At 48.4% G+C, this 101,796-nt stretch carries 94 protein-coding genes and 5 pseudogenes; 44 read left to right on the forward strand and 55 right to left on the reverse strand.

The genetic code is table 11. The features are described from left to right. Nucleotides 1–193 precede the first annotated feature (193 nt). The 6 genes from ilvD (at nt 194) to HMPREF1028_RS05055 (ending at nt 6,353) form a co-directional block, all read left to right on the forward strand. Nucleotides 194–2,053 carry a dihydroxy-acid dehydratase gene (ilvD, locus tag HMPREF1028_RS05030; protein WP_009311719.1) on the forward strand — a complete coding sequence of 620 codons (1,860 nt, stop codon included), beginning with the start codon at nt 194–196 and terminating at the stop codon, nt 2,051–2,053. Nucleotides 2,054–2,348: 295 nt separating this feature from the next. Further along, nucleotides 2,349–3,188 (forward strand): alpha/beta hydrolase fold domain-containing protein, encoded by an 840-nt coding sequence (locus tag HMPREF1028_RS12935; RefSeq protein ID WP_009311720.1) that lies wholly within the window; start codon nt 2,349–2,351, stop codon nt 3,186–3,188. Between the two features lie 43 nt (nt 3,189–3,231). Then, nucleotides 3,232–3,708 (forward strand): GNAT family N-acetyltransferase, encoded by a 477-nt coding sequence (locus tag HMPREF1028_RS05040; protein WP_009311721.1) that lies wholly within the window; start codon nt 3,232–3,234, stop codon nt 3,706–3,708. A 118-nt stretch (nt 3,709–3,826) separates the two neighbouring features. Next, a complete protein-coding gene (locus HMPREF1028_RS05045) occupies nt 3,827–4,270 on the forward strand; it encodes an EVE domain-containing protein (RefSeq protein WP_009311722.1) in 444 nt (147 codons plus the stop codon). A gap of 247 nt (nt 4,271–4,517) precedes the next feature. Beyond that, on the forward strand, nt 4,518–5,420 hold the full coding sequence (locus HMPREF1028_RS05050; RefSeq protein ID WP_009311723.1) for a DUF4299 family protein: 903 nt from the start codon (nt 4,518–4,520) through the stop codon (nt 5,418–5,420). A 39-nt stretch (nt 5,421–5,459) separates the two neighbouring features. Continuing rightward, the gene (locus HMPREF1028_RS05055) at nt 5,460–6,353 is read left to right on the forward strand and encodes a hypothetical protein (RefSeq protein WP_009311724.1); all 894 of its coding nucleotides are present in this window, start codon (nt 5,460–5,462) and stop codon (nt 6,351–6,353) included. A gap of 115 nt (nt 6,354–6,468) precedes the next feature. On the opposite strand, the gene HMPREF1028_RS05060 is transcribed toward HMPREF1028_RS05055, so the two are convergent. Beyond that, the gene (locus tag HMPREF1028_RS05060) at nt 6,469–6,948 is read right to left on the reverse strand and encodes a peptidylprolyl isomerase (RefSeq protein WP_009311725.1); all 480 of its coding nucleotides are present in this window, start codon (nt 6,946–6,948) and stop codon (nt 6,469–6,471) included. Between the two features lie 566 nt (nt 6,949–7,514). On the opposite strand from HMPREF1028_RS05060, the gene HMPREF1028_RS05065 reads away from it, so the two are divergent. After that, complete coding sequence (locus HMPREF1028_RS05065; protein WP_049224223.1) at nt 7,515–7,817, forward strand: hypothetical protein; 303 nt, start codon at nt 7,515–7,517, stop codon at nt 7,815–7,817. Between the two features lie 133 nt (nt 7,818–7,950). Next, nucleotides 7,951–9,318 carry an FAD-binding oxidoreductase gene (locus HMPREF1028_RS05070; protein WP_009311726.1) on the forward strand — a complete coding sequence of 456 codons (1,368 nt, stop codon included), beginning with the start codon at nt 7,951–7,953 and terminating at the stop codon, nt 9,316–9,318. A gap of 131 nt (nt 9,319–9,449) precedes the next feature. Here HMPREF1028_RS05070 and HMPREF1028_RS05075 read toward each other — a convergent pair whose 3' ends face one another. The 4 genes from HMPREF1028_RS05075 to HMPREF1028_RS05090 all read right to left on the reverse strand — a co-directional run bounded on the left by HMPREF1028_RS05075 (nt 9,450) and on the right by HMPREF1028_RS05090 (nt 13,215). Further along, complete coding sequence (locus HMPREF1028_RS05075) at nt 9,450–10,067, reverse strand: Smr/MutS family protein (RefSeq protein WP_156798084.1); 618 nt, start codon at nt 10,065–10,067, stop codon at nt 9,450–9,452. 83 nt (nt 10,068–10,150) lie between these two features. Next, the gene (locus HMPREF1028_RS05080) at nt 10,151–10,633 is read right to left on the reverse strand and encodes a GNAT family N-acetyltransferase (protein WP_003756935.1); all 483 of its coding nucleotides are present in this window, start codon (nt 10,631–10,633) and stop codon (nt 10,151–10,153) included. Between the two features lie 106 nt (nt 10,634–10,739). Next, nucleotides 10,740–11,876 (reverse strand): 5-(carboxyamino)imidazole ribonucleotide synthase, encoded by a 1,137-nt coding sequence (locus HMPREF1028_RS05085; protein ID WP_036529317.1) that lies wholly within the window; start codon nt 11,874–11,876, stop codon nt 10,740–10,742. A gap of 403 nt (nt 11,877–12,279) precedes the next feature. Then, nucleotides 12,280–13,215 carry a dihydroorotate oxidase gene (locus HMPREF1028_RS05090; RefSeq protein ID WP_003756931.1) on the reverse strand — a complete coding sequence of 312 codons (936 nt, stop codon included), beginning with the start codon at nt 13,213–13,215 and terminating at the stop codon, nt 12,280–12,282. A 337-nt stretch (nt 13,216–13,552) separates the two neighbouring features. Here HMPREF1028_RS05090 and crcB point away from each other — a divergent pair, with 337 nt between their 5' ends. Further along, nucleotides 13,553–13,915 (forward strand): fluoride efflux transporter CrcB, encoded by a 363-nt coding sequence (gene crcB / locus HMPREF1028_RS05095; RefSeq protein ID WP_009311729.1) that lies wholly within the window; start codon nt 13,553–13,555, stop codon nt 13,913–13,915. Nucleotides 13,916–13,946: 31 nt separating this feature from the next. Here the strand turns inward: crcB and HMPREF1028_RS05100 are convergent, their stop codons facing one another. Next, nucleotides 13,947–14,573, reverse strand: coding sequence for an NAD(P)H-hydrate epimerase (locus HMPREF1028_RS05100; protein ID WP_003766942.1), 627 nt, complete (start codon nt 14,571–14,573; stop codon nt 13,947–13,949). Nucleotides 14,574–14,890: 317 nt separating this feature from the next. Here HMPREF1028_RS05100 and HMPREF1028_RS05105 point away from each other — a divergent pair, with 317 nt between their 5' ends. From HMPREF1028_RS05105 to HMPREF1028_RS14565, 3 genes are all read left to right on the forward strand, one after another. Further along, entirely contained in the window at nt 14,891–15,157 is a 267-nt protein-coding gene (locus HMPREF1028_RS05105) for a FeoA family protein (protein ID WP_003742387.1), read from the forward strand. A gap of 171 nt (nt 15,158–15,328) precedes the next feature. Beyond that, nucleotides 15,329–17,197 (forward strand): ferrous iron transporter B, encoded by a 1,869-nt coding sequence (locus HMPREF1028_RS05110; RefSeq protein ID WP_009311730.1) that lies wholly within the window; start codon nt 15,329–15,331, stop codon nt 17,195–17,197. Next, a complete protein-coding gene (locus HMPREF1028_RS14565; RefSeq protein WP_009311731.1) occupies nt 17,194–17,331 on the forward strand; it encodes a hypothetical protein in 138 nt (45 codons plus the stop codon). The genes HMPREF1028_RS05110 and HMPREF1028_RS14565 overlap by 4 nt, the downstream gene beginning before the upstream one ends. Before the next feature lie 65 nt (nt 17,332–17,396). Here the strand turns inward: HMPREF1028_RS14565 and HMPREF1028_RS05115 are convergent, their stop codons facing one another. Both HMPREF1028_RS05115 and mpl read right to left on the reverse strand, forming a co-directional pair. Then, on the reverse strand, nt 17,397–18,047 hold the full coding sequence (locus HMPREF1028_RS05115) for a phosphatase PAP2 family protein (RefSeq protein ID WP_009311732.1): 651 nt from the start codon (nt 18,045–18,047) through the stop codon (nt 17,397–17,399). A 227-nt stretch (nt 18,048–18,274) separates the two neighbouring features. Next, nucleotides 18,275–19,651 (reverse strand): UDP-N-acetylmuramate:L-alanyl-gamma-D-glutamyl-meso-diaminopimelate ligase, encoded by a 1,377-nt coding sequence (gene mpl, locus HMPREF1028_RS05120; protein WP_009311733.1) that lies wholly within the window; start codon nt 19,649–19,651, stop codon nt 18,275–18,277. 134 nt (nt 19,652–19,785) lie between these two features. On the opposite strand from mpl, the gene HMPREF1028_RS05125 reads away from it, so the two are divergent. After that, nucleotides 19,786–20,508 carry a class I SAM-dependent methyltransferase gene (locus HMPREF1028_RS05125; protein ID WP_009311734.1) on the forward strand — a complete coding sequence of 241 codons (723 nt, stop codon included), beginning with the start codon at nt 19,786–19,788 and terminating at the stop codon, nt 20,506–20,508. A gap of 63 nt (nt 20,509–20,571) precedes the next feature. Here HMPREF1028_RS05125 and HMPREF1028_RS05130 read toward each other — a convergent pair whose 3' ends face one another. Together HMPREF1028_RS05130 and HMPREF1028_RS05135 are read right to left on the reverse strand one after the other, a co-directional pair. Then, nucleotides 20,572–21,030: a DUF4124 domain-containing protein gene (locus HMPREF1028_RS05130; protein WP_009311735.1), complete on the reverse strand. Its 459-nt coding sequence runs from the start codon at nt 21,028–21,030 to the stop codon at nt 20,572–20,574. 22 nt (nt 21,031–21,052) lie between these two features. Beyond that, nucleotides 21,053–21,247, reverse strand: a complete 195-nt coding sequence (locus HMPREF1028_RS05135) for a hypothetical protein (protein ID WP_009311736.1) — start codon at nt 21,245–21,247, stop codon at nt 21,053–21,055. Nucleotides 21,248–21,345: 98 nt separating this feature from the next. Between HMPREF1028_RS05135 and HMPREF1028_RS05140 the strand changes: the two genes are divergently transcribed. The 3 genes from HMPREF1028_RS05140 (at nt 21,346) to HMPREF1028_RS05145 (ending at nt 24,293) form a co-directional block, all read left to right on the forward strand. After that, the gene (locus tag HMPREF1028_RS05140; RefSeq protein WP_009311737.1) at nt 21,346–22,974 is read left to right on the forward strand and encodes an ABC-F family ATPase; all 1,629 of its coding nucleotides are present in this window, start codon (nt 21,346–21,348) and stop codon (nt 22,972–22,974) included. Between the two features lie 6 nt (nt 22,975–22,980). Next, complete coding sequence (locus HMPREF1028_RS14570; protein ID WP_009311738.1) at nt 22,981–23,124, forward strand: hypothetical protein; 144 nt, start codon at nt 22,981–22,983, stop codon at nt 23,122–23,124. A 791-nt stretch (nt 23,125–23,915) separates the two neighbouring features. Then, nucleotides 23,916–24,293 (forward strand): DUF5339 family protein, encoded by a 378-nt coding sequence (locus HMPREF1028_RS05145; protein ID WP_003768017.1) that lies wholly within the window; start codon nt 23,916–23,918, stop codon nt 24,291–24,293. Between the two features lie 95 nt (nt 24,294–24,388). On the opposite strand, the pseudogene HMPREF1028_RS14580 reads toward HMPREF1028_RS05145, so the two are convergent. The 5 genes and pseudogenes from HMPREF1028_RS14580 to alaS all read right to left on the reverse strand — a co-directional run. Next, a pseudogene (locus HMPREF1028_RS14580) lies at nt 24,389–24,499 on the reverse strand (IS5/IS1182 family transposase); the annotation flags it as partial. Nucleotides 24,500–24,671: 172 nt separating this feature from the next. Continuing rightward, entirely contained in the window at nt 24,672–25,493 is an 822-nt protein-coding gene (locus HMPREF1028_RS05150; protein ID WP_009311739.1) for a type II CAAX endopeptidase family protein, read from the reverse strand. A 534-nt stretch (nt 25,494–26,027) separates the two neighbouring features. Further along, entirely contained in the window at nt 26,028–26,348 is a 321-nt protein-coding gene (locus HMPREF1028_RS14585) for a hypothetical protein (protein WP_156798075.1), read from the reverse strand. Nucleotides 26,349–26,546: 198 nt separating this feature from the next. Next, nucleotides 26,547–27,263 (reverse strand): hypothetical protein, encoded by a 717-nt coding sequence (locus tag HMPREF1028_RS15165; RefSeq protein WP_009311740.1) that lies wholly within the window; start codon nt 27,261–27,263, stop codon nt 26,547–26,549. A gap of 197 nt (nt 27,264–27,460) precedes the next feature. Then, nucleotides 27,461–30,355, reverse strand: coding sequence for an alanine--tRNA ligase (gene alaS / locus HMPREF1028_RS05160; RefSeq protein WP_009311741.1), 2,895 nt, complete (start codon nt 30,353–30,355; stop codon nt 27,461–27,463). 228 nt (nt 30,356–30,583) lie between these two features. On the opposite strand from alaS, the gene HMPREF1028_RS05165 reads away from it, so the two are divergent. Beyond that, the gene (locus HMPREF1028_RS05165; RefSeq protein WP_003768034.1) at nt 30,584–31,714 is read left to right on the forward strand and encodes a polyamine ABC transporter substrate-binding protein; all 1,131 of its coding nucleotides are present in this window, start codon (nt 30,584–30,586) and stop codon (nt 31,712–31,714) included. A 193-nt stretch (nt 31,715–31,907) separates the two neighbouring features. Here the strand turns inward: HMPREF1028_RS05165 and HMPREF1028_RS15440 are convergent. Continuing rightward, a pseudogene (locus tag HMPREF1028_RS15440) lies at nt 31,908–31,973 on the reverse strand (transposase); the annotation flags it as partial. A gap of 92 nt (nt 31,974–32,065) precedes the next feature. Here HMPREF1028_RS15440 and HMPREF1028_RS05170 point away from each other — a divergent pair. Continuing rightward, nucleotides 32,066–32,947: a YicC/YloC family endoribonuclease gene (locus tag HMPREF1028_RS05170; protein ID WP_009311742.1), complete on the forward strand. Its 882-nt coding sequence runs from the start codon at nt 32,066–32,068 to the stop codon at nt 32,945–32,947. Between the two features lie 75 nt (nt 32,948–33,022). On the opposite strand, the gene rpiA is transcribed toward HMPREF1028_RS05170, so the two are convergent. The 4 genes from rpiA to dnaQ all read right to left on the reverse strand — a co-directional run bounded on the left by rpiA (nt 33,023) and on the right by dnaQ (nt 35,693). Continuing rightward, nucleotides 33,023–33,694, reverse strand: a complete 672-nt coding sequence (gene rpiA, locus HMPREF1028_RS05175) for a ribose-5-phosphate isomerase RpiA (RefSeq protein WP_009311743.1) — start codon at nt 33,692–33,694, stop codon at nt 33,023–33,025. A 70-nt stretch (nt 33,695–33,764) separates the two neighbouring features. Beyond that, nucleotides 33,765–34,244 carry a 2-C-methyl-D-erythritol 2,4-cyclodiphosphate synthase gene (gene ispF, locus HMPREF1028_RS05180; protein WP_009311744.1) on the reverse strand — a complete coding sequence of 160 codons (480 nt, stop codon included), beginning with the start codon at nt 34,242–34,244 and terminating at the stop codon, nt 33,765–33,767. Nucleotides 34,245–34,287: 43 nt separating this feature from the next. Further along, complete coding sequence (ispD, locus tag HMPREF1028_RS05185) at nt 34,288–34,974, reverse strand: 2-C-methyl-D-erythritol 4-phosphate cytidylyltransferase (RefSeq protein WP_009311745.1); 687 nt, start codon at nt 34,972–34,974, stop codon at nt 34,288–34,290. Then, nucleotides 34,971–35,693 (reverse strand): DNA polymerase III subunit epsilon, encoded by a 723-nt coding sequence (gene dnaQ / locus HMPREF1028_RS05190; RefSeq protein ID WP_036529225.1) that lies wholly within the window; start codon nt 35,691–35,693, stop codon nt 34,971–34,973. The genes ispD and dnaQ overlap by 4 nt, the downstream gene beginning before the upstream one ends. A 381-nt stretch (nt 35,694–36,074) precedes the next feature. Between dnaQ and HMPREF1028_RS05195 the strand changes: the two genes are divergently transcribed. Next, nucleotides 36,075–36,557 carry a hypothetical protein gene (locus HMPREF1028_RS05195; RefSeq protein ID WP_009311747.1) on the forward strand — a complete coding sequence of 161 codons (483 nt, stop codon included), beginning with the start codon at nt 36,075–36,077 and terminating at the stop codon, nt 36,555–36,557. 166 nt (nt 36,558–36,723) lie between these two features. Here HMPREF1028_RS05195 and HMPREF1028_RS05200 read toward each other — a convergent pair whose 3' ends face one another. Continuing rightward, the gene (locus tag HMPREF1028_RS05200; RefSeq protein ID WP_036529319.1) at nt 36,724–38,292 is read right to left on the reverse strand and encodes a YdgA family protein; all 1,569 of its coding nucleotides are present in this window, start codon (nt 38,290–38,292) and stop codon (nt 36,724–36,726) included. 197 nt (nt 38,293–38,489) lie between these two features. Between HMPREF1028_RS05200 and uvrC the strand changes: the two genes are divergently transcribed. Continuing rightward, nucleotides 38,490–40,325 carry an excinuclease ABC subunit UvrC gene (gene uvrC / locus HMPREF1028_RS05205; protein WP_009311749.1) on the forward strand — a complete coding sequence of 612 codons (1,836 nt, stop codon included), beginning with the start codon at nt 38,490–38,492 and terminating at the stop codon, nt 40,323–40,325. A 62-nt stretch (nt 40,326–40,387) separates the two neighbouring features. Here uvrC and HMPREF1028_RS05210 read toward each other — a convergent pair whose 3' ends face one another. From HMPREF1028_RS05210 to nrdA, 6 genes are all read right to left on the reverse strand, one after another. Next, nucleotides 40,388–40,822 carry a hypothetical protein gene (locus HMPREF1028_RS05210; protein WP_009311750.1) on the reverse strand — a complete coding sequence of 145 codons (435 nt, stop codon included), beginning with the start codon at nt 40,820–40,822 and terminating at the stop codon, nt 40,388–40,390. 75 nt (nt 40,823–40,897) lie between these two features. Then, entirely contained in the window at nt 40,898–41,200 is a 303-nt protein-coding gene (gene yfaE, locus HMPREF1028_RS05215) for a class I ribonucleotide reductase maintenance protein YfaE (RefSeq protein ID WP_009311751.1), read from the reverse strand. Nucleotides 41,201–41,319: 119 nt separating this feature from the next. After that, nucleotides 41,320–42,453, reverse strand: a complete 1,134-nt coding sequence (gene nrdB, locus HMPREF1028_RS05220; RefSeq protein WP_036529320.1) for a class Ia ribonucleoside-diphosphate reductase subunit beta — start codon at nt 42,451–42,453, stop codon at nt 41,320–41,322. A gap of 100 nt (nt 42,454–42,553) precedes the next feature. Beyond that, nucleotides 42,554–42,754, reverse strand: a complete 201-nt coding sequence (locus tag HMPREF1028_RS14595) for a hypothetical protein (protein WP_148132494.1) — start codon at nt 42,752–42,754, stop codon at nt 42,554–42,556. Nucleotides 42,755–42,756: 2 nt separating this feature from the next. Continuing rightward, entirely contained in the window at nt 42,757–43,341 is a 585-nt protein-coding gene (locus HMPREF1028_RS05225) for a hypothetical protein (RefSeq protein ID WP_009311752.1), read from the reverse strand. A gap of 9 nt (nt 43,342–43,350) precedes the next feature. Then, on the reverse strand, nt 43,351–45,630 hold the full coding sequence (gene nrdA / locus HMPREF1028_RS05230; RefSeq protein ID WP_003778485.1) for a class 1a ribonucleoside-diphosphate reductase subunit alpha: 2,280 nt from the start codon (nt 45,628–45,630) through the stop codon (nt 43,351–43,353). Nucleotides 45,631–46,118: 488 nt separating this feature from the next. Here nrdA and HMPREF1028_RS05235 point away from each other — a divergent pair, with 488 nt between their 5' ends. After that, complete coding sequence (locus HMPREF1028_RS05235) at nt 46,119–46,448, forward strand: hypothetical protein (protein WP_009311753.1); 330 nt, start codon at nt 46,119–46,121, stop codon at nt 46,446–46,448. A gap of 416 nt (nt 46,449–46,864) precedes the next feature. Here HMPREF1028_RS05235 and HMPREF1028_RS05240 read toward each other — a convergent pair whose 3' ends face one another. The 4 genes from HMPREF1028_RS05240 to HMPREF1028_RS05255 form a co-directional block, all read right to left on the reverse strand. Further along, complete coding sequence (locus HMPREF1028_RS05240; RefSeq protein ID WP_003756845.1) at nt 46,865–48,091, reverse strand: HlyD family type I secretion periplasmic adaptor subunit; 1,227 nt, start codon at nt 48,089–48,091, stop codon at nt 46,865–46,867. A 92-nt stretch (nt 48,092–48,183) separates the two neighbouring features. Beyond that, entirely contained in the window at nt 48,184–50,367 is a 2,184-nt protein-coding gene (locus HMPREF1028_RS05245; protein WP_003767962.1) for a type I secretion system permease/ATPase, read from the reverse strand. 39 nt (nt 50,368–50,406) lie between these two features. Further along, complete coding sequence (locus HMPREF1028_RS05250) at nt 50,407–51,708, reverse strand: TolC family protein (RefSeq protein ID WP_009311754.1); 1,302 nt, start codon at nt 51,706–51,708, stop codon at nt 50,407–50,409. A 198-nt stretch (nt 51,709–51,906) separates the two neighbouring features. Then, nucleotides 51,907–52,692 carry an inositol monophosphatase family protein gene (locus HMPREF1028_RS05255; protein WP_009311755.1) on the reverse strand — a complete coding sequence of 262 codons (786 nt, stop codon included), beginning with the start codon at nt 52,690–52,692 and terminating at the stop codon, nt 51,907–51,909. Nucleotides 52,693–52,868: 176 nt separating this feature from the next. On the opposite strand from HMPREF1028_RS05255, the gene HMPREF1028_RS05260 reads away from it, so the two are divergent. Both HMPREF1028_RS05260 and HMPREF1028_RS15445 read left to right on the forward strand, forming a co-directional pair. After that, nucleotides 52,869–53,684, forward strand: a complete 816-nt coding sequence (locus HMPREF1028_RS05260) for an RNA methyltransferase (RefSeq protein ID WP_009311756.1) — start codon at nt 52,869–52,871, stop codon at nt 53,682–53,684. 81 nt (nt 53,685–53,765) lie between these two features. Continuing rightward, nucleotides 53,766–53,828 (forward strand): annotated as a pseudogene (locus HMPREF1028_RS15445) (transposase); the annotation flags it as partial. A 139-nt stretch (nt 53,829–53,967) separates the two neighbouring features. Here HMPREF1028_RS15445 and thrB read toward each other — a convergent pair. The 4 genes from thrB to lon all read right to left on the reverse strand — a co-directional run bounded on the left by thrB (nt 53,968) and on the right by lon (nt 58,766). Continuing rightward, a complete protein-coding gene (thrB, locus tag HMPREF1028_RS05265) occupies nt 53,968–54,885 on the reverse strand; it encodes a homoserine kinase (RefSeq protein WP_009311757.1) in 918 nt (305 codons plus the stop codon). Between the two features lie 151 nt (nt 54,886–55,036). Beyond that, entirely contained in the window at nt 55,037–55,570 is a 534-nt protein-coding gene (locus tag HMPREF1028_RS05270; RefSeq protein WP_009311758.1) for an inorganic diphosphatase, read from the reverse strand. A 279-nt stretch (nt 55,571–55,849) separates the two neighbouring features. Beyond that, nucleotides 55,850–56,119: an HU family DNA-binding protein gene (locus tag HMPREF1028_RS05275; RefSeq protein WP_003677477.1), complete on the reverse strand. Its 270-nt coding sequence runs from the start codon at nt 56,117–56,119 to the stop codon at nt 55,850–55,852. A gap of 184 nt (nt 56,120–56,303) precedes the next feature. Then, entirely contained in the window at nt 56,304–58,766 is a 2,463-nt protein-coding gene (gene lon, locus HMPREF1028_RS05280; protein WP_003756828.1) for an endopeptidase La, read from the reverse strand. Nucleotides 58,767–58,966: 200 nt separating this feature from the next. Here lon and HMPREF1028_RS05285 point away from each other — a divergent pair, with 200 nt between their 5' ends. The 7 genes from HMPREF1028_RS05285 to HMPREF1028_RS05320 all read left to right on the forward strand — a co-directional run bounded on the left by HMPREF1028_RS05285 (nt 58,967) and on the right by HMPREF1028_RS05320 (nt 65,412). Further along, nucleotides 58,967–59,233 carry a DUF493 domain-containing protein gene (locus HMPREF1028_RS05285; RefSeq protein WP_003756826.1) on the forward strand — a complete coding sequence of 89 codons (267 nt, stop codon included), beginning with the start codon at nt 58,967–58,969 and terminating at the stop codon, nt 59,231–59,233. A gap of 1 nt (nt 59,234) precedes the next feature. Then, nucleotides 59,235–59,852 (forward strand): lipoyl(octanoyl) transferase LipB, encoded by a 618-nt coding sequence (gene lipB / locus HMPREF1028_RS05290; RefSeq protein WP_009311759.1) that lies wholly within the window; start codon nt 59,235–59,237, stop codon nt 59,850–59,852. Continuing rightward, on the forward strand, nt 59,852–60,823 hold the full coding sequence (lipA, locus tag HMPREF1028_RS05295; RefSeq protein ID WP_009311760.1) for a lipoyl synthase: 972 nt from the start codon (nt 59,852–59,854) through the stop codon (nt 60,821–60,823). The genes lipB and lipA overlap by 1 nt, the downstream gene beginning before the upstream one ends. A 62-nt stretch (nt 60,824–60,885) precedes the next feature. Further along, nucleotides 60,886–62,643: a hypothetical protein gene (locus tag HMPREF1028_RS05300; RefSeq protein ID WP_009311761.1), complete on the forward strand. Its 1,758-nt coding sequence runs from the start codon at nt 60,886–60,888 to the stop codon at nt 62,641–62,643. An 82-nt stretch (nt 62,644–62,725) separates the two neighbouring features. Further along, nucleotides 62,726–62,941 (forward strand): hypothetical protein, encoded by a 216-nt coding sequence (locus HMPREF1028_RS05305; protein ID WP_009311762.1) that lies wholly within the window; start codon nt 62,726–62,728, stop codon nt 62,939–62,941. Further along, nucleotides 62,938–63,492: an ABC-three component system protein gene (locus HMPREF1028_RS05310; protein WP_009311763.1), complete on the forward strand. Its 555-nt coding sequence runs from the start codon at nt 62,938–62,940 to the stop codon at nt 63,490–63,492. Before HMPREF1028_RS05305 ends, HMPREF1028_RS05310 begins: the two co-directional genes overlap by 4 nt. A 204-nt stretch (nt 63,493–63,696) precedes the next feature. After that, a complete protein-coding gene (locus tag HMPREF1028_RS05320) occupies nt 63,697–65,412 on the forward strand; it encodes a DUF2326 domain-containing protein (protein WP_009311764.1) in 1,716 nt (571 codons plus the stop codon). A 93-nt stretch (nt 65,413–65,505) separates the two neighbouring features. Here HMPREF1028_RS05320 and HMPREF1028_RS13465 read toward each other — a convergent pair whose 3' ends face one another. The 6 genes from HMPREF1028_RS13465 to ung form a co-directional block, all read right to left on the reverse strand. Continuing rightward, nucleotides 65,506–66,519 carry a TniQ family protein gene (locus HMPREF1028_RS13465; RefSeq protein WP_009311765.1) on the reverse strand — a complete coding sequence of 338 codons (1,014 nt, stop codon included), beginning with the start codon at nt 66,517–66,519 and terminating at the stop codon, nt 65,506–65,508. After that, entirely contained in the window at nt 66,516–67,409 is an 894-nt protein-coding gene (locus tag HMPREF1028_RS05325) for a TniB family NTP-binding protein (protein WP_009311766.1), read from the reverse strand. The genes HMPREF1028_RS13465 and HMPREF1028_RS05325 overlap by 4 nt, the downstream gene beginning before the upstream one ends. Continuing rightward, nucleotides 67,406–69,268 carry a Mu transposase C-terminal domain-containing protein gene (locus HMPREF1028_RS05330; protein WP_009311767.1) on the reverse strand — a complete coding sequence of 621 codons (1,863 nt, stop codon included), beginning with the start codon at nt 69,266–69,268 and terminating at the stop codon, nt 67,406–67,408. Before HMPREF1028_RS05330 ends, HMPREF1028_RS05325 begins: the two co-directional genes overlap by 4 nt. Next, the gene (locus HMPREF1028_RS05335; protein ID WP_009311768.1) at nt 69,265–69,912 is read right to left on the reverse strand and encodes a heteromeric transposase endonuclease subunit TnsA; all 648 of its coding nucleotides are present in this window, start codon (nt 69,910–69,912) and stop codon (nt 69,265–69,267) included. Before HMPREF1028_RS05335 ends, HMPREF1028_RS05330 begins: the two co-directional genes overlap by 4 nt. Nucleotides 69,913–70,225: 313 nt before the next feature. Next, entirely contained in the window at nt 70,226–70,723 is a 498-nt protein-coding gene (locus tag HMPREF1028_RS05340) for a YbhB/YbcL family Raf kinase inhibitor-like protein (RefSeq protein ID WP_003778466.1), read from the reverse strand. 110 nt (nt 70,724–70,833) lie between these two features. Further along, a complete protein-coding gene (gene ung, locus HMPREF1028_RS05345) occupies nt 70,834–71,493 on the reverse strand; it encodes a uracil-DNA glycosylase (RefSeq protein ID WP_009311769.1) in 660 nt (219 codons plus the stop codon). Between the two features lie 93 nt (nt 71,494–71,586). On the opposite strand from ung, the pseudogene HMPREF1028_RS14600 reads away from it, so the two are divergent. From HMPREF1028_RS14600 to ruvB, 7 genes and pseudogenes are all read left to right on the forward strand, one after another. Beyond that, a pseudogene (locus tag HMPREF1028_RS14600) lies at nt 71,587–71,694 on the forward strand (IS5/IS1182 family transposase); the annotation flags it as partial. Nucleotides 71,695–71,778: 84 nt separating this feature from the next. Then, nucleotides 71,779–72,186, forward strand: a complete 408-nt coding sequence (locus HMPREF1028_RS05350; RefSeq protein WP_009311770.1) for an NfeD family protein — start codon at nt 71,779–71,781, stop codon at nt 72,184–72,186. A gap of 102 nt (nt 72,187–72,288) precedes the next feature. After that, nucleotides 72,289–73,248, forward strand: a complete 960-nt coding sequence (locus HMPREF1028_RS05355; protein ID WP_003767900.1) for a stomatin-like protein — start codon at nt 72,289–72,291, stop codon at nt 73,246–73,248. A 193-nt stretch (nt 73,249–73,441) separates the two neighbouring features. After that, a complete protein-coding gene (locus tag HMPREF1028_RS05360) occupies nt 73,442–74,677 on the forward strand; it encodes a multifunctional CCA addition/repair protein (RefSeq protein WP_036529325.1) in 1,236 nt (411 codons plus the stop codon). Between the two features lie 10 nt (nt 74,678–74,687). Further along, nucleotides 74,688–75,326 carry a hypothetical protein gene (locus HMPREF1028_RS05365; protein WP_009311772.1) on the forward strand — a complete coding sequence of 213 codons (639 nt, stop codon included), beginning with the start codon at nt 74,688–74,690 and terminating at the stop codon, nt 75,324–75,326. A gap of 63 nt (nt 75,327–75,389) precedes the next feature. Next, nucleotides 75,390–75,698 carry a hypothetical protein gene (locus tag HMPREF1028_RS05370; RefSeq protein WP_003756802.1) on the forward strand — a complete coding sequence of 103 codons (309 nt, stop codon included), beginning with the start codon at nt 75,390–75,392 and terminating at the stop codon, nt 75,696–75,698. 71 nt (nt 75,699–75,769) lie between these two features. Next, nucleotides 75,770–76,801 (forward strand): Holliday junction branch migration DNA helicase RuvB, encoded by a 1,032-nt coding sequence (ruvB, locus tag HMPREF1028_RS05375; RefSeq protein WP_003756801.1) that lies wholly within the window; start codon nt 75,770–75,772, stop codon nt 76,799–76,801. Nucleotides 76,802–77,069: 268 nt separating this feature from the next. Here the strand turns inward: ruvB and rpe are convergent, their stop codons facing one another. Beyond that, nucleotides 77,070–77,753 carry a ribulose-phosphate 3-epimerase gene (gene rpe, locus HMPREF1028_RS05380; protein ID WP_009311773.1) on the reverse strand — a complete coding sequence of 228 codons (684 nt, stop codon included), beginning with the start codon at nt 77,751–77,753 and terminating at the stop codon, nt 77,070–77,072. Between the two features lie 255 nt (nt 77,754–78,008). Between rpe and HMPREF1028_RS05385 the strand changes: the two genes are divergently transcribed. After that, nucleotides 78,009–78,437, forward strand: a complete 429-nt coding sequence (locus HMPREF1028_RS05385) for a Spy/CpxP family protein refolding chaperone (RefSeq protein ID WP_003767916.1) — start codon at nt 78,009–78,011, stop codon at nt 78,435–78,437. Nucleotides 78,438–78,614: 177 nt separating this feature from the next. Here the strand turns inward: HMPREF1028_RS05385 and HMPREF1028_RS05390 are convergent, their stop codons facing one another. The 9 genes from HMPREF1028_RS05390 to hpnD all read right to left on the reverse strand — a co-directional run bounded on the left by HMPREF1028_RS05390 (nt 78,615) and on the right by hpnD (nt 91,893). Beyond that, entirely contained in the window at nt 78,615–79,481 is an 867-nt protein-coding gene (locus HMPREF1028_RS05390) for an ATP-binding protein (protein WP_009311774.1), read from the reverse strand. Nucleotides 79,482–79,492: 11 nt separating this feature from the next. Further along, nucleotides 79,493–80,119, reverse strand: a complete 627-nt coding sequence (locus HMPREF1028_RS05395) for a riboflavin synthase (protein WP_009311775.1) — start codon at nt 80,117–80,119, stop codon at nt 79,493–79,495. Between the two features lie 19 nt (nt 80,120–80,138). Further along, nucleotides 80,139–80,846, reverse strand: a complete 708-nt coding sequence (gene trmB / locus HMPREF1028_RS05400) for a tRNA (guanosine(46)-N7)-methyltransferase TrmB (RefSeq protein ID WP_009311776.1) — start codon at nt 80,844–80,846, stop codon at nt 80,139–80,141. Nucleotides 80,847–81,219: 373 nt separating this feature from the next. Then, complete coding sequence (gene lpdA, locus HMPREF1028_RS05405) at nt 81,220–83,004, reverse strand: dihydrolipoyl dehydrogenase (RefSeq protein WP_009311777.1); 1,785 nt, start codon at nt 83,002–83,004, stop codon at nt 81,220–81,222. 87 nt (nt 83,005–83,091) lie between these two features. Continuing rightward, a complete protein-coding gene (gene aceF / locus HMPREF1028_RS05410; protein WP_009311778.1) occupies nt 83,092–84,711 on the reverse strand; it encodes a dihydrolipoyllysine-residue acetyltransferase in 1,620 nt (539 codons plus the stop codon). A 240-nt stretch (nt 84,712–84,951) separates the two neighbouring features. Further along, nucleotides 84,952–87,615, reverse strand: a complete 2,664-nt coding sequence (gene aceE, locus HMPREF1028_RS05415) for a pyruvate dehydrogenase (acetyl-transferring), homodimeric type (RefSeq protein WP_009311779.1) — start codon at nt 87,613–87,615, stop codon at nt 84,952–84,954. A 432-nt stretch (nt 87,616–88,047) separates the two neighbouring features. Continuing rightward, on the reverse strand, nt 88,048–89,229 hold the full coding sequence (locus tag HMPREF1028_RS05420; protein ID WP_009311780.1) for an acetylornithine/succinyldiaminopimelate transaminase: 1,182 nt from the start codon (nt 89,227–89,229) through the stop codon (nt 88,048–88,050). Between the two features lie 475 nt (nt 89,230–89,704). After that, nucleotides 89,705–91,048, reverse strand: coding sequence for a hydroxysqualene dehydroxylase HpnE (hpnE, locus tag HMPREF1028_RS05425; RefSeq protein ID WP_009311781.1), 1,344 nt, complete (start codon nt 91,046–91,048; stop codon nt 89,705–89,707). Next, nucleotides 91,045–91,893 (reverse strand): presqualene diphosphate synthase HpnD, encoded by an 849-nt coding sequence (gene hpnD, locus HMPREF1028_RS05430; protein WP_009311782.1) that lies wholly within the window; start codon nt 91,891–91,893, stop codon nt 91,045–91,047. The genes hpnE and hpnD overlap by 4 nt, the downstream gene beginning before the upstream one ends. A gap of 179 nt (nt 91,894–92,072) precedes the next feature. On the opposite strand from hpnD, the gene HMPREF1028_RS05435 reads away from it, so the two are divergent. Next, nucleotides 92,073–92,933, forward strand: a complete 861-nt coding sequence (locus HMPREF1028_RS05435) for a tetratricopeptide repeat protein (protein ID WP_003756765.1) — start codon at nt 92,073–92,075, stop codon at nt 92,931–92,933. Nucleotides 92,934–93,077: 144 nt separating this feature from the next. On the opposite strand, the gene HMPREF1028_RS05440 is transcribed toward HMPREF1028_RS05435, so the two are convergent. Then, nucleotides 93,078–93,515: a DUF4124 domain-containing protein gene (locus HMPREF1028_RS05440; RefSeq protein ID WP_003767931.1), complete on the reverse strand. Its 438-nt coding sequence runs from the start codon at nt 93,513–93,515 to the stop codon at nt 93,078–93,080. 196 nt (nt 93,516–93,711) lie between these two features. Between HMPREF1028_RS05440 and guaB the strand changes: the two genes are divergently transcribed. Beyond that, nucleotides 93,712–95,175 (forward strand): IMP dehydrogenase, encoded by a 1,464-nt coding sequence (guaB, locus tag HMPREF1028_RS05445; RefSeq protein ID WP_009311784.1) that lies wholly within the window; start codon nt 93,712–93,714, stop codon nt 95,173–95,175. A gap of 65 nt (nt 95,176–95,240) precedes the next feature. On the opposite strand, the gene HMPREF1028_RS05450 is transcribed toward guaB, so the two are convergent. Both HMPREF1028_RS05450 and HMPREF1028_RS05455 read right to left on the reverse strand, forming a co-directional pair. Further along, nucleotides 95,241–96,233, reverse strand: coding sequence for a WG repeat-containing protein (locus HMPREF1028_RS05450; protein ID WP_009311786.1), 993 nt, complete (start codon nt 96,231–96,233; stop codon nt 95,241–95,243). A 348-nt stretch (nt 96,234–96,581) separates the two neighbouring features. After that, nucleotides 96,582–96,917, reverse strand: coding sequence for a hypothetical protein (locus HMPREF1028_RS05455; protein WP_009311788.1), 336 nt, complete (start codon nt 96,915–96,917; stop codon nt 96,582–96,584). Between the two features lie 502 nt (nt 96,918–97,419). On the opposite strand from HMPREF1028_RS05455, the gene eno reads away from it, so the two are divergent. The 3 genes from eno to ttcA all read left to right on the forward strand — a co-directional run bounded on the left by eno (nt 97,420) and on the right by ttcA (nt 100,351). Continuing rightward, entirely contained in the window at nt 97,420–98,706 is a 1,287-nt protein-coding gene (eno, locus tag HMPREF1028_RS05460; RefSeq protein WP_003756747.1) for a phosphopyruvate hydratase, read from the forward strand. Between the two features lie 16 nt (nt 98,707–98,722). Then, the gene (ftsB, locus tag HMPREF1028_RS05465) at nt 98,723–99,001 is read left to right on the forward strand and encodes a cell division protein FtsB (RefSeq protein ID WP_003743241.1); all 279 of its coding nucleotides are present in this window, start codon (nt 98,723–98,725) and stop codon (nt 98,999–99,001) included. A 390-nt stretch (nt 99,002–99,391) separates the two neighbouring features. Further along, nucleotides 99,392–100,351, forward strand: coding sequence for a tRNA 2-thiocytidine(32) synthetase TtcA (ttcA, locus tag HMPREF1028_RS05470; RefSeq protein ID WP_009311792.1), 960 nt, complete (start codon nt 99,392–99,394; stop codon nt 100,349–100,351). A gap of 151 nt (nt 100,352–100,502) precedes the next feature. Here ttcA and HMPREF1028_RS15450 read toward each other — a convergent pair. Then, nucleotides 100,503–100,565, reverse strand: a pseudogene (locus tag HMPREF1028_RS15450) (transposase); the annotation flags it as partial. 348 nt (nt 100,566–100,913) lie between these two features. On the opposite strand from HMPREF1028_RS15450, the gene HMPREF1028_RS05475 reads away from it, so the two are divergent. Beyond that, entirely contained in the window at nt 100,914–101,753 is an 840-nt protein-coding gene (locus HMPREF1028_RS05475) for a calcium-binding protein (RefSeq protein WP_009311794.1), read from the forward strand. Nucleotides 101,754–101,796 lie beyond the last annotated feature (43 nt).

Below are 101,796 nucleotides of genomic sequence, written 5' to 3' on the forward strand. Positions count from 1 at the left end.
TCTGAAAAACAGTTTTCGCAAAGTCGAAACCTTGTTTCAGACGACCTTTCGTTTGCCTTAAAGCATTTCTTATTATGCGGTATTTCATATAAAATACCGGTCTAAAGGCCGTCTGAAACAAAGGTTGCTCAAGTCGATACCTTTATTTCAGACGGCTCGTCTTTCAAAATACCACCCCTCTGAGGAATACCCCATGCCAGACTACCGCTCCAAAACCTCCACCCACGGCCGCAATATGGCGGGCGCGCGCGCATTGTGGCGCGCCACCGGCGTGATGGAAACCGACTTCGGCAAGCCCATCATCGCCGTTGCCAACTCGTTCACCCAATTCGTGCCTGGCCATGTCCACTTGCACAACATGGGCCAACTGGTTGCCCGCGAAATCGAAAAAGCGGGCGCAATCGCTAAAGAATTCAACACCATCGCCATCGACGACGGCATCGCCATGGGACACAGCGGCATGCTGTACTCCCTGCCCAGCCGTGATTTGATTGCCGATTCCATCGAATACATGGTCAACGCCCATTGTGCCGACGCGCTGGTGTGCATTTCCAACTGCGACAAAATCACTCCGGGAATGCTGATTGCCGCCATGCGCCTGAACATCCCGACCATCTTCGTTTCCGGCGGACCGATGGAAGCGGGCAAGGTCATCGGCGTGGCCAACATCCAGCCCGAACGCCGCTTGGACTTGATTGACGCCATGATTGAATCGGCGGACGACAATGTCAGCAACCAGCAAGTCGAAGAAGTCGAACAAAACGCCTGCCCGACCTGTGGCTCCTGCTCCGGCATGTTCACCGCCAACTCCATGAACTGCCTGACCGAAGCGCTCGGTCTGTCCCTCCCCGGCAACGGTTCCTACCTCGCCACCCACGCCGGCCGCAAAGAATTGTTCCTCGAAGCCGGCCGCATGATTGTCGAAATCACCAAACGCTATTACGAGCAAGACGACGAAACCGTGCTGCCGCGCAGCATCGCCACCAAAAAAGCGTTTGAAAACGCCATGACCATGGACATCGCCATGGGCGGTTCCACCAACACCATCCTGCATTTGCTTGCCGTCGCCAACGAAGCGGGCGTGGATTTCAAAATGGCCGACATCGACCGCTTAAGCCGTGTCGTCCCCTGCATCTGCAAAACCGCGCCCAACAACCACGACTACTACATGGAAGACGTGCACCGCGCCGGCGGCATCTTCGCCATCCTGAAAGAATTGGACAAAGCGGGCAAACTGCACACCGACGTGTACACCATCCACGCGCCGACGCTGAAAGACGCGATTGAAAAATGGGACGTGACCAATCCCGAAAACACCCACGCCATCGAACGCTTCAAAGCTGCGCCCGGCGGCGTGCGCACCACCCAAGCGTTCTCGCAAAACCGCATGTGGAAAACCCTCGACCTTGACCGCGAAAAAGGCTGCATCCGCAACGTCGAACACGCCTACTCGCAAGACGGCGGTTTGGCGGTCTTGTTCGGCAACATCGCCGAGCGCGGCTGCGTGGTGAAAACCGCAGGCGTGGACGAGAGCATCCTCAAATTCACCGGCCGCGCCCGTGTGTTTGAAAGCCAAGAAGCCGCCGTCGAAGGCATTTTGGGCAACCAAATCGTTGCCGGCGACATCGTCATCATCCGTTACGAAGGCCCGAAAGGCGGCCCGGGCATGCAGGAAATGCTGTATCCGACTTCCTACCTGAAATCCAAAGGCCTCGGCAAAGCCTGCGCCTTGCTGACTGACGGACGCTTCTCCGGCGGCACATCAGGTTTGTCCATCGGCCATGCTTCGCCCGAAGCGGCGGAAGGCGGCGCCATCGGTTTGGTGCACGAAGGTGACACGATTGAAATCGACATCCCCAACCGCAGCATCAATCTGAAAGTGTCCGACGAAGAACTCGCCGCCCGCCGCGCCGAAATGGAAGCGCGCGGCAGCAAAGCGTGGAAACCGGAAAACCGCGACCGCTACGTCTCCGCCGCCCTGCGCGCCTACGGCGCGATGGCAACCTCCGCCGACAAAGGCGCGGTGCGCGACGTATCGCAAATCGAACGGTAAAACAGTGCGGCAATAACAGTTTTCAGACAACCATACGGTATCGTAGGTCGTCTGAAAACCGAAAAAGCAGCCTGCACTTTTTCGCCCAAGAAGACAACGGACACAGCTTTTTCGCGCTGGACTACCGCAACACCGGCGCAAACGGCGAACCACCCGTCATCAATATCTATCAGGACGATTTGACGGAAGAATACATTGCAGACAGCTTCGCCGGTTTCGTCTGCCACCTGACCGAAGACGAGTAAGGTTTTTCAGGCAACCTGAAACCCTGTCCCCACCCACCCGAAAGAATCCCATGACTCCCGAACAGCAAACCCAAATCGCCGCCTTAGACCAGATACACGGCGGCAGCCTCTCCCCAGAATTTGTTGCAGCAACCTACCAACTGTTTGCCCCCACAGCCCCTTCGCCCGAACACGCCCGGCGCGACCTTGCCTACGGTGGGCACAAACACCAAAAATTCGACCGCTACGGCCTGCCCGACAAATCGGACATCATCGTCTATATACACGGCGGCGGCTTTGTTGCCGGCAGCAAAGGCAACCCCGACAGTCCGTTTTTCGCCAATATCGGCGCATGGGCGGAAGCCAGTGGAATGCAGGCCGTCGTTCCCGACTACCGCCTTGCCCCCGACCATCCCTATCCTGATGCACGGGACGACATTACCAGCGTTGTCGGTCTGCTGCACCGCGAACGGCCCGATGCGCGGATTTGGCTTGTAGGACAGTCCGCAGGCGCGGCCCATGTTGCCGATGCACTCGCCTTCGGGCAACGCCAAAACGTGCCGCTGCCGGTTGCAGGCGTAATCATGTTTTCGGGGATTTACGACCCCCCGTCCGCAGGCACGCATCCGAGCATCAGTGCCTATTACGGCACACCGTCCGAACGCACCGGCAACCTGCCGCAACTCGGCCAAATCCGCGTGCCCGCGCTTTACACCGTCTCGCAATACGACCCGCCGCTGTTCCGGCAGCAGGCGCAGGCTTTGCGCGATGCCTGCCCGCAGGCCGACTTGCACGAACTGCCGCACCACAACCATCTTTCCACAGCATTAAGCATCGGCGGCCCGCAGGACGATGTCGGTGCAATGCTGTCGAACTTTATCAGACGGAATACTCTTGCCCGCACGGCATAACCCGCACCGTTTTCAGGCAGCCTGAAAGCCCTTGGAGGCCACCTTGCCGATAAACATCGTCCCGCTGGCGGAACAGCCGCAGCACATCGACACCCTCGCGCATGCCCTGCACGCCGAATGGCACGACTTCGCTCCGTGGCAGAACGTGGAAAAAATCCGCGCCTATTACGCCCGCTGCTTGGAAGGCGGCAGCCTACCGCTTGCCTGGCTGGCGGTGGACGGCGGGCGGCTGCTCGGCTCGGCCGCGCTGAAACGGCACGACATCGCCGCGCTGCCGCAATACGAATACTGGCTGGGCGACGTGTTCGTGCTGCCCGAAGCACGCGGATGCAGCGTGGGCAGGTATCTGATGGAACACGCCCTGATTGAAGCGCATCGGCTCGGCCTGCCCGAACTCTATCTTTACACGCCCGACGTGCAGGCGGTGTACGCCAAATACGGCTGGCGCGAAATTGAAACGCGGCCGCATAACGGCGAAACCGTGTCGGTGATGCGGCTGGCGTTGGGCAGCGGCGCGTAGGGTAGGATAGGCGTTTTCAAGCAGCCTGAATGCCGTCTGAAACCCCAAAAAGCAACCTGCACTTTCGGAAAACCCAAGTGTAGGCTGCTTCAAATCCGCAACCGATAGAAAGACAATAATGACAAAATATTGGATTGGTACCGTATCCCAAGAACACGTCCTGCGCGGCGTGGCAGGCGGGTTCTGCCAAGTGTGCCACGGCAAAGCCGCACCGCTCAACCGCATGAAGCGCGGCGACTGGCTGCTTTATTACAGCCCGAAAATCCGCATGGACGGCACGGAAAAACTGCAAGCCTTTACCGCATTCGGGCAAATTACGGACAATACCGCCTATCCGTTCCAAATGAGCGAAACCTTCATCCCCTTCCGCCGCAATGTGGAATATGCCGAAACCCGCCGCAACTGCCCGATAGACATCATCCGCACGCATCCCGAATGGAAAAAATACGCCACCATGCTGCGTTACGGACATTTTGAAATCAGCCGCGATTTCTTTGATTTTGTGCGGACGTATATGCAGTCGCCGCCCGATATGGTTGGGCAGCAACAGGGATTCTGGTAGGGCGGGTAAAAGTGCTGCTGTTGCAGGATGGCGGCACTATTTGCGCCGAAGGTACGGCAGGCGACTGGGAAGCCGCAGTCCAACGCGCCTGCGCAAAAATCGATGACGGATACGACCATTTTGCCGTTTAACAGTCACAGAAAATCCGAGATCGTCTGAAAACTTAAAACAGCCTGCATTAATTTCATTGTACAAACTGCCTACAAATAACGGCTAAATACCGCCAAAATTTGGAAAGGATATTCCGATGAGCATTTCTTTCTACATCAAAAATCCCAAAAAGCTATTTAGCCGCATGCCCGTATTAACCGTGCAGGAATGTTTCCAGCTTTCATCGCAGCCGCTGGCACAATTTTCATTTGATGAACACGATGAAGATTTTGATTTAAAGCGATTTCAAACACTGCCGTTATCCGACTTCGAATGTCTGCTGCTTGGCGTGAACGAAAAAAGCGGTAGGGGATTTGAATTATCCTTTGATGAAGACACACAGGAATACGCTGTGCGGCAATTCACGCCCAGCACTTTGGAAGACTGGCAAATTGCCCTGCAATATCTCGCCGATTTAGCCCGCGCGCTCAAACAACCGATTACCTGCGAAACCGGTGAAACCTTCACTGCCGACACCATCCAAACCTTCGATTTCAAACCAGACATACAGGCCGGTATATCCATGGTGCCTTTTGAAGATGAAGACGAAATACAAAACTATAAATTCTACGGCGTTACCCGCCCTGTGGCACTGAACAAAGAGATTCGCGACAAAATTCTAGCCGACAACGACCCACTCGCAGCCTTCAGCCGCCTGATGCGTGAAACCCAATGGCTGGATGTCTATTCCGCTCGGCAAATGATTGGGGAGAAAAGTGACACAGGTGAACTCATCGGTTTTTATGCCTTAAGCCCTGAACTACCCACTATTCTGCCCTACAAACCCGAAATAGAATACGGCGAGGATCCGGATATATCCAACAACGATATCAGCAGCTGGACATTGATTTTTGCCAACGATAACGGTTCGCTCACCGAGCTACCCTACGAAACCTTTATCTCAAGACTGCCCAAAGAAAAATACCGCTTTATCGACGCAGCGTATATTCTGCTGGAAGCATTCACGAAAGACGAACTGGCTCAGCTTGCCATCGAATAATGCTTAGGCAATCACCATTTAAAAAATGAGGCAATCAAAATGACGGTAAACAAGTTTCAGATTATCCCTTTTAAAGGCGTGGATTTAGGCGACAAATTTTTTGAGCTTGGTAAAACCAATGAGCAAATTATCGCCGAATTTGGAGAGGCCAGCGAAGTGGTGCAAAACAACCTTTTGAATATCAGCACAGAGTACAGGTTTGCCTGTGAATTAAAATATAGGGCAGACAAACTTGTTGCCGTCATTTGCAACAAACATACCAACCCCATGCTTGGCGGCTTAAACTTCTTTACAGCCGAAAACCTAGAAAAAATCAAGCAGCAGAATGATTTTATTGAAGAAAAATCGTATATTACCTTTCCTGAACTCGGTATCTGCATTGGTGGTATGAGTCAAAAACGCATACCGGAGGGCAAAGCCGCCATCGTTTTTGCCAAAGAAGAAACTAAGTTGACAGATTTTTGGCAAAATAAAGTCAAAAAGAAACCTTCGGAAGCAGAACCTCATGAAGTAAAAATCTCATCCTTTGAAGGCGTAGAAACAAATAGTAAATTTTTCAAACTCGGCAATACCATGCAACAAATCATTGCCGAATTCGGCAAAGCAGAAAGAGTATTGCAACACAACATCTTAGGATGTACTTTTGAAACACGAGGTTCGTGCGAATTACAATATAAGGAAAACAGGCTGGTTGCCGTCACTTGCAATCAATACACATATCCTATTTTCAACGGCTTGAATCTCTTTGAAACTGAGAGCATAGAAAAACTAAAAAACGAACATCATTTTCTCGAAGGAAAACATTACCTCACCTTTCCAAGCCTAGGAATCTGCATCGGCAGCATGTCCCAAAAAAGAATACCTGAAGGTAAATTGGCTCTGGTTTTTACCCGGAGTGAAACCGACATATATGAATTTTATGCCGAAGATTAATCCATTAAGCGATGCCATACCACAGCAATATTCTTAGCAAAATACAAAAAGGTCGTCTGAAAACAGAAACCCAATCCTGTTTTCAGACGACCTCTTAGATTGTCAATCAACTTAATTAGTGATGATGACCGTGCGGGCCGTGAACGTGGCCGTGTGCGATTTCCTCTTCAGTCGCATCGCGCACGCCGTCAACTGTCGCTTTGAACAAGATTTTCATGCCGGCAAGCGGATGGTTGCCGTCAACTACGGCTTTGCCGTCCGCCACGTCGGTTACGCGGTAAATCAAGACGTCGCCGGTTTCAGGATCATCGGCTTCAAACATCATGCCTACTTCCACATCGACAGGGAATACGCTGACATCTTCAATACGCACCAGGCTGGGATCTTGCTCGCCGAAAGCGTCATCGGGTGACAGCGCGACTTCAACGGTATCGCCGACGTTTTTCTCGTGCAAAGCTTCTTCCACCAAAGGGAAAATGCCGTCATATCCACCGTGCAGATAGACGATGGGTTCTTCGGTTTTGTCCAGCAGTTGGTTGTCCGCATCGTACATTTCATAGTGAAGCGAAACCACAGAATTTTTTTCAATAGCCATTTTTTATCCTTTATCATGACCGTTTATCAAAACAGGTTTTCTTTATTGACAACCCTCTGCCAACAAATCTGAAGCATTCTAACACACCGCCGTCATGCACGGAGATTTATCGCAAAATTATCAAAACTAACAATTATAAATTAATACGCACAATATTTAACATATTGCACGCAAAAGCGTAAATTTTGATAATCTTTATATCCGTGTAACTTTTTTACAACTTTTTGCTTTTATGCGCAACAACTGCCCGCATTTCATTTAAACCGATTGAAAACAAAGGCCCATAGCGCATTCTTCAAATGTAAACGCATGAAATAAATAAATTTTACTATACAATTTATTTCAAATGTACATTGAATAACAGCCAATGCGGACTAGTTTCACCCCCGTCTTTCGTCCATTTCAGATTGATTAAAAATTACTAATTCGTCCGTATCGTTGCACCGAAGCACCCTGTGGGGCATAATGCAGGAAATTCAGCAATGAATTTTTACTCTAAATGAAACGACTTATATGTCGTTTTGTTGTTTTGTTCTACTTAAATCGATTTAAAGAAGGTTCTCAAAATGAAAAAATCTCTGATTGCTGCTGCTCTGTTATCTTTGGCTTTGGCTGCTTGTAACAAAGGCGCTGATACTGCTGCTCCTACCGCTTCCGGTGCTTCTGAAACTGCTGCTTCTGCCGCTTCTTCTGCAACTGGTGCTGCTTCTGCCGCTTCCTCTGCAACTGAAGCCGCTTCTGCAGCTAACACCGCTGCTTCTGCTGCCAACACTGCCGCTTCTGCAGCTAATACCGCTGCTTCTGCTGCAACTGGTGCTGCTTCTGCTGCCAGCTCAGCTGCTGCTTCTGCCGCTTCTGCTGCAAAATAATATTTTTACAGTTAAAAAAGCAGGATACGGATTGTATCCTGCTTTTTGTTTTTCAGACGACCTTTACCGTTTTTCGCTTCCCTTATCCGCTATATAATCTTCCGTACACACACAAACCATCCTGCTGCCCGTTATGCCCAATCTGTACGACCGTTTTCTTGAATTCCTTTCCCCCGCCGAAATCCTCGAAGCCACACCGGCCTTGTTAAACGACCAGCGCCGCCGCTTTGTTTCCGAACCGGACATCATCTTGCAACCGCATTCCATAGAAAATGTACAAAAAATCATGCGGTTTTGTTTTGAACACCGTATCCCCGTTACCCCACAGGGCGGCAATACCGGTTTGTGCGGCGCAGCGGTAGCTTCCGGCGGCGTACTGCTCAACCTTTCCAAAATCAACCGTATCCGCGAAATCAACCTTGCCGACAACAGCATCACCGTCGAAGCAGGCGTAATCCTGCAGAACGTCCAAAAAGCGGCATCCGAAGCGGGCAGACTGTTTCCCCTCAGCCTTGCCAGCGAAGGCTCGTGCGAAATCGGCGGCAACATCGCCTGCAACGCTGGAGGATTAAACGTTTTACGCTACGGCAGTATGCGCGACTTGGTATTGGGCTTGGAAGTCATCCTGCCCAATGGCGAACTTGTTTCCCATCTCCAACCGCTGCACAAAAATACCACCGGTTACGACCTGCGCCACCTCTTTATCGGCAGCGAAGGCACACTCGGCATTATCACCGCCGCCACGCTCAAACTCTTCGCCCGTCCGCAAACCATAGCGACCGCATGGGTAGGTTTGGATGACATCGAATCTGCCGTACAGCTTTTAACGGCCGTACAAGGGCATTTTGCCGAACGCCTCACCAGTTTCGAGCTTATCAGCCGCTACGCCTTGGCATTGTCTTCCGAGTTCAGTCATCTCAAACAGCCGACCGATGCAAACTGGCACGTCCTGCTCGAACTGACCGACTCCGTTCCCGATGCCGCGCTCGACGAAAAACTTGCCGAGTTTCTCTATCAAAACGGTCAAGAAAACAGCATCATCGCGCAATCCGAACAAGAGCGCCTCGATCTATGGACGCTACGTGAAAACATTTCCGCCTCCCAGCGCAAGCTCGGCACCAGCATCAAACACGACATCGCTGTCCCGATTGCCCAAGTCGCCGCCTTTGTCCATCAATGCGCCCCCGCCTTAAAAACCCGTTTTCCGGGTATACAAATTGTCTGCTTCGGACATTTGGGCGACGGCAGCCTGCATTACAACACCTTCCTGTCCGACGTCTTGAGCAACGAAGCCTACCGTTACGAAGATGCCGTCAACAGCATCGTCTATGAACACATCCTCGCCTGCCACGGTACCATCGCGGCGGAACACGGTATCGGTACCATCAAAAAACACTGGCTCCCCAGCGTCCGCACCCCGTCCGAAATCGCCCTGATGCGCGCCATCAAAGCGCAGCTTGACCCGCACGGCATCATGAATCCGGGCAAACTCCTGCCGTAAGCAATATTTCAGTATTTGCCAAAATCGAAAAGGTCGTCTGAAAACCTAATCCCAGTTTCAGACGACCTTTGACATGGTTCGCAGATTGCACTCAAGGCAACATTGCCTCAGCCCAATCAATCCAGCACAAACTATTCTTCTTCCCTGCGCCTGCGCTTCAACAAAATGCGTACAGCGCCGTCATTGCCTTCCCTCGGCTCGATATAAGCCAATACATCGGGGTGCTGCATCAGCCAGCGGCGCGTCATGTTTTTTAAAACGGGTTTGTAGCCTGACGAGCCCAAACCGCTGCCGTGGATGATTTCGGCGCATACGCCACGCTTTTGGGTAAATTCGATAAATTCGTTTAAAACCTGTTGCGCCTCTTCCTGCGTGTAGCCGTGCAAATCGACATCGGCGACTACGGGATAATGCCCGTTGCGCAGACGTTGCAAGTCATTCTTGCCTTGTCCGTTTTTACTGAACGAAGCGGGCGGTTCATCCCAAGAAGCGCCGCTGCCGACATAAAAATAATCTTCGACCGCCAAACTTTCCTGTTCTTTCGGGCGGGGTTTGATGGGCGTTTTATCACGCGGTGCTTCATAACGCGGCGCGGTTTTCAGCGGTGTTACTGCGCCTACGGCTTTGGCAAAATCGATATTTTCTTCCTCGCGCTTCTTCGCCAAGGCTTGCTCCTGCGCCCGCGCTTCGGCTTCTTTTTTGGCTTGCTTGCCTAATGCTTTCAAGGCGGATTGGAAATCTGTTTTCATCATGGGGATATTTTGAGGTTGAACATGAAAAACACATTTTCAGACGACCTCGGCGTTCCGTGTATAGGTCGTCTGAAAACGGCTTATAGATATTTGCGCATCAGTTCGCACTTGACCTTGACGTCTTTGTTCAACTGCAATACGGCGGAACCCAAAGATTCGTAGTGGTTCAAGCGGTAGAAAGGAACGGAGTTGAGCGAGGCGTACAGTTTCAAAAAGCTCAAACCCGCCTGATGGGCAAGTTCTTCGGCGCGGCGCAGCAAGGCTGTACCCAAGCCGTGATTATGGACGAAGGGATGGACATACAACGCGTCCAATTGGGCTTCTTTGAAGTCCACTTGGAAAAAACCCTGTATGGTGCCTCTGTATTCCACCACCCAAAAGGCTTTGCCGGGATCGGAAATGGTTTCGAGGTAGCTGTCGATATCGAGCAGTGCTTCCCACGCATGCAATACTTTATCGTCGTAACTGCGGATGCAGGTATATTGGACGGCGTGCAGATGGGCATTGTGTATGGCTTGACAGTCTTGCGCGACTGCGGGACGGAGTATGGTCAGAAGGCTCATGGCAAGATGTGTTGTAAGATGTATTGTAATGCGTGTTCAGACGACGTTTTCTTCATAAACAGACAGGGGGTCGTCTGAACGCTGTTTCCGATATTATATTTTATATTCAAAGGCTTTGATGTAATTTTCCTGCTGCTTCAAACGCAGTGTCGGCATCGGCGGACAAAACGGTGAAATGTCCCATTTTGCGGCCTTTCCGCGCGGCTTTTTTGCCGTACAGGTGCAGGTGCGTGTTCGGATGGCTTTGCAACGGCAGCCAATTCGGTTCGCCGCCGTCTTCCTGCCAAACGTCGCCCAAAATATTCGCCATGCAACATGAAGAAAGCAGCTTGGTATCGGCGGGCGGCAGATTGCACATAATGCGTACCTGCTGCTGGAACTGGTCTGCGGCGCAGGCATCTATCGTATGGTGGCCGGAATTGTGCGGGCGCGGGGCGATTTCGTTGACGACCAATTCATGCGTGTCGCCGACGACGAACATTTCCACCGCCAACACGCCGACATAATCCAATTCGTCCGCCAAGCGTTGCGCCATCTGCCGCGCCTGTTGCTGCACGGCGGCACTCAGCCGCGCAGGAACGATGGAGTAAGCAAGGATGCCGTTTTCGTGGATGTTTTCGGCGGGGTCGAAGGTTTGCACGTTTTCATTGTTCAGACGACATACGATAACGGAAATTTCGCCGCGCAAATCCACCATTTTTTCCAAAACGCAATCCACACCGCCGTGTTCGGCAAACGCGGCTTTGAGTTCGTCCACCGTTTTGACGCGGATTTGACCTTTACCGTCGTAGCCCAACGTAGCCGTTTTCAAGATGCCGGGCAGGAATTGAGCGCTTGCTTCGCTGATGTCGTCTGAACGGCAAACCACTTGATACGGCGCGGTTTGCAATCCTGCTTTGCGTATCCATGCTTTTTCTTGAATACGGTTTTGCGCGATGGCGACACAGTCGCCGCTGGGGGAAACGTTGGTATGTTTTGCCAGAAAGCGCATCGCGTCGGCATTGACGTTTTCAAATTCAGTGGTAACCGCCGCGCATTTTGCCAATTCGTCCAAAGCGGCTTGGTCGTCAAACGGCGCGCACAAATGGCGGTCGGCAAACTCCGCCGCCGGCGCGCTCGGATCGGGGTCGAGTACGGTTACTTTGTAGCCCATGGTTTTGGCGGCAACGGTAAACATTCTGCCTAATTGTCCGCCGCCGAGGATGCCGAGCATGGCGGGCGGGAGGATGGCGGATGAGTTCATCAGCATTTTGCGGTTCCACTAAAATTTTCCCAAAATTGTAACAAACCTGCTTATAGAGATAAATGTTAAAAAGCCTTTTATAGTGGATTAACTTTAAACCAGTACGGCGTTGCCTCGCCTTAGCTCAAAGAGAACGATTCTCTAAGGTGCTGAAGCACCAAGTGAATCGGTTCCGTACTATCTGTACTGTCTGCGGCTTCGTCGCCTTGTCCTGATTTAAAGTTAATCCACTATACACGCTATTTCGATGCCTGCCTCATGGACAAAATGACAACAATCAAAACATCCTCTCCCGATATCCGGATTTTCCAAAGAAACCTATCGGCAGCCGTTTTGTAATAAAAGGTCGTCTGAAACCGTATGATGGTTTTCAGACGACCTTTTCCCCTTCATCTGAGCAGACTTACCCCAGATATTTCAGTTTGCCTTTGAAATCTTCCAGCTTCTCATAGCCTTTTTTCGCCATGATGGCTTTCAAGCCAAGCGAAACACGTTCGAAAACTTCGACACCTTGCTGATGCAGCGCCGTGCCGATTTGCACCATGCTCGCGCCGCACAAGATATGTTCAAACGCATCGCGACCGGTATAAACGCCGCCTGTGCCGATGATTTGGATGGACGGATTCAATCTTTGGTAGAACGCGTGGACGTTGGCGAGCGCGGTCGGTTTGATGTATTCGCCACCTATGCCGCCGAAGCCGTTTTTAGGGCGGATCACGACGGATTCGTCTTCGATATACATGCCGTTGCCGATGGAATTGACGCAGTTGACGAATTTCAGCGGATGGCGGTTGAACACTTCCGCCGCTTGGTCGAAATGGACGATGTCGAAATACGGCGGCAGTTTGATACCCAAAGGCTTGTCGAAGTAGCCGAAGGCTTCGCCCAAAATCCGCTCGGTCGTTTCAAAGTCGTAGGCGATTTGCGGCTTGCCGGGGACGTTCGGACAGGAAAGGTTGAGTTCGGTAATGCCTTTAAATCCGCTGTTTTGCACTTTTTTCAACAGCGTATGCGTTTCATCGGGCGACATACCGACCAGCGAGAGGAAAAATGTCCGTTCGGGCTGCGATTCTTGAAGGCTCAGCAAATAATCCAGATAATAATCAATGCCTTGATTCGGCAAGCCCATGGAATTGATGCTGCCCAGCGGTACATCGCGGTAACGCGGCTCGGGATTGCCCGCCCGCGCTTCCAGCGTCGCCGTTTTGGTAACGAAGCTGCCTGCGGCAGATTGTCTGACTTCTTCCAATTCTTCCACGGTCATACACGCCACACCAGCGGCGTTCATCAGACAGTTGTCAAAAGAAAAACCGGCGATTTGCGTTCTCAATGACGGCATATCCTGCTCCTTTCCCTTGAAAAATCAAATTGATTGCGAAGCGTAACACGAATAGGCGGCAAAATTTTTAACAAACATCAAATGACAGACAATGTAGGGAAATGTTGTTTTATAGTGGATTAAATTTAAACCAGTACGGCGTTGCCTCACCTTGTCCTGATTTAAATTTAATCCGCTATATATGATGAAGGAAAGGCGAAAAAAAGGTCGTCTGAAAGCATGGTTTCAACAAAGTGAAAACCTAAAATGCTTTTCAGACGACCTTTTTTGCCTGTTCAAAATACGGTTAAAATCCCCAACCCTACCCTTTTAATTTTTCTTGTTTCCGGATTTCAATATGTTTCAAAACGTCATGGCGGTTGCGTTTGGCGCGGCTTTGGGCGCATTGTCCCGCTGGTTGCTCGTTCTCGCCTTTGCCGCACTCTCCGTCCCGTTTTCGGCAGGCACGCTTGCCGCCAACTGGATCGGCGCGTTCTTAATCGGCATCTGCGCCGAATGGCTGGATAATCCGCAATGGAAGCTTTTACTGATTACCGGTTTTCTCGGCAGCCTGACGACATTTTCCAGTTTTTCATTGGAAATGGTCACCCTGATGCAGGCGCAACGCTGGGCGACGGCGTTTTCAGCGGTCTGCCTGCATGTTTTCGGCTCGTTCCTGCTGACGGCATTGGGCATTTACTTGGCGCAAAACTGGAAATAGCCGCGAACATCGTCATCTCAATAAAATATTCTCACTCTATCCCAATATCCAAACACACGGTTTCGCCGCAATATGCTTTGCCTGCGTCAGTCATATGCGCGGGTTTGTAGGCGGCGAAGGCGTAAGTCAGGTCGGCGCGGAAGGTGTCTTTGTCTGCTTCGCCGGTGTCGCAGTTCAGCCCGGTCGGGACGTCTAACGCAATTTTGAAGCCGTCGGCTTGATTCAGCAGGCGGCAGACGGCGGTAGCTGTTTCGGGCAATGCGCCGCTGAAACCTGTCCCGAAAATGCCTTCGATAACGAGGTCGTAACCTGTTTTCAGACGACCTTCCAGTTCATCGGGGCGGATAAAGCTGACGCCGTCCGAATGATTCAAACGCTCGCGGTTCAACTGCGCCAGCGGCGACAGTTTGTCTCCCAAGACGAAAACAACATCTACCTGCCAATCCCGCTCCGACAACACGCGCGCGATAACCAAACCGTCGCCGCCGTTGTTGCCCTTGCCGCAAACGATTAACGCGCATCCTGCTTTGGGGAAACGGCGCAGCAAATCCGCGGCGGCGGCTTGTCCCGCGTTTTCCATCAGTTGCTCGAAAGTCGTGCCTTTATCGACTGCCATTTGTTCGTGTTCGCGCATTTCTGCGGCGGTGTAGATTTTCATCATTCGCTCCTTTTCTCTTTACTGCCTATCAAACATCCAAATGCAAACCTTATCAATAGCCCTGCCCGACTTTCCCGTCAAATCATTCGCTTTTTTTGATTTGCCGCAAGAGGTCGTCTGAAAATCAGGAACTTGGTGGCTTTGTATTTGATTTTTATGTTAACAAGATTTATTATCAAAATTAAACAAAGTGATAAACAATCAAAACTACTTCTTTTGCGGGGACGGGCGTTGGGATATGCCTCTGGCTACCCTGTGTCTGATTCGTCTTTACTTGCCGTCTCTTTTTTCAATCGACAACGAAAGTAAAACACACTATGTCTGCCATACCTTTGTCAAAACTCAGTAAAGGCGCAGTCGCGCACATCGACTCCATCGTCCCCAATTCGACTTTCGGCGAACTCGACCCGCTGGTTACACGCCGCCTTGCCGACTTGGGCTTTTCAAGTGGAATGCCGTTGCAAGTGATTGCCGTCGGCGGATTCGGACGCGGCCCGTTTGCCGTACGTTTGGGCAACCAGTCGCAATTCTCGTTACGGCAGGAAGAGGCGGGAAAAATTATGTGCCATGTGATTGACGGCTGACCGCCGTACACGCAGGCAGGCTTCTATTTTGAAAATGCGGCATAGGCGGATTTAATCTGACCGCCCCATCCTTTTCAGACGACCTAGGTCGTCTGAAAACACAATTTCAAAACCTTTCCCCCAAATCCCACTCCAAACTTATCAAACAATCAAAAAAGGAGAGTTCAATTCATGGAACTAAGCTATTTTGCCTTGATTGGCGCGCCAAACTGCGGCAAAACCGTTTTATTCAACGGTTTGACCGGCGCACATGCCAAGGTTGCCAATTATCCGGGCGTAACGGTCGATAAGCGCGAGGGTGCCTTCCTCGACGATGCGGCCGTCCGCATTATCGACCTGCCGGGCACATACAGCTTACGCACGACCAGCCCCGACGAAGCGGTGGCGAAAGATGTCGCCGTAGGCAAGCTGGGCATTCCGCCCGACGCCATCATCGCCGTTGCCGACGCGACCAACCTGCGTATGACCCTGCGCATGATTTTGGAACTGAAAACGCTGGGACTGCCTATGGTGGTGTCGCTGAACATGAGCGACGTTGCCCGCAGAAGGGGTTTGAATATTGATGCCGCCAAACTGAGCGAGTTGTTGGATGCACCTGTTTTGGAAACAGTCGCAGTGAGCGCGTCGGGCGTACAGGCGGTACGCGAAGCCGTGGCGAAGCTGCCGCGCAAACGCTCTTTCCCCGCCAACCCCGCTTCTGCCGAACGCACGCTCGAGGCGCTGGAGAGCGACAAACTTTATCAAGAAGTCGAATCGATTTTGGCACAAGTGGTACGCACCCAGATGACGCTGCCCGCATGGCACAAAAAACTCGACGACATCGTGCTGCACCCCGTCTGGGGCATAATTATGCTGCTGGTCATCCTGTTTATGGTGTTCCAAGCGGTTTACACATGGGCGGCGCCGATTATGGACGCCATCGAAGGCGGCTTTACCGCGCTGGGCGAATGGATAGGCGCCAACATGGAGCCGGGCATCCTCAGCGACTTGCTCGTCAACGGCGTCATTGCCGGTATGGGCAGCGTGTTGGTGTTCGTGCCGCAGATTACGATTTTGTTCGCCTTCATCCTGCTTTTGGAAGACTCAGGCTACCTGCCGCGTGCGGCTTTCCTGCTGGATAACGTGATGGCGAAAAGCGGCCTGTCCGGACGCTCATTCATCCCGCTCCTGTCGAGTTTCGCCTGTGCCGTTCCCGCCGTTATGTCGGCGCGTACGATTAATGACCCGCGCGAACGCCTCGTTACCATCGCCGTCGCCCCGCTGCTGACCTGCTCCGCGCGGCTGCCCGTTTACGCGCTGATTATCGCCGCCGTCATTCCTAATCGCACCGTAGGCGGGATTTTCAACCTGCAAGGACTGACGCTGTTCATCCTCTATCTCGCAGGCATCCTGTCTGCCGCCTTGGCAGCGTATATCATGAAACGCTTGGCGCGTATGAAAGGCAACGTGCAGCAATTCCCGCTCTTGATGGAGCTGCCGACTTTCCGCACGCCCAACTTCAAACACATCATGACCAGCCTGTGGGACAGGGTAAAAGCCTTCCTCAAACGCGCCGGTACGATTATCTTCGCCCTTGCCGTAGTTTTGTGGGGCTTGGTAAGCTGGCCGCAACCGCCCGCAGGTGCAACAGGCGCGGCAATCGACTACAGCTTGGCGGGTATGCTCGGCCACGCTATCCAACCATTGTTCGCCCCGCTGGGCTTCACTTGGGAAATGTGTATCGCCATGATTCCAGGCATTGCCGCGCGTGAAGTCGTTGTTGCCGCACTGGGTACGGTCTATGCCGTCAGCGCGTCGTCTGAAGACGCCGTACAAAACGCGCTGATTCCGATCGTACACAACAACTGGGGTTTGCCAACCGCCTTCGCCTTCCTGGCATGGTATGTGTATGCCCCGATGTGTGCCGCGACTTTGGCAGTCATCAAACGCGAAACCAAATCCACAAAAAATATGGTGATGATTACAGGCTATTTGTTCCTGATGGCTTACTTCGCCGCATTTGTGGTTTACCAAACTACTAACTGGATACTCAAATCATGACTCAATATATTATCGTCGGCATCATCATGCTTGCCTGCCTGTTTTTCCTCTTGCGGAAATTCTTGTTCAAACCGAAAAACACGATTGCAGCAGCGGCTGCGGCAAATGCGGCGGTTGCGGCTGAGTATGGATAGCTAGGAAGCAGAAAGGTCGTCTGAAATGATTTCAGACGACCTTTTTGTATGTTTAGAGCTATGGTTTAGCGGTTGTTGTAGGACTTTCCATCATTCGGTAACAAAACGCTTAAACAGCCTTTTTTTCTTGGAAAGATGATACAAGTAATTAAAAATATCAAAGTTCCGCCCACAAAATCAATAAAATGGTGTTGATAGACAAACAAGACCGAAATGGCGAGTAACAATCCCCATATACCAAAAAATGATTTTAAGAATTTAGATTTGACTTCTCTGCAATAAACCTCAGCCGAAAGAAAAGCAAAACTCACATGCAATGACGGGCATTGGTTAAAACTACTGTCTATTTTGCCCAATATATAAAAGAAAGATTTTAAAATTTGGTTATCGACTTCGGGTTTGGGAAAATAAAATTTCATTGGAAATATGACAAATAGAGCAGTAGAAACCGCAATTAAAAAGGCTGCCCTCTTTATCAGCAATTTCAAATTGCTTTCGTTCTTTTCCAAAAATATAGTGGCTAAGAAGAAAACCTGAGACGTCATATAAGGCAACATAAATATGGGCAAAAAAGGAATATTCCTTTCCCAGTCCATAAAATATGAAGGCACATTATCGACTGTATAGGTATAAAACTCAGCCCCTTTGTACAAAATGACAAAAAATATCGATATAAAAATTGTATATTTAATCTTTAATTTTGACAGCTTATCCACTTACAAATTTTCTCCAATCACAATTCCAACATAATCAAAATAGCAGAATTTCATCACGATATCATATATGTTAACCAGATGGAAATATGATTATGGATACTTACATCAGTAAACGTAGTTTGGCTCATACCCAACCATCACATCTAAGCCTCCACAACAAAAAGGTCGTCTGAAAACCAAACTCCGGTTTTCAGACGACCTCAATCTTTCAAAACTTTCAACCAACCTTATTTCAATGCTTCCAGCAGCTTCCCGTGTATCCCGCCGAAACCGCCGTTGCTCATGACCAAAATATGGTCGCCTGTTTCGGCATTTTTCACGATTTCGGCGACGAAGGCATCGAAGTCTTTGCCGACGTGCAGCTTGCCGCCCAAAGGCGCGAGGGCTTCGGCGACGTCCCAGTCCACGCCGCCAGCGTAGCAGAACACTTGGTCGGCACCTTTGAGGCTTTCGGGCAGAGCGGCTTTCATGGTGCCGAGTTTCATGGTGTTGGAACGCGGCTCGAGGACGGCGAGGATGCGTGCGTTTCCGACGCGCTGGCGCAGGCCTTCGATGGTGGTTTCGATGGCGGTCGGGTGGTGGGCGAAGTCGTCGTAAACGGTGATGCCGTTCACCGTGCCTTTGATTTCCATGCGGCGTTTGACGTTTTTAAATGCGCTCAAGGCTTCGCAGGCCGTCTGAATATCGACTCCAGCATGGCGTGCGGCGGCGATGACGGCGAGCGCGTTCATGCGGTTGTGTGCGCCCATCAAATCCCATGCGACGTGTCCGACTTTTTTGCCGTCAAGCAACACGTCGAACGAGCCGTCGGCATTGACTTCGCCGACCTGCCAGCCGTGTTTGGTGCCAAATTTTTCCACCGGCGTCCAGCAGCCTTTGTCCAAAGTATCTTGCAGGCTTTGCTGCTGTCCGTTGCAGACGATTAGGCCTTCAGACGGCACGGTGCGCACGAGGTGATGGAACTGGGTCTGTATCGCGCCCAAGTCGGCAAAGATGTCGGCGTGGTCAAATTCCAGATTGTTCAACACGGCGGTACGCGGGCGGTAATGCACGAATTTTGAGCGTTTGTCGAAAAAGGCGGTGTCGTATTCGTCGGCTTCGATGACGAAAAACGGCGATTTGCTGTTCGGATCTTGGCGCGGCGTTTGCGGCAGGCGGGCGGAAATGCTGAAGTTTTCCGGTACGCCGCCGATGAGGAAGCCCGGCGCGAGTCCGGCGTATTCCAAAACCCATGCGAGCATGGAAGCGGTGGTCGTTTTGCCGTGCGTCCCCGCCACGCCGAGTACCCAATGATGATGCAACACGTTTTCCGACAGCCATTGCGGGCCGGAAATATAAGGCAGGCCGCGGTTCAAAATCGCTTCAACCACATCCATTCCGCGCTTGGCGACATTGCCGATAACGTAAACGTCGGCTTTAAATTCGTCCAACTGCGCGGCGTCGAAGCCTTCGTGTACGTCTATGCCCAAGGCTTCGAGCTGGGTGCTCATCGGCGGATACATCTTCGCGTCGCAACCGCTGACTTTGAACCCCGCTTCTTTGGCAATGGCGGCCACCCCGCCCATAAACGTGCCGCCGATACCGATAATGTGGATGTGTTTCATGATAAGACCGTCTTTTGAATGAAATAATGGGAAAGCCGCCATTATAACGGAGTTTGGATAGTGGGGTCGTCTGAAAAGCAAAGCTGTGGCAAGATGGACAATATAGAGGATTTGAACTGAACAGGAGAAAGCCCATGCCCAAGCTGACACCCCAAATGTTCGCTTTTCTGCAAGAGCCTCAAGCCGAAGCCGTTTTGCTGCGGCTCTACGCCCAAGCCTTAAAGCAAAACAGACAGATGTTTTTTCATTTTCTGCCCAAGATTTTCAAGCTCTTGGGCAAAGGGCTGGATTGGACGGGGGAAAACGAAAGTTTTTACGAAGACAAATATATCCCCATCGCACCGCAACAAGGCAAGTTTTTGTATATGCAGGCTTTGGCATCGGGTGCAAAAAATATTGTCGAATTCGGGACTTCCTACGGCATTTCGACGCTGTATCTTGCCGCAGCCGCCAGAGTCAACGGAGGGCGCGTCATCACTTGCGAATATCTGCCGCACAAAGCCGCAGCGGCGAGAAAACATTTCCAAGAAGCCGGTTTGGCAGACTATATCGAGCTTCGCGAAGGTGATGCGCTGGAAACCTTAAAAGACTTAGCCATCTGCCCCGATTTCGTCTTACTCGACGGCTGGCCGGATTTGGTATTCCCCGTATTCAAGCTGCTGGAATCCAATCTTACCGACCGCGCGGTCATCGCCGTGGACGATGTGGAAGGCTTCTCACCCGCCATGCAGGATTATCTCGATTACGTCCGCCGCCCTGAAAACGGTTATATTTCAAGCACATTAAAACCTTATAAAGCGCTGGAATATACGGTCAAGACAGGCAAACCGAAAAGGTCGTCTGAAAACTCGGTTTAGGCAAAATAGAATTGCCTGACCGGTTTTCAGACGACCTTTTTATTGCTATCTTTGCAACCATCACTACTCGGGCATCATCTCACCTTCACCGCCCATACTGTTTGCCGCATTAACCCGTTCCTGCGCGGCTTTCACTTGGTTTTCCAAACCCTTAATCCGTTCTTGATAACGGGCGTAGTTTCGCTCATTGCCATAACGAACCTGTTTGCCCTCTTCCAGATTTTTCTGTGCCTGAGCCAATTCGTTTTGCGCCGAAGATGAACCAGGCATTGCGCCGGACGGTGGAGACGGCATTTGTTCGGAAGGAGCGTTTCTTGCAGCAGCGCTTGCTGATGCCGAGTGTGCGGACGGTGCGGCGGAGGTATAAACCGAGGGTCTGCCGATATTGCCCGGTTTGCAGTTTTTGCCGCCGGTCTGCGTATAGGTTTTACGCCCTGATTTGTCGATACATTCAAATACGGGGGATGCCGTCGTAGCGGCGGAAAATGCGAGCAGTAATGTGCTTAAAATCAATTTATTCATTCTTATACCTTTCATCAAATCATCAAAACCATATCCACCATGCCACCAAAGCAATGATCATCACCAAATTCGCAATAATAATCGGCTTCCATTGCCGAGGTGCGTGGCGTAATTCTGCGCCTGGACGTGTGCGGCGGATGTAGAAAAACGGACTGAGCAGCATGGATGCGGCGCACAACAGAATAATCACGGCGTAATAGATTTTTTCGGTTTCCATTTCCTCCGCCCCGTTTCAGACGACCTATACAAAATATGCTACAATCGCCGGCGATTATAACACCCTGTTTATCTATATTTATAAAGGTTTTACCAATAATGATTTCTACCAACGGCATTACCATGCAGTTCGGCGCGAAGCCGCTGTTTGAAAACGTATCCGTCAAGTTCGGCGAAGGCAACCGCTACGGCTTGATCGGCGCGAACGGTTCGGGCAAATCCACCTTCATGAAAATCCTCGGCGGCGATTTGGAACAGACTGCGGGTGAAGTGGCGATTGAAAACGGCGTGCGGCTGGGTAAGCTGCGCCAAGACCAGTTTGCCTACGAAGACATGCGCGTGCTGGACGTGGTGATGATGGGGCACACCGAAATGTGGGCGGCGATGACCGAACGCGACGCGATTTACGCCAACCCCGAAGCCACTGAAGACGACTACATGAAAGCCGCCGAACTGGAAGCCAAGTTCGCCGAATACGACGGCTACACCGCCGAAGCGCGCGCCGCCGAACTGTTGAGCGGCGTGGGCATTTCCGAAGATTTGCACAATGCGACCATGGCGGAAGTCGCCCCGGGATTCAAGCTGCGCGTATTGCTGGCGCAAGCCCTGTTCTCCAAACCTGATGTGCTGTTGCTTGACGAACCGACCAATAACTTGGACATCAACACCATCCGCTGGCTGGAGGGCGTGTTGAACCAATACGACTCCACCATGATTATCATCTCGCACGACCGTCACTTTTTGAACGAAGTCTGCACCCACATGGCGGATTTGGACTACAACACCATCACCATCTACCCGGGTAACTACGACGATTATATGCTCGCCTCTGCCCAATCGCGCGAACGCGCCCTGAAAGACAACGCCAAGGCAAAAGAGAAACTGCAAGAGCTGCAAGAGTTCGTCGCCCGCTTCTCCGCCAACAAATCCAAAGCCCGTCAGGCAACCAGTCGTCTGAAACAGGCAGACAAAATCAAAGCCGAGATGGTCGAAGTGAAACCTTCCACCCGCCAAAACCCGTATATCCGCTTTGAAGCCGATGAAAAAGCCAAGCTGCACCGTCAGGCGGTAGAAGTCGAAAATCTGGCCAAACGCTTTGAAACCCAGTTGTTCAAAAACCTGAGCTTCATCCTCGAAGCAGGCCAGCGCCTCGCCATCATCGGCCCCAACGGCGCGGGTAAATCCACCCTGCTGAAACTTCTCGCCGGTGCATTCAAGCCCGAATACGCCGAAGGCATCGCCCCCGATGCAGGCACCATCAAATGGGCAGAAAAAGCCAACGTCGGCTATTACCCTCAAGACCATGAAAACGACTTCGATGTCGATATGAACCTGAGCGAATGGATGCGCCAATGGGGCCAAGAAGGCGACGACGAACAGGTCATCCGCGGCACTTTGGGGCGTTTGCTCTTCGGCAGCAACGACGTGGTGAAAAAAGTGCAGGTCCTCTCCGGCGGCGAAAAAGGCCGTATGCTCTACGGCAAACTCCTGCTGCTGAAACCCAATGTGCTGATTATGGACGAACCCACCAACCACATGGACATGGAAAGCATCGAATCGCTGAACATGGCGCTGGAGAAATACAACGGCACGCTGATTTTCGTATCGCACGACCGCCAGTTCGTCTCCTCGCTCGCCACCCAGATCATCGAGCTGGACGGCAAGGGCGGTTACGAGCACTATCTGGGCGATTACGAAAGCTATCTGGAGAAAAAAGGGATTGTGTAAAAAAACATGAACGCCAATCTGCGGAAACTGCTGCAAAACCCGCTTGCGCTCATCGTATTGCCCGCATTGAGCCAGTATCTTACGCAAAACGGTAAGGTACACTTGGTTGATGACGAACATGCTTATCGGAAAGGTCATGCAGCCGCCTGACTATTTAACGAGTTCGGCGTAGCAGGCGCTGGGGCTTTCTAGGCGTTGCCTAGATTGTCTGCCTGTTTTTAGCCATTCGTTCATATCGGGTGTGACAGCAAGATAAGTAGCAGTAAACAAAAAGCTCAGGCAGTCTGAAAAATGTCTTTCAGACTGCCTGAGCTTTTTAGTCAATAAAGGAAGACAACAAATAAAAAACAAACAGCATAACTATAGTGGATTAACTTTAAACCAGTACGGCGTTGCCTCGCCTTGCCGTACTATCTGTACTGTCTGCGGCTTCGTCGCCTTGTCCTGATTTAAATTTAATCCACTATATATAGCAAGTTATATTACTAATGCTATAGTTTATAGATAATTCAATATAGTTTAATTACCCTTACTCCTCAAAAATAATTAACTAAATTGTCTATATTCAAAATACATTTAATATGACATATGAAATTTAATTGCACCCCATCCAAAAACAGCTTGAATTACCTTGATTTAACCGATTTTGAAGTTATTTTACCAAGTTAAATATCATGGTCTAAACCCCTCTATGCCGCATTAATTCAAACAACAGCAAAAATAAATTAACCCTTTAAAATAAAAGGGAATTAGCCTTCCCATCCATATAAAAATATTCCTTAGTCACGGTATTCATTACTTAACTTTTTTCTTTCAAACCGTCCTAATTTCGCCTAATCCCATGATTTAAGTCAGGAAAACAAAATGACTATGCTTGACACTACACAGGAATGGTTTAACATACAATTTCTTTTTTAACCAAGATTCAAAAAGAGAGACTCATGAAAAAATCAGCTTTATTGGCAACTTTGTTGGCCGCTCTGACCTTGTCCGCATGTGGTGGTGGTTCTTCTGCTGTTTGTGATGAATATGAAAAAGCTTTTGCTGACGCTACTAAAAACGTCGATGCAGCTACAAAAGATATGATGCAAAAATCATTCGAACAAACCAAAGAAGCTTTGAAAAACTTGCCTGCTGACCAACGTGATGCTACTTGTAAAACATCGTTGGATGCGTTGAAAGGCAACGCTCCGGCTGCATCTCCTGAAGATAAAGCAGAAGAAGCTAAAGAAGCAGCAGAAGACGCTAAAGAAGCAGCTGCCGATGCTAAAGAAGAAGCAAAAGATGCTGCTGAAGCAGCTAAAGAAGAAGCCAAATAATACGATACCTTTGGCAGAAAAACGGATTCTGATTACTCAGAGTCCGTTTTTTGTTTATGCTTTTACTGATTAGTACTGTACTAAGTGATTTAATCAATATATAGTGGATTAACTTTAAACCAGTACGGCGTTGCCTCGCCTTGCCGTACTATCTGTACTGTCTGCGGCTTCGTCGCCTTGTCCTGATTTAAATTTAATCCACTATAAATATGTATGAAAATTAACTTTCAATATAGTTTATCAAGAAATAAATTTTCGTTCTTATATACAAAACCATCCCTGTGAAGCCATCAGGGTATTAAAATCAAAACACGAGGTCGTCTGAAAATAGTTTTCAGACGACCTTTGATACTAAGTTTCGTTGGGACATGACTCAAGCTACACTTGATTGCTATTAGGTAAACACATCGCCTTACGCCAAAAAACCATCACAATTACCGCCGCGATAATGATAATTCCGTATGGAATCATACCGTCGCCGTTTTCATATGCCGCCCGTCCGCCTGGGAAGCCTGTGCGCGCAGTATTGGCAACCGTGTGGCACACAATCAATACAAATACCGAACCGCCGCTGCCGTTGTACAGCCATACATAGATAATCCTCACGGCAACCGTCCCTGCCAGCCCCCATGCGATCAGTTCGGCAGACTGCCCCACGGCAATCATGGACGGCAAGTGCCACAATGCCCACGGTATCCCGATAATCAGCGCCGTAACAAGCGGGGTAAAACGCCGTTGCAGACTTTCCGTAGCGTAGGCGGCATAGCCCAATTCCTCGGCAACTGCCGCGATAAAGAACATGACGAACGCACCGGCAAGCGGCGCAAACGATACGGATAAGGCGGGTATGATTTGTCCTGTTTGGCGTATCGCGACATAAGTCAGCAGATAAAGCAGGGGAAAAATCAGTATTGCCGTCCAAAAATAGGCAGAATGCTTTATCCGCCCGTAATCAAACACACGCCCAAACAGGCTGCGCACCGCCGCCATTCCGCCCTCGCGGTAACGCAGCAACGCGGCGGCAACCGTCGGGGTGAGTGCCGCGCCGATGTCGGTCAGCGGCAGATTATCAGGTAGGGGACTGTGTTTGAGAAACAAAGACAGCAGCCAAAACGGTGCGCTCAAAGCGTACACCAGCAGAAAGTATTGCCACGGATGCGAATAACCGGCTGTCGGTTTTTTTGAAGAGGGGTTCTGCATGTTATTCCTGTTCGTTCCGTAAATAAGTTGGCAGGGGAGCAGGTACGGCCTGCTAGATAATGTACAGTATAAAAATATTGCACGTTTTTTTCTAATTATTATAAAAAGCAGCCTGCACTTCGATTTTTGAAAGTGCAGGCTGCTTTCGATACTAGAGAGGTCGTCTGAAAATTATTTTTCAGACGACCTATGATATTGAGTCTGTTGAAGTCATGACCCAAGCTGCGTTTGCCGCCAACTGGATTACTATATGGTTTGGAATCATTCGGTAGCAACAAAAAACGCGTGCGTGCGTACCGCACACCCCCTACACCTCAATTTTAAGGTTTGCGTCGTCCGCAGTGGTAGGGTGTGTGGCGTAGCCACGCACGCGGTTGGCATGGATGCAGGCTACGGCTTACTTAATCATGAGTTCTTTCAGAAATATCAAAATTTAGTCTTTGTATTTCTATGAAGTTTGCAATAAAGTATAGAATACTTAATATATTTAAGGCAATAGTTATATATCCCACATCTATAATTATCTTATAATTTTTAATAAAAATAATATTTTATATCTGGAAATAATTGATATATCAAGTAAGAAAAAGATACTACAGCAAAATAATACATATAGTTATTTCTTACAAATAAAATATTTTGTTTTACTTTTTTGTAAATTACTCGATTTTTAATTTTATCAGGATTGAGAGTGCATAATATTCCCATTCCAATAGAAAACATAATGCCAGATATGGTATATACCGTATTCGTAAAATTTGCATCTATCGTTTTCCATTCAAAAACTGAAGCAAAAATAATTGATAAAAATAATGCTAATAAAATATTAGTCAGATGCTTTGTGCTGTTTTTCATTCTCTAAATCTCGAATAAAGCGAATCATCTCTTGAGATAATTGTGCTTCATTTAATAATCCAGAATCCGTAGTTTCAATAGAGACTTCCTTAATTCTCAGAATCTGTTTTCCTTTAATAATTTTCTTATTATCTCTTGTAACAAATTCAAAATTCTCTAAATCTGATACAGGTTTAAGTAATGCACTATATGCTTTTTTCAGCGATTCGCTGTCTGATTTTTTAGGTTTTTAAATTCAATAACTAGTCTGGCTGATATCATCTGTTCCAATTCAATATCAGATAGTTTATCACTATCAATCAATGCATTTTTGATTAGGTTTAAAGCTATTTTTCCCAAATCAAAAGAAGATCTTTGAGTTGAGTTCTCTGATTCTTTAGTGGGATATATTGATGTATCTTTAACTACAATATCTTTAATATCAGAAATACTAGGAACAATTTCTTCTGCTAGAAGAGGACTGATTTCATACAAGTCATTTAATAACCAATTTAAGTAAGTCTGCAACCTTGTTATAGTAATATTTCCTTGTAAGTTAGTCACAAGATAATTATTGTTAAGTGCAAAATAATAGTGATTTTTGTAAATCGCATCTGTATCTAGAGTGCTATTGTTTAGTTCTTCTATCGTAAAATTAGGCTTTTCAAATAAATGTGTATTTATATGTTGAACATTATTCCCAAAAGCAACTCTTAGCATCGTACAAAATATTACATCCATTAGCAGGTTGTCTTTAGAGAAATTAGAAATAAAATCTTCTTCTTTTTGAGGATCTTCTGTATTTAATAACATTCTTCTTTCATTGACCGTTTTTGAATTTTTTAAAAAAGATTTTAGTTTATCTTTAACATCAGAATGCATTTTATTTATGTCAGTATTAGTAATTTCAAATGCTCTTAATTTAATGGCTACCATTATTTATCCTTATCTTCTATAGTGGAAAGATATCTAAAATATAACTTTAAATATCCTCCCAACGGTTTTCATTTAGGTTTAGGTTAAACAATTTTTCTTTAATTTAACCTTATTTTAATATTTTCATTAGATATCTAAACTCGGTATCTCAGATAGTTTGAAATTTTTTGAGTTTTGACCTAACCCTGGTTTGCTTATCAAACCAGTTTGCTATGAATCCAACCTTCTACCGAATCCAGCATCGTGCCGACTTGGGAAGCATCCGTCCCCCCGGCCTGTGCCAAATCCGGTCTGCCGCCGCCTTTGCCGCCGACTTGTTCGGCTGCGAATTTGACCAAATCGCCGGCTTTCACTTTAGCTGTCAGCGGCTTGGATACACCGGCGCACAGGGAGACTTTGCCGTCGTTTACTGCCGCCAAAAGAATTACGGCGTTGTCGGATTTGCTGGTTAAATCGGTAACGATTTCGCGCAGGGCGGCTGCGTCGGCTTCGATTTGGGCGGCGACGAGTTTGGCTGTGCCCAAGTCTTTGGCGTTGTCCAAGAGTTTGGCGCCTGCGTGGACGGCGAGTTCGGCTTTGGCTTTGGCCAACTCTTTTTCCAAGGCTTTGGCGTTTGCGGCGTTGGCTTGGATTTTGGCGAGTACGTCTTTTTCGGTTTGGGCTTTGACTTCGGCGATGACGTTTTTCATCAGGCTTTCTTGGTTTTGCGCCCATGCGAGTGCGGCAAGGCCGGTGATGGCTTCCACGCGTCGGATGCCTGCGGCGATGCCGCCTTCGCTGATGATTTTGAAGAAACCGATGTCGCCGGTGCGGGCGACGTGGGTGCCGCCGCACAGTTCGGTGGAGTAGTCGCCCATGGTGATGACGCGGACGAAGTCGCCGTATTTTTCGCCGAAGAGCATCATGGCGCCGGATTTTTGCGCGTCTTCAATGGACATGGTTTCCACTTTGACGGGCACGTTGGCGATAATCGCGGCGTTGACGCGGCGTTCGACTTCGGCGATTTCTTCCGCGCTGATGCCTTGCGGGTGGGAAATGTCGAAGCGGGTCAGCTCGGCGTTTTGCAGGCTGCCTTTTTGTTCGACGTGTGTGCCCAAAACATCGCGCAGGGCTTTGTGCATCAGGTGGGTAACGCTGTGGTTGCGCATGATGCTGTCGCGGATGTCGTTGTCGATTTCGGCGGATACGGCATCTCCCACTTTCAGACGACCTGATACGACTGCGCCGAATTGTCCGTGTACGGCGGCTTTGATTTTCTGCGTGTCTTCGACGCGGAAACGGTTTTCACCCGATACGATAAAGCCTACGTCGCCGACTTGGCCGCCGCTTTCGGCGTAGAACGGGGTTTGTTCCAAAACGACTACGCCTGCTTCGCCTGCTTTAAGTTCGTCCACGGCTTCACTGCCTTTGTATAAGGCGATGATTTTGGTGTCTTGGCTGCGTTTTTCGTAGCCGGTGAACTCGGTGTCCGCGCCTGTGTAGTCCAGTTGCGCGTTGGCTTTGAAGTTTTGCGCGGCGCGGGCGCGGGCGCGTTGGGCTTCCATTTCACGGTTGAAGCCTTCTTCGTCCAAATCGATGCCCAATTCGCGCGCCATGTCGGCGGTCAGGTCGTAGGGGAAGCCGTAGGTGTCGTAGAGTTTGAAGATATGTTCGCCACCGATAACGAGTTTGCTGTTGGCAATGTTGTCCATCAAATAGGCATTCAAGGCTTCGGCAAACGGTTTTTCCGCGTCGGGAATATGGGCGGTTTCCAAAGCAGCCTGCAAATCGATATACATGCCTTCGTTCAGGCTACCTGAAACTTGGGGACGGATAACGATTTGCTTTTTGCCTGAAGCGGCACGGGAGGAGGCGGTGAATTCCACACCCTCTGCGGTTTTCAATGCCAGTGGTTTGCCCGCACCGTCTTGCGGCAGCAGACTTTCCAGTTTCAGGAATTTCATGCCGTTGAACACTTGGTTGAACAAACCCATACCTTTTTCCAGCGTTTCGCCGAAGCGGGTTTCTTCCGCGCGCAGGGCTTCCATAATCTGAGTTTGTTTTTCTTTCAACTCGGGATATGCGTCGCCCATTGCTTTCACCAAGTCGGGTACGAGCTTGTAGAAAAACGCCTGTTTCTGACCGAGTTTGTAACCGTGGCGCACGGCGCGGCGGATGATGCGGCGGAGTACATAGCCGCGGCCTTCGTTGGACGGCATCACGCCGTCGGCAATCAGGAAGGAGCAGGAGCGGATGTGGTCGGCAATCACTTTCAGGCTCGGCTCGTCCATACTGAACGGCGCGCCGGTTTCGCGGGCAACGGCTTTGAGCAGGTCTTGGAACAGGTCGATTTCGTAATTGCTGTGGACGTGCTGCATCACTGCCGCCATGCGTTCCAAACCCATGCCGGTATCGACGGACGGTTTGGGCAGCGGGTTCATATTGCCTTGCTCGTCGCGGTTGAACTGCATGAATACGCAGTTCCAAATTTCAATCCAGCGGTCGCCGTCTTCTTCAGGGCTGCCGGGAATGCCGCCCCAGATTTCTTCGCCGTGGTCGTAGAAAATTTCGGAACACGGGCCGCAGGGGCCGGTGTCGCCCATCTGCCAGAAGTTGTCGGACGCGTATTTCGCGCCTTTGTTGTCGCCGATGCGGACGATGCGCTCGGCAGGCATACCGATTTCGTTCAGCCAGATGTTGTAGGCTTCGTCGTCTTCGGCATACACGGTCGCCAAGAGTTTGTCTTTGGGGATGTTCAGCCATTCGGAGGAAGTGAGGAATTCCCAAGCGAAGTGGATGGCGTCGCGTTTGAAGTAGTCGCCGAAGGAGAAGTTGCCCATCATTTCGAAGAAGGTGTGGTGGCGGGCAGTGTAGCCGACGTTTTCCAAGTCGTTGTGTTTACCGCCGGCGCGCACGCATTTTTGCGCGGTGGTGGCGCGGTTGTAGGCGCGTTTGTCGAAGCCGAGGAACACGTCTTTAAACTGGTTCATACCGGCGTTGGTAAACAGCAGCGTCGGGTCGTCGTGCGGCACGAGGCTGGAAGAGCGGACGATGGTGTGGCCTTTGGATTCGAAGAATTTTAGGAATTTTTGGCGTAGTTCGGAGGTTTTCATGATGTTTCGATGTCTCTACTAAAAAGGTTTCAGACGACCTTCCCGGCCGTATGTGATTGTGAAAAGAAAATGGCTGCTATATTACCGCAAAACCTTGTTTCTAGCTATTGAATCAGGGACTTTCAGACGACCTTCCGACTATCGCTCCAATGGAAATTGCTATCAGATAGTGCGTGCCTGATTTATAATCCCTTACTTTCCCTTCCACCCGATATGCAAGGAATGATAATGACCAAACATCTGCCACTCATCGCCCTGACCGCCGTCATGCTCGCCGCCTGCGGAGGTTCGGATAAAAATACCTCCGACAAAGCGGGTCAGGCGGGAAACCAAAATGTATTGAGGATTTACAACTGGTCGGAATACGTCGATCCTGAAACCGTCGCCGATTTTGAAAAGAAAAACGGTATCAAGGTAACTTACGACGTGTACGACAGCGATGAGACGCTGGAAAGTAAAGTATTGACCGGAAAATCAGGCTACGACATCGTCGGGCCGTCCAATACCTTTGTCGGCAGGCAGATTAAGGCGGGGGCTTATCAAAAAATCGACAAGTCCCTGATTCCCAACTATAAAAACCTCAATCCCGAACTGATGAAATTGATGGAAGGCGTTGACCCGAGCCACGAATACGCCGTTCCGTTTTATTGGGGAACCAACACCTTCGCCATCAATACCGAGCGCGTAAAAAAAGCCTTGGGCACGGACAAACTGCCGGACAACCAATGGGATTTGGTGTTCAATCCCGAATACACATCCAAGCTCAAACAATGCGGCATCAGCTACTTGGACAGCGCGGCGGAAATCTATCCTATGGTGTTGAACTACATGGGTAAAAATCCCAACAGCAACGATACCGAAGACATCAAAGCGGCAACCGAGCTGCTCAAGAAAAACCGCCCCAACATCAAACGCTTTACCTCGTCGGGCTTCATCGACGACTTGGCGCGCGGCGACACTTGCGTCACCATCGGCTTCGGCGGTGACTTGAACATTGCCAGACGGCGCGCCGAAGAAGCGGGCGGCAAAGAAAAAATCCGCGTCATGATGCCCAAAGAAGGCGTGGGGATTTGGGTGGACTCCTTCGTTATCCCGAAAGATGCGAAAAACGTCGCCAACGCCCACAAATACATCAACGACTTCCTCGACCCCGAAGTCGCCGCGAAAAACGGCAATTTCGTCACCTACGCCCCTTCCAGCAAACCCGCACGCGAATTGATGGAAGCCGAGTTCAGGGACGACCGCACCATCTTCCCGAGCGACGAAGATTTGAAAAACAGCTTCATCATGGTCCCTATCCAGCCCACCATTTTGAAATTCATGGTCCGCCAATGGCAGGGCGTGAAAGCCGGAAAATAATTGATACGGATGGATTAAAGGTCGTCTGAAAACTGGAAATACAGGTTTTCAGACGACCTTTTTGTATAAACATCAAACAGGTTTCTTGCGGCTGTCTTTTATAGTGGATTAACTTTAAACCAGTACGGCGTTGCCTCGCCTTAGCTCAAAGAGAACGATTCTCTAAGGTGCTGAAGCACCAAGTGAATCGGTTCCGTACTATCTGTACTGTCTGCGGCTTCGTCGCCTTGTCCTGATTTAAATTTAATCCGCTATATCTTTTCAACCCAATCCACCATACTTGAAGTCATCAAAGTCCAGATATGATATAGTCCCTCCACTTTCACTCGTATTTTGAAACGGAGTAAAACCATGACTCAATCCATCCATATCCACAGCATGACTGGCTTTGCCAATGCCGCAGGCGAATGCGGCGGCAAGCGCGTGAACTTGGAAATCCGCGCGGTGAACCACCGTTATCTGGATGTCCAATTCCGTATGCCCGAAGAATTGCGTTATCTGGAAGGCGCGTTGCGCGAAAAAATTGCGGCTTCGGCCGCACGCGGTAAACTGGAATGCCGCATTCAGTTGCAGGACGCGGCAGTCGGCGGGCAGAGTTTGGAAACCAATGAAGAATTGGTGAAACAGTTGTCCGATTTGAACAAAACTTGGCGCAAGGAACACGGTTTCGGCAAGCTGACGGTCGCTGAAGTGTTGCGCTTTCCGGGCGTATTGGCAGGTCAAAGCGAAGACCCCGAAGCTTTGGCGAAAACCGTGCAAGAACTGTTGGACGAAGCGTTGAAAGAGTTTGCCGCCGCCCGCAAACGCGAAGGCAAAAAACTCGGCGAACATCTGTTGCAACGTTTGGCCAGCATGGAAGAAATCGTGGATGCCTTGAGTGAGCTGTTCCCCAGTCTGCTTCAAGCGCATATGGACAAGGTGAACGCGCGTTTGGCGGAAGCGGTCGGCAATATCGACAACGATCGTTTGCAGCAGGAATTTGCGCTGTTTATCCAAAAATCCGATGTTGACGAAGAATTCAGCCGCCTGCGCACGCACATCGCCGAAGTCCGCCGCATCGTTACGGAAAACAAAGGCAGCGCGGGCAAACGCTTGGACTTCCTGATGCAGGAACTGAACCGCGAAGCGAACACGCTGGGCAGCAAAGCAATCGCGGCGGAATGCACGCAGGCTTCAGTCGAACTGAAAGTCTTAATCGAGCAAATGCGCGAGCAGGTTCAAAACATCGAATAAGCCTTCAAAAATAAAGCAAAGGTCGTCTGAAAAGCCATTTCCCGCTTTTCAGACGACCTTTTTCTTAATGGATGCTTAGTTTTGTCCGGGTTTGATGACTTTGGCGCCCTGCTCTGTACCCAAAATCAACACATCCGCGGCGTTGCGGGCAAAGATGCCGTTTTCGAGAACGCCGGTGATGCGGTTAATTTCGTCTTCCATAGTCAGCGGACGGTCGATATGCAAGTCATAGACATCGATAATTTGGTTGCCGTGGAAGGTGGTGTAGTTCAGGCGTAATTCAGGCTGTCCGCCCATTGCCAAAAGTTTGCGCGACACCAGCGAACGCGCGCCGGGCAACACTTCTACGGGCAGCGGGAATTTTCCCAAACGCGAAACATATTTGCTCTCGTCGGCGATACAGATGAATTTGTCGGACGCACTGGCGACGACTTTTTCGTTCAGATGCGCGCCGCCGCCGCCTTTAATCATTTGCAGCATATGGTTCACTTCGTCCGCACCGTCAACATAGACAGCCAGCCCCATCACATCATTCAGCGATACTTCGGGGATGTCGTATTTCGCCATCAGTTCGCTGGACTTTTTAGAAGTCGAAACCGCGCCTTTGATTTTTTTGCCGCTTTTGCCCAACGCTTCGATAAACATATTGACGGTCGAGCCGGAGCCGATACCGATGTATTCGTTTTCGGGTACGAATTCCACCGCTTTCTCGGCGGCAATGCGCTTCAATTCGTCTTGAGTAGCCATGAGTTCTCCTTAATGGGATGTCGGTTGATGGGCATATGTTAACATTTTCATGCCATTTGTGCTTGCCTGCTTACGCTTTTTCCAGCAACACCGCCGCCTGTGCCTCGATGGCTTCCATGCGCCCCAGATAGCCGAGTTTTTCGTTGGTTTTGCCTTTGATATTGACACAGGCCGTCTGAATGCCCAAATCGGCGGCAATGTTGGCGCGCATGGCGGGAATGTGCGGCGCGAGTTTGGGCTTTTGCGCGATGATGGTCGTGTCCACGTTCACAACGCGCCAGCCTAAAGCCTGCACGCTTTTATACGCTTCGCGCAACAATACGCGGCTATCGGCATCTTTAAACTCGGCGGCAGTATCGGGAAAATGGCTGCCGATGTCGCCCAAACCCGCCGCGCCGAGCAATGCGTCGGTAATTGCGTGCAAAAGCGCGTCGGCATCGGAATGGCCGAGCAGGCCTTTTTCAAACGGGATGTTTACGCCGCCGAGTATCAAATCGCGGCCTTCGACGAGTTGGTGGACATCGTAGCCCTGTCCGATGCGGATATTCATGTTTTGTCCTTTTTTCAATGTCAGGTCGTCTGAAAAACGGGTTTCAGACGACCTGCAACAACAGCCTCACAATCAATTCATCCTGCGGCAGCGTCAGCTTCAAATTGCGCGTGTCTCCCTGCACCAGCAGCGGCTGTACGCCCAGCTTTTCCACCGCCGACGCTTCGTCTGTAATACCGCTCAAATCCTCTGCCGACAAAGCTCGGTGCAATAAGGCCGTCTGAAAAAGCTGCGGGGTTTGCGCCTGCCACAATCCGGCGCGGGAAACGGTTTCGCCGATATGGTTTTTACCGTCGACGCGTTTGAGTGTGTCGGCAACGGGTATTGCCAAAATACCGCCCTGCTCTTTTCCGCCCGCTTCCTCAATCAGACGGGTCAACGCCTCGGGCGGTAGGCAGCAACGGGCGGCATCGTGAACAAGAATGTTATCCTGCTCAGCCGCCAGACCTTGAACCAACAATGCGGATACGCCGTTGCGCACCGTTTCGGCACGGCTTGCTCCGCCTACGCGGAATACGCGGGTTTTACTTGAAGGGATCGTCTGAAACGTTTGGTCTTCGGGCGATACGATAACGGCAATCAAATCGATGGCAGGATGTTTTTCAAAGATGTCTATCGTATGCTGCAACACGGTTTTGCCGTTGATTTCAACGTATTGCTTGGGCTTTCCTGCCCCAAAGCGCATTCCGATACCGGCAGCGGGAATCAGAGCGATATGACGGCGCGTCATGCTTCGGTTCCGGCTGTTTCGGCTTTACGCCACAGACAGGCTTCGCCCAAACCGTCCAGATATTGTTCGTGTGCGGCGAGTTCCTCTGCGTTGGCTTTGATAACCTTCAAATGAGCCGGACGCTTGGTTTCGGCAATAATGACCGGTTTGACTTCCTCGTCTTCTTCTTTTTCGCCGCCCATTAAATCAAACTGCTGGCGCGTCATGGCGAGATACACTTCGCCCAAAAGCTCGCAGTCAATCAACGCCCCGTGCAGCACACGCTTGCTGCGGTCGACAGAAAGGCGGTTGCACAAAGCATCCAAACTGGCTTTCTGACCGGGGAACATTTCCCGCGCCATCGCCAGCGTGTCGGTTACGGTACAGCCAAGCTCCTCGATGGAAGGCAGCCCCATACGGCGAAATTCCATGTTCAGGAAACCGACGTCAAACTTGGCGTTGTGGATAATCAACTCGGCATCGCGTATAAAATCAGCAATCTGCCGCCCTACTTCGGCAAACGGCGGCGCGTTTTTCTCTTCCAAAACCTCAATGGTCAAGCCGTGCACCTTTGCCGCTTCTTCAGGCATGTCACGCTCGGGATGAACATATAAATGAAGGTTGTTGTCGGTCATTTTACGGTTGATCATTTCCAGACCGGCAAACTCGACCAAGCGGTCGCCGCCTTCGGCATAAAGGCCCGTGGTTTCGGTATCAAGGATAATCTGGCGTTTGCTCATAGGAATATTCTGTATATCGCTCATTGATAAAATGCCTTGAATCATACGCAAGGCTGCTACAAATGTATAGTCAGTAAAGCTCAGGACCTATATATTTGAATACAATATTTCTTAGAGCATGAATACTGCCCCGACAAGGGATTTTGCTGACAATTTTTCAAACGTATTTATCTTTACATTCCCGCTAAGGCTCATTTTCTCTAAATTCCGAGTAAATCACTCAAGTTTTATCAATTTCAAAAAATTAATTTCTATAAAAATCATTATCTTATTACCTATTCTCATAATAATAACAATTATCATTTGCAAATTTTGAAATTATCCGTATAATGCATTCCATCGAAACGAAATCAACGCGCCACAGAACGAAAGGAGAAGAAAATGCCTGAAAATATTTTCCAGCAAGTCTCTCTCGACATTCTGAGACTGCACCAACATACCATCCGCTCTCTGTTGGCAACCCAGTGTTGCGATGATTGCGAAGTACATGATGCCGTATATGTTACGCTTGATGGTCGTTATTATGTTTGGCTTCCCTGCATGGGTAAATCGGAGCAGCCGCAAACCGGCATCCTCCTGATTGAAGATGAAGACAGCCATTCCCGTTTAAGCTGGGTCGCCAGCACTCGGGAGGTCAAACAAAAAGACAGTTTGTACAGCCGCGTCGTTTCCGTTTTACAACGCAAAATGCAGAAGGCAAAAGAAAAGTTTATTCATGCGTCTGATGCCCGTTTGCTTGAACTGACACCGCAGCAAGGTCGTTTGACGACCAAAAGCAAAGATTTGTCGCTTTCACCCTATGATTTGATGAAGGCACTTTATCCGGCAACCCATCAACGTCAATTAGAGGAGTTCGCCCTGTAACAGTTTTGGTAGTGGTTTGTGTTCCTTTTGCGCCCCTTAAAATTAAAGGGGCGATTTTTTTTGCCTGCAACTCAACATGGCTTCCATCAAACCAATCAAAAAAGGTCGTCTGAAATCGGATTCAAATTTCAAATCCGGTTTCAGACGACCTTTTGCCTATTGCCGTTTACTTGCCTGCTTCAGATGAAGACAGGTTTTCCGGCAACATGTCCTGCTCGTCAAAATCAGGCTCAGGCTCGTTTTGTAACACCTTGCCATTCAATTTCAATTCGTTGTTTTGCAGGGTCAGATGGGTTTTGATGTTGTTTTCTTCCAAAGTTAGGTATTGCTCCTGCGCCATGCTTTTCACAGTGCTGTCCACCATCAGACGCAGCGTTTCATTGATATCTTCAATTCCTGCGCGTCCGGCTTCTTCATCCTCGGCATTGACGCTAAACAGGCTGCGCGCTTGGTTGATTGCCATCTGCTCCAACAGTTTTTTCGGAACGCTCACATTGAAATCAGCATGGGTTTTTTTCAACATTTCGCTGAGGCTGTTCAAATCTTTTGCCGCCAAGCCTTTAAAGGCGAGTTTACCGCTGACATCCACTTGACCTTGCGGCATGATGAATTTGAATGTTTTGACATTCAGCACCGGATCATTGGTAAATAAACCAGAAGCTTCGTTTTTAGCGGTTTGGAGCAAGGCGTTTTGGATTTCTTCCTCACTCATTTTCTTATTGGCGACTTCAGCAAGCTTGGCTTTCAAAGCCTGCAAACCTTTGCCGTCCAAATGCTCTGCGGCCACATTGATATCCAGCGGACCATATTTATCTTCGCCATAAACCAGCTCTTCAAATTGGAACCGTCCTTCGCTATTAATGAATTTATCAACTTCGTTGGTATTGGTATCAAATTTCAGTTTGCTGACTTCGATTTTGGAAGGCGCGATACTGCCGGTCGGATTGATAAATGCGCCGATTTGCAGATTGGTCACGAGATTGACCAGCTCGTTCAGCTTGACGTTGTAATCAATGTTTTCTTTCCATTGCAGCAGGAATTTATCCAAAGTAATGCTGCTTTTGCCCAAAGAAAGCTTGTTGCTTCCGTCTGAAGTTTCGGATTGGAAATGTAAATTTTCCATCGAAACATCACCCTTATCCGCCAACTTGATCTGTAAAGACGGAGCGGTATAGTCGTGGCGGTAACTTTGGAAATCTTTTTCGTAATCAGTGTTGCCGCTCAAGCCTTTCCAGCTGAGCTTGATGCCGGACAGTTCTTCATAATCGAAAGCCGGAACGCTGAGTTGAAGTTTACCGCTTCCGCCGAAATAAATCGTATTGCTCATGGTCACCGGAGCTTGTTGACCAAAGAAGCGCGACAATACTTTTTCAGTTTCAGGATGGTATTTGAACTCTGTTTCCACATGAGCCTGAGTACCGAAACCGCCGGCAAACGGACCATGGCTGATATGGTTTACAACCGTAATCGGCTCTTGCAAAACGGTTTTCAGATTATCGGGCAGATATTGCTGGGTATTTTGAAGCAATGTCGGTTTCAGGCGTATGACCGTAGTTTCGGTCGCACCGAACCAGCCTCGATCATATTGGTGGGATTCTACGGTTAGAAAACCTGATTCTTGCAACAGCTTTTGTTGTGTGGTCAGGGTTTCTTCTGCTTTGATGCCGAAGTAGTAAGGCGCACCGAGGCCGGCGGCGATGGCTACGGCAACGGTCGAAATAAGATACTTTTTCATTGCTACAAACAGATAGGTTGAAAGCAATAAGAATAGCATTTTTTGACCGATTTGTCTTTTGGGAGACCTAGGCGGTACAAATAAACCTATATTTGGTACTTTCCCATCCTTATAAACCGGCTGCTTGCATTCTATTATCTCAAGCGTTCTGGTTTATAATCGGGTCGTCTGAAAACTTGACCACAGCCATCCGCCCCATGACCACGGACTTCGACATCCCCCTCTTTCTCAAAAACCTGCCCAACCTGCCAGGCGTATACCGTTTTTTCGACGAAGGCGGCAACGTCTTATACGTCGGCAAAGCGGTCAACCTCAAGCGGCGCGTGTCCGGCTATTTCCAGAAAAACGACCATTCCCCGCGCATCGCATTGATGGTGAAACAGGTTCACCACATTGAAACCACCATCACCCGTTCCGAAGCCGAAGCCCTGATTCTCGAAAACAACTTCATCAAAGCCCTGTCGCCCAAATACAATATCCTTTTCCGCGACGACAAAAGCTATCCTTACCTCATGCTCAGCGGACATCAATATCCGCAGATGGCGTATTACCGCGGCACACTGAAAAAGCCGAACCAATACTTCGGCCCCTATCCCAACAGCAACGCTGTGCGCGACAGCATCCAAGTCCTGCAAAAAGTCTTCATGCTGCGCACCTGCGAAGACAGCGTGTTCGAACACCGCGACCGCCCTTGCCTGCTGTATCAAATCAAACGCTGCACCGCGCCCTGCGTCGGACACATCAGCGAAGAAGACTACCGCGACAGCGTGCGCCAAGCTGCCACCTTCCTCAACGGTAAAACCGACGAACTGACCCGCACCCTGCAACACAAAATGCAGACTGCCGCCGCCAACCTGCAATTTGAAGAAGCCGCCCGCTACCGCGACCAAATCCAAGCACTCGGCGTCATGCAGAGCAACCAGTTCATCGACAGCAAAAACCCCAACAACCCCAACGATATCGACCTGCTTGCGCTCGCCGTTTCAGACGGCCTCGTCTGCGTACACTGGGTCAGCATACGCGGCGGGCGGCACGTCGGCGACAAAAGCTTCTTCCCCGACACCAAAAACGATCCCGAACCAAACGGGCAAGACTACGCCGAAGCCTTCGTTGCCCAACACTATCTGGGCAAAAGCAAACCCGACATCATCATTAGCAACTTCCCCGTGCCCGACGCATTGAAAGAAGCCTTAGAGGGCGAACACGGCAAACAAATGCAGTTCGTGACCAAAACCATAGGCGAACGCAAAGTCTGGCTGAAAATGGCAGAACAAAACGCACAGATGGCAATAGCCCAACGCCGCCTGCAACAAAGCAGCCAGCAGCACCGCATCGACGAGTTGGCAAAAATCCTGAACATGAATTCAGACGACCTCAACCGTCTCGAATGCTTCGACATCAGCCACACCCAAGGCGAAGCCACCATCGCCTCCTGCGTCGTGTACGACGAACAAAACATCCAACCCTCGCAATACCGCCGCTACAACATCACCACCGCCAAACCCGGCGACGACTACGCCGCCATGCGCGAAGTCCTCACCCGCCGCTACGGCAAAATGCAGGAAGCCGAAGCCAACGGCGAAGCCGTCAAATGGCCCGATGTCGTATTGATTGACGGCGGCAAAGGACAAATCGGCGTCGCCGTATCCGTATGGGAAGAACTCGGGCTGCACATTCCCTTGGTCGGCATCGCCAAAGGCCCCGAACGCAAAGCCGGTATGGAAGAACTCATCCTCCCGTTCAGCGGCGAAACCTTCCGCCTGCCGCCCAACAGCCCCGCCCTGCACCTCCTGCAAACCGTACGCGACGAATCGCACCGCTTCGCCATCACCGGCCACCGCAAAAAACGCGACAAAGCCCGCGTTACCTCTTCCCTCAGCGACATCCCCGGCGTAGGCAGCAAACGCCGCCAAGCCCTGCTCACCCGCTTCGGCGGCCTGCGCGGCGTCGTTGCCGCCAGCAAAGAAGATTTGGAACAAGTCGAAGGCATCAGCAAGGCATTGGCGGAAACCATTTACGAGCATCTGCATTAAACGATGGGATGAATAAAGCAAGAGGTCGTCTGAAAAGTTTTCAGACGACCTCTTGTTATTTTCTATACCACATCAAAAACAATATTTTTTAAAACCTTATTAGGAACATATTGATAAATATCCCGAAATTCTTTCTTTACCGCGCCTGAAGCAGGATTCAGCTTCTCATTCCGCACCAATTTTATTTTATCTTTGGTTACTTCCGACAACGATGCAGCGGTATAGCGGTATTCCCGATGCGAACCTGCCGTCAAACGGTCTCGGGTAAATTCATACTGATATTTATCCTGTCCCGTTTCCCCATAAAAATCAACATCCATCCTGCAACGTCCTTGCGGTTGTGCAAACAATACCAACCCGCTTCCCTCCGGACTCAATTCAAAATCCGTCAAATCCCTTTCATAAACTTTTTTCCATTGGGAATGATAACTTTGAGCAGCAAGCAAACCCGAGCTCAAACATAAAACTGAAACCAATAAACCCTTAGCGACATTCATACGATTACACCTAAATTTGAAGAGCCTATTATTAAAGCTAAGAACTGAAAATAATACAACTGGGTTTCAATCGACTCAATCCCGCTCATCAAACAAGCCGACATCGAACAAATCCGGCTCACTCATCCGAACGCGGCAATCAACCTTAATGTCCTCATTTACCCGACAGCAACACGGCAGAATCTCGCCGGGTGCGACAAACGCCAGCGGGAAATCGTCGTAGGACACCCTGCCGTCTAATATTTTGACGCGGCAGGAACCGCAATAACCACTGCGGCACTGGTATTCGACCTCGTGACCGGTGCGCTCCAAGCCCTCCAATAAGGTTTCGCCTTCTTGAAGCTCGAAGGTTTTATCGTGTGTATTGATAAGTGCCATTGTTATCTGTTTAAGCGGAAAAGGCCGTCTGCACGGTGTAACTGAAATCTTTGATTTCGTTTCTACACCTGTTCAGACGACCTCTGATGATGGAAATGCGGAAAAACCGCCGAGTTTGATTACAGTTCGAAATCGCCCAAATCGTCCGCGCTGACTTCCGAATCGATCTGACCGATTAAGTAAGAAGAAATTTCCACTTCCTGCGGCGCAACCTGTACGTTGTCGGACGACAGCCACGCGTTAATCCACGGAATCGGGTTTTGGGTGGCACCTTCGAATCCGGCGGGCAAACCGACCGCCTGCATACGCAGGTTGGTGATGTATTCGACGTATTGCGCCAAAATTTCCTTGTTCAGACCAATCATCGAACCGTCTTTAAACAGATAGGCCGCCCATTCTTTTTCCTGCTCTGCCGCTTTTTTGAAGAGTTTGAAACATTCGTCCTGCAATTCGACGGCGATTTCCGCCATTTCAGGATCGTCGGCACCGGCGCGCATCAGGTTGAGCATATGCTGGGTACTGGTCAGGTGCAGGGCTTCGTCGCGGGCGATCAGTTTGATGATTTTGGCGTTGCCTTCCATCAACTCGCGCTCGGCAAAAGCAAACGAGCAGGCGAATGAAACGTAGAAACGGATGGCTTCCAACACATTGACGCACATCAGGCAAAGATAGAGTTTTTTCTTCAACTCGCGCAAAGACACGGTAACGAGCTTGCCGCCGACATTGTGCGTCCCTTCGCCCAACAGGTTGTAATACTGGGTATATTCGATTAAATCATCGTAATAACAGGCGATATCTTCGGCGCGGGCAATGATGTATTCGTTCTGCACGATGTCGTCGAACACGACCGACGGATCGTTGACGATATTGCGGATAATGTGGGTGTAGCTGCGCGAGTGGATGGTTTCGCTGAAGCTCCACGTTTCAATCCAAGTTTCCAGCTCGGGAATCGACACCAAAGGCAACAAGGCAACGTTCGGACTGCGACCTTGGATGGAATCGAGCAAGGTTTGGTATTTCAGATTGCTGATAAAAATGTGTTTTTCGTGTTCGGGCAAGTTGGCGTAGTCGATACGGTCGCGCGACACATCGATTTCTTCCGGCCGCCAGAAGAAAGACAGTTGTTTTTCAATCAGTTTTTCAAATACTTCGTATTTCTGCTGGTCATAACGGGCAACATTAACAGGCTGACCAAAAAACATCGGCTCTTTAAGCGCGTCGTTTTTGGTTTTGGAAAAGGTGCTGTATGACATGACTAGGTGTTCGCAGGACATTTAACTTTCCTTTGATTAAAATATTACTACTGCAATACTTTAAATAATAAAATTAAATAGCAATTCTAAGACATTTAGTTCATTTTTTATTTTTATCATTATTAACACTATCAAATATTGCCTTTGTCGAACTTCCTTGATTAACAGGATTAAAACTCTCTTGAACTACTCTTACATTTGAAGGCTGAATATTAGCCTGAGTTTTTCGAGTATTCTGAGAAATAGGATTCGATGCTCTAGCCATAGGAGGACCAGGAGGAATTGATTTTTTGTCAGACATTATCAAACGCTTTCTATCATTTTTATAATAAATAAAAATATACAACTCAAAACCGCAAAGACAATAAACAATCTTATTTCTTTGGGTACAGAACTGAGTTTTTGCTGCTTCTTCTCAATAGAGTCTTCTATAAAGTTTATCGCTTCTTGGAAAGAATTGATTAAACATTTTTTATAAAATAGAGAATTCTCTTCAGAAGTTTCATTTAGTTTAGATTCCAAATCAAAAATTCTTCGACTTTCTACGAAAGACAAGCTATTCAATAAATTATTAATTACTATAGAAGCAAATAAGGCAGTTAAAGCACAAGTAATAATAAATATTATTGATAACAAACTAGTAAAGTCTAATGGATTAATATGGAAACGAAGTCCATTAATTAATGCACTTGATACTACAGAAAAAAAACCAGCAATAAAAATAGACACTACAATCAGATATTTATTTGCCTTTTCATCAACATCTTTGAGAGTATTAATATAAAGCAGATACTCTTGCTGCAAAGTAGTTAATGTAATATTGTATTTTTCAAACCAATCATTATCTGAATTGAATTGTTTTTGACTATCTGATTTATCATCTTCCATAAATTTCCCTTAAATCTTACAAGCCCCGCCCGCACAGCCGTCATCCTGAATATCAGTCTGCGTATCGTCCGCGCCGTCGCGGGTGTTGTGGTAGTACAGGGTTTTAACGCCGTATTTGTAGGCGGTCAGCAAGTCTTTGAGCATTTGTTTCATGGAAACTTTGTTGCCTTCAAATTTGCCCGGGTCATAGGCGGTATTGGCGGAAATCGCCTGATCGACGAATTTTTGCATCACGCCGACAAGTTTCAGGTAACCTTCGTTGCCCGGAAGCTGCCACAGGGTTTCGTAGGCGTCTTTCAGAGTTTCAAATTCCGGCACGACTTGTTTCAGGATACCGTCTTTCGATGCTTTAACCGTTACCAATCCGCGCGGCGGCTCGATGCCGTTGGTGGCGTTGGCGATTTGCGAACTGGTTTCAGACGGCATGAGTGCGGTCAGGGTGGAGTTGCGCAGACCGTATTTGACGATGTCGGCGCGCAGGCTTTCCCAGTCGCATAACAGTGGTTCACTGCACACGGCATCCAAGTCTTTTTTGTAGGTGTCGATAGGCAGTTTGCCTTGCGAATAAACGGTTTGGTTGAACAGCGGGCATGCACCGTATTCTTTGGCAAGGTTTACCGATGCTTTGAGCAGGTAATACTGCATGGCTTCAAAGGTGCGGTGGGTCAGGCCGAGTGCGGAATCATCGCTGTAACGGACGCCGTTTTTCGCCAGATAGTAGGCGTAGTTGATGACACCGATGCCGAGGGTGCGGCGGTTCATGGTCGCGGTGCGGGCGGCTTCAACCGGATAGTCTTGATAATCCAGTAAGGCATCGAGTGCGCGCACGGTCAAATCGGCAAGCCCTTCCAGCTCGTCCAAGCTGTTTAATGCGCCCAAGTTGAAGGCGGACAAGGTGCACAGGGCGATTTCGCCGTTCGGGTCGTTGATGTTGTCCAGCGGTTTGGTCGGCAGGGCGATTTCCATGCACAAGTTGGACTGGTGCACGGGCGCGACACGCGGGTCAAACGGGCTGTGCGTGTTGCAGTGGTCAACGTTTTGGATGTAGATGCGTCCCGTTCCGGCGCGTTCCTGCATCAGCGTGGAGAACAAATCGGTAGCCGACAAGGTGCGTTTGCGGATGTTCGGGTCTTGCTCGTATTTCGTGTAGAGACGCTCGAATTCGTCTTGATCGGCAAAGAAAGCGTCGTACAGGCCGGGAACTTCGTTGGGCGAGAACAGCGTGATGTTGCCGCCTTTAATCAGGCGGGTGTACAGCAGGCGGTTGATTTGTACGCCGTAATCAAGCTGGCGGATGCGGTTGTCTTCGACGCCGCGGTTGTTTTTCAACACCAACAGGCTTTCGGCTTCGATATGCCACAAGGGATAGAACAAAGTTGCCGCGCCGCCGCGCACGCCGCCTTGCGAGCAGGATTTAACCGCCGCTTGGAACATTTTGAAAAACGGAATGCAGCCGGTATGTTGCGCTTCGCCGCCGCGGATTTCACTACCCAAACCGCGGATACGTCCGGCGTTGATGCCGATACCCGCGCGTTGGGAAACGTATTTCACAATCGCGCTGGTGGTGGCGTTGATGGAGTCGAGGCTGTCGTCGCATTCAATTAATACGCAGCTTGAGAACTGGCGCGTAGGCGTGCGCACGCCACTCATAATCGGGGTCGGCAACGATACTTTAAACGTAGAAACGGCGTCGTAAAAACGTTTGACGTAATCCAAGCGCGTCTCTTTCGGGTATTTGCTGAAGAGACACATCGCCACCAAAATGTATAAAAACTGCGGCGTTTCATAAATCTGGCGGGTAACGCGGTTCTGCACCAGATATTTGCCTTCGAGCTGCTTTACGGCGGCATACGAGAAGGTCATGTCGCGGCTGTGATCGATATAGGCGTTCAGCTCGTCAAACTCTTCTCGGCTGTAATCTTCGATGATGTGACGGTCGTATTTGCCCGCATCGGTGAGTTTTTTAACATGGTCAAAGAGATGCGGCGGTTCGAACTCGCCGTAAGCGATTTTGCGCAGGTGGAAAATTGCCAGACGCGCGGCGAGATATTGATAGTCGGGCGTATCCTGCGAAATCAGGTCGGCAGCCGCCTTGATGATGGTTTCGTGGATGTCGTCGGTGCGGATGCCGTTGTAAAACTGGATGTGCGATTTGAGCTCGACTTGCGATACGGAAACGTTTTTCAAGCCTTCCGCCGCCCAAGTAACGACGCGGTGGATTTTGTCTAAGTCGAGATTTTCCAAACGTCCGTCGCGCTTGGTTACTTTCAAATCAGTCGGTGCATTCATCGTGAGCTTTCTCCATCCTGAAACACAAGATACAGTATGTATTAATATCGAGTGGCACAATATAGTGTATTTTTCGTCGCTTATCCAGTCTTGACAAGGCCGCTGTTTTGAAATCGTGCTTTTCCCAATTTTCTTTCAGACGACCTCTTTCCCTATGATTCAAGCCTTACCGCAAAGATGCGTTTTTTAGCATCAAAACCCTCATTCTGCTATGCGCTTATGAAATAAGGCAAATTCGGATTTATGTTAAATTTTGAAAATAAACAGCATGACACTGGATGACATATGCAACATAAGGTCGTCTGAAACGTGATAATTCATGTAGTTTATTATTTTCTCTGTTTGATAATATGTAATGGAAGATAGGTTTCATCAAAATGCTTTAAATACCCCGCTTACTTTTTCAGCCGATCCATCCTGCCAAATTTCCTTTTTACAAAAGCCATGAATATAATGAAATGCACCCTTTAAATAAACAGGAGTCTGCCATGTTATTGAAGAAAAGCTTTATTCCCGCCCTGTCTGCAGCACTGATACTGGGTTTTGCAGTCCAACCTGCCGACGCAGCCACTTGCAAACATCATAAAACCCACCACGCTCAAACCCAAGCCAAACAAAGCAAGCTGCATCCTGTCTGCAAAAAATATCTTGACCGTCGCGCTGCATGGTATAAATCCAAAGGCAACAAAGCCGAGCTGAAAGAAAACGTCAAAGCCCGGAAAGCCTTCCGCCAACTGCCCTATAAAGAACAACGCATCCAATGCCAAGCGGCTTATGAAGCATTTGATGATTTCGACCACGGCAAATTCCGTCGCTAAAACGGATAAAGGTCGTCTGAAAAAACCAAACTGCACCCAAAAGTTGGATATTCCATCCAAACATACGGGTGCAGTTTTTATGACCAAATTTACGCTTCAAATAACAAACCGCATCCCATTATTTATACAGTTACGCAAGGCAAACTGGTGGGACAATACGCAGATGGGGGGCTTCTTTGCGGTATTAAACGAAATGCTCCTACCGTTCAGGAGAATTGACGGTGGACGAATATGATTGTATGGATTACTGCATCTGGGAGCGTTACAGTTTGAAAGTGAAAAAAGCTGGGCCCTGTCGTATACAGAACCCAGCTTATATAGAACGCCTAAATAGGGTTTTATTAGTGCCCAAGATTTGGACGCAGCCCGGTTTTTCAGACGACCTTTTGACTGTTACGCAAGTTTGATTCGGAAAATTAACGCTCGCTCAATGCCTGTTTCATACGGGTAATCGGTTTGATCAGGTATTGGAAGATAGTTTTTTCTCCGGTTTTAATGTCCACTGTGGCAACCATGCCCGGAATAATCGGCATGTCTTTACCGTTTTTGTCTTTCAGGGCGTTGTTCTCAGTTTGGACGATGACTCGGTAGTAAACTTGGTTGGGGTCGAGCTTCAGATCGTTGGCACGGCTTTGCATGGAGTTGCTGACGGTATCTGCGCCGACAAGGGTAACTTTGCCTTCCAATCCGCCATAGATGGAGTAGTCATATGCGCTGACTTTGACCAGTGCGGGCTGTCCTGCGCGGACGAAGGCGATGTCTTGCGGACGGATATAGGCTTCGACAAGGAGTTTGTCGTCAACGGGGACGATTTGCATGATTTCTTCGCCCGGGTTGACTACGCCGCCGATGGTATTGATTTTGATGTTTTTGACGATGCCACGCATGGGGGAGCGGATTTGGGAGCGGTCAACCGGGTCGGCGCGCATTGCCATGTTTTCTTTGGATTGCGCCAGCTCGGATTCGGATTGCACAAGTTCGTTGTTGGCATCTGTTCTGTAACGGTTGCGGCGTTCGGCAATTTGCAGGGTCAGATCGCTGGATTCGCGGCGCATTTTGAGGAGTTCGACTTCGGACATAACGCCTTGTGCCACCATAGGTGCAGTAATGGCGATTTCGCGGTCAAGCGCCGCTTTGCTTTGTACCAGACTTTGTACGGCATCGGTCATGGCTTGGCGGCGGGCGTTATATGCGGCGGTTTCGCGGCGGCGGAGTTCGGGGCTGACGCTGTTGGGGAACGTGAGTTTGCCGCCGTAAGCTTCGGCTTTCAGGCGGGCGATGGTGGCCTCGAGGTTTTGGACTTTGGCTTCGCTCTCGCGCAATACAGCAAGACTGCGCGTATCGTCGAGCTTCAGCAGGATTTGGTCTTTTTCGACCAAATCGCCTTCTTTAACCATCATTTGGGTAATGACGCCGGCGTCCAGGCTTTGGATGACTTGTTCGCGGCTGCTGGGGATGACGTTGCCGTTGCCGCGGGTTACTTCTTCGACGGTGCTGTTGTATGCCCATACGACAAAGACGACGAGCAGCAGGAAAAACAGGATGATGACCCAAAATTGGCCGCTGTGTTTTTCTTTTTGCAAGGCTGCATTCAAATCGTTAATGAGATGCAGGTCTTTGGATTTAACGTTGTTTTCGCTCATAATGATGAATCTTCGGTATCTGTTTGTTGTTTTCAAAGAGGTCGTCTGAAACGCTTTCTGCTTGTGTTTTCAGACGACCTTTTCCCTTTTCGTCATGCTTGCGCCGCTTCGCCGGGACGTTGGTTTTCCTGCGCTTGTTGTGCTGCTTTGACTTTGTTTTGCTCGTTTTGCATCAGTTTTTGCAACACTAAATCGCGCGGGCCGTCCATAACGACTTTGCCGTTTTCCATTACGATGATGCGGTTAACGATTTGTAGCACTTGTGGACGGTGGGTGACCAAGAGCATGGTGCGGTTGCGTCCCCAGTGGGCAATCGCGTTCAATGCCATGCGTTCGGTACCTTGGTCGAGGCTGGTTGTCGGTTCATCCAAAAGAACCACTTTGGGGTCGCGCAGCGTCATGCGTGCTAGGGCGATGATTTGTTTTTGACCGCCGGACAGACCCAAGCCGTCTTCACCCAAAGGCATATCCAAGCCTCTCGGGTGGTTGCGGATGATTTGGTCCAGACCGAAACGTTTGAGTGCAGTCAGTAGGTCTTGGTCGGTCGAGTAGCTGTCGGTACGCGCCAAATCCATGTTTTCGCGCAATGTACCCAAGAAAAGGCGTGGAGATTGGCTGAACAGGAGGACTTGGTTACGCAGGAAATTCGGATCAAGTTGGCGCATATCGACGCCGTCGAGGGTTACGTTGCCTTTTTCGGTATCGTACAGACCGCTCGCCAGTTTCAGCATGGTACTTTTACCGCTGCCGATACGTCCGAGGATACCGACTTTTTCACCGGGTCGGATGTTGATACGCAACTCGTCAACTGCGTTGTTGCTTTCGTTTTTGTATTTGAACGTTACGTTTTCAAAGGCGATATTGCCTTGAACGTTATCCAAGGTAATGTATTTGCGTTCGGGGCTGCGTTCGATCGGACGGGAAACAATGTCGTTCACGCCTCTTAACGCTAGCTTCGCCTGTTGGAAGCGGGTAGCAAGGCCGGCAACTTGGGCCAACGGCGCCAACGCGCGGCCGGACAGGATGACGGAGGCAATCAGCGCACCCATGGTAATCCGTTCCGCATGGTTGTCGGCATGAATCAGATAGGTACCGACTACGACCAAAAAGACAGTATTGAGCTGCTGCATGGCAACGGCGAAGTTGACCATGAAGTTGCTGGTATCTTTTACTTTGATGGATGAAGCGGAGGTTTTGGCGGTGTACTCGTCCCAGCGTTGTTGCGCCCATGAAGTCGCGTTGTTGGTTTTCAGGGTTTCGATGCCTTCGATGGCTTCTACGGCAAGGCCTGAACGTTGCGAGCTTTCTTTCATGGATTCGTTAATGTGGCGCGACAAGGGGCGCTGGACGATGAAGCCGACAATGACGACAATCGGAATAATCGCCAAAGGAACCAATGCCAGTTTGCCGCCGACTATCGAAATAACAAAGATAAACAGCAACAAGAACGGCAAGTCCACCAAAGTCAACAGGCTCGCGCTGGTCATGAATTCGCGTACGGATTCAAATTCGCGCAGGTTGTTGGCGTATGAGCCGGACGAAGCGGGACGGTCGGCAAGGCGCAATGCCATCACGCGGCGGAACAAGGCAGAGCTGATAATCAGGTCGGCCTTTTTACCGGCGATGTCGGTCAAATGGCCGCGTATCATCTTGGCGGCAAATTCGAACAAAATGGCGAGGACAACGCCGATACTCAAAACCCACAAGGTTTCATAGGCTTGGTTGGGAATGACGCGGTCGTACACGTTCATGACATACAACGAGCTGACCAAGGCGAGGAAGTTGATGATGACAGTCGCCAAAATCACTTGATAGTAATAGCTGCGGAAACGCCAAATGACTTTCCAAAACCATGCTTTGGGAAGGTGGTATTCAGGCAGTTCGGAACGCGTGTCCGCTGCCATTTTGGGCTTGATAAACCAGCAGTAACCCAGATACAGACCGGAAAGCTGGTCATGATCAAGCTGCTGCTCCAAGCCATCTACCTGACGGATATGATATTTTCTGTTTCGACCCGAACCTTCGATATTAGTAATAACGGCAGCCTCTTCGTTGTGAAGAATGATCATCACAGGAACGGCAAGCGATGGAATGTCTTCCAGATTGCGCTTGGACAATGTATTTTCAAAGCCGTGGCTGCGCAAGACTTCGACGAGGGAATGATAGTTAACATTGAGTTTTTTATCCCGCACCACCTCTGCCGTCAGCGCGGCTTCTGACACAGGCGCCCCTAAGAGACGGGTAACCAACACAATATGTTCAATAATTGCTTTCATGATAATTCGCGTAATGAGTAATGATGTTAAGATTTTATGTTATTGCTTCAAGCCTGCCCAATTCGCCATTTGCGCCTGCGCAGCCAGATAATCCAACGCGGCATCGCGGAAGTCATTGCGCGCCGAAATGTTTTCCTGCTCAATGCTGGACAATTCGTTGTATGCGCCCAAAACGTCGGTCAGCGTGCGGCGGGCGATTTTAAATTGCAGCTCGTAAGTTTTAACCACGTCCTTTTGGGCGGCAATATGTTGCGCGGCAATATCAGCACGGCGTTCGCTCTCGCGCATGTCGATTTCGGCGGTTTGGGTTTTTTCGGTGATATCGCGCATAATCTGCTCGGATTTCGATTCGGCGGCAATCAGTGCATCGGCATTTTTCTGCACATTATGGCGCGCGGCAACGTCCAAGACATTCCATGCCACATTTAAATAAAGCTGTCTGTTGTCGCGGTTCGCATTACCTTCCAGATTCACGGCGGGCAGGCGTTCTGCTTTGGAAACGTCCAAATCTGCCTTCACGCTGTCGCGTTCTGCCACCTGCGCCCGATAGGAAGGATTGGTATTGTTATCGGCGGTTTTGAAACGGCGGACCAATGATTCCGCGCTGTCGTTGGCAAACGGATCTTCCAAATCCTCTGCCGTCAACTGCTGTCCGGTGTAGCGGGACAAACGGCTCAACGCCAACTCCATCGTACGTTGTTGTTGCGCGATGGATGACTCGACCTGCAACAGGCGCGCACGCGCTTCAATGAGTTCGGAACGGCGGCCGCTGTCGTATTTCACAATAATGTTCAAATCCTTCAGAAGATTATTGTGTCGGACCAAGCTCTGACGGTTGATGCGCAGGATTTCTTTCGCGCGCAATGCGGTCAAATAGAGTTTGCCGATGTCGCTGCCCAGACGTTCCTGATTTTCGAAATAACGATGATGGTAGTATTGCTCTCTGTTTTTATCGCGCCGTACTGCCGCATTGATGGCGCCCCATGAATATACATTCAAAGTTCCGCGTATGCCGACACCGTCATTCATATCGTTGCTGGAATATTTGTTTTTCTGCGCCAAAACTTTGGTACCCGTCAGCGTCAATACGGGATAATGGCGCGCACGGGTAGCCTTCGTCGTACTTTTGGCCGAATCTTCGGTTGCTTTCGCTTCCTTCACAATCGGGTCGGACACCATGGCATCCCTTAAAATAGCCTGCAAAGGATAAGCCTGCGCCATTGCCGCGCATACTGCCGCGCACACCGCGGCAGCAATTTGTCCGGTGCGGAAAACGGATGTCTTGGGACGATTCAAAAAAGATTTTTTCTTCATATTATTCACAACAATACGGTTCGTCATTTATCAGATTGGCAGAGGGGTTGCCTGTTGCAAATCAATTCTTTGAGCATATTATCATTAATCGGAATCCCTGTTTTCAGATTGCGATAAAAGGTAGTTATCTGCTCCTGAAAGTAACACAGATGATATTCCTACCATTGCTAAATCACGACACCGTATTAAAAACGAGCAAAAGGTCGTCTGAAAACGACCTCCTGTTTACAGATGTCCGCTAATGATTTGCAACATTTGCGCCAGCACTTTCGGATTGGCTGCCACAATATCGCCGCTTTCCAGCCAGCCTTCATTGCCGGACATATCGGTAACGATACCGCCGGCTTCCTGCACAATCAGCGCGCCTGCGGCAATATCCCAAGGTTTGAGGTTGAACTCGAAGAAACCGTCCAAACGGCCGGCCGCCACGGCGCACAAATCCAACGAAGCCGCGCCTTCTCTGCGGCCTCCGGCCATTTTTGCCAAAAAGTCTTTCAAAATAGCCAGATACTTGTCCATCATGCTTTGGTCGACAACAGGGAAGCCGGTACCGATCAAGCAGCGGTTCAACTCAATGCGGGAAGAAACGCGGATACGGCGGTCGTTGAGCAACGCGCCTTTTCCGCGCGAAGCCATGTAAACATCGTTGCGTTCAGGTGCGTACACCAAAGCTTCCTGCAACACGCCTTTGTGCAGCAGCGCCATAGAAATCGCGTATTGGGGATGGCCGTGTAAGAAGTTGGTCGTGCCGTCGAGCGGATCGATAATCCATTCGTATTCTGCGGAGGCTTTGCCGTGAGAACCGCCTTCTTCGCAAGTGATTTTGTGATGCGGATAGGCTTCTTTAAGCGCTTCCACCAAAATCATCTCGGAATTGCGGTCAACGTCGGAAACGAAGTCGTTGAATGCCTTGCTGTCAACTTTGACGGCATCCAGATTGCCGCTTGCGCGGATCATCATCTGCCCGGCTTTACGGGCGGCTTTGAAAGCGGTATTTAAAAACGGATTCATGGGTTTTCTTTCTAAATCAGGTAAAATACCGTCCGGCGCATCTGCACCGAACGCAACGTTTGTACGTTTCCGACGTTGTTAAAGAACATTTCAGACGACCTCTAAAGGCGAAAGGTCGTCTGAAAACAAAAAGATGGCGTATTATACCCGATTCCCGAACAAACCGAAAACAAAACATGACTTCAGCCAAGCCCGAATTGCCCGACTATCTCGGCAACATCCGCATCATCCTCACCCGCACCAGCCATCCTGCTAATATCGGCTCTGCAGCCCGCGCCATGAAAACCATGGGGCTGCATAAACTCACCATTGTCGCCCCGAATTTGATGTCCACGCCGATGACCGGGCAACCGCCCGTTTTCAACCCCGAAAACCCGCAAGATTTCCAACTGCCGGAGGAAAGTTTCATCCTCGCTTCCGGCGCGGCAGACGTATTGCACAACGCCGTAATTGCCGCCACACTCGACGAAGCCCTCGCCGACACCACGCTCGCCTGCGCCCTTACCAGCCGCCGCCGCGAAATCACCGCGCCGCTGCAAACCCCGCGCGAACTGGTTCCCGAATTATTGCAGGCGGCACAACGCGGAGAACAAGTTGCCCTCGTCTTCGGCAACGAAACCTTCGGCTTGAGCATCGAAGAAGTACAGGCATGCAACCGTCTGATGACCATCAACGGCAACCCCGACTATTTCTCGCTCAACCTCGCCCAAGCCGTTCAGGTCGTGTGTTACGAAATCTTCAGCCAGACCGATATGCCCATGACCCACCTGCAACAGGAAGACCACGCCGCCACCCACGAGCAAATCAAAGGCATGGTCGCCCACATGGAAAGCGTCATGGACGATATCGGCTTCTTCAACCGCCGCAACAGCGAACGTCTGATGCGCCGTATGCAAAACCTGTTCGGCCGCGCCAACACGCAAACCGAAGACATCGACATCCTGCGCGGCTTTTTCAATACCGTCAGCCATCGCTTGAAGAAGAAAGACTGAAAAAGGTCGTCTGAAAAATAAAACTACACCCTAAAAGTCAGACATACCATCCAACTTCGGGTGCAGTTTTAAGACCAAATATATAGTGGATTAAATTTAAATCAGGATAAGGCGACGAAGCCACAGACAGTACAGATAGTACGGAACCGATTCACTTGGTGCTTCAGCACCTTAGAGAATCGTTCTCTTTGAGCTAAGGCGAGGCAACGCCGTACTGGTTTAAAGTTAATCCACATACATTACATTTCAAATACCAAGTATTAATTCACTACCTGCATATGCATCAATTCAAACTCAGCAACAAATCTCTAAAAGCATTGGGATCTTTAATAAACGTCATTTCACCGGTTTGCGGAAAGTGAAAGTCTAAAAGACGCGATACCCAAAACCGGATACAGCCCGCTCTTTGGGCAATCGGGAAATATTCGCGTTCTTCATCAGACAAAGGCCTGATGCTTTCGTACCCCCTGATAAAAGCATCTTGCAAGGAACTATCCAGCTTATTCTCCGCTGTTCTTGCCCAGTCATTGACAGCAATAGCCAGGTCGTACATAAAATTTCCGTTGCAGGCATAGTAAAAATCGATAAAGCCCGCCACCTTCTCCCCATCCAATAAAACATTATCCTTAAACAAATCGGCATGGATAATGCCTGAAGGCAGATGATTACCCAGATTACCATCTAAATCAGTAATCTCCTTTTGCAGCAAAGCCGCGTCATCTTCGCTCAATACCGGCAAAAGCTGACTGCAAGCATCATGCCACCAACGGTCGTAACGCGGATTAGCCATTTTTTGCGGGAAACTTTGTCCGGCAATATGCATTTTTGCCAACATGGCCCCTGTATTGAAGCATTGCATTTCCGTTGCCCAGCCGGTATCCGAGCCATTCAGACAAGTAACCAGACAGGCAGGTTTGCCCACCAAGACGGAATCCAGCCTACCATCCTTGCGCACAATCGGAGCAGGACAAGCCACGCCATTGCTACTCAGATGCCGGCTCAATTCCAGAAAAAACGGCAACTCCTCTTGCTTCAATACCTCGAATACCGTTAAAACGTAACGCCCCGTCGTGGTGGTCAAAAAATAATTGCTGTTCGTGATCCCCTGCGCAATTCCCTGCAACGATACAAAACCGCCCAAATCGTATTGGGTCAAAAACGCCCGCATTTCCTCATCAGAAACACTTGTATAGACAGACATAGTGCAAACCTATCAATAGAAAATATAAGGGGCAATCATACCAAAAAATTCCCCTGCCAAACAGGCAAACGCCAAGCTCGCGCCATAGTCATAAAAAACAAAAAGGTCGTCTGAAAATATTTTCAGACGACCTTTTGCTTGTTGATCTCAATTAAGCTTGTTTATTCCAACGCTCAATCGATTCTTTAATGACTTGTTTCGCTTCTTCAACATCACCCCAGGATTCGACTTTGGTCGTACCTGCTTTTTTCAAGTCTTTGTAGTGGTTGAAATGGAATTCGATTTGCTTGATTAATTGTTGCGGCAAATCAGACAATGTTTTGTACACATTGCCATTGTTGCGGTCGTCGGCAGGAACGCAAACGATTTTATCGTCAACCTCACCATCATCAACAAATTTCATCACGCCGATGACGCGCGCTTCCAGAAAAATGCCGGTAGCCAATGGCTGCTCTGTCACCAACAAGACATCCAATTCATCGCCATCTTCGTCTAAAGTCTGAGGGATAAAACCGTAGTTTGTAGGTTTGGAAAAAATTGCAGGTTCAACACGGTCGAGTTGGAAAGCCGCTAATTTGCGGTTCCATTCGATTTTATGATTGCTGCCCGCAGGAATTTCGTTCACAACATTAATAATGCCGCTATCGACATCACCCGGCGTCAAGATTTTATTAAAATCTGCCATTTTGCGCTCCTTATAAACAATTGCAAAAGTTAAACGCCGAAAGTATAACAAACAAAAGACATTTCTGGAAATGTCTCGCTTTCCGCCTAATTCATGACGGCAAAATTCTTCCGAACATCTCAAAACCATGAACATAACGGCACAAGGCAGCATTGCTCACAAATTTTATTCGATTTATTTCTAGATTTATTTCTATGTTAAATGTACAAAAACAGCACAAAATAAAAATCGACTCCTATATCAGAGTCGATTTTTATCAGGCTTAATGCCTATCTATGCTTACAGGGCATCTTTCAATGCTTTACCGGCACGGAATTTAGGAGTTTTAGCAGCAGCGATGGTCAGAGGCTCGCCGGTTTTAGGGTTGCGGCCTTGACGTTCTGCGCGTTCGCCAACGTAGAAAGTACCGAAACCGACCAGAGTTACGGTGTCGCCTTTTTTCAGAGCGTTGGTTACAGCATTGGTAGTGGCATCCAGAGCTTTTTGGGCGGCAGCTTTAGAAATGCCGGCTTCTTGAGCAATTGCTTCGATCAATTCAGACTTATTCACAATCAGTCCCTTCCTATCGTTGAAAATAATGAAATGCCCGAATACTCGGGGCTTCGTACTTTTGAGTACCTTTGCGCTTTATAGCAATTCTGAAAATACCGTGTCAAGCAAAAAATGCGGAATTGCCCTATTTTACAGGCTTTCAAGGCAAACCCGCATCTTTTGCAACACATTTTTTACAAAATCAGTGTTTGGTCGCTTTCGCCCTTGACTTAGGCTTGGCGGCTTCAACCTGCGCCTCTTCGGTACTTAAAGGCGCAACCCAAGGTGTCGGCTGGCTTTCCAAGCCCAAAGCAAGGACTTCGTCTATCCATTTGACCGGATGGATGGTCAGGCCGGTTTTCACGTTTTCAGGGATTTCTTCCAAGTCTTTGACGTTGTCTTTCGGAATCAGGACGTGTTTGATGCCGCCGCGCAAAGCAGCCAACAGTTTTTCCTTCAAACCGCCGATTGGCAAAACTTCGCCGCGCAGAGTGATTTCGCCTGTCATCGCCACATCGGCGCGCACCGGAATTTTGGTAAAGGCAGACACCATCGCCAAAGTCATAGCAATACCTGCGCTCGGACCGTCTTTCGGCGTCGCACCCTCGGGAACGTGAACATGGATGTCTTTTTTCTCGTAAAAATCAGGAGCCAAACCCACTGATTCTGCACGGGAACGGACAACAGACCATGCCGCGGACACAGATTCCTTCATCACGTCGCCCAACTGGCCGGTACACTGGATCACGCCCTTGCCCGGCAACGCCACGGCTTCGACAGTCAGCAATTCGCCGCCGACTTCCGTCCACGCCAAACCGGTAACCTGTCCGATGCGGTTTTCACTTTCGGCAACGCCGTAATCGAAGCGGCGCACGCCCAAGTAGTCATGCAGGTTTTTCTCATTGACTTTAACCGCCTTAGGCTTGGCTTTGCTGGTTTTTTTGGTTTCAGACGACCTCTTCTTATCTTCGTTCAAGGTAATCTGCATCACCACCTTGCGGCAGATTTTGGCAATCTCGCGATCAAGCGAACGCACACCGGCTTCACGCGTGTAATAACGGATAATATCGCGCACCGCGCTTTCTTCGACGACCAATTCGCCTTCTTTCACGCCGTTGCGTTTCATTTGCTTCGGCACGAGATACTGCATGGCGATATTGATTTTCTCGTCTTCGGTATAGCCGGACAAACGGATGATTTCCATGCGGTCGAGCAACGGGGTCGGGATGTTCAAGCTATTAGATGTGGCGATAAACATCACATCGCTCAAATCGTAGTCCACTTCCGCATAATGATCGGCAAACTTGTTGTTTTGCTCAGGATCGAGCACCTCAAGCAACGCGCTGGCAGGATCGCCTCGGAAGTCGCTGCCCAATTTGTCGATTTCGTCGAGCAGGAACAGCGGATTCTTCACGCCTGCCTTAGCCATGTTTTGCAGGATTTTGCCGGGCATAGAGCCGATATAGGTACGGCGATGGCCGCGGATTTCGCTTTCATCGCGCACGCCGCCCAAAGCCATACGGACGTATTGACGGCCTGTCGCCTTGGCGATGGATTCGCCCAATGAGGTTTTACCCACCCCCGGAGGACCGACCAAACACAGAATCGGACCTTTGAGCTTGTCCATACGTTTTTGGACGGCAAGGTATTCCAAAATCCGTTCTTTGACTTTTTCCAAGCCATAGTGGTCGGCGTTCAATACCAAATCGGCTTTGGCGATGTCTTTGCTGACGCGGGATTTTTTCTTCCACGGCAACTCAAGCAAAGTATCGATGTAGTTGCGTACCACGGTAGATTCCGCAGACATAGGCGGCATCATTTTGAGCTTTTTCAGTTCGGACAGGCATTTCTCTTCGGCTTCTTTGGTCATGCCCGCTTCTTTGATTTTTGCTTCCAACGCATCCAGTTCGCCGCGTTCGTCTTCTTCGCCCAATTCTTTCTGAATCGCTTTCACTTGCTCGTTCAGATAATACTCGCGCTGGGATTTTTCCATCTGGCGTTTGACACGGCCACGGATGCGTTTTTCGACCTGCATGATGTCCAGTTCGGATTCCAACTGGGCAAGCAGAAACTCCATACGGCCGATAATGCCGAAGGTTTCCAAAATCTGCTGACGCTGCTCCAGTTTCAACTGCAAATGCGCCGCAATCGTGTCCACCAAACGGCTGTTATCATCGATGCCGTTGATGGTATTGATGATTTCGGCAGGGATTTTTTTATTCAACTTGGCGTATTGGTCAAACTGGGTAAGCAGCGTGCGGCGAATGGCTTCAATATCGGGATTGTCCGCATCCGCATACTCATCGACAGCTTCGACATGGGACAGGAACAATCCGCCACTCTCTTCAATGGTCAACACTCTGCCGCGCCGGATACCTTCGACCAACACTTTTACCGTACCGTCAGGCAGCTTCAACACCTGCAAAACCTGCGCAACCGTACCCGTACGGTGCAAATCGGACGCTGTCGGATCTTCGGTGTTCGGGTCGATTTGCGCCAGCAAAAACACCGGATCGTCATTCGCCATTGCCGCTTCCAATGCCGCAATGGATTTCGGGCGGCCTACAAACAGCGGCAGCACCATGTGCGGATAAACGACGACATCGCGTAAAGGCAGGGTTGCCAGTGCGCTGTATTCCTCAAAATGTTTTTCTTTTGTCGGCATATTGTTCTCTACTTGGTAATAAATTCGGAATGTGGCTTAAATTGGGATGGAAAAGCGTATTTCAAGACTTGAAAAAGCCGATGTACGCTTCTATTTTTATCGGCAACTTTTTGCGATAAAATACACGCCGTTCGAGGTCGTCTGAAAGGCTGGAAACTTTTCAGACGACCTCTCGGCATACAGCACATCAGGAGTCAGCCATGACCGACCAAACCTCACTCATCGAATTCCCCTGCCAATTCCCCATCAAAGTCATGGGCAACGCGCATCCCGAATTTGAAAAAAATATCTTGGAAACCGTCCGCCAGCACGCGCCCGATACCGAACCCCACCACATCACCACCCGTCAAAGCAGCAAGGGCAACTATACCGGCGCGACAGTTAAAGTAAACGTCGAAAGCAAAGAGCAACTGGACAAAATCTACCGCGCCCTGACCGATCACGAAATGGTGAAAGTGGTGTACTGATATGAAAATCGTGCAGAAAGGCATGGTCGAGTACCAACCGACTTTCGAAGCCATGAAAGCGTTCAACGCAGCCCGCGACGAACATACCGAAGACGAATTATGGGTGGTCGAGCATCCGCCCGTCTTTACACAAGGGCTGGCAGGCAAACCGGAGCACCTTCTGATTCGCGACGACATACCCGTCGTCCAAATCGACCGGGGCGGGCAAATCACTTATCACGGTCCCGGTCAGTTGGTCATCTACACCATGATCAACTTCAAACGCCGCAAAACCAGCGTCCGTAATATCGTCTCCGCGCTTGAAAACAGTATCATCGCCACTTTGGCGGAATACGGAATCGAAGCGGCGGCAGACCCGAAACGCCCCGGCGTTTATGTTGGTGAGCGCAAAATCGCCTCACTCGGCTTGCGCATCAAAGACGGTTCCGTCTATCACGGCCTGGCATTAAACGTAAACATGGACTTAAGCCCGTTTACCCACATCAATCCCTGCGGCTATGCCGGCATGGAAATGACACAAATCGCGGATTTTGTCCAACCCTGTCCCACCTTGGACGAAGTTGCGCAAAAACTGACCGCACACCTCGAGACACAACTCACACCGAAAGCGAACAATTAATGAGCGAAATCAAAGTTGACGATCCCAAACGCGGCGTCAAACTCAAAGGCGCGGACAAAACCGCCCGCATCCCTATCAAAGTCGTCCCCCTTCAGGAAAAACTGAAAAAACCCGAATGGATACGCGCCAAACTGCCGTCACGCAAATTCTTTGAAATCAAAGACATTTTGCGCGAACAAAAAATGCACACCGTTTGCGAAGAAGCCTCCTGCCCGAATATCGGCGAATGTTTCAGCAAAGGCACAGCGACCTTCATGATTATGGGCGATATTTGTACCCGACGCTGCCCGTTCTGCGACGTGGGACACGGCCGTCCGAATATGCTTGACCCCGACGAACCGAAACACCTCGCAGAATCCGTCAAAGCCATGAACCTGCGTTACGTCGTCATCACCTCCGTTGACCGCGACGATCTGCGCGACGGCGGCGCACAGCATTTCGCCGACTGCATCAAAGCCATCCGCGAAACCAGTCCGAACACCAAAATCGAAATCCTCGTTCCCGACTTCCGCGGCCGCTTGGACATCGCGCTGAAAATCCTTGCCGAAACCCCGCCCGACGTGATGAACCACAACTTGGAAACCCATCCGAGCCTGTACAAAAAAGCCCGTCCGGGTGCCAACTATCAGCACTCCCTCGACCTGCTGCGCCGCTACAAAGAAATGATGCCGCACATCCCGACCAAATCCGGCATCATGGTCGGCTTGGGCGAGACAGACGAAGACGTGCGCGAAATCATGCGCGATATGCGGGCGCACAATATCGAGATGATTACCATCGGCCAGTACCTTCAACCTTCAGACGGACACCTGCCCGTCTTGCGCTATGTCACGCCCGACCAGTTCAAAATCTTTGAAAAAGAAGCATACGAACTGGGCTTCACCAACGCCGCCATCGGCGCCATGGTCCGCTCAAGCTACCATGCCGACGAGCAGGCTGCCGAAGCATTACGCGAAAGTTGTGAATTCTGACGCTATTTGCGACTGAACTACGCTATTTGCGACTTTATAACGATAAGTTCGACTGGGCAAATATGGATCAACAACCAGTTATTGAAATTGCCGAATTCCCACATGATAATAAATTGTGGCGAATTGATAGGTTAGGGAAGATTTTTTCCCAATTGAAAAATAACAATAACCTGTTTATTGAAGTCTATTTACGCCCAGTTAACTTTCATGATAATTCTGTATATAACTTTGCTAGATTTGATAATTCTGGTAGAGAAATTCCAGAATATAATCAATTAAAAAAGATTCCTGTTAATATAGGCTTGCTTCCTATTTTAAGAGTTGGATCTCTTTGGATAAAAGGAAAACTTCAAAATAATAAAGCAGTTACAGATATAGTTACTCTTAAAAATATTGAAATAAATGCAAATACAGTAGAAATAATTAATAGCAATTACAAAATAAAATATTTAGATTCAAGCGGAAGAGAGCAAGAATGCAAACTATTGTTGCAGAAAAATTTTGCAACAGATGCAAAAGTACCTTTTTCTTGCTTAAAAATTCAAAATGAGAATTACAAAAATGGAATAATTATTCCAGTAATAGAAATTATCCGTTTTTATTATGCCTGTTCAACTAGACTAGCTCATTTAACATTTTCTAATCCAGAAGAAATTACAAAAATTTCATATGCGATAGATAATGAAACAGACAAGGTAGTCATTAAATTACCACAGCAATATACAGATCAAGAGGCCTTTATTTTAGCAAGAATATTGACTTCAGATATTGCTTTATCCGGATTCTTTCAGATTAAAAACTCCCTAATAAAAATAGGTTTTAACGAACAACCAACTACATTATTATCTACCAATTTCCCATTTATCAATTCAACCAATTTAGTGGTTCGCGGTATTAAAATTGTTGATAGATTCTTAGTTACGGAGATTTGTTCTTGTTCGGCTCCTTTTCCCGATATTTCTGTTGATAGGAATAATGACAACCGAAAGGGAGATAAGAAAACAGATATACCTGATGATGAAAAGAAAGAGTATCGAAGAGAGGGACGAACTTCCAGTCTCAAAGGAAACTCCATTATCCAAAATCAATATGAATCAGACACTTGCGTATCAACATTACAATTTGACTTAAACATAAATTGCTTTTCAGATTTGATCGGTAAAAAGATTGAAAAACCCAAAAAACCGTTTAATGAATACAAAGCACAGAAACTTGTTATAAATGAACAAATGAATGTAACCGGCTTAGGCGCGGATTTAGGTACATGGGGCCAAACTACAATTGCACCTGCGTCCATTAGCACATTTAATACCCAATCCGAAAAACACAATAGAGATGCCTTAGCTGCAACTTTTGAAAATTCCGTACGGGCTATCGAACATTTGAATGAAGAATATTCAAATATTCAAGCAGCTATCTATATGTCCAGCTCTCCGGCTTGTGAGTTTGTTCCATTAACTGATTCAGCCCATAAAGCCCAATGGTCGTATCTTGTTTCCAAAACCAAAACAAGGCGTAAGGTATTATTAGGAAAAATTGATTATAAAGATAGGACATTTTGGTTGATTGAAATTCAAGCTCGGAAAAGTGAGCATTTCGTTACAGCAATTATTTATTTTGAGACAAATGACGAGATGAAGTATCTGGGTCAATTGTTATACGTCTTGGCAAAAAAACGAGGAATTTGGGATAAAATTCCCAAAAGAACTAGTTTGCAAATTACTACTCTAAAACATACGCATAAAGATATTGCGAGTTTTGCACGGAAAATTAGCGAAAAAGTTTTTGAATTTACGAATAATTTAGATTTTAAAAAATAAGTTTTCAGCCCCTAAAGCTGGTACATGTTTTAATGGGGTATTCAGTTTAGATTGTATTAAAAACTTTGAACTTGGAAAAAATATGGAACAATTTATTCAATGGATTAAATCAGATATAGGAGTAACAATTGCTTGGATAGTTGGTGTAGTTTTTCCCGTTATAGGTCTAATTACAACGCTTTTTAAGTTCAAAAAGTCAAAACATGATAAAAAAAACAATATTATAAATCAATCTATTCAAGGCGATAATAATCAGCAAGCGGGGAAAAACATTATCAAACGAAAGGGTAAACCATGATTGGCGGAAAACATCAGCAAGATATAAGCGGAAATAATAATATGCAAGCTGGTGGGGATGTTATTAATAACATTACTTACTATCAAAACACCGATGTAGATATTTTATCAGCGATTGAAAAGGTGCTGAGCGGAATATATAAAAACGCTCAAAATGGAGAAGAATTTACTCCAATAGATACAAAATCTTATACCATCGAAAATAAAATTAACTTTAATGAAATTTCTTATTTTGATCCATTAGAAGACTTCCAGGAGGGGTATCACTATGTTAAAAATCAAATCAAAATACTTTCTGAAGTAGATCCTGCATGTGAAACAAGCATTACCCAGCATATTAAACATTATTATCGTAAGATACGCCGCAAAAATACTAATTGTTCTGCAGATAAAATTATTGAAAAAGTCTGTTCCGAAATTGAAACTGCATTAATTGGAAAGAACACAAGACTTGCTCTAGAAGAACAAAAAGCTGTTGAATTTGTGGTATTCTATATATTTGCAGAATGCAAAATTTTTGACAAACCACCATCCGACTATGCTTCTCAATAGGACAGAACCCCAAAAAAGCCTTTACTCTGTAGGGGCTTATTTAATAGGTAAACTTCGTGAATCCACGGAGCCATTTTATGCTGTAGAAATGTTTGAAAAATACGGTAACCAGCTGAATGTCAGCTTTCCTCAATTCATGCTAACACTTGACTGGTTGTTTCTGGCAGGCTTAATTGATTCGAATGGTGATGGAAGATTAAAAAAATGTTTCTAAAAAAATTTACGCTAACTAGTGAAACAGGTAAGACCATTAGGGAAGTAACCTTCAAAAAAGGCATTAATATCATCTTAGGCAGTTCGGATGAAAACCAACAAAACTCTTCCAATAGTTTAGGTAAAACTACCCTAATTCGCTGTCTTGATTTTTGCTTGGCAGGTAAAGACGCAAAAGCTATTTACACCGATTCTGAATTTAAAACAGAAAACCGCCTAGTTGTTGATTTTCTCAAAAAAGAAAAACCTACATTCAAACTTACACTTTCACACTCTTTTGATGCATCCGATGAAATCATTATCGAACGTTGTCTTGATCTAACCGCTCGAAGCAAAATTACTAACTATATTGATGGCAAAAAATACAAGCACGAAGAGTTTGACCTAAAGCTGAAAGAGCTTTTGTTTAATTTTACCGACCCCAAACCTACTCTACGCCAATTACTTGGAAAATTTATCCGCCAGCGGGACAACCAAATTGATAAGATATTATATTTCAATGGAAGTTTTTGCAAAAATGTTGAATATGAAAAAATTCATCTGTTTTTATTCGGCTTTAATCAAACAAATCTGTTAAGTAAAAAATCCGAAGTAGAGAAGCAACAGCGAAGTATAGAAAATGCACTTTACGTATTGGAAAAGCGTAATAGCATTAGCTCATTGAAGCAACGAATCAATTTGATTGAAGGTGAACTTTATGATTTAGAAGCTCAGCGCAATGCTTTTAACATTTCCGATAAATATGACGAAGAAGCGGCGCAATTAGAGAATATTCAAATTCAATTAAACAAAAACGAACAATTACTGGCAGAACAACGTTTAAAACGGAACGGTGCAAACGAAAGAATTACGCGGTTAGAGCGTGACGCAGTATCTGCAAACGGTAGTACTTTGCAATATCTCTATGAGGAAGCAAATTTTTATAACGAAGAATTAGCAAAGACTTTTGATGAAGTAGTTAATTTTCATAATACTATGCTGAAAAACGAAATCGCTTTTCTTAAAAAAAGCATACAAAAAAGCGATACTCGTATTTCTGAGTTGGAAAACGAGCGTTCTTATTTGACTGACGAATATAATCGGCTACTTTATAAATTAGGACAAACTGGCTCATTACGTGAATACACTAAACTCAACGACAGGATTGCCACCAAATACAAAGAAAAGGGAGAAGCAGACGCATTATTAGAAGAGCTAAACCATTACATTGGAGAATCAAAAGAACTAAAGGAAAAATTAGATAATCTCGTAGAAGAAATGCATAGAAATACTGAACTACTAGATGAGAATTTGAAAATATTCAATTTCTACTTTTCCAAATATACCGAACAGTTAACCGGCCAAAAATACTTGTTGTCATTCAACCTAACTAAAGATACTAACATATTTAAATTTCAAATAGATGAGTTTAACCACAACCCAGGCTCAGGAGAAAAACAAGCAGTAGTAATGGCCTTTGATTTAGCTTATATGGCCTTTTGCAATGATAAAAACCTTAGAAGACCGTTATTTGCAACTCAAGATAAAATCGAAGTTGTTGATATTCAGAAGATTTCTGTATTATTCAACTTGGCAAATCAACAAAATGGCCAATTAATTATTCCTATTATTAACGATAAAATTAAAGATTATCCTGATTTGGAAAAAGATACAGTTTTATTTTTGACTTCTGAAGATAAATTCTTTCGTATTGATAATGCCAAATGATGCCCATAACCCACCTCTTTAGTAGGTTTTATTCTATCTTTCAGACAGCACGCTTAAAATTAGAGGCTAATCTACTTCGACCTCATCAAAAACTCATAACTTCCGATATAATTCCTTATAAATATTCCTATTCATTTGAGAAACAATTTGACGAAAATCATCAGGACAATCTCGGAAATCTTTCAGTAAATGGTTATATCGAATTACTTTATCATGCCATGCTTGGATCAAATTATTCGGATAATTTTGCAACAACCACATACAAGAATAAATCGTGCTGTGTCGTTCCACCAAACTGCGACTTTCCCAACTCAGTCGACGAGAACGTTCTAATTGAACTGGAGTCTGATGTATTTGCTTGCACAAATAAGAGTACAAATCCGGTGCAAGCTTCTTTGATGTAGTAATCGCCAAAAAGTGATGCAGAATTTTTAGTTGTTCTTTTTCAGATTGGTTAAAAAGATAATCAAGATTAGCAATTCGGTTTAACCAATTTTGCCATTGCAGCCTGATTTCATCATTAAAGAAAATAACATTCTCACAAGGACTGTTGCTCAAGTCATATTGACAATTCCAACAATATTTCAACTCTGTAAAGCGCTGCAAATTAGGTTTACCTAAATCTTGTCGGTGAAAGGCAACATATATACCACATTTAGGACAGCAATCATGCATCATGATTTGATGTATTGGACAAAATGTATATAGGGCTATGCGCCATGATTTTCGGAAATATGTTTCATTGTCAGTAGCTAGACATAGCGGGCAATAAACAATAGCATTATTATCGCGTTTACGGTGATTGGCTTTAAGGCTGTTTATCCACGTCAATTGTCCTGAAAAATTGTTTTTGTCAAATAATCGACCTTGTAGGCTATCTAATGTGGTTGTTTTGATTCGAATGGTTGAACAGCCTGTTTTTTCAGCCAATGTATTGACCAACCAGTCAGGAGTATGGCGATCTATATCCCTATTCCATATCTCATAATTAGGAAATAGCAAATGACAGAAGGTTTGTACTTTCAACCCGTTTGCATGTGCTAAGCGAACCAACCATGATGTAAACAATTCATCAGGATAAGGTTTCGGATGAGCGGGTAAAATCATCTGAGTTTATCCAATTGACGTTTACGTTGGCTTGGGCTAATCCAGTTGATTGAATTTAAGATTGTTTCGTTAATACATTCAGTTTGTTGTTGAATAGCGGCTACAGCAGCTTGTGTCAGCAAACGAGAAAGCTCTCCAATATATCCTTCACTCATGGCATATAACTTTGTAGCCAACGAAATTTCATGTAAATCCGACGGTTGACTAAGCGGCAGCATCCGTTCAAAGCTCATCAATAAACGCATAAAATCCTTATTTAATTCCCAACGAGGAAGCACCGCAGGTTCAAAACGGTTGGCCAACTGTGCATCAGTTTGAATGGCTCGATATGCGTCTTTAATACCTACACCTACAATCGGAATTTGTAATTCATTTCCTAAGTATTTAATTACATTTAAAAACGTTTTCTGCTTATTCAAACTCCCGGAAAGGATATGGTGGATTTCATCAATAATCAACATTTTAGTATTAACGTATTTGAGCAAATGAAGCACTTGGGCAAGTTTTTTATCTGTCCTGTCATGAGTTTTATAGGGGGCAAACAGTAAATCTAAAATAGCATTGTAAAAACGGCTTTCATCAGGTATAGGCGGTGCTTGAATAATCACTACTGGTGCGATAATACCATTTCCATGTGGATTATCATGGGTTGGATGTTGCCGCAAAAAATATTTAATCAACATGGTTTTACCGTTATTAGTATCACCAACCAACAACATATTAGGCATACGGTTTTGTTTCGGGAAACTTAGCAAATCTTCCAGTTTTACCAAAATCTGTTGAGCCTGCGGATAACCTATCCAACGTGGGGAACGTATGTATTCAATGCGCTCAATATCACTATACTTTAGTTGTTCTTCTGCTTTGGGAGAAAGGTGAGGATAATTCATGATAAATCGTCCAAATCTTCAAAAGGCTGAATATCATCAAACATATTTTCCTCATTTTCAGACGATATAATATTCCTCGAATCAATTTGAGGCATAGGTAAAGATGCTCGAGTACTTTGATCTAATTGGCGACGTTGTTGAGCGCGACGGATGGCTTTAGTCTTACCTTGAGCTTGCTGTTCCAATTCTCGCATTCGTCCGTATGCTGCAAAAATCATGTTCTCATCAATATTCTGTTTCTGCTCATTTTTTAATTGTCTCTGAATCTCTCGTAACTCCCAAATGCTGATAACCGGATTCGAACTGTTCCGATAAGGTATTGGAAAATACATCAATAAATCTGGGTCATAAAACCAAATCACGCTCAAATCACGTGGATCTATGCGAAAAATGAACTGGCGAGCCTGTCTAGGATTAGTCGGATTAGTTGCTGCAATCCACGGTCGTAAAACGTCATGCCAATAAGTGATTTTATGGATAACTACCCCATATTGCTGCACCGTTCGCATTTCAAACGGCATAAAGGTCAAGCGCAATAGTGTCTCATCAACCACTTTATCAGGTAATCCTGTTCCTAAAGAAACATCATCTCCTAATACACCTGATTTCCATTTGGCTAACGGTGAGATTCCCAATCCAGAATGAGTACGCTGATGATAAACATCACAAATAAATAGTGTTAACCACGTTTCAAATTCAGTTAGCGTTAATGCCGCCTTGCTTTCGGAAGCATAATCTTTTCTTTGTTGTGTATTTGCAAAAGTAGTACCAGTTAAACCGTGGACTTCATCCAAAATCGTACCCAGTAAACGCTCAATGTGTCCTCCGAAATGAGGACGTGCCACAGGCCTCCACTCAATTTCAATACCGTATTGTTTACACGCCTTTTCCAGCACTTTGCCACGGAATTCTTTTGCATTATCCAAATGAATTTTGCGTGGCAAACCCCACACAGGCCACCGCCCTTTCACTCCATGTTTTGCCAACCAGCTTTCTTTAGACAAAATACTATGTGCTAAACACAAACCTGTAGATAATGCACTTGGTGGATCGAATGACACATAAAATCCCGTAACCATTCGGCTGAACACATCAATCGCCAGCGTAATCCACGGCCTACCAATAGGCTTACGATATACATCATCGACTAAAATAATGTCTAACTTTGTATGATCTATTTGTACCACTGAAAGCGGATAATCGGCATTTGGAAAGCTACCTTGTAAAGGAGAAAATTTCATTTCTGCTGCTTTATGGCTTAGCCGTTTAGCAGTTTTAATTTGAGGCGCAATATTTTTGATTCGAGAACGAATGGTATTAGCATGAGGAGCTGGTAAATTTTGTTTATGGCAACGCCGTGTAATTTCTCTAATGATTTTCTGTATTGATTTACGTTGTGTGCTTAAATAATCCACTTCCAATACTTGCCTGATAAGCTGTTCTACATCATCAGAAAGCTGTGTTTTACCACTATCACTACGCTGCTTACGTGTTAAAGCAGTCAGAACGCCGCTTTCCTTATAACTTTTTAACCAGCGATAAACCGTACTGATATGTACACCGCATTCGGCAGCTCTCGCTTGAACATCAGATTTACTACGTTTTGGATTTCGGATAAGTGGCTCAATTACATCGAAATGTTGTTGAGCTAATTGCCATTTTTGCTCAGGAATACTATCTAAGTGGGTTAATTCAGCACTCTGGACTGTTGATAGATCCGCTAATTTTGCTTGGTAATCTGCACCGGTTACACTATCGCGTAACTGATATGTTTCTAAATCCAGGACTGCTGTAATTACACAGATTTTGTTTTGAAACAAAACCATTGCACCGACATTCACATTTAAAGTTGCTTTCATTTTTTAAACCATATAGCGGATTGCATAGTGAGTGGTTGATTTAAATCTGCGCCAATTTTTCGTTCTGCAATTAAGTACCACAATACAGGCAATAATTTTGCTTGATTGTATTCATCCTGAAAAGTCTGTTGAATAAGCTGTTTAGGTGTGGATTTTTTCAATTCGCGTAACGATTCATCCAATAAAGTCATATATGCTTCGCTATATTCGCCAGATAAGCCATTTTGTTGATATGGCAATAAAAAGCGTACATTGCATAAATAATCAGTATGAATCTCTAACTCTGTAATCAGTTTAAAATGCCAACCGTGTGATTTGCAAAAATGTAAGGCAGCCTGAAATTTAGGTTTGAGTTCACGCCAGTTTTTACGTAAATCGCTACGATATTTTACTTCGTAAATAATTACATCATTTTGATAATGAACCAAAACATCAGGGGTATAGATATGCTTCTTTCCTGTTGGGTCAAACCACTCAATCGCGATAGGCTGTACTTCGAAATGCTGTACATTAGAATCAAATTCCAGCAGAGTTAAAAAATCACGCTCCAAAGATGACTCATAAGCTGCAATGCCTACAGCTTTGTTACATGGAGCAATGCCTGTAATATTTCGATAGTTTTTAGGAATTTTACGGATTGGCATAGTTTTATATGTGTAGTAGAAAAATGGTTAAAAGGAAGACAATCTTAATTAGTTAATACCCTTTATCAATAACCCAAACTCAATTAGCTTTCTTATAATTTAGTCTCAAATAACAATATTATTTTCAAATCTTAATGCAAAATTTTTGTTTTCAGTCGCAAATAACATTATTAGAAGTATAAGATTTTGCATATTCTAGTCGCAAACAACATTGGAATTCACAAAAGTCATGGCGGCGGTTGCGGCCATCATTGATAACAAAAGGTCGTCTGAAAATTTTCAGACGACCTTTTTTCAAACAAGCGGTTTGGGCTTATACGTCATACGTTCCCATTACGCTTGCGCTGTCCAAGATATGCCCCTGCATGGCGAAATGCAGGTCGTTGAAGCGGAAGCCGCGCGGCAGGTTTAATACGGTGTCGAGTGCGTAAACGATGAGTTCGTAGCGGTGGCGGCAGTTGGGCGGATACATGCCGCCGTAACCCGTGGCTTCTTCGATGTCCAACTTGCCCAACAGGCTCGCCCAACTGTTTGCGCCTTGCGTGTAGTCGGTGGCGGTCAGGCTTTCGTTTTCGGCAACGGAGGTGCGCTTGAGGTCGGCAATCAGCCAGTGTGTCCACACGAATCCGCTGGCGGTAATGGCGTCTTTGTCTTCCAAAACGACGGCAAAGGATTTCGTACCTTCGGGCGCGCCGCTGATTTCAAAGGGGATGGAGTAAGTCGGCATATTGTTCGGACTGAACTGGCTGCCGCGCTTGCCGTATTTGTCTTCAAATTCGCCGTTGACAATGGCTGAAGTCGTTACCTGCATAGTGTTCTCCTGTGGGGTTGGGAAAGGGGTCGTCTGAAAAAGGAAGGCTTGTTCAGACGGCGGGTGGATTGTCCGGTTTGCTATGGCTGCTGTTTTCAGACGACCTGTTTTTATACCTGCCAGTCTATCGGCGTTATCCCGTTTTCCTGCAAATAGGCATTGGCGCGGGAAAAGTGTTTGCAGCCGAAGAAGCCGCGATAGGCGGACAACGGCGAGGGGTGTGGCGCGCTAAGGACGAGATGGCGGCTGCGGTCAATAAATGCGCCTTTTTTCTGCGCGTGGCTGCCCCAAAGCATGAAGACGACGTGTTCGCGGTTTTGGTTGATTTGATTGACGACTTCATCTGTAAAGCGTTCCCAGCCCAAAGTGGCATGGGAATGCGCCTGCCCCGCACGGACGGTCAGGACGGTATTCAGCAGCAAAACGCCTTGCTCCGCCCAATGTTGCAGATAGCCGTGTTGCGGGATTTGGAAACCTTCGATGTCGTCCGCCAGCTCTTTGTAAATATTGACCAATGAGGGCGGGACGGCGATGCCTTCGCGGACGGAAAACGCCAGCCCGTGCGCCTGCCCTGCGCCGTGATACGGGTCTTGCCCCAAAATCACGACTTTGACGTTACCGAATTCGGTTGCTTTAAAGGCGTTGAACACGTCTTCGGCAGGCGGATAGATAATCCGCCCCATGCCGCGCTCTTTTTTGACGGTTTCAATGATGTGTTGGAAATAGGGTTCGGACTTTTCCGAGCCGATTGCTTCGTGCCAAGTTTGCATATTGATGCCTTCATGATCGTGAAAAATGATTATAACGCAGCAAAATGGAGATGACGCCTTTTCTGCCGACCTTCTATTTCTTCCGGACGCATAAAATATAGTGGATTAAATTTAAATCAGGACAAGGCGACGAAGCCGCAGACAGTACAGATAGTACGACAAGGCGAGGCAACGCCGTACTGGTTTAAAGTTAATCCACTATAAAATATTGTCATGATTGAATTGTCAGTCAGCCTTTGTGCCGTTATGATTGAGTCTGTCCCACCCGAATCTTAAGGAATCTATATGACTACTTGGTTTATCGTTGCCGCCGCCGTCCTGATTGTCGAGCTGTTTGTCGGTACTGTATATCTCTTGGTTGTCAGCACGGCTTTGTTCGGCGCGGGATTGGTGTATGGGCTGACCGGTAATACTTCGATTGCCGTCGCTGCGGCAGCCGTTTTGTCCGCCGTCGGCATCTGGGTGGTACACAGTAAATTCAAAAAAACTGCACCCCGCCAAGAATTGAACGATGATTTGGACATCGGACAGACCGTTCAAATCCTCCGCCGCCTTCACGGCGATTGTTATGAAGTTTCGTATCGGGGAACGTACTGGCAGGCGCAGGCTGAAAATGCCGATGCCGTTCAGACGACCTCTACCGCCGTGATTACCGGTAAAAACGGTAATGTTTTACTCATTCGTTTAAATTGATTGATAAAATCGAAAGGAGCATCATGGGCGAATTGATTACCCTTCCTGAAAATATTCATCTATTAATATTAATCTTTGCTCTCACCGCATAAGGAAAAAACAATGGAATTTTTATACAGCTTCCCCGTCATCCTGTTGCTTGTCGTTGTAATTTTCGGCTTCAAAGCCTTTATCGTCGTGCCGCAGCAGGAAGTTTACGTCGTTGAACGCCTCGGCAGATTTCACAACGCGCTGACCGCCGGTCTGAACATTCTGATTCCTTTCGTTGACCGCGTCGCCTACCGCCACTCGCTCAAAGAAGTGCCTTTGGACGTTCCCAGCCAAGTCTGCATCACCCGCGACAACACCCAGCTTACCGTTGACGGCATCATCTACTTCCAAGTAACCGATCCGAAACTCGCTTCCTACGGCTCCAGCAACTACATCATGGCGATTACCCAACTTGCCCAAACCACGCTGCGTTCGGTTATCGGCCGCATGGAGTTGGACAAAACGTTTGAAGAGCGCGACGAAATCAACAGCATCGTCGTTTCCGCGCTCGATGAAGCGGCAGGCGCATGGGGTGTGAAAGTATTGCGTTACGAAATCAAAGACTTGGTTCCGCCGCAAGAAATTCTGCGTTCTATGCAGGCGCAAATTACCGCCGAACGTGAAAAACGCGCCCGTATCGCCGAATCCGAAGGCCGCAAAATCGAGCAAATCAACCTTGCCAGCGGTCAGCGCGAAGCGGAAATCCAACAGTCTGAAGGTGAAGCGCAAGCCGCCATCAACGCGTCAAACGGTGAAAAAATCGCCCGCATCAACCGCGCACAAGGTGAAGCCGAAGCCCTGCGTCTGGTTGCCGAAGCCAACGCCGACGCCATCCGCAAAATCGCCGAGGCAGTCCGCTCAGAGGGCGGCTCAGAAGCCGTCAACCTGAAAGTTGCCGAGCAATATGTCGCCGCCTTCAGCAATTTGGCAAAAGAAAGCAACACGCTGATTATGCCTGCCAACGTCGCCGACATCGGCAGCCTGGTTTCAGCCGGACTGAAGATTATCGACAGCAACAAAGCGGCAAAATAAACCTTACGTTTTGCCACAAGGTCGTCTGAAAACGAGTGCAACGCGTTTCGCTACCATAAACAGCGGATTTCGCCAAACCGTTTTTCAGACGACCTTTATTCACATGATGGCAGACAGGATGCCCACCTGATCAAGCTTCAAGACATTCTGATTGTTACCAAAGACCAATTCAATGACTCAGAAAACACACACCATCAAAACCTACCTCGTCGGCGGCGCCGTCCGCGATTATCTTTTAGGTTTGCCCGTCAAAGACCACGACTGGGTGGTCGTCGGCGCTGACGCACAAACCATGCTGGCGCAAGGCTTCCAGCCGGTCGGCAAAGATTTTCCCGTGTTCCTCCACCCCGAAACCCACGAAGAATACGCCCTCGCCCGCACCGAACGCAAAACCGCCAAGGGCTATGCCGGTTTCAGTTTCCACGCCGACAAAGACGTTACGCTGGAACAGGATTTGATGCGCCGTGACCTGACCATCAACGCGATGGCGCAGGATTCAGACGACCTCATCATCGACCCCTTCGGCGGGCAACAGGATTTGGCGGCGGGCATTTTGCGCCACGTCTCGCCCGCTTTTGCCGAAGACCCCGTCCGCATCCTGCGCACCGCCCGCTTTGCCGCGCGCTACGGATTTGAAATCGCTGAAGAAACCATGAAACTGATGCGGCAGATGGTAGAAAACGGCGAAGCGGACGCTTTGGTTGCCGAACGCGTCTGGCAGGAGTTGGCGAAAGGTTTGATGGAAAAAAATTCGCGCAGGATGATTGAAGTGTTGCGCGAATGCGGCGCACTCAAAGTCTTGCTGCCCGAAGTCGATGCCCTCTTCGGCGTGCCGCAACGCGCCGACTATCATCCCGAAATCGACAGCGGCATCCATACCCTGATGACGCTGCAACGCGCTGCCGATATGGGACTGAGCCTGCCCGAACGCTACGCCGCCCTGCTTCACGACTTGGGCAAAGCCAAAACCCCGCCCGACATCCTGCCCAAACACCACGGGCACGACCTCGCCGGCGTCGAACCCGTACGCGAAGTCAATCAGCGGCTGCGTGCACCGAGACACTGCGCCGAGCTTGCCGAACTTGTCTGCCGTTGGCACATCATGTTCCACCAAGTCGAGCAGTTCAAAAACAAAACCATCTTAACCGTCCTAAAAAAAACCGACGCTTTCAGACGACCCGAACGCTTCGCCGCCGCCTTAAACGTCTGCATTGCAGACAAACAAGGTCGTCTGAACCGCGAAAATGCCCCCTACCCGCAACGCGCGCACTGGCTCGCCCTACTCGAAGCCGCCAACCAAGTGGATTCAGGCAAAATCGCCGCCGAATGTCGCGCGCAGGAAAAAGCGCACCTAATCGCCGAAGAAATCGACCGGGCGCGGCTGGCAAAAATTGCTCCTTTGCAAAAAGCGTATCAGACAGAAAAATAGGAAGCTCTTAATGACATCCTCACGTTATAAAATCGAACGCGCGCCCGACGGCATTACTGTGTCTGCGCGTGTTATACATGACTCTCAGGAAATCGGTTTTACCGCTCTATTTCTTATATTTTCCTTTGCTATTACATGCATCGCGCCGTTTTACCTTGAAGAGCATTATTTCACTGATCCAATAATAATTCTTATCCATATACTTTTTACTTTCTACCTAGTCGGCTCACTGGTTTACAGCCTTCTCTGGCAACTTTTCGTACGTGAAAACATCAAGATCCGTAACCATACCCTGTCTCATGGATACACCTTGTTCTCCATTGGACGTTGGCGTAGTTTTCCGCTATCAGAAATTTCCGAATGGCAGTTTCGTGACAATATTCCCAAAGCTCCTGTTGCAAGAGGAAGGGAAGCTGAGTACCCAAACAAAAACTACTACCAAAATGGTATAAAACAACCAAAAAACGATATCCCCAATATCTTACATATCCAAAAATGCAAACAAGGCGCATGGTCTTTCGATTATCAGGAAAAAACCATACTTATCGGCGATTTTTTTGACAGCCGTGATGCTCAGATAATCAATACTGAATTGAACAGGTTTATCCCAGCATCCGCTAAAGCCCGTCAACTTTCAGACGACCTTTGAAACAGCCGCCGCCATATCCGCTATAATCTGCCTCTCAGCTATTTCGTTACACCCATAAAAATCATGACCATTCAGACCGATTTATTGCCCAAAATCAACAACGAAGATTACCAACGCCTCATCCTCAAACACAGCGTAGAATTCAGCGAAGGCGAAATCCGCCTGCTGAACGAAATCCTCGAAAAATTCACCTTCGACGTCGTTCAGGCGCAGGCATTGGCGCAGGCGGTGATGCAGCAGGTGCGCTTCGACCCCAACGCCTACCACATCGACAGCGACGACGAAGACACCACAGGCATCTGCCCCCACTGCATCAACCCGCCCATGCCGCCCCTGCGCGATTACCTCGTTTGGCGCGAAACACGCGGCTAAACCCCTTTCAAAAAGGTCGTCTGAAAACGGCAAACCGCTTTTCAGACGACCCCGAACCCATCGGAAAACCCATGCTGCAAACCGACAACCTGACCGCCGCCCAACCCCAGCGCATCATCACCGCCCAAAGCATCTCCTCGCAGGAAGAGTTGCTTGAGCGCGCCCTGCGCCCTAAAACGCTGGACGACTATATCGGGCAAGACAAAGCCAAAGAACAGCTCGCCATCTTCATCCAAGCCGCCAAAAAACGCGGCGAAGCCCTAGACCACACCCTGCTCTTCGGCCCGCCCGGACTGGGCAAAACCACATTGGCGCACATCATCGCCAAAGAGCTGGGCGTCAACCTGCGCCAAACCAGCGGCCCCGTCCTCGAACGCGCCGGCGACCTTGCCGCCCTTCTGACCAATCTCGAGCCGCACGACGTATTGTTCATCGACGAAATCCACCGCCTCAGCCCCGTCGTCGAAGAAATCCTCTACCCCGCGCTCGAAGACTACCAACTCGACATCATGATAGGCGAAGGCCCTGCCGCCCGTTCCGTCAAAATCGACCTGCCGCCCTTCACCCTCGTCGGCGCAACCACCCGCGCAGGTATGCTGACCAACCCACTGCGCGACCGCTTCGGCATCGTTGCCCGCTTGGAGTTTTATCAAAATCAAGACCTTGCCACCATCGTCAGCCGTTCCGCGCAATTACTGCAACTCGACATGGGCGAAGAAGGCGCGATGGAAGTCGCCAAACGCAGCCGCGGCACGCCCCGCATCGCCAACCGCCTGCTGCGCCGCGTCCGCGATTTTGCCGATGTGAAAAACAACGGCGTAATTGATGCCGCCATTGCCGATGCCGCTTTAAGTATGCTGGATGTGGACGCGCAAGGTTTGGACGTCATGGACAGAAAATTCCTCGAAGCCATCCTGCACAAATTCAGCGGCGGTCCCGTCGGCCTTGATAATGTTGCCGCCGCCATCGGCGAATCCACGGACACCATCGAGGACGTTATCGAACCCTACCTCATCCAACAAGGCTTCCTGCAACGTACCCCCCGCGGCAGAATGGCCACCGAACGCACCTACCTGCACTTCGGCTTGAAAATGGAAAAATAATCGTATTGAAATGAAGAAAGGTCGTCTGAAACCGGATTTTTGGTTTTCAGACGACCTTTTGTTATCAGCGTAGTTGGGGCGGATAGGCTTCAAGGCAGAGCAAGGCAATCAAGCCTGGAATGATATATAGTGGATTAAATTTAAATCAGGACAAGGCGATGAAGCCGCAGACAGTACAGCTAGTACGGCAAGGCGAGGCAACGCCGTACTGGTTTAAATTTAATCCACTATAAAAATTGGGAAACGATTTGCCAAGCAGTTCAGCACATTAGGCCACAGAAGCCAATTCTTTCCTCATGGCATCAATCACCGCCTTATAGTCCGGCTTGCCAAAGATGGCGGAACCTGCCACAAAAGTATCGGCACCTGCTGCCGCGACGGCGGCGATATTGTCGGTTTTGATGCCGCCGTCCACTTCGATGGCGATGTGCCGCCCGTTTTGTGCTTCGTACCGATCCAACATCGCCCGCACTTGACGGATTTTTTCAAGGGTATGCGGAATGAAGCTTTGTCCGCCGAAACCGGGGTTGACCGACATCAACAATACCATGTCCAACCTGTCCAATACGTTTTCCAAAACGTAGGCGGGAGTGGCCGGATTCAACACCAATCCTGCCTGACAGCCCGCATCTTTAATCAGGCTGAGGCTGCGGTCGATATGGCGGCTGGCTTCGGGATGAAACGTGATAATCGACGCCCCTGCTTTGGCAAATGCCTGAATCAGATCATCAACAGGTTCGACCATCAGATGCACATCAATCGGCACGGTGGCATAAGGCTTCAACGCTGCGCAGACCATAGGGCCAAAAGTCAGGTTCGGCACATAATGATTGTCCATCACGTCGAAATGAATCAAATCGGCTCCCGCTTCGATAACTTTCGTTACTTCCTCACCCAAACGGGCAAAATCGGCGGATAAGATGCTGGGCGCAATACGGAAATTGTGGTTCATAGAAATCCAGTCGGATGGTATGGTTTGATAAACGGATAATTTTTCATATTCTACCACCAACGCCTCATGCAACACTAACTATGCATTGTTAATATTTAACAAAAGTAAGCATATGCATAAATAATTATAGGTTAAGGATATGTTTTGTCAGAAATAAAATAAAGATATGAAGTTAACAAAAGTTAACTGGAGGGATACTGCCTTTCACACGCTAATCGGGTATATTTGCGCGGTTACGGAAACTAGGAAAACGCTGTGTCTGTCGGATTCAAATCTTATTTACCCCTCTGTGCATTATCGGTTGCGCTGCTGACGGCTGTCGGTCAAGCGCACGCCGGCCCCCAATATATCAAGCTGGACGATTTTCAAGCCAATTGCGACATCCGCTCCCTTAATCTGACGCAAGACCAACACAATGCTTTGCGCCGTATCCGTAATGATTACAAACAGGCATCGGACAAAGCATACCGTAAACTCGTCCGCACAGACCGTAACCGCCGCCAAGTCATTATGAAAATCCTTGCGGCAGATAATTTCGATCAAAACAACGCCCGCGATTATGTCGAAACCCGCTACTTGTCGAGCATGGATTTCGCCGTGGAAGAATTGGAAATCCAACACCGCTTCTACCACCTGCTCAATCCGCGCCAACGCCAGATTTGGCTCTCTTCCTGCCTTCGCTGACATCTCGCTTTCCTGATTGGTCCGTACAAAAAGGTCGTCTGAAATCCTGTTTCAGACGACCTTTTAAACGATATGGCGATTCAAAGTGATGCGGCCGGAAGCAATTGAACCGGAAAAGGCTTTCCCTACCCTTATCCTCCCGCAGATTTCAGTACGGCAGACCTATTTCCCAAAAACTCAATCCAAAACCCGTTGTTCCGGCAAATGCCCTGCCCAATCACACGCAAACTGCCAAGCCGAACGCCCAGAGCGGTTGCCGCGCATTTGTGCCCATTGCAATGCCGCCTTGCGTGCCGTTTCATCAAAATCCACGCCGAGGTCGCCCAGCCAATTTTCAACCGCTTGGAGGTAGTCGTTTTGATCGAACGGATAAAAACTTAACCACAAACCGAAACGGTCGGACAGGGAAATTTTTTCCTCAACAGCTTCTTTTTGATGAATTTCGCCGCGTATGCCCGTTGTTCCAATATTTTCGTCCATATATTCGGGCATCAGGTGGCGCCGGTTGGACGTCGCGTACACCAACACGTTGCTGCATCTTTGCGACAAACCGCCGTCCAATGCGGTTTTTAGTGCTTTGTAGGTTTCATCACCGGTTTCAAACGACAGGTCATCGCAGAATACGATGAATTTTTCGGGACGGTCTTTCAGCAAAAAAAGCAGCGCGGGCAGGCTGACCAAATCGCTCTTATCAACTTCAATCAGACGCAGCCCTTGTTCGGCATATTCGTGCAACAGGGCTTTGACCAGCGAGGATTTGCCCGTTCCACGCGAACCGCTCATCAAAACATTATTCGCGGAGCGGCCTGCCAAAAACTGCTCGGTATTGCGTTTCAGTTTTTCGGTTTGCGTCCCGACGGCAGCCAGACGGTCAAGCGGGAATGTATGCGGGTTTGGCAGACTCTCCAAAATCCCTTTTTTACCGACGCTGTGCCAACGGTAAGCCAAAGCGTTCCAGTCGGTTTTACCGGGTTTTTCGGGCAACACCAAATCAAGACGGTCCAAAACGGAATAGGCTTTTTGTAAAAAGGCGGCGAGTTTCATATGTGCTCCTATTATCCTGATATAACAGGATTTTGCTGCGCCATCACGCGCATCACGGTATCGACAACGGCTTGGGTTTGTGGATCGATTTCGATATTGATGACGTCGCCCTCTTTCCGGCTGCCGAACAAAGTGCGCGTCAAAGTTTCCGGAATCAGGTGGACATTGAATTCCATATCGGTAACGTCGCCTATGGTCAGGCTGCAACCGTCCAAGCCGACAAAGCCTTTGCTCAAAATATAAGGTTTGAGCTCGGGTGGCAGTGCAAACCATACCGTGCGGTTAAACTCGCTGCGCTCTATCCGCGTAATCCGCGTAGTCGTCATGATATGCCCGCTCATGACGTGTCCGCCGATTTCATCACCGAAACGGGCGGCACGTTCGAGATTGACGGCATCTCCCGTTTTCAGACGACCCAAATTGGTCTTTTCCAAGGTTTCTTTCATCAAATCAAAGCTGACCGTATCGCCGTCAATTTGGGTAATGGTCAGGCAGCAGCCGTTGTTGGCGACGGATGCGCCGATTTGCAGATGCTCGGTCATCCCATCGGGCAGCTTGACGACATGGGTACGGAAATCGGCGGACGGTTCGCGGATAGCAATGATTTCGCCGACACCTTGGACGATACCTGTAAACATGGGAGATTCTCCAATCGGTTTATTTGATGCGTTTGAAAACCAAATCCCAAACGCCGTGCCCCAAACGTTTGCCGCGGGCTTCAAATTTCGTTTCGGGACGGTAGTCGGGCGTAGGCGCGTAATCAGCGGCGGTATTTTGCAAATTGTCAAAACCGCTCAACACTTCCAGCATCTGCTGCGCGTATTCTTCCCAGTCGGTCGCCAGATGGATATAACCACCGACTTTCAGCTTGGGCAGCAGTTTCTGCACAAACGGCGTTTGCACCAAGCGGCGTTTGTTATGGCGTTTTTTGTGCCAAGGGTCGGGAAAGAAAATGTGGATGCCGTCGAGTACGTCGTTTGAAAGCATATTTTCGACCACTTCGACCGCATCGTGCCGCATCACGCGGATATTGCCGATGCGTTCTTCTTCAATCAATTTCAAAATGTTGCCGACGCCAGGACCGTGCACATCAATCGCCAAAAAGTCGGTATCAGGCAGGCGCTTGGCAATTTCAACAGTCGCCACACCCATGCCGAAACCGATTTCCAACACCTTGGGACGGTCGCTGCCGAAACGCTGATTCAAATCCAACACGGAATCTTGGTAATCGATGCCGAATTGCGGCCACATCGTATCAATGGCACGCTGCTGCGCCGCAGTCATATGCCCTTGACGCAACACAAAGCTGCGGATGGAGCGTTTGTGCGCTTCAGGAACGGTGGAATCTGGAGTTATTTCGTTCATAAATCATTTCTTGTATCTGATAAAACTGGGGAAAGGTCGTCTGAAAATCTGCGATATGGTTTCAGGCGACCTCTGAATGTATGGGGTCAACCGTTAAACGGTTTGTTTTTATTGTTGATAGATAAGCATGAAACAAGCCGCTGACAGTATCAATCCTGCCGAATTTGTTTGCTTGCTGTTTTAAAGCATGACTAAATGGCTCACTTGGAGCTTAGGCACGCATTCTTGTTCATCCACTATAATCCACTATATCGTTAATGAAATCACTATCACTGACAATATTCTGTTTGACGAAAAGGTCGTCTGAAAGATTCAGACGACCTTTGACTGATAAATGCAATATCAGCAGTTTAATTCAACTGACTGAATACACTTATTTTTTCTTTTGAGCCGGCAGGTCGGTACAAGTACCCAGCGCCACTTCGGCAGCCATACCGATGGATTCGCCCAAGGTCGGGTGCGGGTGGATGGTTTTGCCGATGTCTTCAGCGTCGCAGCCCATTTCGATGGCCAGACAGATTTCGCCAATCATATCGCCGCCGTTCGGACCAACGATACCGCCGCCGATAATACGGCCGGTCTCGGCATCAAAAATCAGCTTGGTGAAGCCGTTATCGCAACCGTTGGCAATCGCACGGCCGGAAGCCGCCCATGGGAAGTTGGCTTTGGTGATTTTGCGGCCGGATGCTTTGGCAGACAATTCGGTTTCGCCAACCCATGCCACTTCGGGAGCGGTGTAAGCCACGCCCGGAATCACGCGTGCGTCGAAGTAAGCTTTGTGTCCGGCGCAGTTTTCAGCGGCAACGTGGCCTTCGTGAACGGCTTTGTGCGCCAACATAGGCTGACCGACGATGTCGCCGATGGCGTAGATGTGCGGCACGTTGGTACGCATTTGTTTGTCGACTTCGATGAAGCCGCGGTCGGTTACGGCAACGCCTGCTTTTTCGGCGCTGATGAGTTTGCCGTTAGGCGCACGGCCGGCGGCAACCAATACGGCATCGTAGCGTTGCGGCTCTTTCGGCGCGTTTGCACCTTCGAAGGTAACGTAAACGCCGTCTTCTTTCAGCTCGACTGCGACGGTTTTGGTATTGATCATGATGTTGTCAAAACGGTATTCGTTTTGTTTCTGCCATACTTTCACCAAATCGCGGTCTGCACCTTGCATCAGGCCGTCCATCATTTCAACGACGTCGAGGCGTGAACCCAGCGTGCTGTAAACCGTACCCATTTCGAGACCGATAATACCGCCGCCGATAATCAGCAGCTTGCCCGGTACTTCTTTCAGAGCCAGAGCGCCGCTGGAATCGATGATGCGCGGATCTTCAGGGATAAACGGCAACTTGGTTACGCGGCTGCCCGCTGCGATGATACAGTTTTTGAACGCAACGATTTTTTTCTCGCCGGTAGGCGTAGCCTGCTCGTACACGTCGCCGGTAGTCAGCGACACTTCCAAGTGGTGCGGATCCAAGAATTGACCTTCGCCTTGGATAACGTCCACTTTACGGCCTTTTGCCATACCTGCCAAACCAGTAGTCAGGCGGGAAACCACGCCTTCTTTGTAGCCGCGCAACATGTCGATGTCGAGTTCAGGCTCGGGGTATTTGATGCCGTTGGCAGCCAAGTGGCGCACTTCATCAATAACGGCAGCGTTGTGCAACAAGGCTTTGGAAGGGATACAGCCGACGTTCAAGCAAACGCCACCCAAAGTTTTGTAACGTTCAACGATGGCAACTTTCAAACCTTCGTCAGCAGCGGCAAATGCAGCGGAGTAACCGCCGGGGCCGCCACCCAATACGACTACGTCGTACTCTGCATCGGCAGAACCGCCGAATTGCGCCGCTTGCGGTGCAGGAGCGGCAGCTTTAGGGGCTTCTTGCGCAGGAGCAGCAGGTGCTTCGGCTTTAGGAGCGGCAGCCGCGCCTTCGGCTTCAACGACTACAATCAAGCCGCCTTCGGAGATTTTATCGCCGACTTTGACTTTGACTTCTTTGACCACGCCCGCAACTTCGGCAGGCACGTCCATCGTCGCTTTGTCGGTTTCCAAGGTAATCAGGGTATCATCAACGGCGATAGTGTCGCCTACGTTCACTTCAACCGCAATAATATCTACATTTTCGTGTCCGCCAATGTCGGGCACTTTCAATTCAACTAAGCTCATGTCTAATCTTTCTGAATGATATTCGGACTTCTGTTTTCAGACGACCTGTCGGGTTGTGTGCCGAAGGTCGTCTGAAATATGCTCGGATTACAGGGTAATGCGGCGGAAGTCTTTCAACAGGTTCGCCAAGAATACGGTGAAGCGCATACCGGCGGCACCGTCGATGACGCGGTGGTCGAAGGACAGGCTCAACGGACACATCAGGCGAGGAGCGAACTCTTTGCCGTCCCAAACCGGTTTGATTTGGGATTTGCACACACCCAGAATAGCGACTTCAGGTGCGTTCACAATCGGAGTGAAGCCTGTACCGCCGATGCCGCCCAAGCTGGAAATGGTAAAGCAGGCGCCTTGCATTTCTTGCGGTTTGAGCTTGCCTTCGCGGGCTTTCTTAGACAATTCGGTCAGCTCTTGGCTGATTTCTTTCAGACCTTTTTGATCCACGTCTTTGATTACGGGAACAACCAAGCCGTTCGGCGTATCGGCTGCGAAACCGATGTTGAAGTAGTTTTTCAGAACCAGATTGTCGCCGTCCAAAGAAGCGTTGAACTCTGGGAAGGCTTTCAGCGCGGAAACGGAGGCTTTGATGATGAATGCCAATGGAGACAGTTTCACGCCTTCGCGTTCCCATTCTTTGTTCAGCTGTTTGCGGAATTCTTCCAACTCGGTCATGTCCGCTTCTTCGTGAACGGTAACGTGCGGGATAACTACCCAGTTGCGAGACAGGTTTTGACCGGAAATTTTCTTAATACGGGACAATTCTTTAACTTCGACATTGCCGAATTTGGAGAAGTCCACTTTAGGCCACGGCAGCAAGTCTAGACCGCCGCCCAAAGATGCGCCGGCAGCAGCAGGTTTCGCCGCACCGCCTTGCATTACAGATTTCACAAAGGCTTTAATGTCGTCGCCCATGATACGGCCTTTCAAGCCGGTACCTTTGACTTGACCCAAATCCACGCCCAATTCGCGCGCCAGTTTACGAGCGGAAGGACCCGCGTGTGCTTTGGCAAAAGCAGCTTCGTCGATTTTGGCTGCGGCAGGTGCAGGAGCGGCAACAGGAGCCGGAGCGGCGGCAGGCGCGGCAGCAGGAGCAGGTGCAGCTGCCGGGGCTGCGGCTTGAGCAGGCGCGGGAGTGGGAGCGGCGGCAGAACCGGCGGTTTCCACTTCGATAATGGCAGTACCTTCGGATACTTTGTCGCCGACTTTCAGGAATACGGCTTTAACGACACCGGCGGCAGTACAAGGTACGTCCATAGTCGCTTTGTCGGTTTCCAGAGTAATCAGCGTGTCGTCTTCGGCAACGGTGTCGCCAACTTTAACTTCAACGGCGATTACATCTACATCAGTATGACCGCCAATATCAGGAACGGCTACTTGAACGGTTGCGCCGCCTGCGGGAGCGGCAGCGGGTGCAGCGGCAGGCGCAGGTTGTGCTTCAGCGGCAGGAGCCGGAGCGGCTTCAGCAGCGGCAGCACCGGTTTCAACGGTCAGAATTACGCCGCCTTCGGAGATTTTGTCGCCGACTTTGACTTTCACTTCTTTCACAACGCCTGCTGCATCGGCAGGTACGTCCATAGTGGCTTTGTCGGTTTCCAGTGTAATCAGGGTGTCGTCAACGGCGATGGTGTCGCCCGCTTTGACTTCTACTGCGATGATATCGACGTTTTCATGACCGCCAATATCGGGTACTTTGATTTCTACGATACTCATTTGAGTTCCTTTGATGATTTCGGTTTGAGGTCGTCTGAAAAATAGTTTCAAACGACATCACTTATGTTTTCCGGCACGGATAACCATTTCCAAGGCAGCTTTTCTGCGCTTCGAACCTTTTGCACGACTTGTTCCCGCAGCCCGGTAATTCAAGGTTTATCCGTTATACAAACCGTCAACCTATTCTTGATTCAGACAACCCCGTAAGCAAATTGACTTTGAGGTCGTCTGAAAACAGGATTAGCGTTTCCAGCTTGGTGCCACGTCGGCATTGATGCCGTATTTTTCGATGGCTTGTTGAACGGTTTCTTTGCTGACTTTGCCTTGTTCTGCCAATGCGCTCAATGCTGCCACGGCAACGTTGTAGCGGTCCACTTCGAAGAAGCGGCGCAGGTTGGCACGGCTGTCGGAACGTCCGAAACCATCGGTACCCAAGACATGGTAGTCGTTCGGGATGTACGCGCGGATACGGTCGGCATAGCTGCGGATATAGTCGGTAGCGGCGATAACCGGACCGTCATGACCTTGCAGTTGTGAGGTAACGAAAGGCACTTTTTCAGCTTCCAGCGGATGCAGGCGGTTGAAACGTTCTACTTCGATGGCATCGCGGTGCAGCAAGTTGAAGGATGGGCAAGACCAAATGTCTGCTTCTACGCCGAAGTCGGCTTTCAGCAATTCGGCACCGGCAATCACTTCTTGCAGGATGGTACCGGAACCCATCAATTGAACTTTCTTGTCGCCTTTACCGCCGGCTTTCAGCAAGTACATACCTTTCAGGATGTCTTGTTCCACGCCTTCGGGCATATCCGGATGAGTGTAGTTCTCGTTCATCAGGGTGATGTAGTAGAACACGTCTTCATGGTTGACGTACATACGGCGCAGGCCATCATGTACGATAACGGCCACTTCATATTGGAAGGTCGGATCGTATGTTACGCAGTTCGGGATCAAATCAGCTTGAATGTGGCTGTGGCCATCTTCGTGTTGCAGGCCTTCGCCGTTCAAGGTCGTACGGCCGGCAGTACCGCCCAACAGGAAGCCGCGCGCGTGCATATCGCCGGCAGCCCATGCCAAGTCGCCGACACGTTGGAAACCGAACATAGAGTAGTAAATGTAGAACGGAATCATCGCGAAGTCGCTGTTGGCATAGCTGGTCGCTGCAGCAATCCAGTCAGCCATCGCGCCAGGCTCGTTAATACCTTCTTGCAGGATTTGACCGTCAACAGACTCTTTATAGAACATCAGTTGGTCTTTGTCTTGCGGGGTGTATTGTTGGCCTTTCGGGTTCCAAATACCGTATTGGCGGAACATGCCTTCCATACCGAAGGTACGGCTTTCGTCAGGAACGATAGGTACGACACGTTTGCCGATTTTTTTGTCTTTCAACAGAGTAGACAGAATGCGGACGAAAGCCATGGTGGTTGAGAATTCACGGTCGCCGCTAGATTTCAGTTGAGTCTCAAATGCTGACAACTCAGGCACTTCCAGAACTTCTTGGGTAGGCTTGCGTTGAGGCAAGTAGCCGCCCAAAGCTTCGCGGCGTGCGTGCAGGTATTTGTACTCTTCACTGTCGGGAGCAAAAGTCAGGTAAGGCAGATCGCCGCTGTCGATTTGCTCGTCGGTAACCGGAATGTCAAAGCGGTCGCGGAATTGTTTCAGAGACGCTTTGTCCATTTTTTTGGCTTGGTGGGCAACGTTTTGACCTTCACCGGATGCACCCATACCATAACCTTTAATGGTTTTCGCCAAAATTACGGTAGGTTTGCCGTCTGCATGGTTAGCTGCGCGGTCATAAGCGTTGTACACTTTTTGAGGGTCGTGACCGCCGCGGTTCAATGCCCAAATTTCGTCATCGGTCATATCGGCAACCAATGCTTTCAATTCAGGGGTATTGAAGAAGTGTTCGCGCACGTACGCACCGTCTTTGGATTTGTAAGTTTGGTAGTCGCCGTCCAAACATTCTTCCATGCGTTTGCGCAGGATACCGTCTTTGTCTTTTGCCAAGAGGCGGTCCCAACGGCGGCCCCAAATGACTTTGACAACATTCCAGCCTGCGCCGGCAAAGTTGCCTTCCAATTCTTGGATGATTTTGCCGTTACCGCGGACAGGACCGTCCAAACGTTGCAGGTTACAGTTGATGACGAAAATCAGGTTGTCCAAACCTTCGCGTGCTGCCAATGCGATGGCGCCTTGCGATTCAGGTTCGTCCATTTCGCCGTCGCCGCAGAAACACCATACTTTACGGCCTTTGGTTTTTGCCAGGCCGCGGGATTCCAAGTATTTCAGGAAACGGGCTTGGTAAATCGCCATGATCGGACCCAAACCCATAGATACGGTCGGGAATTGCCAGAAATCAGGCAGCAAGTGCGGATGCGGGTAAGAAGGCAGACCATGTCCGTCCACTTCCTGACGGAAATTGTTCAGTTGGTCTTCAGTCAGACGGCCTTCAACGAAAGCGCGGGCATAGATGCCTGGAGAAACGTGGCCTTGGAAGAATACCAAATCACCTTCTTCGCCTTCGCCTTTAGCCTTCCAGAAGTGGTTGAAACCCACTTCGTACATGGTTGCTGCGGATTGGAAAGATGCGATATGACCACCCAGCTCCAAATCTTTTTTACCGGCGCGCAATACGATGGCGGCGGCGTTCCAGCGCACGAATGCACGGATGCGGTGTTCGATGTTTTGATCGCCCGGAATGCCTTTTTCGTCTTCAACCGAAACGGTATTCAAATACGGGGTGGTTGTGCCGTGAGGCATACGGACGCCTTTGTCGCGGCTGTATTTAACCAGATGCTCCAACAAGTATTGTGCGCGTTCGCTGCCTTCGTATTCTAGAACTGAGCTTAACGCGTCCAACCACTCTTGGGTTTCAATCGGGTCAACATCGTGTAATTGGGTGGACATAGTATCTATCCTTATGTTGAGTGTTATTCAATGACAGAGGGTTATACCCCTAATGTTTTCGTTTGCGAAAATTGATATACAAAAACGAAAAATCCTAAAATTAAATCAAACGCAAAACCACAATTACCCTAATATTATCAATTAATTAAAAATAAAATTGAAAATAAAGGGCGCAATGAGTCATTTATTTGAATTTATTCCGCCGCAAATCGTATCAGTAATTGGAATAACTGGCAAATTACAATTTATAACATCGGTTTTATTCTGAACAATGGGCATATGGATTTGATTAAATTCTGCTCGTTTTTAAACAAAAAAGAAAATTTTTAGATTGATTATTTTCCAAAACCAACAAAGGGTCGTATTTTCCATTATCAGCTGAATAGAAATACTTCATCAAATTTGTTAACAGTTAAATAAAATCAATCAAATTCAGACGAGCCATTCCGTTAATGCAGCCTCCAAGCGTTTCAGACCTTCCGCCATATCTTCATCGTTTAGCAGCAGGCTGGGGGCGAAACGCACGACATCGGCTCCGGCAACCAATACCATCAGGCCGTGTTTCAGCGCGGCGGCGGTAATTTCCGAAGCGCGGCCTTTGTATTGGTCTGCCAGCACGCAGCCGATGAGCAGACCCATGCCGCGGACTTCTTTAAATACGCCGGTTTTCTCGCCCAACTCCCGCAAGGTCGTCTGAAATTTTTTTCCTTGTTTTTCCACATGTGCCAAAGTTTCGGACGCATTGATGATGTCGAACGCGCGGCTGCCGACGGCACACGCCATCGGATTACCGCCGAAAGTCGAGCCGTGCGTCCCCGGCCCGAAGGTCGGCGCGATTTTATCGGTGGTCAGAATCGCACCGATGGGAAAGCCGCCGCCCAATGCTTTGGCGGAGCTGATGATGTCGGGCGTAATGCCGTAATGCTCGTAGGCAAACAGTTTGCCCGTATGCCCCATACCGGTTTGCACTTCGTCCAAAATCAGCAATGCGCCGTGTTCGTCGCACAAACGGCGCGCGGCTTGCAGATATTCCTGCGTGGCAGGCAGGATGCCGCTTTCGCCTTGAATCGGCTCGATGATTACGGCGCAAGTGTTTTCGTTGATGGCAGCTTCCAATGCGGCAATATCGTTGAACGGAACATGGGTAATGCCTTGCGGCAGCGGCGCGTAGTCTTTGCTGTATTTGGGTTGGCCGCCGACCGATACGGTAAACAACGTACGGCCGTGGAAGCTGTTCAGGCAGGAGATGATTTCGGTTTTGTGTCCGCCAAAATGATCGCGCCCGTATTTTCGCGCCAGTTTCAGCGCGGCTTCGTTGGCTTCCGCGCCGGAATTGCAAAAGAATACTTTGTCGGCGAAGGTATGTCCTACCAGCTTTTGCGCCAATTCCTGTGCGGGTTTGGTGGTGTAGATATTGGAAATGTGCCACAATTTTTGCGACTGCTCCGCCAGCGCGGCAACCAAATCGGGATGGCAGTGTCCCAACGCGTTGACTGCTATACCGCCCGACAAGTCGATGTATTCACGGCCTTCGGTATCCCAGACGCGGCTGCCAAGGGCGCGTTCGGGAATCATGGGGGCGAATGAAAAATTGGGGGTCAGGTAGTTTTGCATCCGATTTCCTTTGCGGTTTTAAGTCTGATGTATAGTCAATGAAAGGCGTTGCTTCGTATGGTCTCGTCCGACAGGGTATGAGACATTTCCTATCTGGATTGTCTTTGAACCGAATACAACAACGCCGTTGCAGATATAGTGGATTAAATTTAAATCAGGACAAGGCGACGAAGCCGCAGACAGTACAGATAGTACGGAACCGATTCACTTGGTGCTTCAGCACCTTAGAGAATCGTTCTCTTTGAGCTAAGGCGAGGCAACGCCGTACTGGTTTAAAGTTAAGCCACTATATTGAGTCAATTCGGCGATTATGCGCCGATTGAGACAATGTGTCATCCGTAGTCGGATCCAAATATTTAGATCATGCAACCACCATCAACAAAGGTCGTCTGAAAACACAGATTTAATCTGCCAAACATTTTCAGACGACCTTTTTGCGTAACATTCACGCCAAGCTTTAGCTTTAATAGCTCAGTCAAAGCAAGGACTGAGCATCTCTATCCCTTTGTTTCAGATTGATTTCTGCCAAACACATTTCCGCCGACGTCAAACCCGACTGTACCGCCGCTTCCAGCGTAGCCGGATAGCGCGGGTGCAGGTAGTCGCCTGCCGGATAGATGCACCACTGGTGCAACCAAGCAAAATCGGGAGTGGCGAAATCGGGCGTGCAGGCTGTGGTTGCGCGTTTTTCGGTGATGACGCGGACGGCTTCGGGTTCGTCCAAATAAGGGCAGATGCGTTTTACATCGGCATGGACTTTCTCTGCCCATTCTTGGCTTTTGAACGCGCCGACATGGTCGGAAACGCTGATGACGGCGGCGACTTCGTTTGCCGGCAAACCAATTGCACCTCGATACACCAGCCATTGCGCCGCACCGTCGGCAAATCCGGTCAGCGGCGCAGGCAGATGGACGGGAATGGCATAGCGCAGATAGACGGTAGTAATTGAGTGGTATTGGAGATTTTGATAGGTCGTCTGAATATAGTCGGGAGTATCTTCAGGGAAAAGATGGACGGCATGATACGGCGCAACCGCAACAATAACGGCATCAAAAACCTCGTCATTCACAACGACACGTCCGTCAGGAAGGTTTTTCAGACGACCTACGCGGGTTTCAAGACGGATGTCCGCACCGCATTGCTTGAGTTTTGCCACCGCAGGCTCGGCGATAATTGCGCCTAAATCGCGCTTGGGCAAAAGGTAGTCGCTGCCGGATTTATCCGCCCATACGCCGTCGGACAAAACATTGCACAATACCCGCATGCTTGCATGTTCCAAAGGCGTATTGAGCGCGCCCCACACCAGCGGCTGCCAAAACTCTGTAACCAGCCTGCGCGGGACATTGCGCTGCCGCAGCCATTGGGCAACAGCCAAATCAGCACGCTTGCCGCGTGCGTAACGCTGCAACGCAGTCATATCGGATAACAGCCTGATTTTCAGCAAAAACGAAACGTTTTTAGCACGCAATATGCCGGTCAAAATATGCAGCGGCGAAGGAAGGTTCGTACTTTGAAACTGCAAACCTTCATACATATGCCATCGCAGCGGCAAACGGCAAAAAGCGGCTTCAGGGTCGGCACCGATGTGCTCCATCAGCGTCAATACGCCGTGATACGCACCGAGCAAAATATGCTGCCCATTGTCCAAAAAGCTGAATCCTTCAGCGTTTCCAGCCAAAGTACGCGCCCGCCCGCCCGCCTGCCGACCGGCTTCAAACACAGTAACATCGGCACGGCGCGCCAACGATATTGCGGCAGACAAACCTGTCCAACCTGCACCGACAACGGCAATTTTCGGGCGAAGATGCGGAGTGTTCATGGCTTAAATCCGAATAACCAGGTTTTCAGGGCAATACGCTTTTTGCGCGGCGAAGGAATGGCAATTTTATAAGTTAGGACGTTTTGCGCGCCGTCGCGGTCGATTTCGTTCAACAGCGCGTAATAAATCGCTGCCATCACCAATCCGACTTTTTGGGATTTTTTATCGGTGACGGGTAACAGCGACATCGCCTCACGATAAGTCTCACGGGCGCGTGAAACTTGAAAGCGCATCAGTTCGGCAAAATTATCCGTCGGCTTACACTGCATAATCACGCTTGCAGGTACGTCAAACCGCTGCATTTCCTCCATCGGCAGGTAAATCCGACCGTTTCTCGCATCTTCGCCGACATCACGGATAATGTTTGTCAGTTGCAGCGCAAGGCCCATCTTATCGGCGTATTCCAGCGTTCGGTCGTCTGAAAAAACCAAAATCCGCGCAATCAGGCAGCCGACGACGCCCGCGACGCGGTGGCAATACAGTTTCAACTCTTCAAAACTGCCGTAACGTGCCTGAACCAAATCCATCTGCATCCCGTCGATTAAGGCTTCCAATTCATATTTCGGCAGCTTGAAAGTTTCCTTGACCTGCCGCAAAGCCTGATTGACCGGATGCTCCGGCATCATGCCGCCGAATACCTTGTCCAAATCGCCGCGCCACCAGTTCAGCGTTGCCTGCGCCACATTCGGATCGGAACAGTCATCGACCACATCGTCCAATTCGCGGCAAAAAGCATACAAAACCGTTATCGCATCCCGCTTTTCCTGCGGCAGGAAACGGAAGCCCGATAAAAAACTGGAGCGGCTTTCTTCTGCCTTCTGACGGCAATAATCAAGTCCTTGCACGGTGCGTCCTAAAAATATGGTTATGAAGGACGATTTTATCGGGATTTGGGGAATTGTGGCAATTTCAGACGACCTTTCATCCCTATATTGTTCAAATCGTCCATATTTGATTTACTTCATTTTTAAGACAAGTTAATATAGACAATCGACTCTCCTAATACCAATTATATTTTATAGTCATGAACATTACGTCTAAAACACTTATCCTAACCATCCTGCTTTCCATCTCAGGAATGCAGGCTTATGCGGCAAAACCACATTACACCCCGCGTCACAATATCTCTCAAAACAGTGAAAACCAAGCCTTCCGATTGATTCAAGAAATGGCGAAACAGGGGGACACCCGCTCTCAGCTTGACTTAGGCACTATGTACGCAAAAGGCATCGGCACGACGCAGGATTACGAGCAGGCTAAATACTGGTTTGAAAAAGCAGCGCACAACGACAACGCCGAAGCGCAATTCAATCTTGGAATTATTTATTACGAAGGTCAAGGAACGGCACAAGACTATCGCCAAGCCAAATTTTGGTGGGAAAAGGCAGCCGAACAGGGCAATGCAGAAGCAGCGTTTGATTTAGGCATCATTCACTATGCCGGTATAGGCGTTCCACAAGACTATATACAGGCAAAAACTTGGTTTCACAAAGCAGCAGACCAAGGGGAAGACAGTGCGCAATTTTACTTGGGTTTGATGTATTACTCAGGTGAAGGCGTAGGCCAAGATTATAAACTTGCCAAGTCATGGTTTGAAAAAGCCGCCAAGAAAGGCAACGCCAAAGCGCAATATAATTTAGGCATCATGTATGCAGAGGGACAAGGCGTTACCCAAAATTATCCCAAGGCAAAATATTGGTACAAAAAAGCGGCAGAACAAGGCAATGCCAACGCCCAAAACAACTTAGGCGTTTTATACGAAAACGGACAAGGGGTAACCCAAAACTTTACCCAGGCAAAATCTTGGTTTGAAAAAGCCGCCGCCCAAGGCAATACGCTCGCGCAACATGCTTTGGAATACATTGTGCAGCAAAATCAAAACTGAACCCTGAATTTTTCCCAATACACTATTATCAATGGGTGAACCCTGTTCAATGCCCAGCGGGCAACTTTGCAAAGAAAGCTAAAAACAATAAGGCATACGGTTATAGTTATAACTGTATGCCTTATTTGCTGTTTCAATCCAATTTCAATTGCAATATTTATTGATATCGCTTTGATAATGTTTAATCAAATCATCACGATTTGCAGTGCGCGCACTTTCCGCAAACTGACGGTTTACGCGGGCAATCCGACAGTTGTCTTCTTTATTTTTGCGGTTTTCTTCTTCAACCTTCTTATTCTGCTCCTCAACCTGCTTATTCTGCGCCAAAATCTTCTCGTTCAGCTTAGCCTGCTGCTCTGACAGCGTCCCTTCTTGGGCATTTTCCGGTTTGGCAACTGCAGGCGTCACGTTACGGGTTCGAATATTCACAATATTCGAACGTTCCGGCTGCAAACGATTAGGCGTATCGGAGTAGCTGGTGCTGCCACTGCCGCTTTTCCATGTATAAACATTATTTCCGGCCATTGCTCCGGCAGCATACAAAACGCCAAGCAAAAATAAGGATAAAGATGATTTTTTCATTTTGTTTTCATCGTAAACGTGTTTTCAGACGACCCTATTTTACTTGATTTTTAAAAATATGTCATATTAATTCAAAAATATGCATCGTAATGGTGTCGTAAAAAAATAATCTCAAATTGCAAACAATCCGCTGTCAACAAATCTTAGCGGGTGTTATAATGCCGTGCATCTTGCACAAACTGAAAGACTGAGCATCATGCGTATCGTAGAAAAAGCCTATACTTTCGACGATGTTTTGTTGGTTCCTGCACATTCAACCGTGCTGCCACGAGACGTTAAACTTCAAACCAAGCTCACCCGCGAAATCACGCTCAACCTCCCCTTACTTTCCGCCGCAATGGACACCGTTACCGAAGCACGCCTCGCCATTTCCATGGCGCAAGAAGGCGGTATCGGCATTATCCATAAAAACATGACGCCCGAAATGCAGGCGCGTGCCGTTTCCAAAGTGAAACGCCATGAGAGCGGCGTAGTTAAAGACCCGGTAACGGTTGCCCCGACGACGCCCATCCGCGAAGTATTGGAAATGCGCGCGCAACGCAAACGCAAAATGTCCGGTCTGCCCGTCGTTGAAAACGGCAAAGTGGTCGGCATCGTTACCAACCGCGACCTGCGTTTTGAAAACCGCCTCGACCTGCCCGTTTCCGCCATCATGACCCCGCGCGAACGCTTGGTTACCGTCCCCGAAGGCACAAGCATCGACGAAGCGCGCGAACTGATGCACGAACATAAAGTCGAGCGCGTTTTGGTCTTGAACGAAAAAGACGAGCTTAAAGGCTTGATTACCGTAAAAGATATTTTGAAAACCACCGAGTTTCCAAATGCCAACAAAGACTCCGAAGGCCGTTTGCGCGTAGGCGCGGCAGTCGGTACCGGCGGAGACACCGAAGAGCGTGTAAAAGCCTTGGTCGGAGCGGGAGTCGACGTCATCGTCGTCGATACTGCACACGGCCATAGCCAAGGCGTTATCGAGCGCGTGAAATGGGTGAAAGAAACCTATCCGCACATCCAAGTCATCGGCGGCAATATCGCAACCGCCAAAGCCGCTTTGGATTTGGTCGCAGCAGGTGCAGACGCCGTCAAAGTCGGTATCGGACCGGGTTCGATTTGCACCACCCGTATCGTTGCAGGCGTAGGCGTGCCGCAACTGACTGCCATTCACAACGTTGCCGAAGCCCTCAAAGGCACTGGTGTTCCACTGATTGCCGACGGCGGCATCCGCTTCTCCGGCGACATCGCCAAAGCCTTGGCAGCGGGCGCATACAGTGTCATGCTCGGCGGGATGTTTGCCGGTACGGAAGAAGCACCGGGCGAAATCGAACTCTACCAAGGCCGCTCGTACAAATCTTACCGCGGTATGGGTTCTCTGGGAGCAATGAGCCAAGGCTCCGCCGACCGCTACTTCCAAGATAAAACCGACAGCACCGACAAATATGTCCCCGAAGGTATCGAAGGTCGCGTTCCCTACAAAGGCCCGATTGTGAACATCATCCACCAACTGACTGGCGGTTTGCGTTCCAGCATGGGCTATTTGGGCTGCGCCAATATCGAAGAAATGCACGAAAAAGCGGAATTTGTAGAAATCACCTCCGCCGGCATGAGCGAATCCCACGTTCACGACGTTCAGATTACTAAAGAAGCACCAAACTATCACCGCTAAGATCAAGTGAACAAAGGTCGTCTGAAAGTTTCAGACGACCTTAATTGCATCACATTCAAAAATTGTTATTCCACTTCAACTGGCTTACCTTGCTTATCAATATAAAAGAATTCATCCTCACTATAATCTTCGTCTTTAAATATATTCTTCATATTAACAAGTGCCACACCATTTTGGAAATTATTGAAAGTACCAAATTTGAACGGTATGATTACTTTGCCGGTTCTATCTAAATAGCCGAATTTGCCGTTTAATTCTGCACCAATCAAACCTTCACTCAATGAACCTAGATACGTATATTTAAAAGGGATAACTACCTTTCCCTTTTTATCGATATAACCGTATTTATCATTTTGTGAAACCCTTGCCATACCATCCTCAAAATTATAAGCACTTTTATATCGCGCAGGAATTACCCACTGATTTCTTTTATCGATATAACCCCATTTATCAAGAATCTGAACAGCAGCTAAACCTTCATTAAAATAAAAAGCTTCTTCATATTTTGGTGGAATAACCATCTCACCTTTTGTATTGATATAGCCATATTTATTTGTATCAACAGTAGCGACCGCAGCGAGTCCTTCACTGAATGAATCGGCTTTAACATATTGAAATGGGATGACAACTTTACCCTTTTTATCGATAAAGCCCCATTTGCCTTTTTGTTTGGCAGGGGCAATGCCTTGTGAAAAATCACCAGGCATGTATTCGAATTTTAAAGGAATAACTTCTTTACCACTGGCATTGATATAACCGCATAAAATCTGATCTGATTTTCCTACGGTTTTACATACTGCTGCCAATCCTTCAGAAAAATCATAGGCATCATAATACTTAAGTGGAACAACAACCTTCCCTTGTCGATTAACAAAGCCATGCAAAAAAGGATTCTTCTTGTTACCCGGCTTCACAACCCTAGACAAGCCTTCTTCATTAAGGCAAAAAACCGTGCTGTAACCTTCTCTACCAGTCAATTTTGGTACTTCGCAGGTATCAGCCAGTACAATAGGCATATACACTGATGCAATGAAAGCGCCTAATAATATTTTCTTCATACATTAACCTTGTTGAAAATGATGCGCGAATTTTATAAAAATTCATAAGGCATGTCCATATTCAAAACCGGCAAGATTACTGAAAATATTTTCAGACGACCTCTTATTCACAATATAGTGGATTAAATTTAAATCAGGACAAGGCGACGAAGCCGCAGACAGTACAGATAGTACGGAACCGATTCACTTGGTGCTTCAGCACCTTAGAGAATCGTTCTCTTTGAGCCAAGGCGAGGTAACGCCGTACTGGTTTAAAGTTAATCTACTATACAAGCACTGGTTTTATCTATAAGCCTTTAATCATCATATTTTACCTTGCAACTATTTCTTAAAAATATAGAAAATCAGCTACACTTCCTTAGCCATAAAAATATTTTCCAGTGTTTTCCTAAATGCCATCATATTAATGCTTTCGTCTATATCAATTTCGATGTGTTTTTTAATTTTCAGAGATTCCTGAATATCTTCCCCAAAATCAAAAGATAAAACGTGATCAATTAAATTATAAGCAACATCATTACTCTCAATTGAAAAAGTTTGCTCATTAAACTCAAAATAGATTTTATCGTCTTCGTTTTGATTGAAGGTTAAAGTGAAGTAATGAAAATCTCCCAAATCAAAATAGATATAAGATAAACCCTCATCATCAGACTCATCAAACAAGATCTCTATTGGCTTCCACATAACTGATGTCCATATAAATTTTATATAAATTCCTATTTTCCAGCTTATTATTTTTTATTTTATTCTTTATCCCTTATTCCAACCTTAACTCATCGGCATCATAGCATCTCTTTCTATGTAAATCTTAAATAAAAAATTCATTTTTTTTTTGAAAATCAAAACGCTCAATTAAATTCCAGCTTAAATAACTATTATGCCATCAATTAGAAACCTGACAATTGAAACAAATTTCGTTTTTTCAGACGACCTTCCAAACCAAGCCTTTACAGCAAGTTACCCTGCCCTAAAATCTCAAAAACTGTTAGAATACGGGGCTGTTTGAGCATATATTGCTCCCTGTGCAAACCGATGTTGACGTGAAACAAACTTACAGTCGGTTTCATAGCAGTTTTGGCGCCACCATCGGTATAATCGCCGTTGATGTGCTTTCAGCGATACTCACAGGTCGTCTGAAATGTAACAAAGCTACTTTTCTTTTTTCATCCTCATTTGGAGAATATTCATGAGCGCAATCGTTGATATTTTTGCCCGCGAGATTTTGGATTCACGCGGCAACCCCACCGTAGAATGCGATGTATTGCTGGAGTCCGGCGTAATGGGCCGTGCCGCCGTACCGAGCGGTGCGTCTACCGGTCAAAAAGAGGCTTTGGAACTTCGCGACGGCGACAAATCCCGCTACTCGGGCAAAGGCGTATTGAAAGCAGTTGAACACGTCAACAACCAAATTGCCCAAGCACTGATCGGTATCGATGCCAACGAACAGTCCTACATCGACAAAATCATGATCGAGCTGGACGGCACTGAAAACAAAGGCAATTTAGGTGCGAATGCTACTTTGGCAGTTTCTATGGCTGTTGCCCGCGCGGCTGCCGAAGATTCAGGTCTGCCGCTTTACCGTTACTTGGGCGGTGCTGGTCCTATGGCTCTGCCTGTTCCGATGATGAACGTTATCAACGGCGGCGAACATGCCAATAACAGCCTGAACATTCAAGAATTTATGATTATGCCAGTCGGCGCAAAATCCTTCCGCGAAGCCCTGCGCTGCGGTGCCGAAATTTTCCACGCGCTGAAAAAACTATGCGACGGTAAAGGCTTCCCGACTACTGTCGGCGATGAAGGCGGTTTCGCTCCTAACCTGAACAGCCATAAAGAAGCCCTGCAACTGATGGTTGAAGCAACCGAAGCTGCTGGTTACAAAGCAGGTGATGATGTCTTGTTTGCTTTGGACTGCGCATCCAGCGAGTTTTACAAAGACGGCAAATACCACTTGGAAGCCGAAGGCCGTTCTTACACCAGCGCAGAATTTGCCGAATACCTTGAAGGCTTGGTTAACGAATTCCCGATTATCTCCATCGAAGACGGTATGGATGAAAACGACTGGGAAGGCTGGAAACTCCTCACCGAAAAACTCGGCAGCAAAGTACAACTGGTCGGCGACGACTTGTTCGTAACCAATCCGAAAATCCTTGCCGAAGGCATCGAAAAAGGCGTGGCAAACGCATTGCTGGTCAAAGTCAACCAAATCGGTACTTTGAGCGAAACCTTGCAAGCGGTTGACTTGGCAAAACGCAGCCGTTACGCCAGCGTAATGAGCCACCGTTCGGGCGAAACTGAAGACAGCACCATTGCCGACTTGGCAGTCGCTACCAACTGCATGCAGATCAAAACCGGCTCATTGAGCCGCTCCGACCGCATGGCGAAATACAACCAACTGCTGCGCATCGAGGAAGAATTGGCAGAAGCTGCCTACTACCCCGGCAAAGCCGCATTCTATCAACTGGGCAAATAAGAAAAGGTATTGATGTATGAAGTGGGTAACTGTTGTTTTATCCATCGCGCTTGCTTACTGCCAATACAGCCTTTGGTTTGGAAAAGGCAGTATCGGGCATACGGAAGAATTGCAGGAACAACTTTCCGTGCAGGAGGAGAAAAACCAGACGCTCACTTTGCGCAACCAGTTCCTTGCTGCGGAAGTCGATGATTTGGCGAACGGTCAAGAAGCGATTTCTGAAATTGCCCGTGTGGAATTGGGTTACGTCCAAGACGGCGAAACCTATTACCGTTTTATCGAACGCAGCCGTTAATTGCCCTGATGGGAATAAAAGGTCGTCTGAAAAGGAGTGATTCCCAAATTTTAGGTCTCTATAAATAACTTTCAGACGTTTCGTACAAGCAGGCTTCTGTGGCACACAGAAGCCTGCTTCTCTAATTTCAAAACAACATCGTCCCCATCATTTCCCAAACGCATGTAAGCATCTGTCTACTGTAAATCAATTTATCCTATCCTGATATAAACATCCCATTCTCAACACAACTCAAAAACCCCTCCTAAGCACAAATCTTTCTATTGGGACAAATATAGTGGATTAAAATCTCAATCTGCTCCCATTCTTTTTCTAATATGCGGTTTCCAAACGCTTTTTGCGGTACAATACCGCCCTTAAATTTTTCCTTATTTCAAAGCACAAACCGCTATGTCCAAAAAAACCAAGCAAGAATTAGAGAACAACAAACTCAACAAACGTCTGCGCCATGCCGTCGGCGACGCGATTAACGATTTCAACATGATCGAGCCGGGCGACAAAATCATGGTTTGCCTCTCCGGTGGCAAAGACAGCTACGCCCTGTTAGACATCCTGCGCCAGCTCCAAGCCAGCGCGCCGATTGATTTCGAACTGGTTGCCGTCAATCTCGACCAAAAACAGCCGGGCTTCCCCGAAGAAGTGCTGCCGACCTATCTTGAAAGCATAGGCGTACCGTACAAAATCGTTGAAGAAGACACCTACTCCACCGTCAAACGCGTATTGGACGAAGGCAAAACGACTTGTTCACTGTGCAGCCGCCTGCGCCGCGGCATCCTCTACCGCACAGCAAAAGAATTGGGCTGCACCAAAATCGCCTTGGGACACCACCGCGACGACATCCTCGCCACCATGTTCCTGAATATGTTTTACGGCGGCAAACTCAAAGCCATGCCGCCCAAGCTGGTGAGCGACAACGGCGAACACATCGTCATCCGCCCGCTGGCATATGTGAAAGAAAAAGATTTGATTAAATACGCCGAACTGAAGCAATTCCCGATTATCCCGTGCAACCTCTGCGGCTCGCAGCCTAACCTGCAACGCCAAGTCATTGGCGATATGCTGCGCGATTGGGACAAACGTTTCCCCGGCCGCATTGAATCGATGTTCTCCGCCCTGCAAAACGTCGTTCCCTCCCATCTTGCCGACCCCGAGCTTTTCGACTTCGCCGGTTTGGAACGCGGTCAAACCTTAAAACACGGCGGCGACTTGGCGTTTGACAGCGAAAAAATGCCCGAACGATACTCCGACGGCAGCGAAGAAGACGAGAGTGAAATCAAAATCACCCCGTCCAAACCTGAACGTAAAGTCATCAATATTCTGGCGAACAAGCCGAAAACTTGCGGTTTATAACGGGATTTAGATTTTCAGACGACCTTTGGGATACCCTTTCAAGGTCGTCTGAATTTTTATAGTGGATTCACTTTAAACCAGTACGGCGTTGCCTCGCCTTGGCTCAAAGAGAGCGATTCTCTAAGGTGCTGAAGCACCAAGTGAATCGGTTCCGTAATATCTGTACTGTCTGCAGCTTCGTCGCCTTGTCCTGATTTAAATTTAATCCACTATATTCTTCCTATTCTTGACAATTCATACAGAAACAATCACAGCCTATTCTTGCGACAGCTTTTGCAGGGAAACTATATAAAGCACGAACCGTCATAGATCACAACAAAAGGTCGTCTGAAAACCGATTTTCAGACGACCTTTTCGTTTTTCACTCATCAACATCAGAATACTATCAAATATCATTTTTTATTTTAAATTAGCAAACAAAACAATAATATCAATTATTATACCTTTCCCGTCATTTTATTCCCCGATACAATCAACATCATGACACACAAGAAAAAATCTATTAATGTCAAATAGATAGGTATTATTTTTTCCCAGCAACTTGTTCTCAAGGAGAGCCATCATGGCCAATACATTGCACTCTTTATCCCGCAGCGCAGCAAACAATAAATCAGACGTCCTCAAAGGAACGCCCCGCGATGACGTTTTACATGGCGGTCTCGGACATATCACATTCTATGGCGGTTTGGGCAACGATATTTATTACAGTAAGAACGCAGGCGATACCATTGTTGAATATGCACATGAAGGCAATGATACGGTTTACGCCGATACAACCTTTACCTTACCGACCCACGTCGAAAACCTGACACTGACAGGCAACGGCAACACCTTTGGATTTGGCAACAACTCTAACAATATTCTAATAGGCAACAGCGGCAACAACCGCTTGAGCGGCGGTCGCGGCAATGACAAGCTAGAAGGTATGGCTGGTAACGACCTGTTGCTAGGCGGTGACGGCGACGACTCGCTCTATGGTGGAGATGGCAAGGACTCACTCTATGCTGGAGATGGCGATGACCGGCTCTATGGTGGAGATGGCGACGACTGGCTCTATGGTGGAGATGGCGACGACTGGCTCGAGGGCGGACATGGTCGCGACGGCCTTGTGGGTGGAGATGGCAACGACACTTTAAACGGTGGTAGTGGAGTAGACTTCATGCGTGGTGACCAGGGGGATGATATTTACTATGTTGATAATTGGCTCGATGAAGTTGACGAATATTTTGATGAAGGTACCGATACTGTTTACAGCAGCGTTTCCTACTTTATTAATAGCAACGTCGAAAACTTGACGCTGATAGGAAACGATAACATCAACGGTTATGGCAACGAAGAAAGCAACATCCTGACAGGCAACAGCGGCAACAACCACTTGCTCGATAATACTAGATGGATATGACACGCTCTACGGCATGGACGGTAACGACCTTCTGCAGAGTGGC

Source organism: Neisseria sp. GT4A_CT1 (assembly GCF_000227275.1).
Lineage (GTDB): Bacteria > Pseudomonadota > Gammaproteobacteria > Burkholderiales > Neisseriaceae > Neisseria.

Excerpts from the sequence above, each read along its gene's own strand:
- HMPREF1028_RS05060 (WP_009311725.1), bottom strand. The coding sequence starts at position 6,948 with ATGGCTATTGAAAAAAATTCTGTGGTTTCGCTTCACTATGAAATGTAC.
- eno (WP_003756747.1), top strand. The coding sequence starts at position 97,420 with ATGAGCGCAATCGTTGATATTTTTGCCCGCGAGATTTTGGATTCACGC.
- hpnE (WP_009311781.1), bottom strand. The coding sequence starts at position 91,048 with ATGAACACTCCGCATCTTCGCCCGAAAATTGCCGTTGTCGGTGCAGGT.
- HMPREF1028_RS05110 (WP_009311730.1), top strand. The coding sequence starts at position 15,329 with ATGGAACTAAGCTATTTTGCCTTGATTGGCGCGCCAAACTGCGGCAAA.
- yfaE (WP_009311751.1), bottom strand. The coding sequence starts at position 41,200 with ATGGCACTTATCAATACACACGATAAAACCTTCGAGCTTCAAGAAGGC.
- HMPREF1028_RS05260 (WP_009311756.1), top strand. The coding sequence starts at position 52,869 with ATGACTTCAGCCAAGCCCGAATTGCCCGACTATCTCGGCAACATCCGC.
- HMPREF1028_RS12935 (WP_009311720.1), top strand. The coding sequence starts at position 2,349 with ATGACTCCCGAACAGCAAACCCAAATCGCCGCCTTAGACCAGATACAC.
- HMPREF1028_RS05365 (WP_009311772.1), top strand. The coding sequence starts at position 74,688 with ATGACATCCTCACGTTATAAAATCGAACGCGCGCCCGACGGCATTACT.
- HMPREF1028_RS05335 (WP_009311768.1), bottom strand. The coding sequence starts at position 69,912 with ATGCCAATCCGTAAAATTCCTAAAAACTATCGAAATATTACAGGCATT.
- HMPREF1028_RS05090 (WP_003756931.1), bottom strand. The coding sequence starts at position 13,215 with ATGCCGTCATTGAGAACGCAAATCGCCGGTTTTTCTTTTGACAACTGT.
- HMPREF1028_RS05080 (WP_003756935.1), bottom strand. The coding sequence starts at position 10,633 with ATGAGCCTTCTGACCATACTCCGTCCCGCAGTCGCGCAAGACTGTCAA.
- HMPREF1028_RS05285 (WP_003756826.1), top strand. The coding sequence starts at position 58,967 with ATGACCGACCAAACCTCACTCATCGAATTCCCCTGCCAATTCCCCATC.
- HMPREF1028_RS05085 (WP_036529317.1), bottom strand. The coding sequence starts at position 11,876 with ATGAACTCATCCGCCATCCTCCCGCCCGCCATGCTCGGCATCCTCGGC.
- HMPREF1028_RS05325 (WP_009311766.1), bottom strand. The coding sequence starts at position 67,409 with ATGAATTATCCTCACCTTTCTCCCAAAGCAGAAGAACAACTAAAGTAT.
- dnaQ (WP_036529225.1), bottom strand. The coding sequence starts at position 35,693 with ATGAGCAAACGCCAGATTATCCTTGATACCGAAACCACGGGCCTTTAT.
- HMPREF1028_RS05310 (WP_009311763.1), top strand. The coding sequence starts at position 62,938 with ATGATTGGCGGAAAACATCAGCAAGATATAAGCGGAAATAATAATATG.
- HMPREF1028_RS14570 (WP_009311738.1), top strand. The coding sequence starts at position 22,981 with ATGAACGCCAATCTGCGGAAACTGCTGCAAAACCCGCTTGCGCTCATC.
- aceF (WP_009311778.1), bottom strand. The coding sequence starts at position 84,711 with ATGAGTATCGTAGAAATCAAAGTACCCGATATTGGCGGTCATGAAAAC.
- ttcA (WP_009311792.1), top strand. The coding sequence starts at position 99,392 with ATGTCCAAAAAAACCAAGCAAGAATTAGAGAACAACAAACTCAACAAA.
- HMPREF1028_RS05320 (WP_009311764.1), top strand. The coding sequence starts at position 63,697 with ATGTTTCTAAAAAAATTTACGCTAACTAGTGAAACAGGTAAGACCATT.
- HMPREF1028_RS15165 (WP_009311740.1), bottom strand. The coding sequence starts at position 27,263 with ATGGTAGCCATTAAATTAAGAGCATTTGAAATTACTAATACTGACATA.
- rpe (WP_009311773.1), bottom strand. The coding sequence starts at position 77,753 with ATGAACCACAATTTCCGTATTGCGCCCAGCATCTTATCCGCCGATTTT.
- HMPREF1028_RS05170 (WP_009311742.1), top strand. The coding sequence starts at position 32,066 with ATGACTCAATCCATCCATATCCACAGCATGACTGGCTTTGCCAATGCC.
- HMPREF1028_RS13465 (WP_009311765.1), bottom strand. The coding sequence starts at position 66,519 with ATGATTTTACCCGCTCATCCGAAACCTTATCCTGATGAATTGTTTACA.
- ruvB (WP_003756801.1), top strand. The coding sequence starts at position 75,770 with ATGCTGCAAACCGACAACCTGACCGCCGCCCAACCCCAGCGCATCATC.
- nrdB (WP_036529320.1), bottom strand. The coding sequence starts at position 42,453 with ATGTCATACAGCACCTTTTCCAAAACCAAAAACGACGCGCTTAAAGAG.
- alaS (WP_009311741.1), bottom strand. The coding sequence starts at position 30,355 with ATGAAAACCTCCGAACTACGCCAAAAATTCCTAAAATTCTTCGAATCC.
- lipA (WP_009311760.1), top strand. The coding sequence starts at position 59,852 with ATGAGCGAAATCAAAGTTGACGATCCCAAACGCGGCGTCAAACTCAAA.
- HMPREF1028_RS05455 (WP_009311788.1), bottom strand. The coding sequence starts at position 96,917 with ATGTGGAAGCCAATAGAGATCTTGTTTGATGAGTCTGATGATGAGGGT.
- HMPREF1028_RS05235 (WP_009311753.1), top strand. The coding sequence starts at position 46,119 with ATGTTATTGAAGAAAAGCTTTATTCCCGCCCTGTCTGCAGCACTGATA.
- trmB (WP_009311776.1), bottom strand. The coding sequence starts at position 80,846 with ATGAACGAAATAACTCCAGATTCCACCGTTCCTGAAGCGCACAAACGC.
- ispF (WP_009311744.1), bottom strand. The coding sequence starts at position 34,244 with ATGAATATCCGCATCGGACAGGGCTACGATGTCCACCAACTCGTCGAA.
- lipB (WP_009311759.1), top strand. The coding sequence starts at position 59,235 with ATGAAAATCGTGCAGAAAGGCATGGTCGAGTACCAACCGACTTTCGAA.
- HMPREF1028_RS05055 (WP_009311724.1), top strand. The coding sequence starts at position 5,460 with ATGACGGTAAACAAGTTTCAGATTATCCCTTTTAAAGGCGTGGATTTA.
- guaB (WP_009311784.1), top strand. The coding sequence starts at position 93,712 with ATGCGTATCGTAGAAAAAGCCTATACTTTCGACGATGTTTTGTTGGTT.
- HMPREF1028_RS05105 (WP_003742387.1), top strand. The coding sequence starts at position 14,891 with ATGTCTGCCATACCTTTGTCAAAACTCAGTAAAGGCGCAGTCGCGCAC.
- HMPREF1028_RS05330 (WP_009311767.1), bottom strand. The coding sequence starts at position 69,268 with ATGAAAGCAACTTTAAATGTGAATGTCGGTGCAATGGTTTTGTTTCAA.
- HMPREF1028_RS05255 (WP_009311755.1), bottom strand. The coding sequence starts at position 52,692 with ATGAATCCGTTTTTAAATACCGCTTTCAAAGCCGCCCGTAAAGCCGGG.
- HMPREF1028_RS14585 (WP_156798075.1), bottom strand. The coding sequence starts at position 26,348 with ATGAAAAACAGCACAAAGCATCTGACTAATATTTTATTAGCATTATTT.
- lpdA (WP_009311777.1), bottom strand. The coding sequence starts at position 83,004 with ATGAGCTTAGTTGAATTGAAAGTGCCCGACATTGGCGGACACGAAAAT.
- HMPREF1028_RS05045 (WP_009311722.1), top strand. The coding sequence starts at position 3,827 with ATGACAAAATATTGGATTGGTACCGTATCCCAAGAACACGTCCTGCGC.
- uvrC (WP_009311749.1), top strand. The coding sequence starts at position 38,490 with ATGACCACGGACTTCGACATCCCCCTCTTTCTCAAAAACCTGCCCAAC.
- HMPREF1028_RS05370 (WP_003756802.1), top strand. The coding sequence starts at position 75,390 with ATGACCATTCAGACCGATTTATTGCCCAAAATCAACAACGAAGATTAC.
- ung (WP_009311769.1), bottom strand. The coding sequence starts at position 71,493 with ATGCAAACTTGGCACGAAGCAATCGGCTCGGAAAAGTCCGAACCCTAT.
- HMPREF1028_RS05300 (WP_009311761.1), top strand. The coding sequence starts at position 60,886 with ATGGATCAACAACCAGTTATTGAAATTGCCGAATTCCCACATGATAAT.
- HMPREF1028_RS05355 (WP_003767900.1), top strand. The coding sequence starts at position 72,289 with ATGGAATTTTTATACAGCTTCCCCGTCATCCTGTTGCTTGTCGTTGTA.
- HMPREF1028_RS05240 (WP_003756845.1), bottom strand. The coding sequence starts at position 48,091 with ATGAGCGAAAACAACGTTAAATCCAAAGACCTGCATCTCATTAACGAT.
- HMPREF1028_RS05395 (WP_009311775.1), bottom strand. The coding sequence starts at position 80,119 with ATGTTTACAGGTATCGTCCAAGGTGTCGGCGAAATCATTGCTATCCGC.
- crcB (WP_009311729.1), top strand. The coding sequence starts at position 13,553 with ATGTTTCAAAACGTCATGGCGGTTGCGTTTGGCGCGGCTTTGGGCGCA.
- HMPREF1028_RS05390 (WP_009311774.1), bottom strand. The coding sequence starts at position 79,481 with ATGAAACTCGCCGCCTTTTTACAAAAAGCCTATTCCGTTTTGGACCGT.
- HMPREF1028_RS05450 (WP_009311786.1), bottom strand. The coding sequence starts at position 96,233 with ATGAAGAAAATATTATTAGGCGCTTTCATTGCATCAGTGTATATGCCT.
- HMPREF1028_RS05350 (WP_009311770.1), top strand. The coding sequence starts at position 71,779 with ATGACTACTTGGTTTATCGTTGCCGCCGCCGTCCTGATTGTCGAGCTG.
- HMPREF1028_RS05135 (WP_009311736.1), bottom strand. The coding sequence starts at position 21,247 with ATGGAAACCGAAAAAATCTATTACGCCGTGATTATTCTGTTGTGCGCC.
- HMPREF1028_RS05070 (WP_009311726.1), top strand. The coding sequence starts at position 7,951 with ATGCCCAATCTGTACGACCGTTTTCTTGAATTCCTTTCCCCCGCCGAA.
- mpl (WP_009311733.1), bottom strand. The coding sequence starts at position 19,651 with ATGAAACACATCCACATTATCGGTATCGGCGGCACGTTTATGGGCGGG.
- aceE (WP_009311779.1), bottom strand. The coding sequence starts at position 87,615 with ATGTCCACCCAATTACACGATGTTGACCCGATTGAAACCCAAGAGTGG.
- HMPREF1028_RS05150 (WP_009311739.1), bottom strand. The coding sequence starts at position 25,493 with ATGCAGAACCCCTCTTCAAAAAAACCGACAGCCGGTTATTCGCATCCG.
- HMPREF1028_RS05420 (WP_009311780.1), bottom strand. The coding sequence starts at position 89,229 with ATGCAAAACTACCTGACCCCCAATTTTTCATTCGCCCCCATGATTCCC.
- HMPREF1028_RS05210 (WP_009311750.1), bottom strand. The coding sequence starts at position 40,822 with ATGAATGTCGCTAAGGGTTTATTGGTTTCAGTTTTATGTTTGAGCTCG.
- HMPREF1028_RS14595 (WP_148132494.1), bottom strand. The coding sequence starts at position 42,754 with ATGTCTGACAAAAAATCAATTCCTCCTGGTCCTCCTATGGCTAGAGCA.
- HMPREF1028_RS14565 (WP_009311731.1), top strand. The coding sequence starts at position 17,194 with ATGACTCAATATATTATCGTCGGCATCATCATGCTTGCCTGCCTGTTT.
- HMPREF1028_RS05225 (WP_009311752.1), bottom strand. The coding sequence starts at position 43,341 with ATGGAAGATGATAAATCAGATAGTCAAAAACAATTCAATTCAGATAAT.
- HMPREF1028_RS05435 (WP_003756765.1), top strand. The coding sequence starts at position 92,073 with ATGAACATTACGTCTAAAACACTTATCCTAACCATCCTGCTTTCCATC.
- ftsB (WP_003743241.1), top strand. The coding sequence starts at position 98,723 with ATGAAGTGGGTAACTGTTGTTTTATCCATCGCGCTTGCTTACTGCCAA.
- HMPREF1028_RS05200 (WP_036529319.1), bottom strand. The coding sequence starts at position 38,292 with ATGAAAAAGTATCTTATTTCGACCGTTGCCGTAGCCATCGCCGCCGGC.
- ispD (WP_009311745.1), bottom strand. The coding sequence starts at position 34,974 with ATGACGCGCCGTCATATCGCTCTGATTCCCGCTGCCGGTATCGGAATG.
- rpiA (WP_009311743.1), bottom strand. The coding sequence starts at position 33,694 with ATGGCTACTCAAGACGAATTGAAGCGCATTGCCGCCGAGAAAGCGGTG.
- HMPREF1028_RS05475 (WP_009311794.1), top strand. The coding sequence starts at position 100,914 with ATGGCCAATACATTGCACTCTTTATCCCGCAGCGCAGCAAACAATAAA.
- HMPREF1028_RS05145 (WP_003768017.1), top strand. The coding sequence starts at position 23,916 with ATGAAAAAATCAGCTTTATTGGCAACTTTGTTGGCCGCTCTGACCTTG.
- HMPREF1028_RS05140 (WP_009311737.1), top strand. The coding sequence starts at position 21,346 with ATGATTTCTACCAACGGCATTACCATGCAGTTCGGCGCGAAGCCGCTG.
- HMPREF1028_RS05270 (WP_009311758.1), bottom strand. The coding sequence starts at position 55,570 with ATGGCAGATTTTAATAAAATCTTGACGCCGGGTGATGTCGATAGCGGC.
- nrdA (WP_003778485.1), bottom strand. The coding sequence starts at position 45,630 with ATGAATGCACCGACTGATTTGAAAGTAACCAAGCGCGACGGACGTTTG.
- HMPREF1028_RS05125 (WP_009311734.1), top strand. The coding sequence starts at position 19,786 with ATGCCCAAGCTGACACCCCAAATGTTCGCTTTTCTGCAAGAGCCTCAA.
- lon (WP_003756828.1), bottom strand. The coding sequence starts at position 58,766 with ATGCCGACAAAAGAAAAACATTTTGAGGAATACAGCGCACTGGCAACC.
- HMPREF1028_RS05165 (WP_003768034.1), top strand. The coding sequence starts at position 30,584 with ATGACCAAACATCTGCCACTCATCGCCCTGACCGCCGTCATGCTCGCC.
- HMPREF1028_RS05195 (WP_009311747.1), top strand. The coding sequence starts at position 36,075 with ATGCCTGAAAATATTTTCCAGCAAGTCTCTCTCGACATTCTGAGACTG.
- HMPREF1028_RS05100 (WP_003766942.1), bottom strand. The coding sequence starts at position 14,573 with ATGAAAATCTACACCGCCGCAGAAATGCGCGAACACGAACAAATGGCA.
- thrB (WP_009311757.1), bottom strand. The coding sequence starts at position 54,885 with ATGTCTGTCTATACAAGTGTTTCTGATGAGGAAATGCGGGCGTTTTTG.
- HMPREF1028_RS05305 (WP_009311762.1), top strand. The coding sequence starts at position 62,726 with ATGGAACAATTTATTCAATGGATTAAATCAGATATAGGAGTAACAATT.
- ilvD (WP_009311719.1), top strand. The coding sequence starts at position 194 with ATGCCAGACTACCGCTCCAAAACCTCCACCCACGGCCGCAATATGGCG.
- HMPREF1028_RS05250 (WP_009311754.1), bottom strand. The coding sequence starts at position 51,708 with ATGACGAACCGTATTGTTGTGAATAATATGAAGAAAAAATCTTTTTTG.
- HMPREF1028_RS05065 (WP_049224223.1), top strand. The coding sequence starts at position 7,515 with ATGAAAAAATCTCTGATTGCTGCTGCTCTGTTATCTTTGGCTTTGGCT.
- HMPREF1028_RS05075 (WP_156798084.1), bottom strand. The coding sequence starts at position 10,067 with ATGAAAACAGATTTCCAATCCGCCTTGAAAGCATTAGGCAAGCAAGCC.
- HMPREF1028_RS05440 (WP_003767931.1), bottom strand. The coding sequence starts at position 93,515 with ATGAAAAAATCATCTTTATCCTTATTTTTGCTTGGCGTTTTGTATGCT.
- HMPREF1028_RS05130 (WP_009311735.1), bottom strand. The coding sequence starts at position 21,030 with ATGAATAAATTGATTTTAAGCACATTACTGCTCGCATTTTCCGCCGCT.
- HMPREF1028_RS05245 (WP_003767962.1), bottom strand. The coding sequence starts at position 50,367 with ATGAAAGCAATTATTGAACATATTGTGTTGGTTACCCGTCTCTTAGGG.
- HMPREF1028_RS05050 (WP_009311723.1), top strand. The coding sequence starts at position 4,518 with ATGAGCATTTCTTTCTACATCAAAAATCCCAAAAAGCTATTTAGCCGC.
- HMPREF1028_RS05340 (WP_003778466.1), bottom strand. The coding sequence starts at position 70,723 with ATGCAGGTAACGACTTCAGCCATTGTCAACGGCGAATTTGAAGACAAA.